Origin of the sequence: Streptomyces sp. NPDC059832 (assembly GCF_042731715.1) — a bacterium.
Lineage (GTDB): Bacteria > Actinomycetota > Actinomycetes > Streptomycetales > Streptomycetaceae > Streptomyces.
In genome coordinates, this window is record NZ_JBHWIY010000011.1 from 228,354 (window position 1) to 314,455 (window position 86,102).

The following is an 86,102-nucleotide window of genomic DNA, read 5'->3' on the forward strand; positions in this document are numbered from 1 at the left end:
GCGAGCACCTGCGGGGTGCGGTCGGCGGGGGCCGCCCACAGGCCGCCGATCCCCCGCGCGGGATAGATCACCGCGGGCAGCCAGGGCGGTTCGTACCCGCTGACCACATCCGGCCAGGCGAACACGCTCGGCATCAGGACGAGGCCCTGCCCGCCGAGCACCCGGGAGTGCCGGCCCTTCATCCCGACCAGCGTGAGGGTTGAGTCCGTCCACCTGAGCTGGTGACTCAGCTCGCCGAGCAGCCGCGCGAAGCCGACTTCGGCGAGCCGGCGCGAGTGGTACGCGATGTCCGCCTCCAGCAACGCGCGCAGCCTCGGCCAGTCCGGCTCCACCAGGGTCCGCCAGGCCTGTTCCAGCAGTGCGGCCAACTCGTGCAGCGCCCGCGCGGGATCGGCGAGCAGCGCCTGCCCGGCAGGGGAGTCCAGCGCACCCGGCTGGTCGGCGAGCGTCAGGGCCAGGTCCTCGCGGATGAGCTCGGGGTCGATGGCGCGTACGCCGGCGATCTCCTCCTCGAACGAGGCGTAGGGCCCCAGCGGCGGCGGGCAGAGGAAGTCCGGGTTGTGTCCGCCCTCCTGCATCAACGACCACAGCGGCCCCAGATCGAGACCCGCGGCGGCGTCCCGGATGCGCCGCAGCCACGGCTGGTGGTAGCTGTGCCGCCCCGGGTGCAGAAGCGTGCGCACCGCGGCCTGGGTCTCCCAGAGCGGGGAGAGCGCGAACCGGCAGCGAAGCAGATCGCTCTCGTCGAAATGCAGATGGAACGTCATGGGCGGCCTCGCGAAGATTCGGCGTCAGCCGAAAGTCTACGGAGCGGGGCCCCCGCTCCATCAAGCTGCGGCCATGCCGAGCAACAGCCCCACCCCGGCGGGCGGCCACCGCGACGCGGCGGACACCCCGCACGGTCCGACGGGCCCCTCACCCCGCGACCCGTCAGCCGCGCCCCGCGCCGCGACCGCCCACCCCGCCGGACCGGTGCCCCACTCGGCCCCTACCCCGGAGCGCGCCGACCCCATTGACCCGAAGCCGTCGCCCGCGCTCCGGGACCGGGCTCCCGCCGCGTCCGCGGAGCCCACCCCGCGCGGTTACCGTGCCGTCTTCGCCGTGCGGGAGTTCCGTGCCGTCTTCGCCGCCCACCTGCTCTCCCTCCTCGGCGTCGTGGTCAGCGAGCTCGCGCTCACCGTCCTCGTCTACGACCTCACCGGCTCGCCCCTGCTCAGCGCCCTCACGTTCGCGCTCGGCTGCCTGCCGTACCTCGTCGGCGGCACGCTCTTCGCCGGGGTCGCCGACCGCTACCCGGCCCGCCGGGTTCTCGTCACCTGCGATCTGATCTGCGCGGGCTGCGTCGCCGTCATGGTGCTGCCGGGTACCCCGGTCGGCGGGCTCCTCGCGCTGCGCTGTCTCGTCGCCTCCGTGTCGCCCGTCTTCACCGGGACGCGGATGGCCGCCCTCACCGACATCCTCGGTGAGGGCGACCTCTATGTACTGGGCCGCTCGCTGCTGCGGATCGTCTCGCAGAGCGCGCTGCTGATCGGCTTCGGCGTGGGCGGTGTGCTGCTTGCCGCACTGTCCGCGCGCGGGGCGATCACGATCACTGTCGGGACGTTCCTCTGCTCGGCGGCCCTGCTCCGCTTCGGCACCCGTAACCGGCCGGCCAGGACCGGCGGTGATGGCGGTGGCGCGCTGCTCAAGGAATCGCTGGCCGGGGCCCGCATCGTCCTCGCCGACCGCAGAATCCGCGCGCTGATGCTGCTCTTCTGGGTACCCGCGCTGTTCGTCGTCGCGCCGGAGGCGCTCGCTGCCCCCTACGCGGACGAGATCGGCCTCGGCCCGGCCGCCCTGGGGCTGCTGATGTGCGCGATGCCGGTCGGGCACATCGCCGCCGAGCTGTACGCGGGCGCCGTGCTGGCCCCGCGCGTCCGCTCCCGGATCGTGCTGCCGGTCGCCGCCGCGGGGCTGCTGCCGCTCCTGCTGTACGGGCTCCGCCCCGGCATGGTCCTGACCGTGGTGGCGCTTGCGCTGGCAGGGGCGGGGGCGGCGTACATCATCGGCCTCGACCAGTGGTTCGTCGACGCCGTCCCGGAGGAGCTGCGGGGCCGGGCCATGACCCTGCTCACCGCGGGACTGATGACGGTCCAGGGCATCGGCATGGCCCTCGCCGGCCTCGCCGCCGAGTTCCTCCCCGTCCATCAGGTGGTGGCCGGCGCCGGCGCGGTCGGGACCCTCTGCGTGCTCCCACTCGTCCTGGAGGTCAGGAGGGCCGCCCCCGCCCACCGTATTCGGACCGAAGTTCGAGACGGGGCTGACCAGCATATGACCAGTGGGTAAGGTCGGTGCCGTGCCGAAGCCGCTCAGTCTCCCCTTCGATCCCATCGCCCGCGCCGACGAACTCTGGCAGCAGCGCTGGGGCCCCGTGCCCTCGATGGGGGCGATCACCTCGATCATGCGCGCCCAGCAGATCCTGCTCGCCGAGGTCGACGCGGTCGTCAAGCCGTACGGACTGACCTTCGCGCGCTACGAGGCGCTGGTGCTGCTCACCTTCTCCAAGGCCGGTGAGCTGCCGATGTCCAAGATCGGCGAGCGGCTCATGGTCCACCCGACCTCCGTCACCAACACCGTGGACCGGCTGGTGCGCTCCGGCCTGGTCGCCAAGCGCCCCAACCCCAACGACGGCCGCGGCACCCTCGCCTCCATCACGGAGAAGGGCCGCGAGGTCGTCGAGGCGGCGACCAAGGACCTGGTCGGCATGGAGTTCGGGCTCGGCGTGTACGACGCCGAGGAGTGCGCGGAGATCTTCGCCATGCTGCGCCCGCTGCGGATCTCCGCCCAGGACTTCGAAGAGACGTAGAGAAGAGGCGCGGGGAAGGGGCGCGGGGAAGCTGCGTGGGCGGAGGCGTAGAACGGCGTTTCGAGAGCCCGGCCCGCTGCAAGATCGCCCCGGTCGTCCGGTTACGCTCGATGCCATGAAACGCAGTGTGCTGACCCGGTACCGGGTGATGGCCTACGTCACCGCCGTCATGTTGCTGGTGCTCTGCACCTGCATGGTCTTCAAGTACGGCTTCGAGAAGGGCGAGGGGCTGACGCTCGTCGTCTCGCAGATCCACGGTGTCCTCTACATCATCTACCTGATCTTCGCCTTCGACCTCGGCTCCAAGGCGAAGTGGCCGATGGGCAAGCTGCTCTGGGTACTGATCTCCGGCACCATCCCGACGGCCGCGTTCTTCGTCGAGCGCAAGGTCGTCCGCGAGGTCGAGCCGCTGATCGTCGACGGTTCCCCCGCGACCGCCAAGGCCTGAACCGGCCGGACCCCGGTCCGCGCCGCCCGAACCGCCCCGTGCGAAGCACCGGGCGGTTTGCCATCGACATTTACTAGGACGTCCTAGTAAATTCGATAGTATGGACGCTGACGCGATCGAGGAAGGCCGCCTCCGCTGGCAGGCCCGTTACGACAAGGCCCGCAAGCGTGATGCGGACTTCACCACACTCTCCGGGGATCCGGTGGAGCCCGCGTACGGCCCCCGTCCCGGGGACACGTACGAGGGGTTCGAGCGGATCGGCTGGCCCGGCGAGTACCCCTTCACCCGGGGGCTCTACCCCACCGGCTACCGCGGCCGGACCTGGACCATCCGCCAGTTCGCCGGCTTCGGCAACGCCGAGCAGACCAACGAGCGCTACAAGATGATCCTCGCCGCGGGCGGCGGCGGGCTCAGCGTCGCCTTCGACATGCCGACGCTGATGGGCCGCGACTCCGACGACCCCCGCTCGCTCGGCGAGGTCGGGCACTGCGGTGTGGCGATCGACTCCGCCGCCGACATGGAGGTCCTCTTCAAGGACATCCCGCTCGGCGACGTCACGACGTCCATGACGATCAGCGGACCCGCCGTCCCGGTCTTCTGCATGTACCTGGTCGCGGCCGAGCGCCAGGGCGTCGACCCGGGCGTGCTCAACGGCACGCTCCAGACCGACATCTTCAAGGAGTACATCGCGCAGAAGGAGTGGCTCTTCCAGCCCGAGCCCCATCTGCGCCTCATCGGCGACCTGATGGAGCACTGCGCCCGCGACATCCCCGCCTACAAGCCGCTCTCCGTCTCCGGTTACCACATCCGCGAAGCCGGGGCGACGGCCGCGCAGGAGCTCGCGTACACCCTCGCCGACGGCTTCGGTTACGTGGAGCTCGGCCTCTCCCGCGGCCTCGACGTCGACACCTTCGCGCCCGGCCTCTCCTTCTTCTTCGACGCGCACCTCGACTTCTTCGAGGAGATCGCCAAGTTCCGCGCGGCCCGCCGGATCTGGGCCCGCTGGATGAAGGAGACCTACGGCGCGAAGACCGACAAGGCGCAGTGGCTCCGCTTCCACACCCAGACCGCCGGTGTCTCGCTCACCGCCCAGCAGCCGTACAACAACGTCGTGCGGACGGCCGTCGAGGCGCTCTCCGCGGTCCTCGGCGGCACCAACTCGCTGCACACCAACGCCCTCGACGAGACCCTCGCGCTCCCCTCCGAGCAGGCCGCCGAGATCGCCCTGCGCACCCAGCAGGTGCTGATGGAGGAGACCGGCGTCGCCAACGTGGCCGACCCGCTGGGCGGTTCCTGGTACGTCGAGCAGCTCACCGACCGGATCGAGGCCGACGCCGAGAAGATCTTCGACCAGATCAAGGAGCGCGGCACCCGGGCCCACCCGGACGGGCAGCACCCCATCGGGCCCATCACCTCCGGCATCCTGCGGGGCATCGAGGACGGCTGGTTCACCGGCGAGATCGCCGAGTCTGCCTTCCGCTACCAGCAGTCGCTGGAGAAGGGCGACAAGCGGGTCGTCGGCGTCAACGTCCACCACGGCTCGGTCACCGGCGACCTGGAGATCCTGCGGGTCAGCCACGAGGTCGAGCGCGAGCAGGTACGGGCGCTCGGCGGCCGCAAGGACGCCCGCGACGACGCCCGGGTGAAGTCGGCGCTGGGCGCGATGCTGGCCGCCGCCCGCGACGGCTCCAACATGATCGCGCCGATGCTCGACGCGGTGCGGGCCGAGGCGACGCTCGGTGAGATCTGCGGGGTCCTGCGCGACGAGTGGGGCACCTACACGGAGCCGCCCGGCTTCTGACGGCCGGCCGGCGGGCTCTTCGGGGGCGGGCGGCAGGACCGCACCGCCCCTTTGGGGACCCGTCGGCGGTCCTACGCGGAGGCCGCCGCCCCCAGGCCCGTGAGCAGCAGCGCGGTGAAGCGCCGGGCCCAGTCCGCGTCGACGGGCTCGGCGCTCACCAGGGCCCGGTGCACGACTGCGCCGGCGATCACGTCGAAGATCAGATCGGCGGTCGTCGACGCCGCGTCCTCGTCCTGCTCCACCGGCAACTCCCCGCGTTCCTGGGCCCGTTGGCGGCCCTGGAGCACCAGTCGCTTCTGCCGGTCCACGATCGAGTCGCGAATACGGGTCCGCAGCGCCTCGTCGCGCGTCGACTCCGCGACCACCGCCATCAGCGCCGTCTGGGTCTCCGGCCGTTCCAGCAGCGCGGCGAACTGCAGCACCACCGCCTGCACATCGGCCGACAGGCTGCCCAGATCCGGCAGTTCCAGCTCGTCGAAGAGAACCGCGACGGCGTCCACGACCAGCTCGTTCTTGCCCGCCCACCGCCGGTACAGAGTCGTCTTGGCGACCCCGGCCCGCGTCGCCACATCGCCCATCGTCAGCTTCGACCAGCCGAGGTCGACCAGGGAGGCCCTGGTCGCCTCCAGGATCGCTTCATCGGCCGCGGCGCTGCGCGGGCGTCCCGTTCGAGGGGGTTTGGGGTGGCTGCGGCTCAGCATGCCGTGACCATACCGGTCAGTAAGTAGAACAGACCGGTCCCGATCGCCGTGAGAGAGATCACCGGTCGCACCTGTGCGCGAAGGGTGCCTGGCAGTTACGCTACGGGTCGTAGCGTAAGGGCGACGGTCATACCGTCGTGACGCCGCAACCGATTGACAGCCACAGGCGCCGGGTGGGGACCCGGGGCCGAACCGGGTCTTTCAGGGGCCCTCGGGCCGTGTCTGTCCGTGCACCCCGCACGCCGGCGGGGGCAGCGGACGGGCGCGGTTCCCGTATCGCTTTCCGGATCGGCGCACCAAGGGGGGAGGATGTACGTATGCAGCCTAGGAACATGTCCATGAGCGGCGTCGTCGACCTCGCCGCGGTGAAGGCGGCCGGCGAGGCCAAGGTGAAGGCGGAGCAGGCCCGTGCCGAGGCCTCCCGGCAGGGTGGCGGCGGTGCCGTGCCGCCCTCCGCCCTGGTGATCGATGTCGATGAGGCGGGCTTCGAGAGCGATGTCCTCCAGCGTTCCGCCGAGGTCCCGGTCGTCATCGACTTCTGGGCCGAGTGGTGCGAGCCGTGCAAGCAGTTGGGCCCGCTCCTGGAGCGCCTGGCCCTTGAGTACAACGGCCGCTTCGTGCTGGCCAAGGTCGATGTCGACGCCAACCAGATGCTGATGCAGCAGTTCGGCATCCAGGGCATTCCGGCGGTCTTCGCCGTCGTCGCCGGACAGGCCCTCCCGCTCTTCCAGGGCGCGGCCCCCGAGGCCCAGATCCGCCAGACGCTTGACCAGTTGATCCAGGTCGGCGAGGAGCGGTTCGGGCTCACCGGGATCGCGGTCGACCAGGACGCCGCCGCCGGAGAGGGTGACGCGGCTCCGGCCGAGGCGCCCGCGGGGCCGTACGACGCCCTGCTCGAATCGGCCGTACGGGCCCTGGACGCCGACGACTTCGCCGGTGCCGTCCAGGCGTACAAGAACGTCCTGTCCGACGACCCGGCCAACACGGAGGCCAAGCTCGGTCTCGCCCAGGCCGAACTCCTTTCCCGGGTCAAGGACATGGACGCGCAGCGGGTCCGCGAGAACGCCGCCGCGAACCCGGCCGACGTCACCGCGCAGCTCGCCGCCGCCGATCTGGATCTGGTCGGCGGTCATGTCGAGGACGCCTTCGGCCGGCTCGTCGAGACGGTGCGGCGCACCTTCGGTGACGACCGGGACGCCGCGCGGGTGCGGCTGCTGGAGCTGTTCGAGGTGATCGGCCCCGACGACCCGCGGGTCGGTGCCGCGCGTACGGCGCTGGCGCGGGTCTTGTTCTGATGTGACAAGTGGCCGCGGTGCCCTCCCGGCGACCGCGGCCGTTTTCGCGATCCGGCGATAAGAGACGCCCCTGCTTTACCAAATCTTGATAAAGCAGGGGCCTGTTACTCGCAGTAAATCGCGCACCGGGATCTGTCCGCATTGGTGACCTGATCCTCCCTTTCATCCTTCGACTCGGCGCCACCGTGTGTGGCCGGGCGGTACCAGCCGGTCGCGCATCGGTTATCGGGCCGTTACTAGCGAGTAACGAACCCCCTTGTGTCACGGGCGGGAATGCACCACGATCGGCCACGCTCGGTCCAATAACGCCAGCCCGGCTGCCAGTCGGTGCGGCGGCCCTGTTGGGTCCCCACCGAGTGGGCCGGCGGCAGTGGCGCCGGCTCCGGGCAGGGGGGTTCCTGTCGTCCGGCAGGGCCTGTCCGAACAGGTTGCGCGAATGCGTGGCCAGTGGTTGTCGCTCGGGGGTGATCGCCGGTGATTCGGACGCGGTTCATGCCTCCGTCCGCAGGCGCTCTCCTTGCCGAGGACGTAGCACTTCTCCCATCCCAGGACGGGCCCAGCCCGGACCGGAGATGTACGTCCGAGAAGGAGGAAAATTATGAGTTCCCAGGTTCGTGGCGGCACCAGATGGAAGCGTTTCGCTCTGGTCATGGTGCCGAGCGTCGTCGCGACCGCGGCGGTGGGTGTCGGTCTCGCGCAGGGCGCCCTCGCGGCGTCGTTCAGCGTGTCCGGCCAGAGCTTCAAGGTGCGTGCGGACAAGCTCGTCGGCCATGACTTCGTCCAGTACGGCAGCGTTGCTACCGGCAAGGACCTCAAGGGCGACGACGCGGCGCACGCCGTGGCCGTGTCCGGCTTCAGCGATGCCACGATCACCAACATGTGCCAGTCGGTGGTCACTCCGAACCTTCCGTTCGGCCTCGGCAACGTCACGCTGCAGCTGAACGCGGGTACGGACCCGAAGAAGCCGGTCGAGGCGACCAACCTGTACCTCGACATCGCCGAGCTCGACGCCGACGCGTACTTCGAGCACATCGACATCGGTGTTGCCGCGGGAGACGTCGGCAAGCCCGGCATCCAGTCCGGTACCGAGAAGAAGGTCAACCCGAACGGCTTCGCGCAGCGCGCCGAGACGGCGACGCTGACCAACGTGAAGCAGACGGCATGGGCGACCACCGCCGGCACCTTCAAGCTCAGCAACCTGAGCCTGCGGCTGCACAGTGGCGTCAAGGAGTGCTACTAAGCACCCGCCGGGTGGCCGGAGCGCCCCTGCGGGGACTCCGGCCGCCCACCTTTTCTCTTCTCACAGCAGTACCGGTTCCAGGGAGCTGTTTTCCATGAGCCCCGAGTCCACAGGGCAGAACGAGCACTACCTCCGCGTCTTCTGGCGGAGATTCCGCACCTGGCGGGGTAACCGGCCGTTCTGGGCGGGCCTGTTCACCATGGTGGGTGGTCTACCCATCGCGTACTTCCCGTACGCCAACATGCACCTCGGCAACGTCACACTGGCGATGTCCACCACCGCCGGTGCCGGATCCCTGATCATCGGGATCCTGCTCGTCACGCTGGGCCTCACCATGTGGTTCCACCACATCGTGAGAGTGTTCGCCGGAGTCGCCGCGATCCTGCTTGCGCTGATCTCCCTACCGGTCGCCAACATCGGCGGATTCCTGATCGGTTTCCTGTTCGCCCTGCTGGGTGGAGCGCTCTCCGTCTCCTGGGCCCCGGGCGAAGCGAAGCCCGACCTCGGGGAGAAGTCCGAGGGGAACGGCCCCGGGACGCAGGAGTCCGGACCCGAGTTCCACAGCACGGCAGCGGTGCCCCAGCAGCGGCCGGAGCAGTACGACACGACAGTTGAGGTCGACGGCGGGAGGCATCGTGCGGGGTGACGAGACGCAGCTGAACTCGACCGGGGAGGGCCTCGGGACGAGAAGCGGACCGCGCCACGCGGCCCCCAGGAAGTCGTTGCTGACGAAGCTGCACATTCCCGCGGGCAAGGCGTTCGCGCTCGCCGCGATGCCGACGGCCGTCTTCGTGGGAATGGGGCTCACCCCCAAGCTCGCGCTGGCCGACGACAATTCGGACATCCCCTTCGCGCCCGGCCCCTGTGTGACCCGCTCCGACGAGCCGAGCGAGGAGCCCTCGCCGTCCGCGTCGACGTCGCCGTCCCCGTCGCCGTCCGCCACCGACTCCGGTGACAAGGGCGACACGGCGACCCCGAAGTCCTCGACGACCCCGAACCCTTCGACGACCCCGTCCGCGAGCGACACGGCGAAGGCGAGGACGAAGGCCGCCGCGGCCGACGCCCCCGCCGCCACGCCGAGTGCCTCGCCCACACCCACGAAGTCGAGGAACCCGCTCGACCCGCTGGGCGTCGGCGACGCGCTCAAGGACCTCTTCGACGGACCGGACAAGGAGACGGCGAGCCCGTCCCCGAGCGCGAGCACCGCGTCCCCGAAGCCGTCGCGGACCGACACCGCCGAGAAGCCGTCCGAGAAGCCCGCGGAGAAGGCCGTCGAGAAGGCCACGGACGCCGCGAAGGAGACGGCCGACAAGACCGCCGCCGCCATCCGCGAAGCCGCGGGCAGGGCCGGCAAGTCGGTCAAGGAGCTCGACGAGAGCGCCAAGGGGCTGGACGCCAAGAAGGACGAGGACATCCCGGACGGCGCCAAGGAGCGCTTCCCGTGTCCGACCGCCGACCCCGAGGCGCTGGCTGCGGCCGATCTGGACACGGGCATCCCGCTCCTCCCGACCGACCCGTGGATCCTGGAGAGCTCGAAGCTCACCCTCAAAGGGCTCGACTACAAGGGCATCGTCGAGGTGAAGACGTACGACGGCACCGTCAAGAAGGTGCTGAAGTTCACCGCGAGCTCCATCGACATCGACAACCTCCACCAGACGACGGTCGGTCCGGCCGGTACCACGGCCCATGTCGAGGCGCGGAAGGGCTCCGAGTCCACCATCCGCAACGGCACGGTGACCATGTACACGGAGGAGCTGAAGGGCAACCTCTTCGGCCTCATCCCGGTCACGTTCAGCCCGGAGACACCGCCGCCGCTGAACGTACCCTTCGCCATCTTCACCAAGGTCAAGGTGACCCAGGCCGGCCAGTTCGGCGGCTCGCTCAAGGTCCCCGGGCTGCACAACTACTTCACCGGCGGCAACGACTAGGGCCTGTCCGGGAGCCGCACAGGACTGTGGGCCGCACTCCTCGGGGAGTGCGGCCCACAGTCGTGCTCACGGGTGGACGCGTCAGTCGCGCGCGCCGCCGCCGACGTGGTGCACCCGCACCATGTTGGTCGTGCCCGGGATGCCGGGGGGCGAGCCGGCCGTGATGACCATGGTGTCGCCCTCGTTGTAGCGGCCCAGCTTCAGCAGCTCGCCGTCGACCAGGTCGACCATCGCGTCCGTGTTGTCCACGTGCGGCACGACGTGGGCCTCGACGCCCCAGCTCAGCGCGAGCTGGTTGCGGGTCGACTCGTCCGTGGTGAAGGCCAGGATGGGCTGCGCCGCGCGGTAGCGGGAGAGCCGGCGGGCCGTGTCACCGGACTTGGTGAAGGCGACCAGCGCCCTGCCGTTCAGGAAGTCCGCGATCTCGCAGGCCGCACGGGCCACCGAACCGCCCTGGGTACGGGGCTTCTTGCCCGGCACCAGCGGCTGGAGTCCCTTGGAGAGCAGCTCCTCCTCGGCGGCGACGACGATCTTCGACATCGTCTTGACCGTCTCGATCGGGTACGCGCCCACGCTGGACTCGGCCGAGAGCATGACCGCGTCCGCGCCGTCCAGGATCGCGTTGGCGACATCGGACGCCTCGGCGCGCGTCGGCCGCGAGTTGGTGATCATCGACTCCATCATCTGGGTCGCGACGATCACCGGCTTGGCGTTCCGCCGGCAGAGCTCCACCAGGCGCTTCTGCACCATCGGGACCTTCTCCAGGGGATACTCGACGGCCAGGTCGCCACGGGCGACCATCACACCGTCGAACGCCATGACGACGCCCTCCATGTGCTCGACGGCCTGCGGCTTCTCGACCTTGGCGATGACGGGGACCCGGCGGCCCTCCTCGTCCATCACCTTGTGGACGTCCTTGACGTCATCGGCGTCCCGCACGAAGGAGAGCGCCACCAGGTCGCAGCCCATCCGCAGGGCGAACCGCAGGTCGTCGACATCCTTCTCGGACAGGGCCGGGACGTTGACCGCCGCGCCGGGGAGGTTGATGCCCTTGTGGTCGGAGATGACACCGCCCTCGATGACGATGGTCTTCACCCGGGGGCCCTCGACCGCGACGACCTTCAGCTCGACGTTGCCGTCGTTGATCAGGATCGGGTCGCCCTTGGCGACGTCGCCGGGCAGACCCTTGTAGGTCGTGCCGCAGATCGACTTGTCGCCCGGGACGTCCTCCGCGGTGATGGTGAACTCGTCCCCGCGGACCAGTTCGACGGGGCCCTCGGCGAACTTCGCCAGGCGGATCTTCGGGCCCTGGAGGTCGGCGAGCACGCCGATCGCACGGCCGGTCTCGGCGGCGGCCTTGCGGACCCGGTCGTAACGACCCTGGTGCTCCTCGTGGCTGCCGTGACTGAAGTTGAACCGGGCCACGCTCATGCCGGCCTCGATCAGAGCGACGAGCTGCTCATGGGAGTCGACGGCGGGACCGAGTGTGCAGACGATTTTGGAACGGCGCATGAGGCGGATCCTATCGGTTTGTTTCGCTACGGAATATTCCGTCTGGTGGAAGGTACAAAGGGGCGCGGGGGCGCTCAGTTGTGGGCTTGTCCGACGAGTCCGCGGGCCTGTCCGACGAGCGCGAAGGTCTGGACGGCGATCTCCAGTTCCTCGTCCGTCGGCACCACGGCGACCGCGACCCGCGCGTAGTCCGGCGAGATCAGCCGGGGCTCGTCGGACCGCACGCCGTTCAGGTCCGCGTCCACCGCCAGGCCGAGCTCTTCGAGACCGGCGACGGCAGCCTCCCGCACCGGTGCCGAGTTCTCCCCGACCCCCGCCGTGAACACCACGGCATCCACCCGGCCGAGGACCGCCGAATAGGCGCCGATGTACTTCTTCAGCCGGTGCACATAGATGTCGAACGCCAGCGCCGCGCGTTCGTCGCCCTCGTCGATCCGGCGCCGGATCTCCCGCATGTCGTTGTCGCCGCAGAGGCCGACCAGGCCGCTCTTCTTGTTGAGCAGCGCGTCGACCTCGTCCGCCGACATCCCCGCGACGCGCATGAGGTGGAAGGTGACGGCCGGATCGATGTCCCCGGAGCGGGTGCCCATCACCAGCCCCTCCAAGGGGGTCAGCCCCATCGAGGTCTCCACGCACCGGCCACCGGCCACCGCCGAGGCCGAGGCGCCGTTGCCCAGGTGCAGCACGATGACGTTGACCTCCTCGGGGGTGCGTCCCAGCAGCTCGGCGGCCTTGCGGGAGACGTACGCGTGCGAGGTGCCGTGGAATCCGTAGCGCCGGATGCGGTGCGCGTCGGCGGTCTCCGTGTCGATCGCGTACCGCGCCGCGTACTCCGGCATCGTCGTGTGGAAGGCCGTGTCGAAGACCGCCACCTGCGGGAGGTCCGGTCGCAGGGACCGAGCGGTACGGATGCCCGTGATGTTCGCCGGATTGTGCAGCGGGGCCACCGGGACCAGGCGCTCGATCTCCTTCAGCACCTCGTCGTCGATCACCACGGGCTGGGTGAACCGCAGCCCGCCGTGCACCACCCGGTGGCCGATCGCCGCGAGCTGCGGGGAGTCCAGTCCGAGCCCGTCGGCCGCCAGCTCCTGTGCCGCCGCCTTCAGCGCCGCCTCGTGGTCCGCGATCGGGCCGGTGCGCTCGCGCCGCTCGGCGCCTTTGCCGACCAGCGGGGTGTGCACCAGACGGGAGGTCTCCTCCCCGATCCGCTCGACCAGCCCCACCGCGAGCCGGGTGCGGTCGCTCATGTCCAGCAGCTGGTACTTCACCGACGAGGAGCCGGAGTTGAGGACCAGCACGCGATACGCGCCCGTCGCGGCGGAGCCCTCGGTGGTCGGGACGGTCATCCGTTCACTCCTTGCCCTGCGCCTGGATCGCCGTGATGGCCACGGTATTGACGATGTCCTGGACGAGCGCGCCGCGGGACAGGTCGTTGACGGGCTTCCGCAGCCCCTGGAGCACCGGTCCGACGGCGACCGCGCCCGCCGAGCGCTGCACGGCCTTGTAGGTGTTGTTGCCGGTGTTCAGGTCCGGGAAGATCAGCACCGTCGCCTGGCCCGCCACCTCGGAGCCCGGCAGCTTCGTCGCGGCGACGCTCGGCTCCACCGCGGCGTCGTACTGGATGGGACCCTCGATCCTGAGGTCCGGCCTGCTCGCGCGGACCCGGTCCGTCGCCTCGCGCACCTTGTCCACATCGGCGCCCGAGCCGGAGGTGCCCGTCGAGTACGACAGCATCGCGATCCGCGGCTCCACACCGAAGCGGGCGGCGGTGGCGGCCGACTGCACCGCGATGTCGGCGAGCTGCTCCGTGTCCGGGTCCGGATTGACCGCGCAGTCGCCGTACACCAGCACCTTGTCGGCGAGGCACATGAAGAAGACGGAGGAGACGATCGAGGCGTCCGGTTTGGTTTTGATGATCTCGAACGCCGGGCGGATCGTCGCCGCGGTGGAGTGCACGGCCCCGGAGACCATGCCGTCCGCGAGCCCCTCCTGGACCATCAGGGTGCCGAAGTAGTTGACGTCCGCGACGACGTCGTACGCCAGCTCCACCGTGACCCCGCGGTGGGCCCGCAGCTGCGCGTACCGCTCGGCGAAGGTCTGGCGCAGCTCGGAGGTCTGCGGGTCGATGAGCTGGGTGCCGACGAGATCGATGCCGAGGTCGGCGGCCTTCTTGCGGATGACGTCGGGGTCGCCGAGCAGGGTGAGGTCGCAGACGTCGCGGCGCAGCAGTACGTCCGCGGCGCGCAGCACCCGCTCCTCGGTGCCCTCGGGCAGGACGACCCGGCGCCGGTCGGCGCGGGCCTGCTCCAGCAGCTCGTGCTCGAACATCATCGGGGTGACGCGGCCGCTGCGGGCGACCGAGATCCGCTCCAGCAGGGCGCCGGTGTCCACGTGGCGCTCGAAGAGGCCCAGCGCGGTCTCCGCCTTGCGGGGCGTCGCGGCGTTCAACTTGCCTTCGAGGGCGAAAAGCCGGGCCGCGGTGGGGAAGGATCCGCCGGCCACCGACACGACCGGGGTGCCCGGTGCGAGTCGCGCGGCCAGCCTGAGTATCTCCTCGCCGGGGCGCTCGTCCAGGGTCAGCAGCACCCCCGCGATGGGCGGGGTCCCGGCGCTGTGCGCGGCCAGCGAGCCGACCACCAGGTCAGCCCGGTCCCCGGGCGTGACCACCAGGCAGCCCGGCGTCAGCGCGTTCAGCATGTTCGGCAGCATCGCGCCGCCGAAGACGAAGTCCAGGGCGTCCCTCGCCAGCCCGGAGTCGTCGCCGAGCAGCACCGTGCCGCCGAGCGCCGCGGTGATCTGGGCGACGGTCGGCGCGGAGAGCGCCGCGTCGTCGGGCAGGACGGAACAGGGAACGGGCAGCGTGGCCGCCAGCCGCTCCGCGATGACATCGCGGTCCTCGGCCGCCACCCGGTTCACGATCACCGCGACGACGTCGCAGCCCAGTCCGGCGTACGCGCGGTAGGCATTGCGGGTCTCGGCCCGTACCGACTCCGCGGTCTGGCCCTTCCCGCCGACCACCGTGATCACCGAGGCGCCGAACTCATTGGCCAGGCGTGCGTTGAGCGCCAGCTCGTCGGGCAGCTGGGTGGCGGCGAAGTCGGTGCCGAGCACCAGCACCACCTCGTACTTCTGGGCCACCTGGTGGAACCGGTCGACGAGCAGGGAGACCAGCTCGTCCGTGCCCCGCTCCGCCTGGAGCGCGGACGCCTCGTGGTAGTCCAGCCCGTAGGCCGAATCGGGGTCCTGGGGGAGCCGGTAGCGGGACCGCAGCAGTTCGAACAGGCGATCGGGCCCGTCATGGACGAGCGGGCGGAACACCCCGACCCGGTCCACCTGACGCGTCAGGAGTTCCATGACTCCCAGATCGACGACCTGCCGGCCGTCTCCCCGGTCGATCCCGGTCACGTACACGCTGCGCGTCACGCGTGTTCTCCCGTCCAATCTCGGTTTGGGATGGTATCGCCATGTCGACGATACCTGTGGGGGCCGAGACGTCGCCCGCCGGGCGAAGCCCCCGCACCGGGGCGGCCGGCAGCGCGAGGTCCAGACCTGACGTGGGACAATCGACGTGGCTCACGGTACGGGGGATTTTGTGGACGTCCCCCGCAATGCACGGCACTAGCGAGCAGGAGACACAGCACGATGCGCATCGGAATTCTCACCGCAGGCGGCGACTGCCCAGGCCTGAACGCAGTGATCCGGTCGGTCGTGCACCGCGCCGTGGTGGGGCACGGAGACGAAGTCATCGGCTTCGAGGACGGGTTCAAGGGGCTCCTCGACGGCCACTTCCGCCCCCTCGACCTCAACGCGGTCAGCGGCATCCTCGCCCGCGGCGGCACCGTCCTCGGATCGGCCCGGCTGGAGCGCGACCGGCTGCGCGAGGCCGCGGAGAACTGCGCCGAGCTGAGCCGTCGTTACGGCATGGACGCCCTCATCCCGATCGGCGGCGAGGGCACCCTCACCGCCGCCCGGATGCTGTCGGACGCCGGAATGCCCGTCGTCGGCGTCCCCAAGACCATCGACAACGACATCTCCGCCACCGACCGGACCTTCGGCTTCGACACCGCGGTGGGTGTCGCCACCGATGCCATAGACCGCCTCAAGACCACCGCCGAATCGCACCAGCGGGTCATGGTCGTCGAGGTGATGGGCCGGCACGCGGGCTGGATCGCGCTGGAGTCCGGGATGGCGGGCGGCGCGCACGGCATCTGCCTCCCCGAGCGCCGCTTCCAGGTCAAGGACCTGGTGAAGATGGTCGAGGAACGCTTCGCGCGCGGCAAGAAGTTCGCGGTCATCTGCGTGGCCGAGGGCGCGCACCCGGCCGAGGGCTCCATGCCGTACGCCAAGGGCGAGATCGACCAGTTCGGCCACGAGCGCTTCCAGGGCATCGGCAACCGGCTGGCCATCGAGCTGGAGACCCGGCTCGGCAAGGAGGCCCGGCCGGTCATTCTCGGCCATGTGCAGCGGGGCGGCACGCCGACCGCGTACGACCGGGTGCTCGCCACCCGCTTCGGCTGGCACGCGGTCGAGGCGGCGCACCGCGGCGACTTCGGCCGGATGACGGCGCTGCGCGGCACGGACATCGAGATGGTTCCGCTCGCCGACGCGATCACACAGCTCAAGACGGTGCCCAAGGACCGGATGGACGAGGCCGAGTCGGTCTTCTGACCCCGGCCGCGCGGCAGCGCACAGCGGAAACGGCCCGGCGGCCCTGACTGTCCCCCCGTGGACGGTCAGGGCCGCTTGCCGTTCCCCCGGCGCCCGGGGCCGTTCCGGACGGTCGGATCCGGGCGGCCGCGGTGCCGGAAACCACTCTTGAGCCGGCGGACCGGATCAACAAGGCTTGTCCCTTGTCCCGGACATGTCCCAACCCTGTCCGGGAGTGGAATCCAGGGGAGAGGCACAGCGCATGGTGGTCGAGGGCGGGGCTCCGGATCCTCGTGAGGCGCGCAGCGCGCCCGAGTTCACAGCCCTGTTACGGGTGCTCAAGGACGCCTCGGGGCTGACGTTGCGGGAACTGGCCCGGCGGGCCGAAACGGTCGGGGACGTACTGCCGCGCTCCACGATCGCCAACATGCTGGGGCGTACGTCGGTCCCGCGCGAGGAACTCCTCGCCGCCTTCGTACGGGCCTGCGGCTGCGGGCCCGCGGAGGCGGCGAACTGGCTCGCCGTACGCAAGGAACTCACCGCACGCGGGCAGCGGGCCGGGGGAGGGGGCGCGGGAGAGGGCGAGGCCGGAGCCCAGGATTCCGGGACGGCACGGGACGCACCGGCCGGGCGCTCCCCGGAGCAGCCGCCCGAGCGGTCGGCCGAGCCGACCCCGGAGCAGCCGCCCGAGCAGCCGGCCGGGCCGCCCACCGTTCCGGTTCCCGCGCCGTCCCCCGCCCGTCGTCACCGGTCCAGGACCGTCCTGGCGGCTGTCGTCTCGCTGGTCGTGCTCGCCGCCGCAGCGGTGGCCGTCGTCCTTCTCGTACAGGACGACGACCGGCCGGGAACCGCGCCCGTGACCGGTCCGGTGGCGGGGCGGACGGTGCAGATCCGGTCCGTCCACTCCGGCTTCTGCCTCTCCGAGCACCGGAGCACCGACAGCGGACGGCTGTACCAGCTGCCGTGCGACGGGCATACGATCCCGAGCTTCTCGCTCAGACCGCTGGGCGACGGCGTCTGGCGGCTCGTGACCGACCACCCGGACTACGGCAAGGGCTGCACGGGCGTCTGGAACGGGACACGGGAGGCCGGCGCCTCGATGCAGGACCAGACGTGCGGCAGCCGCGGCGCCGCGGAGGCCTTCTGGATCGAGCCCGTGGGCCGTCCCGTCGAGGGCTACCGGATCCGCCCCGCCCACACCCACCTGTGCGTCGGTGCCGAGGCGGGCAGCAGCAGGCGCGATGCCGAACTGGTGCAGATGGGCTGCGACGGGGTGGACCGGGGGAGTCTGTTCTCCTTCGACCCGGTGGCCGCGGACGCTTCCGACGGCTGAGAGCCTGTCGACGTCGGCGCCGACCGGGCCGGGCGGCTCACCCGTCCGGCCCCGGCACCCCCGCCGCCCGCCAGAACCGTTCCAGGATCTCCGCCAGGAACACCCGTCCCGCGTCGCCCGTCGCCCCGGCCCGCTCCGTACCCGTGCTGCTCCAGCTCAGCGTCGACACCATCAGCGACTGGTAGTCGGCGTGCAGCTGTTCCAGTACGTCCTGGAGGAAGCCGCGCTCCAGCGGCACCAGCTTCGCCACCGCCCGCAGCTGGGCCTGCCAGCGCGTCGTCACCGCGCCGCGCAGCAGCTCCGCCAGCTCCTCGTCCCGGCCGGACACCGTCACGAACCCGGCGGGCGTCAGCCCCAGCACCTCGGCGAGCGCCGCGGACTGGCGTTCGTTGCCGCGCCAGCGCCCCGAGTCCTCCATCCGCAGATACGCGGAGGCGGTCAGCCCCAGCAGCCGCGCCAGCTCCTCCACGGCCAGCTCCCTGGCCACCCGGTGCTCCCGCAGGGTGCGCGCGGCGGTGAGCAGTTCGCCCGGCGAGCACCACAACACCCCGGCCAGCGCCGTGAGTTCGTACTCGCCCGGGACGGCGAGCCCGCGCTCCCAGGCGACCACCGTCTCGGTGCTGATCCGGAGCCCGTACTGGGCCCCGAGACCGTACGCGACGTGGCCGGGAAGCATCCCCAGGGCCTCGCGCAGTCGGCGCGCGGCGGGGGCGTTGAACGGCGGGGAGGGGTGCACGGCCCCACCGTAGGAGTCAAGGCATGGAATGACTACGGTGTGTTCCACCGATATCCACGGCTCGTAGGAACGTCCGAGGGCCCGTCCGGCGGACCATGGCCGGGCACGGCTCAGAGGTTCTGGCTCACCCACCGGTAGTGCAGCTCCGGGCGCCCGATCTGACCGTACTGCGGACTGCGCACCGCACGTCCCACCGTCACCAGATGCTCCAGATAGCGGCGTGCGGTGATCCGCGAGATGCCCAGCTCCTCCCCGGCCGCCGCCGCCGTCACCCCGTCCGGGGCGGCCCGCAGGGCGCGGGTCACGGCCTCCAGTGTCGGGCCGCTCAGCCCCTTCGGCAGCCGGGCCGGCTGCGGCGCGCGCAGGGCTCCGAGCGCCCGGTCCACCTCGTCCTGGCCGCTCGCCTCGCCGGCCGCCGCGCGGAACTCCGCGTAGCGCACGAGCCGGTCGCGCAGGGTGGCGAAGGTGAACGGCTTCAGCACGTACTGGACGACACCGAGCGACACCCCCTCCCGGACCACCGCCAGATCGCGCGCCGACGTCACCGCGATGACATCCGCCGAGTGCCCGGCCGCGCGCAGCGAGCGCAGCAGTTGCAGTCCGTGCCCGTCGGGCAGATACAGATCGAGGAGCAGCAGATCGACCGGGGTACGGTCCAGCGCCCGCACCGCCTCCGCACGCGAATGCGCGACGGCCGCCACCGTGAATCCGGGGACGCGGCCCACGTAGAGCCGATGGGCGTCCGCGGCTACGGGATCGTCCTCGACGACCAGCACCTGGATCATGCCGTGGCCTCCTTCGTGGTGTGCGCCGGACGGCCGGCGACGGCCAGCGGCAGCCGTACCGTGAATCGCGCCCCGCCGTCCGGGCCGCCGTCCAGCGCGACCGTCCCGCCGTTGCGGTGCACCGCCTGCTGGACGAGCGCCAGCCCGATCCCGCGGCCGGCGCCGTGCGTCGACCAGCCGCGCTCGAAGACCTCGGCGGCGTCCCGGGGATCGATCCCGGCCCCCGTGTCGGCGACCCGCAGCAGCAGTTCGCCCTCCCCGGCCAGCGCGGTGACGGTGACCCGGGCACGGGCGGCCCGGCCGCTCCCCGTGCCCCGCTGGGCGGGCACGGACCCGGGACCCGGCACGCCGGTCACCGCCTCCGACGCCGCGTCCACCGCGTTGTCGATCAGATTGCCGAGGATCGTCACCAGATCCCGCTGCGGCAGCGTCGCCGACAGGGCGCCGTCGTCGATCAGGCTGTCGTCCGCGAGCACCAGCTCCACCCCCCGTTCGTTCGCCTGTGCCGCCTTGCCGAGCAGCAGTGCGGCCAGCACCGGTTCGGCGACCGCGCCCACCACCCGGTCGGTGAGCGCCTGGGCCAGCTCCAGCTCGGCGGTGGCGAAGCCCACCGCCTCCTCGGCCCGGCCCAGTTCGATCAGCGAGACGACGGTGTGCAGCCGGTTCGCCGCCTCGTGCGCCTGCGAGCGCAGGGCCTGGGTGAACCCCCGCTCCGAGTCCAACTCGCCGGACAGCGCCTGGAGTTCCGTGTGATCGCGCAGTGTCACGACCGTGCCGCGCTGCTCCCCGCCCACCACCGGACGGGTGTTGACCACGATCACCCGGTCCGCCGTCAGATGCAGTTCGTCGACCCGCTCCTCGGAGGCGAGCAGCGCACCGGTCAGCGGCGCCGGCAGATCCAGCTCGACGACCCGGCGCCCGACCGCACCCGGCTCCAGACCGAGCAGCTCCCGGCCCGCGTCGTTGATCAGCGCGATCCGTCGCCGCCCGTCGAGCATCAGCAGCCCCTCGCGCACCGCGTGCAGGGTGGCCTGGTGGTAGTCGTGCATCCGGCTCAGCTCGGCGGCGTTCATGCCGTGCGTGTGCCGCCGCAGCCGGGCGTTGATCACATACGTGCCGATGCCGCCGAGCGCGAGCGCCCCGCCCGCCGCCAGCCCCAGCGCCCCGAGCTGCGCCCGCACCTGCGAGGAGACCCGTTCGACCGTGATGCCCGCGCTGACCAGACCGGTGATCCTGCCGCCGTCCCGGATCGGGGTGACGACCCGGATCGAGGGGCCGAGCGTGCCGGTGTACGTCTCCGTGAACGTCTCGCCGCGCAGCGCCCGCGCGGTGTGCCCGAGGAACTCCTCGCCGATCCGGTGGGAGTCCGGGTGCGTCCAGCGGACCCGGTCCGGGGACATGATCGTGACGAAGGCGATCCCGGTGTCCCTGCGGACCTTCTCGGCGTACGGCTGCAGCGCGGCGGACGGGTCCGGGGTACGGATCGCCTCCCGTACCGACGGCGACTCGGCGATTGCCAGCGCGGCCGATCTGACCTGCTTGGCCGCGGTCTCCTTCGCCTGCTCGCTGCCGGAGGCGTAGGCGAAGAACGCGCACCCCGCCACCACCGCCGCCACCAGCACCACCTGCATGGCGAAGAGCTGACCGGCCAGGCTGCGCGGGCGGGTACGGGGGCGGGGGAGACGCATGGCCACAGTCTGCCTGGCCGAAAACCAATGAACGAAATGCACGCAACGGTGACCGGCGTCACAGGGAGCGAGATATTCGCCAAGGGTTTTCCCGGCTCCCAACCGCCGGACAGCCCTTGCGCCCCCAGGGACGGGGGAGTGACCCGGACGAACCGAGGAGAACCCCCGTGGGAGTGGCAGCCGCCAAGCGGGACCGCACGCACTATCTGTATCTCGCCGTGATCGCGGCGGTGGGGCTCGGCATCCTCGTGGGCTTCGCGGCCCCGGGCGTCGCCGTGGAGCTCAAGCCGATCGGCACCGGCTTCGTGAACCTGATCAAGATGATGATCTCGCCCATCATCTTCTGCACGATCGTGCTGGGCGTCGGCTCGGTGCGCAAGGCCGCCAAGGTCGGCGCGGTCGGCGGCCTCGCCCTCGGCTACTTCCTGGTCATGTCGACCGTCGCGCTGGCCATCGGTCTGCTCGTCGGCAACCTCCTGGAGCCCGGCCAGGGCCTCCACCTCACCGAGGCCGTACGCGCCGCGGGCGAGAAGCAGGCGGCCGGCGCGAGCGAGTCCACCGCCGACTTCCTGCTCGGCATCATCCCGACCACGATCGTCTCCGCCTTCACCGAGGGTCAGGTGCTGCAGACCCTGCTCATCGCCCTGCTCGCGGGCTTCGCGCTCCAGGCCATGGGCTCGGCGGGCGAGCCGGTGCTGCGTGGCATCGGCCACATCCAGCGCCTCGTCTTCCGGATCCTCGCCATGATCATGTGGGCGGCCCCGGTCGGCGCGTTCGGCGCGATGGCCGCGGTGGTCGGCGAAACCGGCGTCGACGCGCTGAAATCCCTCGCGATCATCATGATCGGCTTCTATCTCACCTGCGCGATCTTCGTCTTCGTGGTGCTCGGCACGATCCTGCGGCTGGTCGCCGGGGTCAATCTGATCGCGCTGCTGAAGTACCTGGGCCGAGAGTTCCTGCTGATCCTCTCCACCTCCTCCTCCGAGTCCGCCCTGCCGCGGCTCATCGCGAAGATGGAGCACCTCGGGGTCAGCCGGCCGGTCGTCGGCATCACGGTGCCCACTGGCTACTCCTTCAACCTCGACGGCACCGCGATCTACCTCACGATGTCCTCGCTCTTCATCGCCAACGCGATGGGCGACCCGCTGAGCGCCGGTGAGCAGGTCTCGCTGCTGCTCTTCATGATCGTCGCCTCGAAGGGCGCCGCCGGAGTCACCGGCGCGGGCCTGGCCACCCTCGCGGGCGGCCTCCAGTCGCACCGCCCGGGACTGGTCGACGGCGTCGGTCTGATCGTCGGCATCGACCGCTTCATGAGCGAGGCCCGCGCCATGACGAACTTCGCGGGCAACGCGGTGGCCACCGTCCTGGTCGGCACCTGGACCAAGGAGATCGACAAGGAGCGCGTGGACCAGGTCCTCTCCGGTGCGCTCCCGTGGACCGAGCAGATGCTCAACCAGGACGCCGACACGGGCACCGTCCCGGAGCCCCGGGGCGGCGAGGAGCAGCCCGCCGTGGCGAAGGCATAGCCACCCGGAACACGTACAGGGCCGCCGCGGGACTCCCGCGGCGGCCCTTCGCGTTTGCCTTGACGTCGGCGTCAAGGTCTACCGTCGAGGACATGCGAATCGGGGAGCTGGCCGAACGGGCCGGGACGACCACGCGGACTCTGCGCTACTACGAGTCACGCGGACTGCTGTCCGCGCGGCGGGCCGACAACGGCTACCGCGCGTACGACGAGGACGATCTGCGGCTGGTCCAGCAGATCCGGACCCTGCAGGACTTCGGGTTCGAGCTGGAGGAGACCCGGCCGTTCGTCGACTGCCTGCGCGCCGGCCACCCGGCCGGTGACGCCTGCCCCGCCTCGCTCGCCGTCTACCGGCGCAAACTCGGCGAGCTCGACTCGCTCATCGAGCAGCTCCAAGCGGTCCGCGCCCAGGTGGGCGCAGAGCTCACCAGGGCCGAGCTGGAGGCCGGGGCAGCGCTCCCCGGCGGTCCGGAACCACGTTGTGAACTGGGAGGATGACAGATGATTCATGCAGAGGGCGTGGCCGAGGTCACCGACACCACCTTCGATACGGAGGTGCTCGCGGCGGACCTGCCCGTGCTGGTCGAGTTCACCGCCGACTGGTGCGGCCCGTGCCGCCAGATCGCCCCCGTGCTCAGCGCCGTCGCCACCGAGCTGGCCGGGCGCATGGAGGTCGTCCAGCTGGACATCGACACCAATCCGGGCATCGCGAGCCGGTACGCGGTGCTGTCGGCACCGACCCTGATGGTCTTCCGCTCCGGCGAACCCGTGAAGTCGATGGTGGGCGCCCGCCCCAAGCGCCGGCTGCTCCAGGAACTGGAGGACGTCTTCGAGACGGTGTGAGGCGGGGACGGGGCGTACGTCCGTCCGAACCGGGACAAGCAGCGCACAACCGTAGAGGCCGCCTTCGGGGGCCGCTACGGTCCGCGGAGCCCGATCGCGGCGTCACGTCACGGCCGGGCAGTGCCCGTGCACATGCTTCCGGGCCGTAGGGGGCACGCCCTCTCGGTTCATGCTGACGACGGTGGAGAAACGGCCGAGTTCGCAACCCGGTCGAAGAATTCCACGGCCATGTCCTGGCGTTCGGAGCAGTCGTCCAAGCCCAGCCCTTAGGCCCTGTCGTCGAGCGGTCGCAGGAAGCGGCGCTCGTACCGCTTGATGCAGCGGGTGGTACGAGCCAGTTCGAAGGCGTCCTGGCACTCCGGGTCGGACATGCTGTCCGTGCGGTACTGCTCGTACGCGGCGAGACTGGGAAAGGAGAAGAGGGCATAGGCGATGTCGCTGTCGCCCTCACTCGGCAGGAAGTAGCCGTGGTGCGTCCCGCCGAAACGGTTGACGAGCCCGACCCATCGGCGGCCGTATTCCTCGAAGTCCTCAAGCTTGTCGGCGTCGATCTCGTATTTCAGATGAATGGTGATCACGCCCACATGATGCTGCATGCCGGTGCGGGCTCGAAGGCGGCCCATGTGCCCCGAGTCCCGAGCCTCGCTCGGCCTGGCCCGGATACTTTCCTTTTGGTGGGTATCCGAGAAATAAGTGGGTTCATGGCGGTGCATCCGCCGCGATGACCACGGCGCGCACGGCGCCGATTCATGGGCGAGCACGGTCGAGGCGCTCGGCCGCTGAGCTGGGCATGGCGCGGGCCCGCGGCCAGGAGGTGGTCGCGGGCCCGCGGGCGGGATCAGACCGGCTTCAGCCAGACCGTCGCCAGCGGCGGCAGCGTCAGCAGCAGGCTGCCGGGCCTGCCGTGCGCGGCCACCGGCTGCGGCTTCAGAGGACCGGGATGGCCCACGTCGCTGCCGCCGTACCGGGCGGCGTCGGTGTTGAGGACCTCCGCCCACGCCACCCGGGCCCCGAGCACGTCCGGGACCCCCACCCGGTAGTCGTGCCGCACCACCGGGGAGAAGTTGCTGACGGCCAGGAGCGGTGAGCCGTGCGCGTCGTAGCGCAGGAAGGCGAACACATTGTCCTCGGCCGCGCCGCCGTCCACCCAGTCGAAGCCCTCCGGAACGGTGTCGCGCTGCCAGAGCGCGGGGGTCGCGCCGTACACCGCGTTCAGGTCGCTCACCAGGGTGCGTACGCCCCGGTGGTCGCTCTCCGCCGCGTACGAGGGGTCGAGCAGCCACCAGTCCGGGCCGTGCCCCTCCGACCACTCCGCCCCCTGGGCGAACTCCTGGCCCATGAAAAGGAGTTGCTTGCCCGGGTGGGCCCACATGAAGCCGAGGTAGGCCCGGTGGTTGGCGCGCTGCTGCCACCAGTCGCCGGGCATCTTGGAGACCAGCGACCGCTTGCCGTGCACCACCTCGTCGTGCGAGATCGGCAGCACGTAGTTCTCGCTGTACGCGTACACCATCGAGAAGGTCATCTCGTTGTGGTGGTACTTGCGGTGCACCGGCTCCTTCGACACGTACTCCAGGGAGTCGTGCATCCAGCCCATGTTCCACTTCAGCCCGAAGCCGAGGCCCCCGAAGCCGCCGGGGCCGACATGGTGGGTGGCGCGGGTGACACCGTCCCAGGCGGTGGACTCCTCCGCGATGGTCACCACACCCGGATTGCGGCGGTAGACGGTGGCGTTCATCTCCTGGAGGAAGGCGACGGCGTCCAGATTCTCCCGCCCGCCGTGCTCGTTCGGGGACCACTCGCCCTCCTCGCGCGAGTAGTCGAGATAGAGCATCGAGGCGACGGCGTCGACCCGCAGCCCGTCGATGTGGAACTCCTCGCACCAGTAAGTGGCGTTGGACACCAGGAAGTTGCGCACCTCGGTGCGTCCGAAGTCGAACTCCAGCGTGCCCCAGTCGGGGTGCGCCGCCCGCGACGGATCGGAGTGCTCGTACAGCGGCCGGCCGTCGAACTCGGCCAGTGCCCAGTCGTCGCGCGGGAAGTGCGCGGGCACCCAGTCGACGATCACGCCGATCCCGGCCCGGTGCAGGGAATCGATGAGGAATCGGAAGTCGTCGGGGGTGCCCATGCGCGACGTCGGGGCGTAGAAACCGGTGACCTGATAGCCCCAGGAGCCGCCGAAGGGGTGCTCGGAGACCGGCATCAGTTCCACATGCGTGAACCCCAGATCCCTTACGTACGCCGGGAGTTGGGAGGCCAGCTGGCGATAGGTGAGCCCCGGGCGCCAGGACGGAAGATGCACCTCGTACACGGACATCGGCGCCTCGTGCACCGGGACGTCCCCGCGGTGCGCCATCCACTCCTGGTCCCGCCATTCGTGGTGCGAGGCCGTCACGATCGAGGCGTTGGCGGGCGGCACCTCGGCGTACCGGGCCATCGGGTCGGCGCGCAGCGTGTGCGAACCGTCCGGGCGGCAGACGTCGAACTTGTAGAGCGCGCCCTCCCCGATCGCGGGCAGGAACAGCTCCCACACCCCGGTGGAGCCGAGCGAACGCATCGGGAAGCCGGTGCCGTCCCAGTAGTTGAAGTCCCCGGTGACCCGCACACCGCGGGCGTCGGGCGCCCAGACGGTGAACCGGGTGCCCGCCACCCCCTGGTGCTCCATGGGCTGCGCGCCGAGGGCGGTCCACAGCTCCTCGTGCCGCCCCTCGCCGATCAGATGCAGATCGAGATCGCCGAGCGCGGGCAGGAAGCGGTACGGATCCTCCACCTCGATCTCGTTGTCGTCGTAGGCGACCAGCAGCCGGTACTCGGGCAGTGCGGGCATCGGCAGCAGCCCGGAGAAGAAGCCGTCGCCGTCGTCGTGCAGCCGCGCCCGCAGCCCCTTGGCGAGCACGGTCACCGATCGGGCGTACGGGCGCAGCACCCGGAAGGTCACGCCACCGCGGACCGGGTGGGCGCCGAGCAGGTCGTGCGGGGCGTGGTGCTCACCGGCGAGCAGCCGTCCCCGGTCGCCGTCGTCGAGGGGGCGCGCCTGTCGTACGCCCTGGCTGCCGGCGCCCCGGCGGGGGCGCGGCGTCGCCTCGGCCGGGCCCGCGGGGGCCGGTGCCCCGTCGGGGGCCGGTGGCTGGACTCGGGGGACCTCGGTGGGGGCGGGTGTTTTGGCGGACGGCTTTCGGGACGGCTTGCGGGCGGTCACAGGGACAGCCTCCTCGGAGGGTGTTGAGGGGGGAGATGAAGGGGACGGGAGAGCGACGAGGGGTACGCGCGCCGGGCCGTCAGTCGTCGGCGGCGGCCAGACGGTGGATCGCGGCCATCGGGACCGGAAGCCAGTCGGGCCGGTGCCGTGCCTCGTACAGCACCTCGTACACCGCCTTGTCGGTCTCATGGGCGCGCAGCAACTCCGGTTCGCTGCGCGGGTCGACGCCCGCCGCGTCGGCGTACCCCTCGCAGTAGGCGGTCCGGCAGCGGGCCGCCCAGTCGGCGTTCCACGGGCGGTGCGAGCGGGCCGCGTAGTCGAAGGAGCGGAGCATCCCGGCGATGTCGCGCACCGGGAGCTGCGGCCGGCGGCGCTCGGGCAGCGGTCTGGCCGGTTCGCCCTCGAAGTCGATCAGTGACCAGAAACCGTCGGCCGCGCGCAGGGTCTGGCCGAGATGGAGATCGCCGTGCACCCGCTGGGCCGCCCAGTCGCGTCCCCGGTGCCCCAGCGCGGCCACCGCGTCGAAGGCGGCACGCAGCCCGGGGACGTACGGCACGAGCTCCGGTACCGCCTGGGCGGCGGCCTCCAGCCGGCGCACCATCGAGGCGGCGAGGCGCTCGGTCTGGGCGCGGTGCAGGGCGGGCGTCGGCAGGGCGGCGGCGAGGGCGGTGTGCACCTCGGCGGTGGCCCGGCCCAGCGCGTGCGCCTCGTCGGTGAAGTCCAGGCCCGCGGCCAGGGCGCGCAGGGCGAGCCGCCAGCCGTCCTCGGCGCCGCTCAGGAACGGCTGGAGCACACCGAGGGTGAGCGGCCGGGGGGTGATGGACTCGAACCAGGCGACGGGGGCGGGCACCCGCCCGCAGCCCTCCTGCGCGAGCGCCAGCGGAAGCTCCAGGTCGGGGTTGGTGCCCGGGAAGATCCGGCGGAAGATCTTGAGGATGTAGGCGTCGCCGTAGACGAGGGAGGTGTTGGACTGGTCGGTTTCGAGCAGCCGCGGTGCGAGCCCCGCGGCGATGGCCGGACCGCTCCGGTCGAAGCGCAGGGCGCCGAGCGTGCCGGGGGTACGGAACCGTTCCAGCAGGAGTCCGGCCAGGCGCGGGTCGTGCAGCCCCTCGTAGACGGTGCGGCCGGCCAGCGGCCCCTCGGTCACCTGGCCGATGAGCGCGGGCGCGAGCCGGGGCGGCAGCACGGCCCGTACGCCGAGCAGCAGTTGGTAGCAGTCGTCCGGCGACTGCGCGGGCGTGGCCGGCTGATGGGCCCGGACCAGCAGATGGAGCAGCCCGGTTCCGGTTCCGGCGGCGACGGAACCGGTGCCCACCGGCAGTATTTCGGTCGCCGACACCAGCGAGAACGCGGTGACCGGCCGCCCCTTGCCCGCGAACCAACGCTGCCGGGGCAGCCATTCGTGCAGCAGGGGGGCGAGAGACGGGAGCAGGGCTGTGCTGTCAGCCAGGGCGACCCGAGTGGATGCAGCCTCCGACATGGCATCGCGTCCTTTCCCCGGGCACACCACAGGATGCGAAGAGTGTCCCGGATTGCGGCAATAGCTGTCCGGCTGTGCGGGACGTGTCGGGTCAGGATGGTCCGTACGGACTCGACTCGATGGGATCGAAACGCCAGATGGGACCCGGAAGGGCCGTACGTGCGTGCGATGTGGGGGAGGGTGCCCCGTGCGGGGCGGCGGAAACCGCCCCGCGGTCGGTGTGGGAGTGGGTGTCCGGTCAGCTCGGCGGCGTGTCCTTGCGCAGCCGGAACCAGTAGAAGCCGTGCCCCGCGAGAGTCAGCAGGTAGGGCCATTGGCCGACGGCGGGGAAGCGCACCCCGCCGATCAGCTCCACCGGATGACGCCCGGTGAACGACCGCAGATCGAGCTCCGTCGGCTGCGCGAACCGCGAGAAGTTGTGCACGCACAGCACGAGATCGTCCCCGTGCTCACGGGTGAAGGCGAGCACGGCCGGGTTCGACGACGGCAGTTCGTTGTACGAGCCGAGACCGAAGGCGGGGTTCTGCTTACGGATCTCGATCATCCGCCGCGTCCAGTGCAGCAGCGACGACGGCGACGCCATCGACGCCTCGACATTGGTGACTTGGTAGCCGTAGACCGGATCCATGATCGTGGGGAGGTAGAGCCGTCCCGGGTCGCTGGAGGAGAACCCGGCGTTCCGGTCGGGCGTCCACTGCATAGGGGTGCGTACGGCGTCCCGGTCGCCGAGCCAGATGTTGTCGCCCATCCCGATCTCGTCCCCGTAGTAGAGGATCGGGGAGCCGGGCAGGGACAGCAGCAGCGCGGTGAACAGCTCGATCTGGTTGCGGTCGTTGTCCAGCAGGGGCGCGAGCCGCCGCCGGATGCCGATGTTGGCCCGCATGCGCGGATCCTTGGCGTACTCCGCGTACATGTAGTCGCGTTCTTCGTCCGTGACCATTTCGAGGGTGAGTTCGTCGTGGTTGCGCAGGAAGATGCCCCACTGGCAGTTCTTCGGGATCGCCGGTGTCTTCGCCAGGATCTCCGAGACCGGGTAGCGGCTCTCGCGCCGGACGGCCATGAAGATCCGCGGCATCACGGGGAAGTGGAACGCCATGTGGCACTCGTCGCCGCCGGCCCGGTACTCGCCGAAGTAGTCGACGACGTCCTCCGGCCACTGGTTGGCCTCGGCGAGCAGCACGGTGTCCGGGTAGTGCGCGTCGATCTCCTTGCGGACCCGCTTGAGGAAGTCGTGCGTCTCCGGGAGGTTCTCGCAGTTGGTGCCCTCCCGCTGGTAGAGATACGGCACGGCGTCCACCCGGAAGCCGTCGATGCCGAGGTCCAGCCAGAAGCGGAGCGCGGAGATGATCTCCTCCTGCACCGCCGGGTTCTCGTAGTTGAGATCGGGCTGGTGGGAGAAGAACCGGTGCCAGTAGTACTGCTTGCGCACCGGGTCGAAGGTCCAGTTGGACGTCTCCGTGTCCACGAAGATGATCCGGGCGTCCGGGAACTGCTTGTCGTCGTCGGCCCAGACGTAGTAGTCGCCGTACGGCCCCTCCGGGTCGGTGCGGGACTGCTGGAACCAGTCGTGCTGATCGCTCGTGTGGTTCATGACGAAGTCGATGATCACGCGCATCCCGCGCTGGTGCGCGGCGTCGACGAACTCCACGAAGTCGGCCAGGTCACCGAACTCCGGCAGCACGGCGGTGTAGTCGGAGACGTCGTAACCGCCGTCGCGCAGCGGCGACTTGAAGAACGGCGGCAGCCAGAGGCAGTCGACGCCCAGCCACTGCAGATAGTCCAGTTTGGCGGTGATGCCCTTGAGGTCGCCGATGCCGTCGCCGTTGGAGTCCTGGAAGGACCTGACGAGGACCTCGTAGAAGACGGCGCGCTTGAACCAGTCGGGATCGCGGTCCTTGGCCGGGGTGTCCTCGAACGTGTCGTGGACAGGCTCATTGACGATCATGGTGTGGGTGACCCTCCGGTCGGCGGGGACGGTCGCAGGACGACGATGTGCGCGGGCGTGACACCCGGCTCCAGACGCACATAGAAGGTCCTGCCCCAGTGATAGGTATCGCCGGTGAGCTCGTCGCGCACCGGCACGCGCTCGTGCCGGTCGAGGCCGAGTCGCGGCATGTCCAACGAGACCGTGGCCTCGTGGGTGTGGTGCGGGTCGAGGTTGACGACCACCAGAACGATGTTCGAACCCGAACGTTTGCTGTACGCGATCAGCGCGTCGTTGTCGGTGGAGTGGAAGTGCACGTCGCGCAGCTGCTGCAGAGCCGGGTTGCGGCGCCTGACGCGGTTGAGCGTGGTGATGAGCGGGGCCAGCGAACGGCCCTCGCGCTCCGCCGACTCCCAGTCCCTGGGCCGGATCTGGTACTTCTCCGAGTCGAGGTACTCCTCACTGCCGGGCCGGACCGGGGTGTTCTCGCACAGCTCGTAGCCCGCGTACACACCCCAGGAGGGGGAGAGCGTCGCGGCGAGGACGGCCCGCGTCTCGAAGGCCGGGCGGCCTCCGTCCTGGAGATAGCCGGACAGGATGTCCGGCGTGTTCACGAAGAAGTTGGGCCGCATGTAGGAGGCGGTCTCGCCGGACAACTCCGTGACGTATTCGGTGATTTCCTGCCGGGTGTTGCGCCAGGTGAAATATGTGTAGGACTGCTGGAAGCCGATGGTCGCGAGCGTCTTCATCATCGCGGGCCGGGTGAATGCCTCGGCCAGAAAGATCACATCGGGGTCGGTCCGGTTGATGTCCGCGATCACCTTCTCCCAGAAGATCACCGGCTTGGTGTGCGGATTGTCTACGCGGAAGATCCGCACCCCGTGATCCATCCAGAACCGCAGAATGCGCACGGTCTCGGCGACCAGTCCGCGCAGATCCTTGTCGAAGGCGATCGGATAGATGTCCTGGTATTTCTTCGGCGGATTCTCGGCATAGGCGATCGTGCCGTCCGCGCGATGGTGGAACCACTCCGGGTGTTTCTCCACCCAGGGGTGGTCGGGAGAACACTGGAGCGCGAAATCGAGTGCGATCTCCATGCGCAGATCGCGGGCTGTCCCGACGAAATGATCGAAGTCGTCGAGGGTGCCGAGCCCGGGATGGACGGCGTCGTGACCGCCCTCCGCGGAGCCGATCGCCCACGGCACCCCCATGTCGTGCGGGGCCGGGGAGAGCGAGTTGTTGGGGCCCTTGCGGTGGGTGGTTCCGATCGGGTGGATCGGCGGGAGATAGACCACGTCGAAGCCCATCGCGGCGACCGCGGGAAGCCGCTCGGCGGCCGTGCGGAAGGTGCCGCTGACGATCCTCGCCGGCTTCCCGGCCCGACCCGCCCCGCCCTTCCGCTTCGTGGGCGCGGCCGGTTCGACCCTGGCCCCCTCCGAGCGCGGGAACAGCTCGTACCAGGAACCGAACAGGGCCCGTCGGCGCTCGACCACCAGGGGCAGCGGCCGGGACGCGCTGACCAGTTCGCGCAGCGGATGGCGGGCGAGCGCGGCCTGCGCCTCGGGGGCGAGCGCCGCGGCCAGCCGGGCGGCGGCCGGGCGGGACGTGTCGCGCAGCGCGTCGACGGCGGCCAGCACCGCCTCGCGGCCGTCCCGCTTGGGCACGCCCCCGGCGGCCCGCTCGTACAGCTCGGCACCCTCCGCCAGGACGAGCGCGGTGTCGATCCCCGCCGGAATCTTGATCCGGGCGTGCTGCCGCCAGGTGGTGACCGGGTCGCTCCAGGCCTCGACCGTATACGTCCAGCGGCCCTCGGAGACCGGGGTGACATCGGCACCCCAGCGGTCGGTGCCGGGAGCGAGCTCGCGCATCGGCGTCCACGGACCGGGGCGCCCGCCCGGGTCCATCAGGACCACATTGGCGGCGACGGCGTCGTGGCCCTCGCGGAAGACGGTCGCGGTGACCTGGAAGGTCTCCTCGGCGACGGCCTTGGCGGGCCTTCTGCCGCAGTCGACGAGGGGACGGACGTCGAGGACGGGAATGCGACCGATCATGGAATCACCTGGGGACTGGGGTTCGGGCTGAACGGGGCGCGGCACAGTGGCGGAGGGCGAAATGCGCGCACCGCGACCGATGGGGTCCGTCCTTTCTAGCTGCTCCGTCGACGGCTGGTGGGGTGTGGGCATGGCCGCTCCTGTCCGCATTCACTCGAATGGCAGTCGAATGACCTGGGCGCGGGTATGTTTCGAGTATGTGAACCGGATGAACTCCAGACCCGCGGATGCCTCGCATTCTTGCTGCATTCGGGCGATATTCATCTGGCACCCGGGCCCCACCCGGGCTGTGTACCGGAGAAGCCTTCCCACGATTCCCGGTGGGCCAATCCAGTGATTCTGTCAACTACTCGGGCGTATTCATGACGACCTGTTCGCACCGGGCGTCGCCCCGTGTGCGCGGGCTCGCCGGTGACCCTCCGGACGCCACTGGGCAGCTTTCTCCTTGGGGTGGAGTGCCACAAGACCGGACGGGGGAATGGAATCGGCCATTACCTGTGTGGTCGATGTGCCTGGAGGGGCCGTGCGGGATTCCGGTTACGGATGGGGCGGGGCCCGCCGCTGCCGTCGAGGGTGACGGAGCGCCGCACACCGTGGTGCGTCCCCTCGGATCAGTACGTCCCCTGTAAAGGTGGAATACGTGAAGGCCATTCGTCGATTCACCGTGCGTCCCGTCCTCCCCGAACCCCTTCGACCGCTCAGCGACCTCGCCCACAATCTGCGCTGGTCCTGGCACACCGAGACCCGTGAGCTGTTCCAGGCCGTCGACCCGGAGGTCCGGCGGACGGCGGAATGCGATCCGGTGCGGCTGCTCGGTGCCGTGTCCGCCGGACGACTCGCCGAGCTGGCCCGGGACCAGCAGTTCCTGCACCGGCTGACCGAGGCGTCCCAGGACCTCCGGGACTACCTGGACGGACCCAGGTGGTACCAGGAACAGCAGGAGCAGGGAGCACAACTCCCGGCCGCCGTCGCCTACTTCTCGCCCGAGTTCGGAGTGACCGCGGCCCTGCCCCAGTACTCCGGCGGGCTCGGCATCCTCGCCGGCGACCATCTCAAGGCCGCCAGCGATCTGGGCGTCCCCCTCGTCGGGGTCGGCCTGCTCTATCGGCATGGTTATTTCCGCCAGAGCCTGTCGCGCGACGGCTGGCAGCAGGAGCACTATCCGGTACTCGATCCGAACGAGCTCCCGGTCGCCCTGCTGCGCGAGGCCGACGGAACCCCGAGCCGGGTGGTGCTGTCCCTGCCCGGCGGCCGTTCGCTGCACGCCCACATCTGGCAGGCCCGGGTCGGACGCGTACCGCTGCTGATGCTCGACTCCGACGTGGAGGAGAACGCGCCGGGCGAGCGCGAGGTGACCGACCGGCTGTACGGCGGCGGCAGCGAGCACCGGCTCCTCCAGGAGATGCTCCTGGGCATCGGCGGCGTACGGGCCGTGCGGACGTACTGCCGGCTCACGGGGCACCCGGAACCCGAGGTGTTCCACACCAACGAGGGGCACGCCGGCTTCCTCGGACTCGAACGCATCCGTGAACTCTCCGTCACCGGGCTGGACTTCGACTCCGCGGTGGAGTCCGTACGGGCCGGCACGGTCTTCACCACCCACACGCCCGTGCCCGCCGGGATCGACCGCTTCGACCGCGAAATCGTCGCCCGGCACTTCGGCGACGACGGCGAACTCCCGGGCGTGGCCGCCGAACGCATCCTGCAACTGGGCATGGAGACCCACCCCGACGGTGAGACCGGTCTCTTCAACATGGCGGTGATGGGACTGCGGCTCGCCCAGCGGGCCAACGGGGTCTCCACCCTCCACGGCTCGGTCAGCCGGGAGATGTTCGCCGGGCTGTGGCCGGGCTTCGACGCGGCCGAGGTGCCGATCACCTCGGTGACCAACGGGGTCCACGCACCCACCTGGGTGGCGCCCGAGGTCTTCCGGATGCGCAGCCGCTACGGCGGCACACCCGGACGCTGGGACTCCGCCGCCGAGGTCCCGGACCGGGAACTGTGGGACCTGCGGCGTTCCCTGCGCGGACAGCTGGTCACCGAGGTGCGCGAGCGGCTGCACGCCTCATGGCGCGCCCGGGGCGCCGAGCCGGCCGAACTCGGCTGGATCGACGGCGTGCTGGACCCGGACGTGCTGACGGTCGGCTTCGCCCGGCGCGTTCCCTCGTACAAGCGGCTCACGCTGATGCTGCGCGACCGCGACCGGCTGACGGAGCTGCTGCTCCACCCGACCCGCCCGATCCAGATCGTCGTCGCCGGCAAGGCCCATCCCGCCGACGACGGCGGAAAGCGGCTGGTGCAGGAGCTGGTGCGGTTCTCCGACGATCCCCGGGTGCGCCACCGCATCGTCTTCCTGCCGGACTACGGGATGGCCATGGCGCAGAAGCTCTACCCGGGCTGCGACGTATGGCTGAACAATCCGCTGCGCCCGCTGGAGGCCTGCGGTACGAGCGGGATGAAGGCCGCGCTCAACGGCTGCCTCAACCTGTCGGTGCTCGACGGCTGGTGGGACGAGTGGTTCGAGCCGGACTTCGGCTGGGCGATCCCGACCGCCGACGGTCTGGCCCTGGACGAGGACCGCCGGGACGATCTGGAGGCCGCCGCCCTCTACGAGCTGATCGAGGACCGGGTCGCGCCCCGCTTCTACGACCGCGGCGACGAGGGGCTTCCCGAGCGCTGGATCGAGATGGTCCGCCGCACGCTGGGCACGCTCGGTCCCAAGGTGCTGGCCGGGCGGATGGTGTGCGAGTACGTGGAGCGGCTGTACGCGCCCGCCGCGCGCGCCCGGCGCGCGCTGGACCCCGGGACGGCGCGCCGCCTCGCCGACTGGAAGGCCAGGGTCCGTGCCGCCTGGCCGCGCGTGGCCGTCGACCATGTGGAGGCCGTGGCGCCCACCGCGGCGGACGGTTCGGCCGAGCTGGGGGCGACGCTGACGCTCCGGTCCAGGGTCGCCCTCGGGGTGCTGGAGCCGGCCGACGTGGAGGTGCAGGCGGTGGCCGGCCGGGTGGACGCCGCCGACGGGATCTCGGACGCCCAGGTCTTCCCGCTGAAACCGGCCGGGGGCCAGGACCTGGAGGGCCGCTGGCTCTACGAGGGGCCGCTCGCCCTCGACCGTACGGGGCCGTACGGCTACACGGTGCGGGTGCTTCCGGCCCATCCGCTGCTGGTGACCGGAGCGGAACTCGGCCTGGTGGCGCTGCCCACGGAGGCGGCCGGGGACGGTGCGGGCGTGCTGCTGCGCTGAGAGCCGGCCGGCGGTCACCCGACAGGTTCCGACACGGAACCGCCCGGCAGGGGCGCGAGCTCCTGCCGGGCGGTGGTCACCGGGTCATGACCGGTGTGGGGTTCAGAAGGTGAGCTTGAAGCTGTTGATCTTGCCCGTGTCACCCGAGTAGACGTCCTGGACCTTGAGCTTCCAGGTGCCGTTGGCCACCTCGGACGACGCGTCGACCGTGTAGGTGCCGCGGACGTCGTCCGCCGGGTCGCCGGCCGAGGAGTTCTTCAGCCGGTAGGCCGTGCCGTCCGGGGCGACGAGGTCGACGACCAGGTCACCGCGGTAGGTGTGGGTGATGTCCACGTCGACCTTGAGGGCGCTGGGCGCGTTGCCGGTGACACCGGTGACGTTGACCGAGCTGGTGACGGCCGCACCGCGGTCCGGGATGGCCACCGAGGTCTTGCTTTCGAAGACCTTGCCGCCCGGGTCCGGGTTGCCGCCGTCACGGGTGCCGACGTTGATGGCGGCCCAGGCGTCTCCGACGGCCTTGTACTCGGCGCTGGTCGTGCCGTACAGCTCACCGGCCGCAGCGAGGGTGCCGGTGCGGGCCGCCGCGTAGTTGGTGGTGGAGGTGAACTTGGTGGAGAGCGCCTTGAACCAGATCTGCGCGGCCTTGTCGCGGCCGATGCCGGTCACCGGCAGGCCGTCGGAGGTCGGGGAGTCGTAGGAGACGCCGTTGATGACCTTGGCGCCGCTGCCCTCGGAGAGCAGGTAGAAGAAGTGGTTCGCCGGGCCCGAGGAGTAGTGGACGTCGATGTTGCCGATGCCGGAGTACCACGCGTCCTTGGACGCGCCGTCCTTGCTCGGCTTGTCCTGGTAGCGCAGCGGGGTGCCGTCACCGTTGATGTCGATCTTCTCGCCGATGAGGTAGTCGCCCTTGTCGCTGGCGTTGTTGGCGTAGAACTCGACCGCGGTGGCGAAGATGTCACTGGTCGCCTCGTTGAGGCCACCGGACTCGCCGCTGTAGACCAGGTTGGCGGTGGCGGCGGTGACACCGTGCGACATCTCGTGCGCGGCCACGTCGAGCGCGGTCAGCGGGGCGTTGTTGCCCGCGCCGTCGCCGTACGTCATGCAGAAGCAGCTGTCCTGCCAGAAGGCGTTGACGTAGTTGTTGCCGTAGTGGACGCGGGAGTACGCGCCGACACCGTCACCGCGGATACCGGTGCGGCCGTGCACGTTCTTGTAGTAGTCCCAGGTCTCGGCCGCGCCGTAGTGGGCGTCCGCGGCCGCGGTCTCGGCGTTCGACGGGTTGCCGTTGCCCCACACGTCCGTGGAGTTGGTGAACAGCGTCCCGGTGCCGGACGTGCCGTGGTTCAGGTTGTACGTCTTGTGGTTGCCGCGGCCCGTGTCCGTCAGCGTGTACGACGGTGCGGTGCCGAGGGTGACCTGGCCGCTGAACTGGGTGTTGCCGGTGCCGTTCTCGACCCCCTGCCACTCGTACAGCTTTGCCCCGGTGGCCGCGTCCGTGATGACGTGCAGCTCGTTGGGGGTGCCGTCCTCCTGGAGTCCGCCGACGACGGTCTCGTAGGCGAGCTGCGGCTTGCCCTGCGCCATCCAGACCACCTTGCGCGGTGCCCGGTCGGCCTCGGTCTTCTTGGATCCGTCGGCCTTGGCGAGGCCGAGTGCCTGCTTCTCGGCCACCGCGGGCGCGACGTCGGCCGCCGTGTCCACGGTCTTCAGCTGCGCGCTGGAGACCTTGGAGGCCTTGGTGACGCTCTGCGTGGTTCCGGCCTTGTTCTCCTGGACGACCAGGTCGCCACCGAGCACCGGGAGTCCGGCGAAGGTGCGCTCGTAACGCGTGTGCGTGGTGCCGTTGTTGTCCTGGACGACGTCCTTGACGACGAGCTTCTCCTGCGAGCCGAGACCGAGGTCCTTGGCCGTGTCCGCCTTGCTCGCGTTGGCCTCGCGGATCAGCTCGGCGCGCTGGGACGGGGAGAGCTGCTTGGCCAGGGCACCGTGGTCGGCGCCGGCCGCCGCCGAGGTCGCCGCTGTGGCGCTGCTGGGAGTGGCAGTGGCCGTTCCGGTCTGGACGCCGACGGCGAGGAGGGCTGCTGCGGCTATCAGAGCGCCGGTCGCGGTGGCACGACGGCTGGGCGTGGATCTCACGCGGACTCCTTCTGCGAGGGGGGTACCGGCGGCTCGGTGAGCCGTCCGGGGTGAGCGAGAAGTGCGCAGAACGGGGTGAAGAGTGTCAGCAGGAAGCCGTCTCTGTCAGGACCGCGTCAACAACTTGGCCGGAACTCGTCCGTTGCCGGAAACGTCGTGTTCGTTAAGCGGACGTTTCGCCGATCATCACCGCGATGCCGTCCAATGTCCCCCGGAGCCCGAATTCGAAGAGAGTGTCGAGGTCGAGCTCGAACTCCTCGTGTTCGAAAAGCGAGTTGAGGAAGGGGTAGTCACCACTGGCCGAGATGGCGTCGAAGTGTGGCTCGTTTCTTTCCATCCACTGCTCCGCGGAGAGCCCGGTGTCCTGCCGCGCCTGCGATTCCAGCTCGCCGGCCATGGCCAGCCCCTGGACATGGGCGAAGAGCGTGAGGTGGATGTGGAGCTTCGTCCGCGCGGGCAGCCCGGTGCCGGCGAGGACGCGCAGCACCCACTCCGTGTACCGCATCGCGTGCGGGGACGCCGTCGGCCGGGTGAAGGAGGCCACGGCCTGGGCCAGCCAGGGGTGGCGCCCGTACACCGACCGGAGCCACCGGGCGGCGAGTTCCAGCCCCGGCCGCCAGCCGTGCGGCACGGCGCCCAGCGGGCGTTCCGCGAACGCCTCGTCCGACATCAGCCGGACCAGCTCCGCCTTGCCCGGCACATGGCGGTACAGCGCCATGGTGGAGGTGGTCAGGATGGTCGCGACCCGGCGCATCGACACTGCGGGCAGCCCCTCGGCGTCGGCCAGTTCGATCGCGGTACGCACGATGCGCCCACGGTTCAGGGCGGGCCCGCCGCCCGCGTCGCCGGGGCCCGGCGCGGCCCGCTCGGCGACGACCGTGCCGATGCCCGGCACCGCCCGCACCAGGCCCTCGCCGCGCAGCACCGACAGCGCCTTGGTGGCGGTCGCCATCGCGACCCCGTACTCCCGGACGATCGTGCGCGTGGAGGGCAGCCGGTCGCCCGGGGCGAGCTCACCGGAGGCGATCCGGCGACGCAGTCCACCGGCGATCCTGAGGTAGGGCGGTTCGGTCGTCACGGGTGCACTGTACTAGTGCACCCGTGACGGCGTACGCCCCGTCAACCCGGGTAATTCCGAGGGGCCATCGGGGCCGTTCGCCAGGTGCACTACGGCGGTGTTTGCGGTGTACGTGGAGCAACTGCTGTGCTCCCGCCATGACTTCGCAACCGCACACCCCGGCCCCGCCCGCCCCCGCCCCGCCGGAGCCCGCCGCCCCGCGTGCCGGGCGCCGTGAATGGACCGCGCTGGGCGTGCTGATGCTGCCGCTGCTCTTCGTCTCGATGGATGTCTCCATCCTCTTCTACGCCCTGCCGGCCATCGGCGCGGATCTCGAACCCGGCTCCACCCAGCAGTTGTGGATCCTGGACATGTACGGCTTCGTCCTCGCCGGACTCCTCATCACGATGGGCGCGCTCGGTGACCGCGTCGGACGCCGGAAGGTGCTGATCGCCGGCACGGTCCTGTTCGCCGCCGCCTCGGTCGCCGCCGCCTACGCGCAGTCCCCCGGGGCACTGATCGCCGCCCGCGCACTCCTCGGGGTGGGCGGCGCCTGCCTGATGCCGTCCACCCTCGCCCTCGTGCGCAACCTCTTCCACGACCCCGGGCAGCGCTCCCGGGCGGTCGCCGTCTGGACGACCGTGCTGGCCACCGGCATCTCCGTCGGCCCGGTCCTCAGCGGGGCGCTCCTCGAACACTTCTGGTGGGGCTCCGTGTTCCTCGTCAACCTGCCCGCGATGGCGCTGCTGCTCGTCCTCGCACCGCTGCTGCTGCCTGAGTCCAAGGCGCCCGCCCGGGGCAGGTTCGACACCCTGAGCGCGGTGCTCTCGCTCGCCGCGCTGCTGCCGCTGATCCACGGCATCAAGGAACTGGCCAAGCACGGTTACCAGCCGCTGCCGGCCCTCGGCATCACCGTCGGACTCTGCCTGGGCTTCGTCTTCCTCCGCCGGCAGGCCCGGCTCGCCCACCCGATGGTCGACCTCGCACTCCTGCGCCGCCGCGCCTTCGGCGGATCGGTCGTCGTCAATCTGCTGGCCATGGCGGCCACGGTCGGATTCGCCCCGTTCTTCTCCCAGTACATGCAGTCCGTCCTGGGCAAGAGCCCGTTCGAGGCGGCGATGTGGAGCCTGGTGCCGTCCCTCGGCGTCATGGTCGCCGCCCCGGTGGGCGGTGCGCTCGCCCGGCGGTTCGACCGCGGTCACGTGATGGCCGGCGGGTTCCTCGTCTCCGCCGCGGGCTTCCTCTGGCTCACCCGGACCGGGGTGGACTCGCCGCTGTGGACGACGCTCGCCGGGTCCGCCGTCTACGCGGGCGGGCTGGTCTCCGCGATGACCCTCGCCAATGAACTCGCGCTCGGCGCCGCACCGCCCGAGCGCGCGGGCTCCGCCGCCGCCGTCCTCGAATCGGGGCAGGAGCTCGGCGGCGCCCTGGGAATGGCGCTGCTCGGCTCGGTCGGTGCCGCCGTCTACGGCCGGGACATGAGCGGTAGGGTGCCGGCCGCCGTACCCGACGCGGCACGGGAGACCCTGGGCGGCGCGGTCGCGGTGGTCCGGCAGCTGCCGGACCGGCTGGGGGAGACGGTGCTCGCCTCGGCGACCAGGGCCTTCACCCACAGCCTGGACATGGCCGCGGCCGGTGCCGCCATCGTGATGCTCGGCGCCGCCGTACTCTCCGTCCTCCTGCTCCGGGGCGTCCGTACGCCGAGGTGACGCCCGCTGCCACCGGGCCTTCAGGCGGTGGTGAGCACCATCCGGAAGCGGGCGGCGCCGGACAGCATCTTCCGGTACGCCTCCTCCACCCCGTCCAGCGGCACCGTCTCGGTCATCGGGCGGATCCCGTGCAGGGCGCTGAACGCCAGGGTGTCCTGCACGTCCTGCGCGGTGCCGGCCGGATGGCCCCGGACGACCTTGCCGGTCATGAGCAACTGGTTCGGGCTGATCCCCAGCGGCTCCGGGTCCGCGCCGATGACCACCAGCTCGCCGCGGGGCGCGAGCCCCTCCACGGTGGCCGTGATGGCCGCGGAGTTGGCGGCGGTGGCCAGGACGACCTGGGCACCGCCCAGGGACTGCAGCGCGTCCGCGACGGTGGTGCCCGCGGTGCTGTCGATGTAGTGGTGCGCGCCGAGCTCCTTCGCGAAGTCGGCCTTGGCGGCTCCGCGGGCGATAGCCACCGTCTCGAAGCCCATCGCGGCCGCGTACTGCACGCCCAGGTGTCCGAGCCCGCCGATACCGAGCACGGCGACCAGGTCTCCCGGCCGGGCGGCGCTGCGCCGCAGTCCGTTGTACGTGGTCACTCCCGCACAGCCCATGGGCGCCGCGTCGGTCGCCGACAGCGCGTCGGGGATCCGGGCCAGGGCGTCCGCCGGGACGGTGACGCTCTCGGCATAGCCCCCGTCGTACGCCCACCCGGGCACCTTCAGGTTCACGCAGACCATGAAGTCGCCCTGCCTGCACGGTGTGCAGTGGTGGCAGCTGCCGCCGAACCAGCCCACCGCCACCCGGTCACCCACCTGCCAGGCGCTGTGCGTGCCGTCGCCGAGTTCCTCGATCCGGCCGGCGATCTCGTGCCCGGGGACCACCGGGAACCGTACGCCCGGGAGCACGCCGTCCACGAAGACGGCGTCGCTGTGGCAGACGCCGCAGGCGTCCACGGCCACCCGGACATGACCCGGACCCGGCTGCGGCACCGCGCGCTCGACGATCTCGAAAGGACCGCCGGCGGCGGTGGCCTGCGCGGCTCGGTAGACGCTGGGGACGCTCATCTGGATCTCTCCGGGACATGGGAGTGGACGGCCCCCTGGAAACAGCAGACCAGCTCCGGTCCGGTCGCGCGCGCCGGGCGGCGCGGACGGGGGCGGGCCCCGCCGCGTCCGGGCGTCACCGGCTCAGGAGGAGGGCGGGCCTTCGCCGTGCCAGGAGCGCCAGAGCGCGGCGTAGGCGCCGTCGGCCGCCACGAGATCGTCGTGGGTGCCGAGTTCGGTGATCCGGCCGTCCTCCATCACCGCCACCCGGTCGGCGTCGTGAGCCGTCTGCAGGCGGTGCGCGACGGCGACGACGGTCCGGCCTTCGAGGACGGCGGCCAGTGCCCGCTCCGTGTGCCGGGCCGTCCTCGGGTCCAGGAGCGCGGTGGCCTCGTCGAGTATCAGCGTGTGCGGGTCGGCCAGCACCACGCGCGCCAGGGCGAGCTGCTGCGACCGGGCGCCGTCCGGCCGATGGCCGCCGTGGCCCAGATCGGTGTCCAGGCCGTCCGGCAGCTCGTCGGCCCAGTCGGCGCCGACGGCGGCGAGTGCCGCGCGCATTTCGGCATCGGTGGCGCCGGCCGAGGCGATCTTCAGGTTGTCCCGGACCGTGCCGAGGAAGACGTGGTGCTCCTGGGTGACCAGGACGACGTGCCGGCGCAGCCGCTCGGGGTCCAGCCCGGCGACCGGGACCCGCCCGACCGTCACCGAACCGGTGCGCGGTGCGTCCATGCCCGCCAGCAGTCTGCCCAGGGTGGTCTTGCCCGCGCCGGAGGGGCCGACGACCGCGAGCCGCTCGCCGGGACGGACCGTGAGGCCGACACCGTGCAGCACGTCGCCCCCGCCGTCGTAGGCGTAGCGCACATCCGTCACCTCGATCCGCTCGTCGGCCGGTGCGGGGGAGACGGCCGGTGGGGTGTGCGCCGCCAGGCCGAGGCCCTCGACCCTGGCGAAGGAGGCGCTGCTGCTCTGCAACTGTTCGAGCCGCTGGAGGATGGTGTCCAGGGGCTGGGAGAGCTGCCGCAGATACAGGGCCGAGGCGGCCACCGCGCCGAGGCTCATCGTGCCGTGGTCGTGCAGTACGCCGCCGACGAGCAGGACACCGGCCACCGGAATGACGTACGAGATGTCCACGGCCGGGAAGAGCACACTGCGCAGGAACAGCGTCCGGGTCCGGGTGCTCCAGCACTTCTCGATGGCTTCGCGGCACGCCGTGACACGGCGCTGCTGAAGCCCGAGGGCCTCCACGGTGCGGGCCCCGGCGGCGGTGGCCGCCAGCTGCTCCGCGAGAGCCGAGTTGGCGGCTCCCTCGGCCAGGTACGCGGTGAGCGCCCGGCGCAGATACCAGCGGGCCGCGAACCAGATGCCGAGCAGGCCCAGCACCCCGCACGCACCGAGCAGCGGGTCGAGCGCGAAGACCGCACCGAGGATGAACAGCGCCTGGACCCCGGCGATGAGGACCTCGGGCCCGGTGTCCCGGAGGGCGGCGCCGACCATCGCGACATCGGTGGTGCCGCGGGTCATCAGGTCGCCCGTGCCGGCCCGCTCGACCACCGGGGCGGGCAGCGCGAGCACCCGGTCGGCGAACTGCTCGCGGATGCGTGCCAGGGTCCGCTCGCCGAAGCGGTGTCCGGCGTAGCCGGCGCAACGGACCAGGAGGAGCTGCGCCAGGGCGAAGACGAGGATGGTGAGCGCCAGGCGGTCCACCGCGGCCACCCCGCCGCCGGCCCTGACCTCGTCGATGATGCGGCCGAGCAGCCACGGGCCGACGAGCCCGGCACCGGCGGCCAGCGCGTTGAGGCCGATCACGGCGGCGAAGACGCGAGCGTCCAGCCGGATAAGCCGGAGCGCCGCCCGGCGTATCCGGGACGGTTCGGCGATGGGCAGGGCCTGGGGCGTCGGCTCGGATCCGGTGGTCATCGCACGGCCTCCCGGGACGGCGGGACGTTTGCCTCGTCGGCGGGGTCGTCGTCCGTACCGCGGGACACCAGGAGGCGGTAGCCGGGCTCCCGGTCCAGGAGTTCACGGTGGCTGCCGACGGCCGCGACGCGACCGTCGACCAGGTAGTACACGGTGTCCGCCCGGTCCAGCAGGAGCGGTGAGGTGCTGGTGACGACCGTGGTGCGGCCGGAGCGCGCGGCGCGCAGCCGGGTCGCCATGGCCGCCTCGGTGTGGGCGTCGACCGCCGAGGTGGGCTCGACCGCCAGGAGCACCTCGGGATCGGCCAGCAGGGCCCGGACCAGCCGGACGCGCTGGCGCTGGCCTCCGGAGAGATTGCGGCCCTGCGCGTCGACGGGAGAGTCGAGTCCGTCCGGCAGACCGCGGACGATGTCCTGCGCCACGGCCGTGTACAGGCAGCGGTCGATGGATTCCTCGTCCCGGTCCCGGGCGCCGCTGATCACCTCGCGCAGCGGACCGGCGAACAGGTCGGCCTCGTTGTCCGCGACCAGGATCCGCCGCCGCACCTGCGTCAGGTCGATCTCGTCCAGGCGTATCTCGCCCCAGGTCGCGGCCGACCCGGTGAACCGGCCGAGCCGCTCGACCACCGCCGCGGACTCCGACGGCCGGGCGCCGGCCAGCACGGTCAGCCTCCCGGGCACCACCTCCACGCCGGAGTCCGGATCACGGAGCGCGGACGGCGGACCGGGCCCGTCCACGGCCGCCTCACCGCCCGCGGAATCGGGCTCCAGGTCCAGGAAACGTATGACCCGGCGGGCGGCGACCAGCCCGCGGCTGAGGTCGTAGCCGCCCTCGATGAAGAACGAGACCGGCACCACGAGCACCGCGGCGTAGCCGTAGACCGCGACCAACTCACCTACGCTGATGGTTCCCTGAGCGGCCATCCGGGCCGCCAGCCAGGTCACGGCCCCGAGGAACAGGGTGGGCAGGCCGACACCGAGGGCCTGGATCCAGCTGGTCACCGCGCCGACGCGGTACCCCTCCGCCTGCAACTCCTGCGAGCCGCGCCGGTAGCGCTCGGCGTACACCTCCTTGCCGCCGATGCCGTTGAGGACGCGCAGGCCCCCGACCATGTCCTCGAACCGGTCGGCGAGTCGGCCCTGCCGCTCCCGGTACGCCGCCTCGGCGCCCTGCAGCCGCCCCAGCAGTGGTCCGACCAGCACCGCGAGCAGCGGCACCCCGAGCAGCACCACCGCGGCGAGCAGCGGTTCCACGGCCAGCAGCAGCGCGGCCACGACGACGAAGGCGAGGACCGCGCCGACGCCGGGGCCGGTGATGGTCAGCGTGCCGGCGATCACGGCGACGTCACCGAAGCCGATCGTGACGACCTCCCCGGCCGTGACCCGGCGCGGCAGCGCCCCGCCCAGCCGGGTCGCCTGCGCGACCACGGCCCGCACGGAACGGAAGGCGGCGTCCAGTCGCACCCTGGTCATCGTGCGGTGCCGCATGATGGCCAGCCACGCGTTCAGCACACCCACACCCAGCAATGCCGCGACCCAGCCGACCAGAGCGGGCCACCGCCCCGGTTGCAGCCCGTCGTCGATGGCGCGGGACAGCAGGTACGGCGGCAGCGTCAGGCACACCATCCAGGCGCTGCCGAGCAGCGCCCCGGCGGAGACCCGGCGGTGCTGGCAGACGATCAGCCACCACAGGTACCGCAGGGCGCTGCGGCGGTCCGGGGGTCGTATCGGGTGCAGTGAGCGATTCTTGATGTGGATCCCTCCCCGGGGTGGCAGTGGAACGCGGTCGCGGACGCCTGCTCCCTGGATCGTACGGACAGCGTGTACGTGCGGCCCGCGTCCGGGACGACGACGAGCAGCGTGGTGCCGCGCTTGAGGTGCGCGTGGGCGGCGCGTTGGCTTTCGCGGTCCTCGTACCAGGCGCGGAGCTCCGCGAGGTGGTCGAGGCGGGCGTCGAGGCCGAGCCGGTCCGCGATCCACAGCGCCTGTCCGCCGAGCCATCGCAGCGCGAGGACGGGGGAGACGGTCCGGAAGGTGCCCAGGACGTACCGCGCCGTCTCGTCGGTGCCGCACACGAGCCCTTCGGCGAGCGCTTCGCACCGGTAACTCGTCGGCTCGGGCCGCCCGTTCATGCCGGACCGGCCATCCGTACCACCGGTCACAGGATCCGCCCCTCGCTCCGGGCGTTGCACCGCGAGATCTCGGCCCGCAGCCGCTCCATGGGACTCGGCGGCCGAACGTCTACGGGCTCCGCCTCCCATTCCGTTCCGCCGCAGACCGGTCGCAACGACCAGTACGGGCCGGCCGTCCCCCGGAACTCCCCGACCTGGTCACGACGTTTGGTATCGACCAACAGCGTCCCGGGGGCGGGTACTTGTGGGGGCTTCTGCTCGTTCGGGGGGCCGTCTTTCGCAGACACGGGCCACTCCTCTCCGTAACGGTTCCGCTACCAAGGGGGATCAGCGTGGCTTAGAGTCGGAGGGTCTTCAACTTGCACAAATTGTTTGGGGAATCGGGCGGTGGCCGTTTGAATCGGAAAGAGTTGGACCCTGAGGAATCACCGAGTGCGCAGTTCGGGCAGCGTCTACGCGCGCTGAGAGATGAACGAGGCTGGACACAGGACGAACTGGCCGCGCGCATCGGATGCTCGGGAACGCATATTTCCGCCGTAGAAACTGGTCGCCGCCCTCCAACTCGCCGCTTTGCTGCAAGCGTTGACAGAGTGTTCGGCACTGGAGACAGGTTCGAACGCCAGAGCCTGGCCGTGCGTCACACGGCGCTCATCGAAGGGTTCCCGGAGTACGTTGCGCATGAAGCGCGAGCCTCGGAGATCAGGCTGTACGAGGTGGGCGTCATCCCTGGCCTGCTTCAGACGCTGGAGTATGCAGCGGCGCTCGAAGCCGACGCAGTACGGCGGGAAGCAATCACCCCCGAGCAAGCCGACGAACGCGTCGGGCTGGTGGCGAAACGCCAAGCCTCTCTCGTTCGGTCGCCATCGCCCTTGATCCTCGCGGTACTTGACGAAGGATGTATCCGACGGCCAATGGGTTCTCCCGCTGTCACGGACGCCCAGTTCACGCGCTTGCTCAAGTTCGCCGAGCTGCCGAACACCGTGTTGCAGATCGCACCGTTCTCCATGGGAGAACGTAGGCCGTTCAGCCTGCCCATCACCGTGCTCACAATGCCGGACCGCTCGCTGATGTCCTACGCCGAGTCCACTCACCGGGGCCATCTCGAACGGGAAAGTACGTTCGTGCTGCCGATACTGACGGCCTACCATCAGCTACAGGCCGAGGCGCTCTCCCAGGCGGCATCCGTGGCCATGATCGAACAGGTACGAAAGGGCACCCCGTGACTACCGAATCCCCCCGTTGGTTCACGTCCTCCTACAGCGGTAACGGCGGCCAGTGCATCGAGGTCGCCGCCAACCTCGTCGCCCCACTCGGCGTGGTCCCCGTCCGCGACTCGAAGAACCCGAGCGGCCCGGTGCTGAACGCTTCCATCGCCTCGTTCGCCTCCTTCGTGGCGGGCGTCAAGGCTGGGGAGTTCGGTGCCGTCTGACCACAAGGTCCAGCGCATGTGATCCGAGACCGCCCCGCCGCGCGACGCATGGCGGGGCGGTCTCGCTGTCCGCGGCGGCCAAGGAAGACCCCGCGACGACCACGGCTGAATCCCCGCGCTGGTCCACGTCCTCATTCAGCGGCAACGGCGGCCGGTGCATCGCGGTCGCCGCCAACCTCGTCGGCCCGCTCGCCCCGGGTGATCCCCGGCGCCGAAGACGGTCATTTGCCGAATCGCCGTTCACGATTCGCGTACGAGCGAAGTGCGCGCAGGAAGTCGACGTGACGGAACGCCGGCCAGTAGCAGTCCACCCAGTGCATCTCGGCGTACGCGGACTGCCAGAGAAGGAAGCCGGACAGCCGCTGTTCTCCGGAGGTCCGGATGATGAAGTCGGTGTGGTCGGCTGTCGGCGAGTACAGATGCCGGGAGATGTCCTCGATATCGAACCGCTCGGCCAGCTCGGCAGGGTCACCACCGGCGGCGATGTGTTCCTCGAAGGCGCTCTTCACCGCATCGACGATCTCCCGTCGGCCGCCGTAGCCGACCGCGACGTCCACCTTGAGCCCGCCGCGTCCCGCGGTCGAGGCGGCGGCCTCCTTGAGTACCCGGGCACTGGCGCCAGGCAGCATGTCGAGCGAGCCGATCACCTGGACCTCCCATGAACGGCCTGCGGCCGTGATGTCCCGGACGGTCTCTTCGATGATCTCGATCAGCGGGCCGAGCTGCTCGGCGGGGCGCCCGAGGTTGTCGTCGGAGAGCATGAAGAGGGTCACGCGCTCGATGCCGTCGGCACTGCACCAGCCCAGGAACTCGGTGGTCTTGGCGCCGCCCGCCCGATACCCCTCCCGGACGTCCACGTGACCCGCCTGCCGAGCCCAGCGCCGATTGCCGTCGAGCATGATCCCGACGTGCTGTGGGCGTGGCAGCCCCGCCAGGGTGGCGGCCAGTCGGCGTTCGTACACCGCTTCGATCGGCCGTCGGAGGAACAGCGGGAGCAGCCTCATGAACCATCTCCATCGCGTTGTGGATGCTCTCCGCGGACCCTACCAGGGGTTCCTCGGCGAGCTTGGTGCGTACCTGAATGGCCCTGCTGTACCCGCTACTTGGCCAGGAGCGCGCGCTACGGTGGGTCTGTCCGGCGAGGGTATGCACCGGCGGACGTCGACGCCCGCTCCGGGGCCCCTCACTCCAGGAGAGGGCGCCAGCGGTCGGCCGACTCCATGATGTCCAGGCTGACCCGCTCCAGGAATGCCCCTGCCCTGGCCATCCGCTGACCCACGGGGCTGTCGGGTCCGGTCGCCTCCACCGTGGTCATCGCGGAATGTGCCGCATCGAGCGTCTGTTGCGCGCTGAGAACGACGGAGTGGTACCAGGCCTGGTCGTCGATCACGTAGACGTCGCGACGCCGCTGCGGATCGCGCTCGCGCCGGACATAGCCGTGCTGGACGAGGTAGTTCACGGACACGGAGACGGAGGCGGGGCTGACCTTCAGCCTGCGGGTCAGCTCGGCCGCGGTGCGCCTGCCGTCCTCGGACAGCAGCAGGTCGACGTGTACGCGTGCTGTCATCCTCGGCAGCCCCGCCCGGACCGCCATCTCGACGATCTCCTCTCCCGTTGCGCCGCCCGGTGGTCCGGCCGCGCGCGGGGGTGCCGGTGTGCCACGCCGCGCGCGCTGGGTCGTCGCCCGGTGCGCCCGCTGGGGCTGGTAGCCGCTGGGGCCACCGTTGCGTCCGATCTCCCGGCTGATCGTCGAGGTCGGCCGGTCGATCCGCCTCGCGATCTCGGCGTAGGACAGCCCGTCGGCGATTCCGGCCGCGATGCGCTGGCGGTCCTGCTGGGTCAACCGTTCTCCTGGCATGCCGCCAGTATTGCTTTCGCCGTCATTCATTGCAACGCGATATTGCATTAGAGCCCAGTGTCATTGCATCAATTTCCTGCAACTCACCTGCGGAAATGCGTTTCTGTCGATTGACACTCCTTCTGAATGCAACGTAGCTTTCGAGCATCGTCAAACGCGTACTATCGCGAGATGAGGAATGGTCATGGGTGAATTCCCGCACACCGTCACGACGATGCCGACGGCGCGTCAGTCCGGCTGCCCCTTCGACCCGCCGGCAGAGCTGGTCGACGCCCGCCGGCACGGCCCCATCAGCCCCTACACCTTCCCCGGCGGAAAACCCGGCTGGCTGATCACCGGATACGACCTGGTCAGGTCGGTCCTGGCCGATTCGCGGTTCAGCTCACGCAAGGAGCTCATGCTCCACCCGACCATCGACTACGGAGACATGCAGGCACCCCCGGCGCCGCCCGGCGAGTTCCTGCTCATGGACGAGCCCCAGCACAGCCGCTACCGAAAGCCGCTGATGGGCAAGTTCACCGTACGGCGGATGCGACTGCTCACCGAGCGCGTCGAGCAGATCACCGCCGACCACCTGGACGCCATGGAGGAGGCCGGGCCGTCGGCGGACCTGGTGACCGCGTTCGCCAAGCCCATCCCCGCCATCATGATCTGTGAACTGCTGGGGGTGCCGTACCAGGACCGGGGGTCCTTCCAGGAGCAGGTCGACTCGTTCATGAACGGGGAGACGAGCGACGAGGACCTGCTGGCGGCCTACACCGCGACCCAGGACTACCTCGCGGAGCTGGTGGCCGCCAAACGCGCGAACCCCACCGACGACGTGCTCAGCGACCTCACCGACAGCGATCTGACCGACGAGGAGCTGAGGGGGATCGCGCTGATCCTGCTGGCGGCCGGGCTCGACACCACCACGAACATGCTGGCCCTCGGCGCCTTCGCACTGCTGCGCAACCCGGAGCAGCTGGCCGCGCTGCGCGCCGATCCCGCGCTCGCCGACCGGGCCGTGGAGGAGCTGCTGCGGTACCTCAGTGTCGCCAAGACGTTCATGAGGACGGCGCTGGAGGATGTCGAGGTGGGCGGCCGGACCATCAAGGCCGGCTCGCGGGTGATCCTGTCGTACAACACCGCCAACCGCGACCCCGAGCGCTTCGCCGACCCCCACGTGCTCGACCTCCGCAGGCAGGACGGCGGGCACCTGGCCTTCGGCCACGGCATCCACCAGTGCCTGGGGCAGCAACTGGCCCGCGTCGAGATGAAGGTCGCGTTCCCCGCGCTGCTCGACCGCTTCCCCACGCTGCGCCTGGCCGTACCGCCCGAAGAGGTTGCCCTGCGTCCGGAGACCGCGGACGTCTACGGGGTGAAGAGCCTCCCGGTCACCTGGGACGCGTGACCCATGAGGATCACTGTGGACACCGAGCGCTGCGTCGGCTCCGGCATGTGCGTGCTGACGGTCGGCGAGGTCTTCGACCAGCGTGAGGACGACGGCAAGGCGATCGTGCTGCGGCCCGAGCCGCCCGCCGACACGCGGGACTCGGTTCGCGAGGCGGTCGACCTGTGCCCCGCCTCAGCGATCGTCCTGTCGGCCCCGGGCACCCCTGTTCCGTAGGTGGGCGCCCATGGACGGCCACCACCCGCCCCACCGGGCGCCCCGGGCCGGAGGCCGCTCAGGTCAGGCTCTCCCGCCACGCCTGGTGCAGCCCCGCGAAGCGGCCGGTGCCGGCGATGAGTTCGGCGGGGGTGCCGTCCTCCACGATGCGGCCGTGCTCCATCACCAGGACCCGGTCCGCGATCTCCACCGTGGAGAGGCGGTGGGCGATCACCACCGCGGTGCGGCCGTGCAGCACCGTGTCCATGGCCCGTTGCACCGCCCGTTCGCCGGGGACGTCCAGCGAGCTCGTCGCCTCGTCGAGGATCAGCACCGCCGGGTTCGCGAGCAGGGCGCGGGCGAATCCGACCAACTGGCGCTGACCGGCCGAGATCCGGCCGCCCCGCTTGCGTACGTCCGTGTCGTACCCGTCGGGCAGTCCGCTGATGAAATCGTGCGCGCCGATCGCCTTGGCGGCCTGCTCGATCTCCGCACGGGTCGCGTCCGGGCTGCCGATCGCGATGTTCTCGGCGACCGTCCCGGAGAACAGGAACGCCTCCTGGGTCACCATCACCACACCCCGCCGCAGCTCCGGCACGGCCAGGTCGCGCAGATCCGTACCGTCGAGCAGCACCCGGCCCTCCGACGGGTCGTAGAACCGGGCCAGCAGCTTGGCCAGCGTCGACTTGCCCGCACCCGTCGATCCGACCACGGCGACGGTCTGCCCGGCCGGGACCGTCAGATCGAAGCGGGGCAGCACCTCGCCGCCCGTGCGGTAGGCGAAGCGCACCTGGTCGAAGACGACCTCGCGGCCCGGGTGTTCGCCCGTGAGGGCCGGCAGCTCCCGCGGGTCCGACGCCTCCGGGACGGACGGGGTCTGGGCCAGCAGACCCGCGATCTTCTCCAGCGAGGCCGCGGCCGACTGGTAGGAGTTGAGGAACATGCCGAGCCGGTCGATCGGGTCGTACAGCCGGCGCAGATAGAGCACGGCCGCGGCCAGCACCCCGAGCGCCAGGGTGCCCGAGGCCACCCGGTACGCACCCCACAGCACGATTCCGGCGACCGCCGTGTTGGCGACCAGCCGGGAGCCGACGACGTAGCGCGCCATCTCCAGCATCGCGCCGCCGTTGGCCCACCGGTGCGTGTTGTTGAGCTCCTCGAAGTGCGCGTCGTTGACGGGCTCGCGACGGAAGGCCCGGACGGGGCGGATGCCGTTCATCGTCTCCGCGAACTTGACGATGACCGCGGCGATGGCCGAGGACCGCTCGGCGTACAGCACTCCGGCCCGCCGCTGGAAGAGCCGCACCAGCAGATACAGCGGAATGAAGGAGAGCACGGCCAGCGCGCCCATGTCGAAGTCCAGCCAGAGCAGCATCAGCGAGATGGAGACGAAGGACAGGCCGACGCCGATCAGCTCCTGCAGTCCCTCGCTGAGCAGCTCCCGCAGCGACTCCACGTCCGTGGTGGAACGGGAGATCAGCCGGCCCGAGGTGTAGCGCTCGTGGAAGTCCACGCTCAGTGCCTGCGCATGACGGAAGATCCGCCCGCGCAGATCGAGCAGCGCGTCCTGGTTGAGCCGGGCGGAGACCCGGATGAACGCGTACTGCATGGCGCCGCCCGTCGCCGAGCACAGCGCGTACCCGACCGCCACCGCGATCAGCGGCCCGTAGTCCGCGTCCCGGAACGCGGGCACGCCGCTGTCGATGGCGTACGCGACGAGCAGCGGGCCGGCCTGGACCGCGGCCTGCTGGACCAGCAGCAGCAGCGCGGACAGCACCACCCGGGCCTTCAGGGGCCGCAGCAGCGACCGCAGCAGAGCCCCGGTCGCGCCGGGCGGGGTGGGCAGATCGTCCCGGTCGAAGCGGTCCCCGGTGGTCCCGGAGCCCGCGGCTTCCGGCGCGTCCTCGGCGGGGGCTGTGTCCGTCGTCGTACTGGTCATCGGGTGCCCTTCTCGGCGAGGAGGTCCTCGGCGGACAGGCCGGGGCAGGCGTCCCCGGCGGGCGCGTCCGGCGCGCCTTCGGCGCCCGACATCAGCCAGGCGTATTCGGCGCTGCTGCGCAGCAGTTCCTGATGGGTGCCGACGGCGGTGATCCGGCCCTGCGAAAGCAGTGCCACCCGGTCCGCGAGCATCACGGTGGACGGCCGGTGCGCGACCACGATCGCCGTGGTCTCCGCCAGGACCTGCCGCAGTGCGGCCTCCACCAGCGCCTCCGTGTGCACGTCCAGCGCGGAGAGCGGATCGTCGAGGACCAGGAAGCGCGGCCGGCCGACCACGGCGCGGGCCAGCGCGAGCCGTTGCCGCTGCCCGCCGGAGAGGCTGAGCCCCTGCTCGCCGACCTGGGTGCCGACGCCCTCGGGCAGATCGTGCGCGAAGTCGGCCTGGGCGATGGCGAGCGCCCTGCGCAACTCGTCGTCCCCGGCGCCCTCGGCGCCCATCAGCACGTTCTCCCCGACGCTCGCCGAGAAGAGCGTCGGCTCCTCGAAGGCCACGGACACCAGCTCGCGCAGCTGCTCCCGGGGCATGGCGGTGATGTCCGTACCGTCCAGGGTGATCCGCCCCGCGGTGGCCTCGTGCAGTCGTGGCACGAGGGCGGTGAGCGTCGTCTTCCCGGAGCCCGTGGCCCCGACCAGGGCCATCGTCTCGCCGGGCCGGATGCGCAGATCGATCCGGGACAGCACGGGCACGGAGCCGGGCTCCGCGTCGGGATAGCGGAACTCCACGCCCTCGAAGACCATTTCACCGCGAGTGGACGCGCTGGCCGGGGCGTGCTCGCCGGCGGTGGACGCGTCGTCCTCCTCGGCCACGTCCATCACCTCGAAGAACCGCTCGGTCGCCGTCGCCGACTCCTGGCTCATCGCCAGCAGGAAGCCGATCGACTCGACCGGCCAGCGCAGGGCGAGCGCGGTGGAGAGAAACGCGACCAGGGTGCCCGCGGAGAGGTCGCCGTCCGCGACCTGGACCGTGCCGAGCACCAGCGCCGCACCGATGGCCAGCTCCGGGATCACGGTGATGGCGGCCCAGATGCCCGCGAGGAGACGGGCCTTGCCCAGCTCCGTGACGCGCAGCTGCCGGGAGAGGGCACGGAAGGCGTCGGCCTGGCTGCGGTGCCGGCCGAAGCCCTTGATGATGCGGATGCCGAGCACGCTCTCCTCGACGACCGTCGTCAGATCGCCGGCCTGGTCCTGGGCCCGGCGCGCCACGGTCGAGTACTTCGTCTCGAAGGCCGAGCAGATGATCATCAGCGGCACGACCGGGACGAGCAGCACCAGCCCCAGCGTCCACTGCTGCATCAGCAAAATGACGAAGCCGATCAGGACCGTCGCCCCGTTGACCAGCAGGAAGGTCAGCGGGAAGGCCAGGAACTGACGCAGCAGCATCAGGTCCGTGGTCGCGCGCGAGAGCAACTGCCCCGATGCCCAGCGGTCGTGGAACGCCACCGGCAGCCGCTGGAGATGCCGGTACAGATCGGCCCGCATCGACGCCTCGACCCCGGCCAGCGGACGGGCCACCATCCACCGCCGCACCCCGAACAGCGCCGCCTCGCCGATGCCCAGCAACAGCAGATACAGCGCGCCGAGCCAGACCCCGCCGGGGTCGCGGTCCGCCACCGGGCCGTCGACGAGCCACTTCAGGACGAGGGGGATCACCAGGCCGATGCAGGACGAGACGATCGCGACCAGAGCGGCGCCGAACAGCCGCTTCCGTACCGGCTTCACATAAGGCCACAACCGCATCAGCGACTGAGCGGTGGACCGGTCCTTGGGCTCTGCATGTTCTTCGGGCATCACAGGCGAGCCTACGGTTCACCCCTGACATCGCTCATGTGGTTTTTCGGCCGACAGACGGTGACCGGGTGCGACGGGGCCCGGCGCACGCCGGTCGTAGTCCGTATCAACCGATCGGCTGATGCCCTTTCGAGCGCGATGGACGATGGTGCGTCGGCCCCCGCGGCACGATGCTCGTGGTCATGGCAATCATCGAAGTGAACGGGGTGCGGAAGGCGTACGCCGGGCGCACCGTGGTCGACGGAGTGAGCTTCACCGTCGACGAGGGGGAGATCTTCGGGATCCTCGGCCCCAACGGCGCGGGCAAGACCACCACCGTCGAGTGCGTCGGGGGGCTGCGGGCCCCCGACGCCGGTACGGTCCGCGTCGCCGGTCTCGACCCCGTCGCCGACCACGACCGGGTCACCCGGCTGCTGGGCGCCCAGCTCCAGGAGAGCGAGCTCCAGCCCAAAATCACCGTGGCCGAGGCGCTGGAGCTGTACAGCGCCTTCTACCCGGACCCCGCCGACTGGCGGGAGCTCGCCGAACGGCTCGGTCTGCACACCAAGTTCGACACCCGCTTCGCCAAACTGTCCGGCGGTCAGAAGCAGCGGCTGTCCATCGCGCTCGCCCTGGTCGGCAACCCGCGGGTGGTGGTGCTCGACGAGCTGACCACCGGCCTGGACCCACGGGCCCGCCGGGACACCTGGAAGCTGATCGAGGACGTACGCGACAGCGGCGTCACCGTCCTGCTGGTCACCCACTTCATGGAGGAGGCCAGCCAGCTCTGCGACCGGATCGCCGTCATCGACAAGGGGAAGGTCATCGCCCTCGACACCCCCTCCGGCCTGATCGGCAGCGCGGACAGCTCCACGGTCATCTCCTTCACACCGTCGCAGCCGCTCACCGACGCCGAGTTGGAGCAGCTGCCCGGCGCGGTGTCCGTGGAGCGGAAGGACGACCGGATCGTCATCAGCGGCACCGACGAGACGGTCAACGCGGTGATCTCACTGCTGGCCCGCCACCACATCACCGCACACCGGCTCCGCGTCTCGGAGGCGACGCTCGACGACGCCTTCCTCGACCTCACAGAACAGGCGGCCTGAGATGACCACGGCGAACCCGGCCACGGCCACCGCGACACCCGCACCGGCATCCGCGCGCAAGGCGGTGCTCAGGTCCGAGACCCGGCTCTTCCTGCGCGAACCCGGCGCCCTGTTCTGGATCGTCGTCTTCCCGACCGCGCTCCTGACGATCCTCGGCCTCATCCCCTCCTTCCGGGAGCACACCGACGACCTCGGGGGCCGGCGCGTCATCGACCTGTACGTACCGGTGTCGGTCCTGCTCGCCATGATCATGTCCGGGCTGCAGGCCATGCCGCCCGTCCTCACCGGCTACCGCGAACGCGGCATCCTGCGCCGGATGTCCACCACTCCGGTACGCCCCTCCGCGCTGCTCACCGCGCAGATCGCCCTGCACGGCGCCGCCGCCCTCGGCTCCGCCGTACTGGCGATGGCCGTCGGCCGGATCGCCTTCGGCGTCGGACTGCCCGGACAGCCCGTCGCCTACGTCCTGGCGCTGCTCCTGTCGACGGCGAGCGTGCTGACCCTCGGCGCACTGCTCTGTGCCCTCTCCCGTACGACCAAGGCGGCCGCCGCCATCAGTTCGGTCGTGAACCTCCTGATGATGTTCACCGCCGGCGTCTGGATCCCGGTGCAGAGCATGCCCGACACCCTCCGGAACATCGTCCGGTTCACCCCGTTCGGAGCGGCGTCCGAGGCGCTGGACCGGGCGGCGTCCGGCAGCTGGCCCGGCTTCGCGCAGCTCGGTGTGATGGTGCTGTGGACGGCGCTGGTGACGCTGCTCGCGACCCGTCTGTTCCGCTGGGAGTGACCGGCGCGCCGGAGACGGGGAGACTGCACCCATGAAGGCGTGGGACACGGCGACGGCGCACCGGAACGACGCGATGAGCGCCGAGCTCGGGTGGGAACGGTTCTTCAGGTACGGGCCCTACGGGTTCCTCGGTGTGAGCACCGCCGTATCTGCCGTGAGCGCCCCGCTCATCATGGATCGCGCCGACGTGTACACCACCGCGGTGCTGGTGCCCGTCGCTCTCTCCCTCCAGCTCTGGTGGGGGCGGGTCAGGCCGATCGTTGTCCCCAAGTCGTGGGCGTCGCAGTTCTACTACGTCGCCCGCACCCTGATCGCCTTCGCGCTGACCTGGTGCAACTCGTTCTTCTCGGTGTTCGCGATCCTCGGATACTTCGACACCGGCCGGCTGCTGCCGCGACGGGCCGTGCGCCCCGGGCTGCTGGCCACCGCCGTCATCATGGCGGGCGCTCAGTGCGGCAGCGGCCTGCCGCCGGCCTCCCTGATGAACTGGGCAGCCTTCGTCGCCCTGCTCGGTCTGCACGGAACCCTCACCATGGTCTTCGCCAAGATCGGCGACCGCGAGGCCGACCACGCCCGCACCCAGGTCGACACCATCACCGAGCTGGAGTCGGCCAACGCCCGCCTCGAACAGGCCCTGGCGGAGAACGCCGGGCTGCACGCCCAGCTCCTGGTGCAGGCCCGCGAGGCGGGCGTCGCAGACGAGCGCCGACGGCTGGCCGCCGAGATCCACGACACCCTGGCCCAGGGCCTGACCGGCATCATCGCCCAGCTCCAGGTGGTGACCTCGATCGGCGACACCGACCCGGCGCTGGCCCGGGTGCACCTGGACCGCGCCGCCGCCCTCGCCCGGCACAGCCTCGGCGAGGCGCGGCGCTCGGTCCATGACCTGGTCCCCGCCGCACTGGAACACGACGACCTGCCGGGCGCGCTGAAGCGTACGGTCACCGACTGGGGGGAACGCCACGGAGTCCGGGCCGAGTTCACCGTCACCGGTACCGTCGAGCCGCTCCACGACGAGATAGCCGCGACCCTGCTCCGGATCGCCGAGGAGGCCCTCGCCAACGTCGGCCGCCACGCCGGGGCCTCCCGGGTCGGTGTCACGCTGTCGTTCATGGGGGACGAACTCACCCTGGACGTACGGGACGACGGCTGCGGCTTCGACCCGGTCGCCCTGCCGCCGTACAGCGGCGCGGGCGGTTTCGGGCTCGGCGGCATGCGGGCCCGCGCCGAGCGCATCGCGGGCGCCGTCGAGGTGGAGACGGAGCCGGGCCGCGGCACGGCGGTCAGTGCCCGGGTGCCCCTGGTCCGGCACAGCCGATGACCAGTACGGTTGGTCTGCCATGGCTCAGGAATCCGCACGCGTCATCACACTCGTCGTCGTCGACGACCACCCCGTCGTACGGGACGGTCTGCGCGGCATGTTCGACTCGGCCCCGGACTTCGAGGTCCTCGGTGAGGCGTCGAACGGGGTGGAGGGGGTCGACCTGGTGGTCCGGCTGGACCCCGACGTCGTCCTGATGGACCTGCGGATGCCGGGCGGCGGCGGAGTCGCCGCCATCGCCGAACTGGCCGGGCGCGGCGCCCGGTCCAAGGTGCTGGTCCTCACCACGTACGACACCGACTCCGACACCCTGCCCGCGATCGAGGCCGGGGCGACCGGCTATCTGCTCAAGGACGCGCCCCGCGACGAGCTGTTCACCGCCGTCCGTGCCGCCGCCGACGGCCGCACCGTGCTCTCGCCCGCCGTCGCCTCCCGGCTCATCTCACGGGTGCGCACCCCGGCGGCGGGCAGCGAATCGCTGTCGGGCCGCGAGCGAGAGGTGCTCGAACTCGTCGCGAAGGGCACGTCGAACCGGGAGATCGCCGCCGAGCTGTTCATCAGCGAGGCCACCGTGAAGACCCATCTCACCCATGTCTTCGCCAAGCTGGGCGCCAAGGACCGGGCCGCCGCCGTCGCGATCGGCTACGACCGGGGCATCCTCGGCTGACCCGGTCCGCACCCCCGCACCCCCGCTCACCCCGTGACGCGCAGCAGGAGCACCGACCTGGCCGGCACGGTCAGCGTCCCGTCGCCCGGGTGGACGGTGCCGGGGGCCGCGGACTGGTCCTCCCGCGAGGTGTCCAGGACCAGCTCGTAGCCCTGCGCCCACGGCGGACCCGGGAGCCGGAAGGCGGACGGCCGGTGATCGGCGTGCAGGATCGCCAGGAAGCTGTCGTCCGTGATCTGTTCGCCGCGCACGTCCCGGCCGGGGATGTCGCGCCCGGAGAGGTACAGCCCGACCGTGGCGGCCGGTGCGTACCAGTCGCCCTCCGTCATCTCCGTACCCCGCGGGGTGAACCAGGCCAGGTCCCGCAGCCCGTCCGCCGCCTGCGGCAGCCCGGAGAAGAAGGCCCGGCGGCGCAGCACCGGATGGGCGTGGCGCAGCCGCAGCACCCGCGCCGTCAGCTCGGTCAGCTCCCGCCACCCGGGCTGTTCGAGCAGTGACCAGTCCAGCCAGCCGATCTCGTTGTCCTGGCAGTACGCGTTGTTGTTGCCGCCCTGCGTACGGCCCATCTCGTCGCCCGCGACCAGCATCGGCACGCCCGTCGACAGCAGCAGCGTGGTCAGCAGATTGCGCAGCTGGCGGCGGCGCAGGGCGTTGATCCCGGGGTCCTCGCTCTCGCCCTCGGCGCCGCAGTTCCAGGCCCGGTTGTCCGAGGTGCCGTCCCGGTTGTCCTCGCCGTTGGCCTCGTTGTGCTTCTGTTCGTAGCTGACGAGGTCGCGCAGGGTGAAGCCGTCGTGCGCGGTGACGAAGTTGACCGAGGCGTACGGGCGCCGGCCGCCCCACGCGTAGAGGTCGCTGGAGCCGGTGAGCCGGTAGCCGAGATCCCGTACGTCGGGCAGGGCGCCGCGCCAGAAGTCCCGTACGGCGTCCCGGTAGCGGTCGTTCCACTCGGTCCACAGCGGCGGGAAGGCGCCCACCTGGTAGCCGCCGTCGCCGACGTCCCACGGCTCGGCGATCAGCTTCACCCGGCGCAGCACCGGGTCCTGGGCGATCACCGCGAGGAACGGCGAGAGCATGTCGACGTCGTGCATGGAGCGGGCCAGCGCCGCCGCCAGGTCGAAGCGGAAGCCGTCGACGCCCATCTCCGTCACCCAGTAGCGCAGCGAGTCCGTGATCAGCCGCAGCACCTGCGGCTGGACCACGTGCAGGGTGTTGCCGCAGCCGGTGTAGTCCGCGTATCTGCGGGCGTCGGACTGGAGGCGGTAGTAGCCGCGGTTGTCGATGCCGCGCAGCGAGAGCATCGGACCGAGCTCGCCCGCCTCCGCCGTGTGGTTGTAGACCACGTCGAGGATCACCTCGATCCCGGCGTCGTGCAGGGCCCGCACCATCCGCTTGAACTCGCCGACCTGCCGGCCCGCGCTGCCGCTCGCCGAGTAGCCGGCGTGCGGGGCGAAGTAGCCGATGGAGTTGTAGCCCCAGTAGTTGTGCAGCCCGCGACGGAGCAGATGGTCCTCGTGGGCGAACTGATGCACCGGCAGCAGCTCCACCGCCGTCACCCCGAGCCGCAGCAGATGCCCGATGGCCGCCGGATGGGCGAGACCCGCGTACGTGCCCCGCAGCTCCTCGGGGATCCCGGGGTGCAGCTTGGTGAAGCCGCGCACATGCAGTTCGTAGATGACGGAGTCCGCCCACGGGGTCTTGGGCCGGCGGTCCTCGGCCCAGTCGTCCTCGTCCTGGACCACGACACCCTTGGGGACGTACGGAGCGGAGTCCCGTTCGTCGCGGACGGTGTCGGCGACCTGCTGCTGCGGCCAGTCCCTCACATGGCCGTACACCTCGGCCGGAAGCGTGAACGAGCCGTCCACCGCCCGTGCGTACGGATCGAGGAGCAGTTTCGACGGGTTCCAGCGGGCCCCCGTCCAGGGGTCCCAGCGACCGTGCACCCGGTAGCCGTAGCGCTGCCCCGGCCGCACGCCGGGCACGAAGCCGTGCCGGATCTCATGGGTCAGCTCGGTCAGCACGAGGCGCCGCTCGGTGCCGTCCTCGTCGAAGAGGCAGAGCTCCACGGCCTCCGAACCGCCCGCCCAGAGCGCGAAATTGGTGCCGGCGACCCCGTCGGGCCCCACCCGGAAACGGGCCCCGAGCGGCGTCGGGGCGCCGGGCCACACGGCCGGTGGCGGCCCCGGCACTCCCGCCTCCTGAACTGCCTGCTGCACTGCTTCCTGCTCGGCTGCGCTCGACACCTGCTCGCCTCCCGCGGCTCGTGGGGACCGGCACGAAAAGGAGCGCACGGCGTCCCGGCCGCGGCTCCCCGAGTGTGGTCCTCCCCCTGTTTCTGCCCACCCGGGCGCCCGCACTCACGTTTCCCCCGACCGGCCCCCGTCGTTGGGGGGACGTGAACCACGTAGCGAAGAGAGCGGTGGCGAACCCGGCCGCCGTGCTGACATGGGCAGGACTGTTCGTCGTGCTGGCCGTACTGACCGGCTGCACCGGCGCCGGATCGATCTTCAGCGGGAAGGCGGGCCCGCCGCAGGACGGGATCCAGGTCACCCCGCGGAACGGGGCGAAGAACATCGGTCCGGACGACCGGATCGGGGTGAAGGTCCCCGACGGCCGGCTGGAGAGCGTCGAGGTGACGCGGATCAAGGACGCGCAGAGCCAGAAGGTGCCGGGCCGGATCGCGGACGACGGCCTGTCCTGGGCGCCCCGGGCGGGCGCGGGCCGGCTCAGGCTCGCCGCCAAGTACAGCGTGGACGCGGTGGCCGTGGACGGCTCGGGGAAGCGATCGGCCCGCCACACCACCTTCACCACGGCCGTGCCCGAACACCGCTTCATCGGCTACTTCAGACCGGAGAACCGGTCCACGGTCGGCACCGGGATGATCGTCTCCTTCGACTTCAACCGGCCGGTCAGCAACCGCGCGGTGGTGCAGAAGGCCATCCGGGTGACGGCCGTTCCGCCGGTCGAGGTGGTGGGGCACTGGTTCGGCGGGAAGCGCCTCGACTTCCGCCCCGCCGCCTACTGGAAGCCGGGCACCGAGGTGACCGTCGAGATGGCGCTGCGCGACGTGGAGGGTGCGCCGCGCGTCTACGGCACCCAGGACAAGAAGGTCTCCTTCGAGGTGGGCCGCTCCCAGACGTCCCTGGTCGACGCGGCCGAGCACACCATGGAGGTGCGCCGCGACGGCAAGCTGGTCTCGACCTTCCCGATCACGGCGGGCTCCGCGGGGACGGCCACGTACAACGGGAAGATGGTGGTCAGCGAGATGTACGAAGAGACCCGGATGGACGGCCGCACGGTCGGCTTCGGCGGCGAGTACGACATCAAGGACGTCCCGCACGCCCTCCGGCTCACCGATTCCGGCACCTTCCTGCACGGCAACTACTGGTCGGACGAGGACGTCTTCGGCTCGGACAACGTCAGCCACGGCTGTGTCGGACTGGAGGACGTACAGGGCGGCAGCAGCGACACCCCGGCCGGCCGGTTCTTCGACCGGACGCTCATCGGCGATGTGGTCGAGGTCGTCAACTCCGCGGACAAAAAGGTCGCACCGGACAACGGGTTCGGCGGCTGGAACCTGGACTGGACCCGGTGGAAGGCCGGCTCCGCCCTCCGCTGAGGCCCCGTCGGACCGCCCCGGCCCGGCACGTCCCGCGCCACTCCGTGAAGTGCCGGGACAACTTGGGACTGAACGGTGACATCCGGGGGGTCATTTCCCGATGGCCGGTGTGATTATCTTTCGCTGAGCGTGCATGTGCAGCGCGCGGGGGAGGGAGCCTTCGGGCTCCCGGGGGCCTTGGCGGGGCCAGGCCGTGTGAGGGGAGACGACCACATTGAACGGGCAGCCGATATCGGGGACATCGGCCGGGGCGAACGGCGTACGGGGCGGGCGAGGGTCCACCGGACTGCTGGCTCTGGTACTGGGTGCGCTGCTGTTGCTGGTGACGGCGTGCGGCGGGGGAGACGACGCCGGTAACGGCAAGGGCGGGGGGAAGGCCGACGACAACTCCGCCTCGCAGGCCGTGGTGACCGTCGCGCCCAAGGACGGCGCGGACTCCGTCGCGACCAGCGGGGCGCTGAAGGTCTCGGCCGACCAGGGGAAGCTGACCACGGTCAAGGTCTCCGACCCCAAGGGCACCGAGGTCGAGGGGAAGATCGCGGCGGACGGCGCGAGCTGGGCGCCGGACCAGCATCTGGCCGCGGCGACCAAGTACAAGGTCCACGCCATCGCCAAGGACTCGAAGGGCCGTGAGTCGGCGAAGGACACCAGCTTCACCACGCTGGTCCCGCAGAACACCTTCATCGGGCAGTACACCCCGGAGGACGGTTCCACGGTCGGCGTCGGGATGCCCGTCTCGATCCACTTCACCCGCGGCATCACCGACCCGGGCGCGGTCGAGAACGCGATCAAGGTGACGGCCGAGCCGTCCGTACCGGTCGAGGGCCACTGGTTCGGCAACGACCGCCTGGACTTCCGCCCCGAGGAGTACTGGGCCGCGGGCACCAAGGTGACCGTGAAGCTCAACCTCGACGGCGTCGAGGGACGCCCCGGTGTCTACGGCAAGCAGGCCAAGACGATCTCCTTCACCATCGGCCGCAAGCAGGTCAGCACGGTCGACGCGAGCACGCACCGGATGAAGGTCGTCCGCGACGGTCAGCAGATCAAGGACATCCCGATCTCGGCGGGCGCCCCGGCGACCACCACGTACAACGGCCAGATGGTCATCAGCGAGAAGCTCAAGGTGACCCGGATGAACGGTGACACCGTCGGCTTCGGCGGCGAGTACGACATCAAGGACGTGCCGCACGCGATGCGTCTGTCCACCTCGGGCACCTTCATCCACGGCAACTACTGGGGCGCCTCCGGCATCTTCGGTTCGACCAACACCAGCCACGGCTGCGTCGGTCTGCAGGACGTGCGCGGCGCCTGGAGCAAGAAGACCCCGGCGGCCTGGCTCTTCGACAACTCGCTCATCGGCGACGTCGTGGTCGTGAAGAACTCGCACGACAGCACGATCCAGCCGGACAACGGCCTCAACGGCTGGAACATGGCCTGGTCGGAGTGGACCAAGTAGTTCCTCGCGCAAGGAACACGGAGCGGGCCCGGTGCTGTGACCAACAGCACCGGGCCCGCCGTCGTTAGCGGCGGTTAACCTGCCTCCCATGACCGCAAATCTCGAAGTACGCGACGGCGTCGGCACGATCCTGCTGGACCGTCCGCCCATGAACGCCCTGGACGTCGCCACCCAGGACCGGCTGCGTGAACTCGCCGAGGAGGCGACCCGGCGCGACGACGTGCGGGCCGTGGTCCTCTACGGCGGCGAGAAGGTGTTCGCGGCGGGCGCGGACATCAAGGAGATGCAGGCGATGGACCATACGGCGATGGTCGTACGGTCCAAGGCGCTGCAGGACTCGTTCACCGCGGTGGCCCGGATCCCCAAGCCCGTCGTCGCCGCCGTCACCGGCTACGCGCTGGGCGGCGGCTGCGAGCTGGCGCTCTGCGCCGACTTCCGCATCGCCGCCGACAACGCCAAGCTGGGCCAGCCCGAGATCCTGCTCGGGCTGATCCCGGGTGCGGGCGGCACCCAGCGCCTGGCCCGGCTGATCGGCCCCTCCAAGGCCAAGGACCTGATCTTCACCGGTCGCCACGTCAGGGCCGAAGAGGCCCTGACGATCGGCCTGGTGGACCGTGTGGTGCCCGCCGCCGAGGTGTACGAGCAGGCGCACGCCTGGGCCGCCGCGCTGGCGAAGGGGCCGGCTCTCGCGCTGCGCGCCGCCAAGGAATCCATCGATGCCGGCCTGGAGACGGACATCGACACCGGGCTCACGATCGAGCGGAACTGGTTCGCCGGACTGTTCGCCACCGAGGACCGGGAGCGCGGAATGCGCAGCTTTGTGGAAGAGGGTCCGGGCAAGGCCAAATTCCTCTGACCGAAAGCCAGTTGGGCACAGACTGACGCGGGTTCATCCGTGCGGGCGGATTAGCTGGGCCTCAAGAGAACCTTGAGGCCCAGCTCGCCGAGAGGCCCGCAGGTCTTGCTCGGGCGGGGTATCCGTGCAGGTCAGAGGGGTTGCGGTGGGCCGCATTCTGCCAGTGGCATATGCCTACCGACCTCGTCGGAGCACCGTATTCCGGGGTGCGGATTCCGTCGGAACGGCCCCGGCGCACCCGTCTTGCGGCCATGATGGTGTCCATGTCGGGCCTGGAGGGTGTGGAACAGTCGCGACCGCGCAGCGGTGCGACGGCGGCGCGCTGGATGTCGGCGGTCGAGGACGAACAGGCGTTCAAGGCGCTGGAGTTGTTCGGAAATCCGACGGAGGGCGAAGTCCGGCTGCCCTCCCGTCCGGAGTCGGCGGCCACCGCCCGGCGGCTCACCTCGTGCGTGGTGCTCCGTCAGTGGGCGCTCTCCCCGCAGACCGCCGAGTACGCCGTGCTGCTCGTCTCGGAGCTCGTCGGCAATGCGGTGCGGCACACCGGTGCCCGGGTCTTCGGGCTGCGGATGCTGCGCCGCCGGGGCTGGATCAGGATCGAGGTGCGCGACCCCTCGCGCGGGCTGCCCTGCCTGATGCCCGTTCAGGAGATGGACATCAGCGGACGGGGCCTCTTCCTCGTCGACAAGCTCTCCGACCGCTGGGGTGTGGATCTGCTGCCGCGCGGCAAGACCACCTGGTTCGAGATGCGGATCTCCGACCGCTGACCCGGCGGGCCGCGCCCGGAACCACAGCAGCCCCCGGTCCGCCGTGATGCGGCGCTTCGGGGGCTGCTGTGTGGGGGCCGTGAAATGGGGGGTGTGTTCACGGCCGCTTGTGACGACCGGGCTCGGGTCATGCGGTCGTGTCACCGACTATGGCAGACGGGCGACCTCTCCGCCAAAGGTGCAATCGGTGCATCCACCCCATAGCGGGGCATTTCTTGGGTGAATCGCAGGTGTGATGGGTCACTTGCCTGCAAAAGTGTGAATATTTATGGGATTCAGCGAGTGATTCATTCGCTTCGCCCATATGTCTAAATTGTTATTTTCTTCTCATTTCACCCCTACTGTGTCTGTACATGAACGCCTCCGACACTCCGGTGCACCGCCGCAGCGCCCTGCGCGCGGGAGCAGGGGCCGCCCTCGCCGGTGTCCTCGCCACCGGATGCGCGGACCGCGACGCCGCCGGCACACCGGCCGGGACCGTCACGGACGCGGTGAGCCCGAAGAACCCCGTCGGCGCGACCACCCGGCCCCCGTCCCCGCAGCCCGCGCCCGGACCGCGCCGCTTCCCCGGACAGCCGGTCCAGATCGACCACGGCCCCCGTGACCGCGCCCGCGTCGCCCTCACCTTCCACGGCCAGGGCGACCCCGCCATCGCCCGCACCGTGCTCGCCGAGGCCGAACGGGCCCACGTCCGGGTCACCGTCCTCGCCGTCGGCAGCTGGCTCGACGAACACCCCGGGATGGCCCGGCGCATCCTCGACGGCGGCCACGAACTCGGCAACCACACCCAGCACCACGTCGACATCTCCTCGATGGGCGAGGCCGAGGCGTACGCGGAGATCGACGGCTGCGCCCAGCGGCTGCGCAGGCTCACCGGCTCCATCGGCACCTGGTTCCGGCCCTCGCGCACCCGGTACGCCACCCCGCTCGTCCAGCGGCTGGCCGCCAGGGCGGGCTACCCGAACGTTCTCTCGTACGACGTGGACTCCCTCGACTTCACCTCTCCCGGCGCCGCGGCCGTGACCCGCAAGGTGGCCGGGGAGATCCGCAACGGATCGGTGGTGAGCCTGCACTTCGGCTACGCGGACACGGTCGCCGCGCTGCCCCTCCTCCTCACCGAAATCGACCGCCGCCAACTGCGCGCGGTGACGACCACGGAGCTGCTGACCTGATGTCTCCCTCCACCAAACACACCGCGGCCCTGCTCGGGGGTGTCCTGCTGGCCGTACTCACCGGCTGCGGCACCCCCGCCGAGAAGACGAACGTCCAGGCCGTCGGCAGCGAGGCCGCCCGGCCCGCCGAGCCCGACGGCGTCGCACCGCCGGGGCTCCCCGGGATGCCTCCGGTGCTCGACACCAAGGACGTCTACTCGGCCGACCGGGGAAAGCTCTCACCGGTCGTCAAGGACTTCCCGTCCCGGGTGTACGTCCCCAACACCAACTCCGACACCGTGTCCGTGATCGACCCCGCGACGTACAAGGTCATCAAGACCATCAAGGTCGGCCGCCAGCCGCAGCACGTCGTCCCGTCCTGGGACCTGAAGACCCTCTGGGTCAACAACGACATCGGCGACAGCCTCACGGCCATCGACCCGGCCACCGGGAAGACCGGCCCCACGGTGCCGGTCTCCGACCCGTACAACCTCTACTTCACCCCGGACGGCAAATACGCCGTGGTGATGGCCTCGATGGACCGTCAGCTGGTCTTCCGCGACGCCCACACCATGAAGACGGCCAAGACCCTCCCGGTCGACTGCGCGGGCGTCAATCACGCCGACTTCTCCACCGACGGCCGGTACTTCATCGTCTCCTGCGAGTTCTCCGGCGAGCTCCTCAAGGTCGACACGGCCGGGATGAAGGTCGTCGGCCAGCAGAAGCTGCCGCTCAAGGGCGCGATGCCGCAGGACGTGAAGCTGTCGCCCGACGGCGGGACGTTCTACATCGCGGACATGATCGCCGACGGGATCTGGGTGCTGGACGGGAAGAAGTTCACCACCCCGAAGCTGCTGCGCACCGGCAAGGGCGCCCACGGCCTCTACGTCAGCCGCGACTCCAAGGAGATGTACATCTCCAACCGCGGCGAGGGCTCCATCTCCGTCTTCGACTTCGCGCGGCGCGAGCTGGTGAAGAAATGGCGTCTGCCCGGCGGCGGCAGCCCCGACATGGGCGGGGTCTCGGCGGACGGCAAGGTCCTCTGGCTGAGCGGACGTTACAACGCCGAGGTCTACGCGATCGACACCGCCACCGGCAAACAGCTCGCCCGTATCCCGGTGGGCAGCGGCCCGCACGGACTCGCCGTCTACCCGCAGCCGGGCCGCTACTCGCTCGGCCACACCGGCGTCTTCCGCTGACCGCCCGGCCCGCCCCACCACGGCCCTGTCGACCGCTCACCCCGCGGTCAGCAGGGCCTCCGAGCCCACCGGCCGGTAGCCCGCCGCCTGGAACGTCCGCACACTGCGGGCGTTCCCCGGCGACTGCTGGGCCCACACGACCGCGTCCGGCACCAGATGCCGGGCCGCCCGCGCCAGCCGTTCGCCGAGCCGCCGGCCGCGCGCCTCCTCGGCCACCTCGATCGCGGTCTCCCAGCGCCCCGCGACGCCCCGGCCGAGGATCACCACCCCGCCGTCGGCGGACCAGACCCGCACCTCGTCGCGGTACTTCATCGCCCGTGCCACCCGCGGATGCTCCGGGTCCTCGATCTCCCGCAGCGCGATCTCCGGTTCGCCGGGCAGCGCGTCCGCGGCCGTCAGCAGATCGATGGTGTTCATGTGCCGGCCGGTCCGGGCCAGCAGCGCGCCCAGGAAGTGCGGATGCATCGTCGCGGCGAGCGCGTCGCCGGGGGTGCCGGCCAGCACGGACCGCACCCAGTCGGGGTCCTCGGCGGTGAAGACCACCGAGTGCGCGGTGAACGCCAGCACTCCCGCGTCCCGGGCATCGGGCTGCCCCACCACGGTCGTCGCACCGTCCGGCGGAGGGAACCGCCCCTGCGCCGCGGCTGCCAGAATTCGTGCCAGTGCGTCATCCATGGGTGTTCCGCTCCCCGGTCCGGGCCGTGGTCCGCCGGGCGGCGGACCACCCACCCATGATCGACGACCGGCCGCCGCGAACGCCATCGGTCGCGACCGTTAATCTGACCCCCGTCAGTCAGGCATTGGCCAGGCATCGGTCAGGCACTGATCAGTCATTGATCAGGTATTACGAAGGGGCGGAACTGTGGCGGACATAGAGTCGGCGCGCAAGGCATTCGAGCGGTTCGATCTGAACGGCGACGGGCTGATCTCGGCCGCCGAGTACAAGAGCGTGATGGCTCAGCTCGGCGACCCCCACGTCACCGAGACGGTGGCCCAGGCCGTCATCAACGCGCACGACGCCAACGGCGACGGGCTGCTCACGTTCGACGAGTTCTGGGCGGCGCAGAACAAGGGCTGACCCCCCGGAGGACCCCCGGCCCGCGGGCCGGGGGCCGCCGTCGGCGGTGCCGTCAGGACTTCTTCCGGTACGGCGCCCAGCCGCGCAGCTCCTCGTCGCGCGGGGCCCGCAGCACGGCGGGCTTCCCGGGGCCGAAGCCCATCACCGGGCGCGAGGCGTCCCAGGCCGGCCAGCCGGGGTCGCCGGACACCGCGAACGCCACCCACGCCGCGTGCATCGCGTCGGCCAGCTCCTGCGGGGCGTCCTCACCGGTCAGCGCCACCGCGTCGGGCCGGTCCAGCGTGTCGAAGACGAAACCGATCTCCAGCGCGTGACAGGCACCCAGCCGCAGCACCGGGGACGGCCAGCCGAACTCGTAGAGATGCGTGCTTCCCGGGGCACCGGCGTGGGCGTCGGCGACCCGGTTCAGCGGGACACGCAGCAGCAGATCGGTGGCGAGCGCCCCGAGCAGCTCGCCCGGCGTGGCGTCCGGCCGGTTCGCGCGGTACGTACGCGCCGTGGCGCCGGGCACCTTGAACTTCAGCAGGGCCAGCCTGAGCTTGAACGCGGACAGCCGCTCCGTCAGACCGCTGGGTACGAACCAGAGCCGGTACTCCTCGCTGGTCGAGCCCATCAGCAGATCGATGTCGGACGCGGCACCGTCCAGCAGCGCTTCGAGCGGGTCGCGGGGCAGCAGATCGCCGTCCACCACGATCTGGAAGGAGTTCCCGCCGGTCAGCGGGGAGCCGCCGGACGTCACCTCGGTCTGCGCGGCCAGCAGCGCGGCCGGATCCACCGCGGCCAGCGCCTCGGCCGTCGCCGCGACCCCGAGCCGCTTGGCGATCAGCTCCGTGGTGCGGCGGGCGGCCGCGCCCGGCGGCAGCGCGGTCGGCGCACCGCTCTGCAGCACCGCCCGACGGAACAGGCCCCTCGCCCGCGGCGCGGCCAGCAGGGCACCGATGCTGATCGCCCCCGCCGACTCGCCGCACACCGTGACCAGGTCCGGATCGCCGCCGAACTCCGCGATGTTGTCCCGCACCCAGGTCAGCGCCGCGATCTGGTCGAGCAGCCCCAGATTGGCGGGCGCGTCCGGGAGCACCCCGAACCCCTCGATGCCGAGCCGGTAGTTGACCGACACCAGGACCACACCGTCACGGGCGAACGCGGTCCCGTCGTACAGCGGAACGGATGACGAACCGTGCAGCAGCGAGCCGCCGTGGATCCAGACGAGCACCGGCAGCCCGGTGCGGGCCGGGGACGGTGTCCACACATTGAGGTTGAGGCAGCCCTCGCCCGCCACGTCGGGGTCGGGCAGCAGCCGGTCCAGCGGCGGGGAGTACGGCCGTTTGGGTGCGGTCGGCCCGAACGCCACCGCGTCACGCACCCCCTCCCACGGCTCGGGCGGCTCGGGAGCCCGGAAGCGCCGGGGGCCGACCGGCGCGGCGGCGTACGGGATGCCCCGGAAGACGGCGACACCCTGCTCCAGCGTGCCGCGCACCGCCCCGTGGGCCGTGCTGACCCGAGGCGACGTCCCGGGTATCGGAAGGGGTACGGCAGTCATGAGGTTCAGCCCTTCTGCGGCGCGGTTCGCGGACGGTGACCCGATATGTACCCGGTCCGGGGCCGCGTCGACCCGGACCGGCCCGGCGGGACGATCGGGCGGGATCAGGAGGCCGCCGTCAGGGCGCGTTTGAGGACCTTGCCGGTCGGTCCCAGCGGCAGTGCCTCGGTGAACCGCACGATCCGCGGGTACTTGTGCCGCCCGAGCCGCTCCCTGGACCAGTCGATCAGCTCCTTCTCCGTCACCGCCTCCGCTCCGGAACGCAGGACGACGACCGCGCAGATCTCCTCGCCGCGCGCCTCGTCGGGCACGCCGATCACCGCGACCTCGGAGACCGCCGGGTGGCGCACCAGCACCTCCTCGACCTCACGCGGGTAGATGTTGAAACCGCCCCGGATGACCAGGTCCTTCTTCCGGTCGACGATGCTCAGGAAGCCGTCCTCGTCCCGGACCCCGAGATCCCCGGTGCGGAACCAGCCGTCGACCACGGCCGCGGCCGTCGCCGCCGGATCGTCGAGATACCCGGCGAACACGTTGTGGCCACGCACCACGACCTCGCCGACCTCGCCGTCCGGGAGCAGCGCCACGGCGTCCTCCACCGCCGCGTCCGCCACACCGACCTCCACGCCCCACACCGGGTGGCCGACCGTGCCGGGGCGCCGGCCGAACTCCGGCTGGTTGAAGGTGGCGACCGGGGAGGTCTCGGTCAGCCCGTAGCCCTCCAGGACCTGCGTCGCGAAGGTGGCCTCGAAGCGTTCGAGCACGGCGACGGGGAGGGCCGCGCCGCCCGAGACGGCGGCGCGCAGGGTGAGACGGCGCGCCGTGTCGTCCCGCGTCGCGGCGTCCTGCGCCGCCGCCTCGACGAGGGCGTGGTACATCGTCGGTACGCCCATGAAGACGCTCACCCCCTCGCCGGCCAGCAGCTCCAGCGCGCCCGCGCCGCTGAAGCGCGGCATGAGGACGAGCGTCGCGCCGGACCGGAGCGTCGCGTTCATCGCGCAGGTCTGCCCGTAGGTGTGGAACAACGGCAGACAGCCGAGGACCACGTCGTCGACGCCAAGACCCAGCAGGTCGTGGGCGATCACGGAGGCGTTCATCACGATGTTGAGGTGGGTGAGCAGCGCGCCCTTGGGCCGCCCGGTCGTGCCGCTGGTGTACAGGATCACCGCGATGTCCTCCGGGGCCGCCGGCTCCGGTGCGGTCAGCGGCTCGCCGCCCGTCGGTACGCCGTGCACGGCCCGGACACCCGCGGCGCGCGCCGCCTCCTCGGCGACCGGCCACATCGGACCGCCGCCGATCAGCGCGACGGAACCGCTGTGCCGCAGCACGTACGCCACCTCTTCGGCCACCAGCAGCCCGTGCACCGGCACCACCGTCGCCCCGGCGGCGAGCGCGCCGTAGTACGCGTACAGGAAGTCCGCCGAATTGGGCAGCAGCACCGCGACCCGGTCGCCCGGCCGGACCCCGGAGGCCCGCAGCGCGCCCGCACAGCGCAGGGCACCCGCCCACAGCTCGCGGTAGTCGATCCGGGTGCCCGAATCGACCACGGCGACGCGGCCGGGATGTCTGCGGGCCGACTCGCCCAGGACGGTTGCGACGCTGAGAAACATGACACGCTCCAGGGAAACATGGCGTTCACACGGCTGCTCCTGCTCAGAATCGGCCGTGCCCCCGTCTCCGCACAATGTGCGGTTGCCCACCATGAGCGCCGCCCACCTGGGCAGCAGCCACTCGCAGCGGTACGCGACAAGGCATCCGCCTAACACGCGAGCACAACGGGACAGCCCTTAGCCTTCGGTCATGGCGCAGAATCCGGGTGCCCGAGCCCCTCGAACCGACGGCCCCCGCAACGACGGGCCCCGCGCGGGCCGCTCCCGTACCGGCAGCGGCGACGACGGGGAGCTGCGCCGTGCCCTGGCTGCCGCGCTCCTGCCGGGGATCGACGAACTGACCCGCCGGGTCGTCGACGACATCCACGCGCACAGCGGTACGTACGCCTCCGGCTCGCCCGTCAGCCGGGACGATCTGTGGGAGATCTGCCGCGACAACCTGCTGCGCGCGCTGGAGGACTTCGGCGGGCTCCCGTCCAGCGGGGGCGGCTTCGAGCACGCGGCGCGCGAGACGGGGCGGCGGCGCGCGGAGCAGGACGTACCGCTGGACACCGTGCTCCAGGCCTACCGGCGCGGTGGCCGGGTGATGTGGCAGATGATGGCCGAGCATCTGCGGGCGACGCGCGGGACACCGGAGGCCGTGGGACCGGCCGCGGGCGACCCGGACACCGAGCTCGACATGGCGGGCGCCGTGTGGGAGACCATCGACCGCTACTCGCTGGTGATGGCGGAGTCGTACCGGCTGACCCAGCTGGAGATGCAGGGCCGGCAGGACACCCGCCGCGTCGCCCTCTTCGAGGCCCTGCTCGACGGGCGCGGCGACGATCCGGCGGTCGCGGCGGCGGCCTCCGCGGCGCTGGGTGTCCCGGTCCACGACCGGTACGTCATCGTCGTCGCCGCCCAGGACCCGGCCGCACCGCCCAACCCGGCACCCGTCCTCGACGACCACGGCATCTGGTCCTTCTGGCGGCCCCGGTCGGGCCGGTACGCGGGCATCGTGCGGCTGGCCGCGGGGGAGTCCGCCGTCCTGCTCGACCTGCTGCGGCACCGCACCGGCGCCACCGCGGGCGTGTCACCGGAGTTCGACCGGCTCGCCCAGGCGGGCAGGGCCCTGCGGCTGGCCGAGCAGGCGCTGCGCACGCTGCCCGCCGGGAGCGGTGAGGCGGCGGCCTTCGACGACCGGCTCGCGGAGGTGCTCCTCGTCGGCCGGCCGGAGATCGCCGAGCGCATCGTCACCACGCGGCTGGGCGGTGTCCTGGAAGCGGCGGCCGAACGGGAGGTGCTGCTCGGCACCCTCCGGATCTGGCTCGACCAGGGCTGCTCGGCGGCGCGGGCGGCCGAGCTGCTCTACTGCCACCGCAACACCGTCCTCAACCGGATCGGCCGGATCGCCGAACTCACCGGCCGTTCCGCCGAGTCGGGCGAGGTCCGGCTGGGGTGGGCGCTGGCCCTGAGGGCGCTGCCGCTGATGGGTGCCGACGACGAACGGGCCGCGGTGGGCGGCGGCTTGGGGCGGGCCTGACCGTGCGGGCCGCCGCGCGGGACCGGAGGCCGTTCGCCGGGCCTCCGGTCGTCGGCTCCCGCGCCGTACCGATGGTGGGTCAGGCCGCGAAGTGGTCCGACAGGGACTCCCGTTCGTCGACCTCGACGAGATCGGGACGGGTGTAGCGCTCCGCGCGGGCGTGGTAGTCGAAGTCGCCCCGGACCAGACCGCGGTAGTCCTGCACGCACCGCTCCAGCGCGGCCCGGGTGGGGCCCTGGATGCCGGCCGCGTCGATTTCCTCGATCAGTTCCTTCTCGGCGCGCTGCACCCGCTCCGCGATCTCCCCGAGCTGCGCCCCGGCCTCGTCCACGGCCTCCTGGAGCGTGCATCCGCGTTCACGCTGGATGAGGCGCACCGCATTGTGCTCGTATCCGAGCAGGGCCTCCTTCTCGAAGGAGCAGATGTCGTTGCAGAGACCCGAATGATCGGTCACGGCATTGCGCAGCGCGATGTACGCGGGAAGGCTCCTGGCCGATTCCGGGAGGTCGATCCCGGCGGTGATCTCGTGCAGATCCAGGAAGGGCTGCATGGCCACCGAATCCCGGCGGTGCTTCACGAATTCGGTGCGGCTCGGCGCCTGCCCGGCGGCCCGCTCCACGGCCTCGGCGTAGTAGGTCCACAGCCAGGCGACCGTGTCCCGCCGGAACTGCCGGATCCAGCGCGCCGACCGGTCCCGGTACGTCCGGGTCCGCAGCCCCACGAGCGCCCCCTCCATGGCGCCGCGCGGCGGGCCGCCGTCGAGGACGGTGACCAGCCGGTCGATCGCCGCCTCGCACATGCGCGGATCACGTCCGGCGGGGCCGTCGTCGAACTCGTCGTCGACGAGAAAGGCCCAGAAGAGCCACTGGCAGAAGAGATCGAGATGCTGCTGCGAGGCAGTGGGGAATATGAGGGAGATCCAGAGTTCGGGTCTGGTCCGGATCATCTTCTTGCGGGCCACCGGAGAGAGCACGAGACCGTTGGATCCGGCCCATTCCCACGCGGCCTCCCGGGTCTCCTCGATGCCGGGATTGCATCCGGTGCTCTGGAACGGCATATGAAACGCTGGCAGCGCGATGTGGCTCATTGGTGCCCCTCGTCGAAACGATTCGGATGAACGATACGAACGGGTATCCGGTCGGACTCATATGTCGGCGCCGGGTGCGCATCGGGGGGCGGGCCGCCCGCACCCACCGACCCTGGCCAGAGGCTCACCGTGCGAGACGAGGCAGTCATTCCTGCTCACTCTCCTCCGCCGGGGGTCCGGGGCATCGGGCGCGGGCCCACGGGCCCGCGATGGCAATCGCCCTTGGTGGAGGACGGCGGCATCACCATGCGTGACCCCCAGTCAACCCCCTGTGGGGGTGCGAGGGAAGCTGTTTGTGACCGAAAGTGCTTGATCGTCAGGAACGAGTGAGCGTCTCTGAGCAGTTAATGACCTCTTGTGGTGATCGTCTGTCGGCGGCACGGGCGTCCGCTCGGACGTCCCCCCAGGCGCCCACGCCGTCGATTTCACGCCGCCTTCACGCCGTCCCGGGCATGCCGACGGCCCCGGCCCGGTTTCCCGGGACGGGGCCGCCGGCATGCCGTTCCGCTCAGGCGCCCTTCAGATGCCGCATCAGCCGCTCGAAGTCCTGCCAGCCCGACAGGTCCGAAGGGTCACCCGGCAGCGGGTAGTACAGCGCCGGACGGGACCTCGGGCCGAGCTGGACCGGCGGCTCGGAGAGCGGGGTGCGCCGGGCGCGGTCGCCGGGCATCTCGCGCACCTCCTCCGCGCCGAGCACGAAGGCCAGCGGGACCCCCGGCCCCTCGAAGCGCGGCGGTACGGCCAAGTCCCGGCGGGCCTTGCGGAGTTGGACCAGCATCGACTGGAGGTGATGACGGGTGGCGAGCACCTCCGCCACCCGGGGCAGGGCGTCCAGCGGAAGTTCCTCGCCGGGACCGTAGCCGAACGCCAGCGTGACGTCCTCCTCCACACCCGCCTTCGTACGGCTGATGCGGACCGTGGCCAGGCCCGGCCGGTCCGGGCCGCCGACCACCACGAGCCAGGTCGGCGCGGGCGCCCGGTCGAAGGCGACATCGGTCAGCCGGCGCAGCGACCACGGCAGGTTTGCGGGCTCGGCGGTGCCCCACCCCGCCGGAGCCTGCCCCGTCAACTCCTGCCACACCGACTCCAGGGACCCGCCCAGCACCAGCCGGTCGTCCGCCGGGTGGACCGTGCGGAACGAGATGGCCAGCTGACGCTCACCGGTGTTCGCGACCTCCTGGTACGAGGCGGCCACCGGCGTGCGCGGGTCCTCGGGGGTGGCGTCGGCCGACTCGACCGTCGCGAACATGCCGTTCTGCCAGCGCAGTACGGCACCGGACAGGCCGTCGTAGTAGCCGTCCTTCTCGTCCTGCACCACCCAGCGCGACGGCCAGCCGCTCAGGCTGTTGCGTACGGCGGGGGAGAGCACGGCACCCGGCGAGGTGACGATCTGGAGCCCCAGCTCGGCATTGGCCGCGGCCCGGAACGCGTCCGAGAGCCAGGCCGTCATGGCGATCACCGGACGGTCCTGGATGATGACGGCCACCTTGTCGGTGAGCGCGTCGACGGCGGGCTGCGCGGCGGCGGGCGTGGGCGCGACGCTCACCCCCTCGGTCTTCACCACCGCCAGCGAACGCGCGGCCTCCGGCGGCCAGGCGGAGCCCCCGGCCAGCGTCGCGATCCGCGCCGCGAAGGTGCCCGCGAGCAGCTCGGCCTCCTCGACACCGGTGGTGGCGCGCGCCTCCGTCCACCAGAACGGGACCGGGGGCGCGGTGGCCCCGAGCAGCCGCTCGGCCTCGCCCGCGACCTGCACCAGCACCGGCGCCTCGATGGAGACGAGCGGTCGGCCCTGATCGTCGCAGAGCTGCACGACGGCATCCTCGCCCGTCGTCCCCACCAGCTTGTCCGGGCCGCCCGCGAGCAGACCCGCGAGCACGGTCAGCGGGTCGGGCATGCGCGTGGTGAGGGCGATGACGTCCTTGGTCATGTGGTCGGCCGTTCCTTCTTCGTCCGGGGTGCGGATGTGCGGTGGGCAGCGGCCCGCGGACGCGGGACCGCTCCCGGGCGCGTCACTCCGCGGTGTACACGGTCTGGATCAGACGGTTGGGCTGGCCCCTGCGGATGAACACACCGCGCCCCGGCGGCTGCTGGGCCGCGTACACACCGGGGAACAGCTGGCCCTCGCTGCGGTCGCCCGACATCAGGAGCGCCGAGGCCCCCGACTCGCGCAGGCCCAGCACCAGCGGGTCGTACATGCCGCGGGAGGCGCCGGCGACCCGGCGCGTCAGCACGAAGTGGAGCCCGATGTCGACGGCGGACGGGATGTACGGCAGGAACGGGTCGAGCGGCGACTGGCCGGCCGTGGTCAGCACGTCGTAGTCGTCGACCAGGATCACGATTCGAGGACCGCTGCCCCAGCTGCCGGGCTCCAGGTCCTCGGTGTCCGCCCGGTCGTCGGGCAGCCGCTTCTCCAGCTCGCCGGCGATACCGGCGGCCAGGCCCGCGCACATCTTGGGGTTGTACGCGTAGCCGCCGCGGAACTCCTCCGGGATCGCGCCGCGCAGACCGCGCCGCGGGTCCATGACGGCGAAGACCAGCTCCTCCTCGCCGTAGCGCTCGATCAGCCCGCCGGCGACGGTCTTCAGCAGGTTCGTCTTGCCGCACTCGCTGTCGCCCATGATCAGCAGATGCTGGTCGTGGTGGAACAGGTCCAGCACGGCGGGCGCGAGCGCCGTCTGGTCCAGGCCGATCGGCACCCGCTTGGGCTCGGCGACCGGGCCCGGCAGCAGGTGCGGCTCCAGGATGTGCGGCAGGATCCGCACCGGCTGGGCGACCTCGCCGCTCCAGGTGGCGCGGATCGTGCGGGCGGTGTGCTCCAGGACGGCGCCCAGGTCGGAGACGTCCGCGAGACCGTCCGTGCGCGGCAGCGCGACCTGCGCGAAGAGCTTGCCGTCGGTGAGGATGCGGCCCGGCTCGTCGGGCGACAGGGTCTGCGCGAGCTTGCGGTCGATGCTGGACTCGCTGGGGTCGTTCAGCCGCAGCTCGATCCGGGTGCCGAAGTTCGACTGGGTGGCGATGCGTACGTCGTTCCAGCGGAGCATGCCCGCGACGACATGGATGCCGTAGCCGCCACCGCGCTTGAGAATGTCGACGACGGCATCGTCCAGCTCGTCGAAGTCGTCGCGCAGCGCACCGAAACCGTCGATGATCAGCACGATCTCGGCCGAGGCCAGCTGGGGCAGCCGGCCCGCCGCGTGCAGCGAACGCAGCTGCTCCACGGAGTCGATGTTGTGCTCGCGGAAGAGCTCCTCGCGGACCGCGAGCATCCCCCGCACCTCCTCGACGGTGCGCCCCGCGCGCTCCCGGTCCGCACGGCCGGCGACGCCGCCGACGTGCGGCAGCCCCGACACGGCCTGGAGACCGCCACCGACCAGGTCGAGGCCGTAGACGCCGACCTCCTGTGGAGTGTGGGTCAGCGCGATGGCGAGCGCGAGCGTGCGCAGCATCGTCGTCTTGCCCGCCTGCGGACCGCCGATGATCGCGGCGTGACCGCCCGCCACCGTGAGGTCCAGGTACCACTGGCCCTGCCACTGCTTGGTCGGGTCGTCGAGCAGGCCGAGCGGCACCTGGAGCGGACCGCGCCGCTTGGCCAGCTGCATCCCGCGCGGGCCCACGTCCAGCGGCCCCGCGACCTTGTCCAGGGCGACGGCGTCGGGCAGCGGCGGCAGCCAGATGCGGCGCACCGGACCGGCGGCCTCCCGCAGCTGGTCGACGATGACGCCCATCTCGGTCGGCCCGGTCTCCCGGCGCCGCACCTTCGGCTCCTCGCCCGAACTCACGGGCTCGGCCAGGGTGTTGAAGGCCTCGTACTCCAGGGCGAGCGGACCGGCGTCCTCCTCCTGCGTACGCTGCACCGGGCCCCGGTACGCGCCCGAGACGTAGCTCGCCTTGAAGCGCTCGTAGTGGCTGGTGTCGACCTTGAGGTAGCCGAACCCGGGCAGCGGCGGCAGATGGAAGGCGTCCGTGGTGTCCAGGACCGTGCGCGACTCGTCGGCGGAGAAGGTACGCAGACCGAGCCGGTAGGAGAGATAGGTGTCCAGGCCCTTGAGCTTGCCGCCCTCGATGCGCTGGCTGGACAGCAGCAGGTGCACACCGATGGAGCGGCCGATACGGCCGATGGACAGGAACAGGTCGATGAAGTCAGGCTTCGCGGTGAGGAGTTCACCGAACTCGTCGATCACGACGAACAGATGCGGCAGCGGATCCAGATCGGGCCGCCGGTCCGCGCGCAGCGCCGCGTAGTCACCGATGTCCGCGACATTGCCCGCGTCCTTGAGCACCTGCTGGCGCCGCTTGACCTCACCGGCGAGCGAGGCGTGCACCCGCTCGACGAGGCCCGCCTGGTTCTCCAGGTTGGTGATGACACCGGCCACGTGCGGCAGATCCGCGAACGGGGCGAAGGTCGCACCGCCCTTGTAGTCGACGAGGACCAGGGCGAGGTCCTCCGGCGGGTGCGTGGCCACCAGGGCGAGGACCAGGGTCCGCAGCAGCTCCGACTTGCCGGAACCGGTGGCCCCGACACACAGCCCGTGCGGACCCATGCCCAGCTCGGAGGACTCCTTCAGGTCCAGGAGCACCGACTGGTGGGAGTCGCTGATGCCGATCGGCACGCGCAGGAAGGCACGTTCGCCGCGCGGCGCCCACAGGCGCGAGAGGTCGAGCTGCGCCACGTCGTCGATGCCGAGCAGGTCGGCGAAGTCGACGGGCCCGGACAGCGGGGCGTCCACCAGCGATTCGGCGGACAGCCGCATCGGCGCCAGCATCCGGGCCAGGCCTTCGGCGAACGGGATACCGACCTCGTCCACGGTGCCGTGGGCGCTGATCGGCTCCTGCTCGCGCAGGTCCTCGATGACCACCCCGTCGCCGTCGACGGTGATCCGGACACTGACGTGGCCCGGCTCCTGGACCCGGTGTTCGAGCAGGTGCAGGACGCTGACGCCCATCTCGCGCAGCCCGACCGCGTCGTCCGGGCGCGGCAGGTCGACGGCGTCCTCGCCGTGCCCGTCGGTGACGACGAGCAGCCGGGACGTCATGGACAGCGCGTCCTTGCCGGACAGACCGCGCCGCACCTCGGCCGCGTACGAGGCACGACGGCGCAGCTCCGGACCGATCTGGCGGGCGAGCTGGGGCGCGGACGGGGCGATCCGGCGCGCGGCGACCGGACCGTCGAACTGCTCGCTGTCGAGCAGGTGCGGCATCCACTTGGCCCACTCCCAGTCGGCCAGCCGGTCACCGGGCACGGCGAGCGCCATCGCGACGTCGTCGGGGGCGTGCGTGGCGGCGGTCTGGACGAGCAGGGCGCGCGCGACGCGCAGACAGTCCTCGCGGGGGCCGATGACACTGACGTTGCCGACCCGGTCGAGCGGGACGGTGAGCGGGAGTTCGGTACCGGTACGGAAGCGGTCCATCAGCGCGGACGCCTCGTTGAGCATGAAGGTGTCGGGCGGCGAGAGGACGGACGAGCCCTGCTGGGCGACCGTCAGATCGCGAACCGGCATCTCACCCGTGCCGACGCGTACCCGCAGGAAGTCGCCGTCGAGCCGGCGCCGCTCCCAGACCCGGGCCGGGTCGCGCACGATGTCGTACAGGGCGTGCGGCGGCGGATTGAGGACATCGGCCTGCTCGGCCCGCCGGCGCTCCTCGACGGAGAGCTCCTCGCGCAGGTCCTCCAGATAGGCGAGGTAGGCCTCGCGCTGGGTACGGCGGGTGCGCTGGGCCTTGCCGCGCTGCGAGAAGACCAGCGCCACGGAGCCGATGACGGTGACGACGAGGATGATCGCACCGAGCCCGGCGAACTGACTGTTGCGTACGACCGTCATCATCACGACGGAGGACATCACACCGGCGACGGGCAACAGCGACATCGCGATGTTGCCCGACTTGCCCTCGGGCAGGTTCGGCGGGGCCTCGATGGTGCGCGCCTCGGAGGCGGCCGGCGGCCGGGTGGTCCTGGCCGGGCGGTGGATCAGTCGGGTACTCATCGTCGTCCGTCACTCGGGGTCGGGTCAGGTCGTGTCCGCAGGGTCCCGTCCGGCCTGCGGGCGTACGACGGGGCTCTGCGGACACGACCTGGGCATCGGGATCAGTGGGTGCTGCCGATCGGTGATCAGTGGTGCTGCTGGGAGAGCCGGAACACGTCCGCGGCGAGCCGGGTGGTGGCCTCCCGGGTCGCGTGCGCCAGGAGTTCGGTACGGATCTCGCCGCCGGCCGCCAGATGCCGGTCGTACGGCAGCACCTGGACACTCGCGCCGGTGGCCTTCAGCTTCTCCGCCGCCTCGTCGAGATCGAGTCCGGGGTGCGGCACCAGTTCGCTGAGCACGACGACCGTGCCGGCGATCACCTGCCGGGGGAGCGACTGCATCCAGGTCAGGACCGCGTACGTGCTGGTGATGCCCTCCAGCGTGGCGGGCGCGGCCAGCACCCGGGCCTGGGCGGCGGACAGCGCGACCCGGGCGACCTCGGCGGGCAGCGTCTCGCAGTCGACGACGGTGACGCCGAAGTAGCGGCGCAGCGACACCATGACCCGCTCGTACGCCCTGCTGTCCAGCATCGCGCCGATCTGGCCCTGACTGCCGGGCAGCAGCCAGGCGTTGCCGGGGAGCTGGACGAGATAGCCGGTGATGTCCAGCAGCGACATCTGCGGCTCGATGATGCCCGCCAGGTCACCGGTGGTCCAGCGCAGCGACTCGGCGCCGAGCCGCAGCGGCAGCGAGCCGAGCGCCGGGTCGGCCTCGACGAAGAGGACCGGGTCCTGGCGGTAGTGCGCGTACGTGGAGCCGAGCAGCGCGGCGACGGTCGACTTGCCCGCGCCGCCCCGGATGGAGGTGACGGCGATCTGCCGGCCGGTCGTCACCGGCTGCTGGAGCATCTCGGCGGTGGCGGTGGTACGGGCGACCTCGCGGGCGGCCGAGGAGGACACGCTCACCCGCAGGGCCCGCGCGGCCCGTGCGGCGAACGGCTCGCCGCGCCGCGCCTTGCGCCCGACGGCGGCCAGCTGCCGGTCCACCACGGGCCGGGAGTCGGGGGTGTGGTGGGGCCGGGTGCCCGGGGTGTACGCGGGCTGCGCCTGTTGCGGCTGGACCTGCTGCGGCTGCGCCTGCCCGACGGGGTGGGCGGCCACGGCCTGCTGCTCCTGGTGGCCGGGGTGCTGCTGGTGCGGTTGCTGCTGTTCCTCGTATCCGGGGTACTGCTGGGGCGGTTGGTGCTGTTCCGGGTACCCGGCGTACTGCTGCTGTCCCGGGTAGCCGGGGTGCTGCTGGGCCGGCTGCTGTTCCTGATAGCCCGAGTACTGCTGAGGCTGCTGCTGTTCCTGATAGCCGAGGTGCTGCTGGGGCTGCTGGGGGTCCTGGTACCCGGCGTGCTGCTGGGGCGCCCCGTAGGCGTGGGCGTTCTGCGCGGGCAGGCCGGGACCCGGCACGGCGGCACCGTACGGCTGACCGCCCTGACCGCCCTGACCGCCCTGACCCTGCGCGGGCGCACCGTACCCCTGACCGCCGGGGCCCTGCGCGCCCTCCTGGGCGGCGCCGCCCCTCATGGCACGCAGCACATCGCCCTGCCAGTTGTCTTCGTTCGGCATGTCTGCCCTTCTTATTCGCCCTGCTGCCCCGCCCGGAGCACCTGCGCGTCGACTCAGAACTTGTTGAGCAGCTGTCCGTACACGCCGAACACACCGACGGCGAGCGGGAAGAGCCCCACCACGCCGATGGATTCGACCAGATCGGCCATGCGCCGCAGCCGGACCTGCACATGCTCGGGCGGCTGCACCGCCAGGACGAGCAGCGGCAGCACCGCGGCCACGACCAGCAGGGCGAGCGGACCGGCGCCCCCGGCGTGCTGCATCCACAGCATGACCAGACGCACGACCAGGACCGCGGCGGCGGCGAACAGCGCCACGACCTCGGCGACCAGCGGGAAGGCCCGCGCCCGGGAGAGCAGCACGAGGGCCACCAGCGAGGGGAGCGCCACGGTCCACACGGACGGCTTGTCGGCCAGCGTGAGCAGCCAGCCGCCGGCCGCCGCGGAGACCGCGGTGATCACCGTCGCCAGGGCGAGGCCGCGGTGGGTGGCCGCCAGCGCGTTGCCCACCTGGTGGCGGCTGACGGAGGCGCCGCCGGAGCGGCGGTCGTCGAGCGCGGTGAGCCCGGACGCCGCCAGGGCGAGCCGGGGGAGCAGTCCGAGCAGGACGACGGAGAAGACGGCCATCACCGCGCCGAGCCGGGCCAGATCGTCCTGGACGGCGGCGACGGCCTCCCACACCACGGTGATCGCGGTGGTGGCGACGGCGCCGATGAGCCCGCCGCGGCCGAGCGGCGAGAAGTAGCCGAGGAGCACCAGCGTCAGGACCAGCGCGGCGGCCACGGCGGCGAGCCGCGAGGTCCCCGCCCAGTCGTAGGCGTCCGCGGCGGTCCAGGCGGTGAGGATGCCGAGGCTGCCGGAGGCGAGCAGGAGCGCCGTCGCCAGGCCCCGGTTGCCCTGCCCGATCTTCGCGATGAGCGCACCGGCCGCCAGCAGGACGAGCGTGGCGGCCGTGAGGGCGCCGGTCAGCGCGTCCAGGGCGAACTCACGTCGGGCGAGCAGCGCGGCGACCACCGCGAAGGCCACCGACGCCACACCCGCACTCGTCCGGCGCGCGGCGGGACGCCAGCGCCAGGCCTGCAGATCCAGATCGTCGGCCACCAGGTCGGTGACATCGTGCACGACCGGGGCAGGGGGCGCGGAGTGGGCCCGGACGAGCCGGAGCACCGCACCGTCCGCGATCCCGGCCGAGGACAGCGTGCTGTCGTGGGGGAGCGCGGAGCCGTCCGACGTGATCAACTGCCGTGTCATCGGGCGCGCTGCCGCCCGGTCGTCCAGCAATTGCAGAATGTCCGGCAGCAGTTGCCCGATCGGGGTGTCGGACGGCAGGACGATATCGGCCCGGCGTCGCTCACCGACCAGAGTCACCCGGCTGAGCTGCGCTCGGGAAGTCGTTGCTGTGCTCACCACTTTACGGGAACCTATCATCGCGACGTTTTGAGGAGTCGGGCAGCTTGGCGTGCCCATGCTACTAGCGCCTTCTCAGTTCCCTTTGCGGGGAACTCTTTCTGAATTTGCCGGAGTTACTGACCTATTGGGGATTCTTCGTCGATTCCCCGGTTTTCTCCGGTTGCGCCGTTTTCGTCGGCTGCTGGTACTGCTGTTCCTGGCGCTGCTGCTTCTGCTGTTCGGCCTTCTGCTTCTCCAGCATGTTCTGGACGAACGACCACCCCACACATCCCGCGCACAGCACGGCGGCGATGGCGATCCCCGCGAACACCTTCCCGAGCCGCTCGTCCGCCGTACGCCGTGCCCGCTGCGCGCCGAACAGCAGTGCGTCGCGCATCCTGCGCCGCCGTACCGCCACCGACTCCAGAAGCTGGCTGTCGTAATCCCGTGCCATTCGTCTTGTCGTCCGTTGCCTCAGTCGTACGTTGCGTCGGTCATGGTCGCTGCATCATGGGCCTGCCGGCGTGCGGAACGGCGGCCGGGGCCGGGTCACTCCCGCCCACTCCGGGGGAGCGGCATATTCCGCATCAGTCGGCGGGCACCGTACGGGAATCCCCTAATTCACTCCTGCAACATAAGGCATGGGCGAGCAGGCAGTACAGCCCAGGTTGCGGCACGAGCGAGCACGGCGAACGCGCATTCCGTATTCGTCAGGGATCGTCCCGCGAGCCGTCGGCCACGGCCTCGTACCAGGCGCACAACGACTCGGCCACGGCGTCGAGAAGACCGTCCCCCGCCGCCTGCGCGATCGTCCCGTCGGAGAAGCGTTCCCCACGCACCACGGCCGTGGCCGCACGCACCGCGTCGGCCGGACTCAGCCGTCCGTCGGCGGGCACGGCCGGCGGCGGGTTGTCCCGCCACAGGTACGCGGGCGTCACCGCGCCGACGGCGGGCAGCGCGCGCACCAGGCGTTGGAGCCGCTCGCCGTGGAGCGGGTAGCTCATCCGCCAGGTGCCGTCGGGCTGCTTCCCGCCCTCGGACCACCGCACGACGCGGTCCTCGTCCGTGAGCGCGGCGAGCGCGCTCCTCAGCTCGCGCCACGCGTCGGCGTTCTCGCGGTCGAGCTGAGCCAGCAGACGCCGGTCGTCGGCCTCGGTGACGACATGGGCCAGCTCCCTGAGCGCGGCCAGGGACGGGGCCGCGGCCAGGGAGTCCGGGACGACATGGCTGACGCACCTCGGGTCCGAGCCGCGGGCCAGCTCGGCGAGCGCGGCTGTGGGTGCGAGCCCGCGCGCCTTGGCGGTGCCGAGCTTCGCGGACCATTCGAGCCCTTCGTCGAACCCGGCCCGGTCGCCGGCCGGCCGCAGGCACCAACCCGCGGCGTCATCCTCGTCGTTGGCCCACAGATAGCCCATCGCCTCGCCGCGCGCGTTGGCGACGGCGAGGTGATGGACCGGCTTGTCGGTCTCGGCGCGGTATCGCGGTGCGTCGGGTTGGTACGTCATGGTCCGCTCTTGCCGTGGGTGGGCCGGGCCTCAGCCCGCGTCGGCCAGGCTCCTGACCACCTCGACGTTCGGTGCCTCGGTCAAGGATCCGGGCACGACATAGCTGCTCTTCGTGGGGTCCGACTCCTGAATCATCTCCGCCAGAGCGGACGTCGGCACAATCCCACGGGCCTTTGCGTCGTGGAGCTTCCTGGCCCACCTGGCGCCCTTGTTGAATGCCTCGTCACCGCCTGCCTTGCGCACCAACCACCCGGCGGCGTCGTCTTCGTCGTTCGCCCACACGTAGCCGATCACCTCGCCGTCCTTACCCGCCACTGTCAGGTATTGGACGGGCTTGTGGGACAGACGGCTGTAGCGCGGTGGCCCTCCGGGCGCCTCGTTGAACAACAGATCCTCGTTCAACCGCGGATTGGGCCGCTGTTCGTTGCTCATCCGTGCACCGCTCCCTTATTCGAAGGCAGGACTTCCCCATAGACCTGGACCTGACCATTGTCCATAAAGACACGGGTCACCTTGAATTCGGAACCGCGGGCCAGGAGCAGTTCCCGCTCCTCCACATCGAACTTCGAGACCTTCTCCAGCCACAGGGCGGGCGTCCCCTTCGGTACGCGGAGGTGCAGGATCGCCTCCTTGCCGGCGAAGCCGGACACCGGGTGGTTACCGAGGGAGGTCGAGGTGTACCCCTTGTCCGGGTACGTCTGGCCCAGCATGTCGAATGGGGAGTCCAGCTTGAGGTGACCCAGACCAGTACCCCGGACGACCATGATGTCGTCGGGCACGGCACGGGTGGACAGAACTCGGTCCATCTCGGCGATGTCGTGCGTCACCGCGGCGCTGGGACCGTAGCCCTCGGTACCCCTCAGGTAGCCGTTCATGTCGTGGTAGGAGGGGAACGTCTCACCCGTGTAGTCCCGAAGGGCTTGCTTCGCGGACGGGTCCAAGTTGTCCACATAGTCGTTCCAGTGGTTCCGACCGTATGCGATCGCGGCCTTGTTGTCGGCGAACGGAACGGTACCGTCCGTCAGTTCGGCTGCCGCGACCGCGTGCTTCTCGGCAGTCGGGAGATCATCGAAGTCGTCCGCGGAAACGTGCGGGGTGTACTTGAAGCCATCACCCGCACCCCCGCCACCCGGCCCGTCCGCACCGTGATGCCCGGCCGTCGTCGCGTCGTCGGCGCCGTGCAGCGCGTCACCGGCGGCGCCGTGCGGGTCGACATTCCCGCCGTGGTCACCGACGTGCGCCGCGTCGTCGCCGTGCGCGGCCACGTCGTCCGCGTGCCCGCCGCTGTGCGACCCGTCGTGCCCGCCGCCGTGTGAACCGTCGTGCCCGTGCGCGCCCGGTCCGTCGTGGCCCGGGGTGTGCGGGGCGTCCGTCGTGTGCGGGTTGCTGCCGGGTACGTCGTGGCCCGGTCCGTGCGCGCCCGTGGGCAGGTCGTGCCCCGGAGCCGTGTGGCCAGGAATGTCGTGCCCCGCGCCCGTCGGGAAGTGGTCGGTGGGGACGTGACCGCCGACGCCGCCCGGGACATGGCCGGGTACGTGGCTTGCCGGGTCGAAGTGTGCTGGGGCGGGGCCGAAGGATCCGTTCGGTACGTGGTTGGGTGTTCCGCCGGGTACGTGGCTCGCCGGGTCGAAGTGTGCTGGGGCGGGGCCGAAGGATCCGTTCGGTACGTGGCCGGGTGCTCCGCCCGGTACGTGGTCGAAGCCGCCTCCCGCGTGAACTCCCGACGGCACCGGCTGCTGAATCTGCCAGGACGACGGCAGGCCCGAGGTGTGGGGGACCGTGTCGTGCGGGATCGGAGTCGTTTCGACCACGCCGTTCGGGGCGACCAGATTCCCGTTGGGCTCCAGGAGGCGACCGTCGGGCAACTGCACCGAACCGTCGGGGAGTTTGGGGATCTCGATGGTGCTGATGCCCTTGAGGCCCTTGGTGATGTCGCCGATCTTGGAGAGGCCCGCGCCGGCGCTTTTGGCGATGTAGGTCATGGGGTCGATGACCTTGCCGGCCTTGCCCGCGACGGACAGCACCTTCGC

Annotated in this window: 68 protein-coding genes (1 of these 68 only partly in view); 31 read left to right on the plus strand and 37 right to left on the minus strand. The window is 71.1% G+C overall.

All coding sequences use genetic code 11. From position 1 onward, the window contains the following. Window positions 1–767, minus strand: the 5' portion of a protein-coding gene (locus tag ACFV8T_RS21625) for a DUF5937 family protein (protein WP_385329692.1). 232 nt of this gene lie to the left of the window's left edge; the window shows 767 of its 999 coding nt (coding positions 1–767); the start codon lies at window positions 765–767; its stop codon lies beyond the left edge, outside the window. A 73-nt stretch (window positions 768–840) separates the two neighbouring features. Here ACFV8T_RS21625 and ACFV8T_RS21630 point away from each other — a divergent pair, with 73 nt between their 5' ends. From ACFV8T_RS21630 to ACFV8T_RS21645, 4 genes are all read left to right on the plus strand, one after another. Beyond that, on the plus strand, window positions 841–2,325 hold the full coding sequence (locus ACFV8T_RS21630) for an MFS transporter (RefSeq protein ID WP_385329695.1): 1,485 nt from the start codon (window positions 841–843) through the stop codon (window positions 2,323–2,325). 10 nt (window positions 2,326–2,335) lie between these two features. Continuing rightward, entirely contained in the window at window positions 2,336–2,845 is a 510-nt protein-coding gene (locus ACFV8T_RS21635; RefSeq protein ID WP_385329698.1) for a MarR family winged helix-turn-helix transcriptional regulator, read from the plus strand. A 115-nt stretch (window positions 2,846–2,960) separates the two neighbouring features. Continuing rightward, a complete protein-coding gene (locus ACFV8T_RS21640) occupies window positions 2,961–3,293 on the plus strand; it encodes a DUF3817 domain-containing protein (protein ID WP_266426627.1) in 333 nt (110 codons plus the stop codon). Window positions 3,294–3,393: 100 nt separating this feature from the next. Next, window positions 3,394–5,094 carry a methylmalonyl-CoA mutase gene (locus ACFV8T_RS21645; protein WP_385329701.1) on the plus strand — a complete coding sequence of 567 codons (1,701 nt, stop codon included), beginning with the start codon at window positions 3,394–3,396 and terminating at the stop codon, window positions 5,092–5,094. A gap of 71 nt (window positions 5,095–5,165) precedes the next feature. Here the strand turns inward: ACFV8T_RS21645 and ACFV8T_RS21650 are convergent, their stop codons facing one another. Next, window positions 5,166–5,795: a TetR/AcrR family transcriptional regulator gene (locus tag ACFV8T_RS21650; protein WP_385329703.1), complete on the minus strand. Its 630-nt coding sequence runs from the start codon at window positions 5,793–5,795 to the stop codon at window positions 5,166–5,168. Between the two features lie 317 nt (window positions 5,796–6,112). Here ACFV8T_RS21650 and ACFV8T_RS21655 point away from each other — a divergent pair, with 317 nt between their 5' ends. The 4 genes from ACFV8T_RS21655 to ACFV8T_RS21670 all read left to right on the plus strand — a co-directional run bounded on the left by ACFV8T_RS21655 (window position 6,113) and on the right by ACFV8T_RS21670 (window position 10,258). Then, window positions 6,113–7,090 carry a tetratricopeptide repeat protein gene (locus ACFV8T_RS21655; protein ID WP_385329705.1) on the plus strand — a complete coding sequence of 326 codons (978 nt, stop codon included), beginning with the start codon at window positions 6,113–6,115 and terminating at the stop codon, window positions 7,088–7,090. Between the two features lie 598 nt (window positions 7,091–7,688). Beyond that, on the plus strand, window positions 7,689–8,330 hold the full coding sequence (locus tag ACFV8T_RS21660; RefSeq protein ID WP_385329708.1) for a DUF6230 family protein: 642 nt from the start codon (window positions 7,689–7,691) through the stop codon (window positions 8,328–8,330). A gap of 94 nt (window positions 8,331–8,424) precedes the next feature. Next, complete coding sequence (locus ACFV8T_RS21665; protein ID WP_385329711.1) at window positions 8,425–8,976, plus strand: DUF6114 domain-containing protein; 552 nt, start codon at window positions 8,425–8,427, stop codon at window positions 8,974–8,976. Then, window positions 8,966–10,258 carry a hypothetical protein gene (locus ACFV8T_RS21670; RefSeq protein ID WP_385329714.1) on the plus strand — a complete coding sequence of 431 codons (1,293 nt, stop codon included), beginning with the start codon at window positions 8,966–8,968 and terminating at the stop codon, window positions 10,256–10,258. The genes ACFV8T_RS21665 and ACFV8T_RS21670 overlap by 11 nt, the downstream gene beginning before the upstream one ends. 81 nt (window positions 10,259–10,339) lie before the next feature. On the opposite strand, the gene pyk is transcribed toward ACFV8T_RS21670, so the two are convergent. The 3 genes from pyk to pta form a co-directional block, all read right to left on the minus strand. Then, complete coding sequence (gene pyk / locus ACFV8T_RS21675; RefSeq protein ID WP_385329717.1) at window positions 10,340–11,770, minus strand: pyruvate kinase; 1,431 nt, start codon at window positions 11,768–11,770, stop codon at window positions 10,340–10,342. 74 nt (window positions 11,771–11,844) lie between these two features. After that, complete coding sequence (locus ACFV8T_RS21680; protein ID WP_385329720.1) at window positions 11,845–13,116, minus strand: acetate kinase; 1,272 nt, start codon at window positions 13,114–13,116, stop codon at window positions 11,845–11,847. A 4-nt stretch (window positions 13,117–13,120) separates the two neighbouring features. Continuing rightward, window positions 13,121–15,193, minus strand: a complete 2,073-nt coding sequence (gene pta, locus ACFV8T_RS21685) for a phosphate acetyltransferase (protein ID WP_385329723.1) — start codon at window positions 15,191–15,193, stop codon at window positions 13,121–13,123. A gap of 219 nt (window positions 15,194–15,412) precedes the next feature. Between pta and ACFV8T_RS21690 the strand changes: the two genes are divergently transcribed. After that, window positions 15,413–16,438, plus strand: coding sequence for an ATP-dependent 6-phosphofructokinase (locus tag ACFV8T_RS21690; protein ID WP_385329725.1), 1,026 nt, complete (start codon window positions 15,413–15,415; stop codon window positions 16,436–16,438). A gap of 214 nt (window positions 16,439–16,652) precedes the next feature. Continuing rightward, the gene (locus ACFV8T_RS21695) at window positions 16,653–17,750 is read left to right on the plus strand and encodes a helix-turn-helix domain-containing protein (RefSeq protein ID WP_385329728.1); all 1,098 of its coding nucleotides are present in this window, start codon (window positions 16,653–16,655) and stop codon (window positions 17,748–17,750) included. A gap of 37 nt (window positions 17,751–17,787) precedes the next feature. Here the strand turns inward: ACFV8T_RS21695 and ACFV8T_RS21700 are convergent, their stop codons facing one another. From ACFV8T_RS21700 to ACFV8T_RS21710, 3 genes are all read right to left on the minus strand, one after another. Beyond that, window positions 17,788–18,426, minus strand: coding sequence for a helix-turn-helix domain-containing protein (locus tag ACFV8T_RS21700; RefSeq protein WP_385329884.1), 639 nt, complete (start codon window positions 18,424–18,426; stop codon window positions 17,788–17,790). 170 nt (window positions 18,427–18,596) lie between these two features. Next, a complete protein-coding gene (locus ACFV8T_RS21705) occupies window positions 18,597–19,271 on the minus strand; it encodes a response regulator (RefSeq protein ID WP_385329731.1) in 675 nt (224 codons plus the stop codon). Then, entirely contained in the window at window positions 19,268–20,959 is a 1,692-nt protein-coding gene (locus tag ACFV8T_RS21710) for an ATP-binding protein (protein WP_385329734.1), read from the minus strand. Before ACFV8T_RS21710 ends, ACFV8T_RS21705 begins: the two co-directional genes overlap by 4 nt. A 167-nt stretch (window positions 20,960–21,126) precedes the next feature. Between ACFV8T_RS21710 and ACFV8T_RS21715 the strand changes: the two genes are divergently transcribed. The 3 genes from ACFV8T_RS21715 to trxA all read left to right on the plus strand — a co-directional run bounded on the left by ACFV8T_RS21715 (window position 21,127) and on the right by trxA (window position 23,327). Further along, entirely contained in the window at window positions 21,127–22,485 is a 1,359-nt protein-coding gene (locus ACFV8T_RS21715; RefSeq protein WP_385329737.1) for a cation:dicarboxylate symporter family transporter, read from the plus strand. A 92-nt stretch (window positions 22,486–22,577) separates the two neighbouring features. Next, on the plus strand, window positions 22,578–22,982 hold the full coding sequence (locus ACFV8T_RS21720; RefSeq protein ID WP_385329739.1) for a MerR family transcriptional regulator: 405 nt from the start codon (window positions 22,578–22,580) through the stop codon (window positions 22,980–22,982). Window positions 22,983–22,985: 3 nt separating this feature from the next. Continuing rightward, window positions 22,986–23,327 carry a thioredoxin gene (trxA, locus tag ACFV8T_RS21725; protein WP_323180280.1) on the plus strand — a complete coding sequence of 114 codons (342 nt, stop codon included), beginning with the start codon at window positions 22,986–22,988 and terminating at the stop codon, window positions 23,325–23,327. A 266-nt stretch (window positions 23,328–23,593) separates the two neighbouring features. Here trxA and ACFV8T_RS21730 read toward each other — a convergent pair whose 3' ends face one another. The 5 genes from ACFV8T_RS21730 to ACFV8T_RS21750 all read right to left on the minus strand — a co-directional run bounded on the left by ACFV8T_RS21730 (window position 23,594) and on the right by ACFV8T_RS21750 (window position 31,978). Continuing rightward, window positions 23,594–23,905: an NIPSNAP family protein gene (locus ACFV8T_RS21730; RefSeq protein ID WP_385329741.1), complete on the minus strand. Its 312-nt coding sequence runs from the start codon at window positions 23,903–23,905 to the stop codon at window positions 23,594–23,596. 260 nt (window positions 23,906–24,165) lie between these two features. Beyond that, the gene (gene glgB / locus ACFV8T_RS21735; protein ID WP_385329743.1) at window positions 24,166–26,523 is read right to left on the minus strand and encodes a 1,4-alpha-glucan branching enzyme; all 2,358 of its coding nucleotides are present in this window, start codon (window positions 26,521–26,523) and stop codon (window positions 24,166–24,168) included. Between the two features lie 79 nt (window positions 26,524–26,602). Further along, window positions 26,603–28,003 carry a maltokinase gene (locus tag ACFV8T_RS21740; RefSeq protein ID WP_385329747.1) on the minus strand — a complete coding sequence of 467 codons (1,401 nt, stop codon included), beginning with the start codon at window positions 28,001–28,003 and terminating at the stop codon, window positions 26,603–26,605. A gap of 238 nt (window positions 28,004–28,241) precedes the next feature. Beyond that, window positions 28,242–29,948 carry a maltose alpha-D-glucosyltransferase gene (gene treS / locus ACFV8T_RS21745; protein ID WP_385329750.1) on the minus strand — a complete coding sequence of 569 codons (1,707 nt, stop codon included), beginning with the start codon at window positions 29,946–29,948 and terminating at the stop codon, window positions 28,242–28,244. Next, window positions 29,945–31,978, minus strand: coding sequence for an alpha-1,4-glucan--maltose-1-phosphate maltosyltransferase (locus ACFV8T_RS21750; RefSeq protein WP_385329752.1), 2,034 nt, complete (start codon window positions 31,976–31,978; stop codon window positions 29,945–29,947). Before ACFV8T_RS21750 ends, treS begins: the two co-directional genes overlap by 4 nt. 640 nt (window positions 31,979–32,618) lie before the next feature. Between ACFV8T_RS21750 and glgP the strand changes: the two genes are divergently transcribed. Next, complete coding sequence (glgP, locus tag ACFV8T_RS21755) at window positions 32,619–35,222, plus strand: alpha-glucan family phosphorylase (RefSeq protein WP_385329755.1); 2,604 nt, start codon at window positions 32,619–32,621, stop codon at window positions 35,220–35,222. A 102-nt stretch (window positions 35,223–35,324) separates the two neighbouring features. Here glgP and ACFV8T_RS21760 read toward each other — a convergent pair whose 3' ends face one another. Together ACFV8T_RS21760 and ACFV8T_RS21765 are read right to left on the minus strand one after the other, a co-directional pair. Next, entirely contained in the window at window positions 35,325–37,358 is a 2,034-nt protein-coding gene (locus ACFV8T_RS21760) for a M4 family metallopeptidase (protein ID WP_385329757.1), read from the minus strand. A 163-nt stretch (window positions 37,359–37,521) separates the two neighbouring features. After that, window positions 37,522–38,436: a TetR/AcrR family transcriptional regulator C-terminal domain-containing protein gene (locus tag ACFV8T_RS21765; RefSeq protein WP_385329760.1), complete on the minus strand. Its 915-nt coding sequence runs from the start codon at window positions 38,434–38,436 to the stop codon at window positions 37,522–37,524. Between the two features lie 137 nt (window positions 38,437–38,573). Between ACFV8T_RS21765 and ACFV8T_RS21770 the strand changes: the two genes are divergently transcribed. Then, window positions 38,574–40,124, plus strand: a complete 1,551-nt coding sequence (locus ACFV8T_RS21770; RefSeq protein ID WP_385329763.1) for an MFS transporter — start codon at window positions 38,574–38,576, stop codon at window positions 40,122–40,124. A 20-nt stretch (window positions 40,125–40,144) separates the two neighbouring features. Here the strand turns inward: ACFV8T_RS21770 and ACFV8T_RS21775 are convergent, their stop codons facing one another. The 5 genes from ACFV8T_RS21775 to ACFV8T_RS21795 form a co-directional block, all read right to left on the minus strand. After that, window positions 40,145–41,176, minus strand: coding sequence for an alcohol dehydrogenase (locus ACFV8T_RS21775; protein ID WP_385329766.1), 1,032 nt, complete (start codon window positions 41,174–41,176; stop codon window positions 40,145–40,147). A 123-nt stretch (window positions 41,177–41,299) separates the two neighbouring features. Then, a complete protein-coding gene (locus ACFV8T_RS21780) occupies window positions 41,300–43,072 on the minus strand; it encodes an ABC transporter ATP-binding protein (RefSeq protein WP_385329769.1) in 1,773 nt (590 codons plus the stop codon). Then, the gene (locus ACFV8T_RS21785; protein WP_385329771.1) at window positions 43,069–44,697 is read right to left on the minus strand and encodes an ABC transporter transmembrane domain-containing protein; all 1,629 of its coding nucleotides are present in this window, start codon (window positions 44,695–44,697) and stop codon (window positions 43,069–43,071) included. Before ACFV8T_RS21785 ends, ACFV8T_RS21780 begins: the two co-directional genes overlap by 4 nt. A 53-nt stretch (window positions 44,698–44,750) precedes the next feature. Beyond that, entirely contained in the window at window positions 44,751–45,203 is a 453-nt protein-coding gene (locus ACFV8T_RS21790) for a hypothetical protein (RefSeq protein WP_385329774.1), read from the minus strand. Between the two features lie 26 nt (window positions 45,204–45,229). Further along, window positions 45,230–45,490 (minus strand): hypothetical protein, encoded by a 261-nt coding sequence (locus ACFV8T_RS21795; protein WP_385329777.1) that lies wholly within the window; start codon window positions 45,488–45,490, stop codon window positions 45,230–45,232. A 108-nt stretch (window positions 45,491–45,598) separates the two neighbouring features. Here ACFV8T_RS21795 and ACFV8T_RS21800 point away from each other — a divergent pair, with 108 nt between their 5' ends. Both ACFV8T_RS21800 and ACFV8T_RS21805 read left to right on the plus strand, forming a co-directional pair. Then, window positions 45,599–46,426, plus strand: a complete 828-nt coding sequence (locus tag ACFV8T_RS21800) for a helix-turn-helix domain-containing protein (RefSeq protein WP_385329887.1) — start codon at window positions 45,599–45,601, stop codon at window positions 46,424–46,426. Beyond that, entirely contained in the window at window positions 46,423–46,632 is a 210-nt protein-coding gene (locus ACFV8T_RS21805) for a DUF397 domain-containing protein (RefSeq protein WP_385329779.1), read from the plus strand. The genes ACFV8T_RS21800 and ACFV8T_RS21805 overlap by 4 nt, the downstream gene beginning before the upstream one ends. Window positions 46,633–46,853: 221 nt before the next feature. Here the strand turns inward: ACFV8T_RS21805 and ACFV8T_RS21810 are convergent, their stop codons facing one another. Then, entirely contained in the window at window positions 46,854–47,636 is a 783-nt protein-coding gene (locus tag ACFV8T_RS21810) for an isoprenyl transferase (RefSeq protein WP_385329782.1), read from the minus strand. A 179-nt stretch (window positions 47,637–47,815) separates the two neighbouring features. Beyond that, window positions 47,816–48,475, minus strand: a complete 660-nt coding sequence (locus ACFV8T_RS21815; protein WP_385329785.1) for a helix-turn-helix domain-containing protein — start codon at window positions 48,473–48,475, stop codon at window positions 47,816–47,818. A 199-nt stretch (window positions 48,476–48,674) separates the two neighbouring features. On the opposite strand from ACFV8T_RS21815, the gene ACFV8T_RS21820 reads away from it, so the two are divergent. Further along, complete coding sequence (locus tag ACFV8T_RS21820) at window positions 48,675–49,880, plus strand: cytochrome P450 (protein WP_385329787.1); 1,206 nt, start codon at window positions 48,675–48,677, stop codon at window positions 49,878–49,880. 3 nt (window positions 49,881–49,883) lie between these two features. After that, window positions 49,884–50,096 (plus strand): ferredoxin, encoded by a 213-nt coding sequence (locus tag ACFV8T_RS21825; RefSeq protein WP_385329791.1) that lies wholly within the window; start codon window positions 49,884–49,886, stop codon window positions 50,094–50,096. 58 nt (window positions 50,097–50,154) lie between these two features. On the opposite strand, the gene ACFV8T_RS21830 is transcribed toward ACFV8T_RS21825, so the two are convergent. Together ACFV8T_RS21830 and ACFV8T_RS21835 are read right to left on the minus strand one after the other, a co-directional pair. Further along, window positions 50,155–52,014 carry an ABC transporter ATP-binding protein gene (locus tag ACFV8T_RS21830; protein WP_385329794.1) on the minus strand — a complete coding sequence of 620 codons (1,860 nt, stop codon included), beginning with the start codon at window positions 52,012–52,014 and terminating at the stop codon, window positions 50,155–50,157. Then, window positions 52,011–53,861: an ABC transporter ATP-binding protein gene (locus ACFV8T_RS21835; protein ID WP_385329797.1), complete on the minus strand. Its 1,851-nt coding sequence runs from the start codon at window positions 53,859–53,861 to the stop codon at window positions 52,011–52,013. Before ACFV8T_RS21835 ends, ACFV8T_RS21830 begins: the two co-directional genes overlap by 4 nt. 182 nt (window positions 53,862–54,043) lie before the next feature. On the opposite strand from ACFV8T_RS21835, the gene ACFV8T_RS21840 reads away from it, so the two are divergent. Genes ACFV8T_RS21840 through ACFV8T_RS21855 form a run of 4 tightly spaced genes read left to right on the plus strand, consistent with a single transcriptional unit; the run spans window position 54,044 to window position 57,721 of the window. Beyond that, complete coding sequence (locus ACFV8T_RS21840) at window positions 54,044–54,946, plus strand: ATP-binding cassette domain-containing protein (RefSeq protein WP_385329800.1); 903 nt, start codon at window positions 54,044–54,046, stop codon at window positions 54,944–54,946. A gap of 1 nt (window position 54,947) precedes the next feature. After that, complete coding sequence (locus tag ACFV8T_RS21845; protein ID WP_385329804.1) at window positions 54,948–55,733, plus strand: ABC transporter permease; 786 nt, start codon at window positions 54,948–54,950, stop codon at window positions 55,731–55,733. A 31-nt stretch (window positions 55,734–55,764) separates the two neighbouring features. Beyond that, entirely contained in the window at window positions 55,765–57,054 is a 1,290-nt protein-coding gene (locus tag ACFV8T_RS21850) for a sensor histidine kinase (protein WP_385329807.1), read from the plus strand. A 19-nt stretch (window positions 57,055–57,073) separates the two neighbouring features. After that, window positions 57,074–57,721 carry a response regulator transcription factor gene (locus ACFV8T_RS21855; RefSeq protein ID WP_266426725.1) on the plus strand — a complete coding sequence of 216 codons (648 nt, stop codon included), beginning with the start codon at window positions 57,074–57,076 and terminating at the stop codon, window positions 57,719–57,721. Between the two features lie 26 nt (window positions 57,722–57,747). Here the strand turns inward: ACFV8T_RS21855 and glgX are convergent, their stop codons facing one another. Continuing rightward, window positions 57,748–59,961, minus strand: a complete 2,214-nt coding sequence (gene glgX / locus ACFV8T_RS21860) for a glycogen debranching protein GlgX (protein ID WP_385329810.1) — start codon at window positions 59,959–59,961, stop codon at window positions 57,748–57,750. Between the two features lie 152 nt (window positions 59,962–60,113). Between glgX and ACFV8T_RS21865 the strand changes: the two genes are divergently transcribed. From ACFV8T_RS21865 to ACFV8T_RS21890, 6 genes are all read left to right on the plus strand, one after another. Next, window positions 60,114–61,337, plus strand: coding sequence for an Ig-like domain-containing protein (locus ACFV8T_RS21865; RefSeq protein ID WP_385329813.1), 1,224 nt, complete (start codon window positions 60,114–60,116; stop codon window positions 61,335–61,337). 214 nt (window positions 61,338–61,551) lie between these two features. Then, window positions 61,552–62,793, plus strand: a complete 1,242-nt coding sequence (locus ACFV8T_RS21870) for an Ig-like domain-containing protein (RefSeq protein ID WP_385329816.1) — start codon at window positions 61,552–61,554, stop codon at window positions 62,791–62,793. An 88-nt stretch (window positions 62,794–62,881) separates the two neighbouring features. Further along, window positions 62,882–63,649, plus strand: coding sequence for an enoyl-CoA hydratase/isomerase family protein (locus ACFV8T_RS21875; protein ID WP_266426736.1), 768 nt, complete (start codon window positions 62,882–62,884; stop codon window positions 63,647–63,649). 251 nt (window positions 63,650–63,900) lie between these two features. Beyond that, window positions 63,901–64,416 (plus strand): ATP-binding protein, encoded by a 516-nt coding sequence (locus ACFV8T_RS21880; protein ID WP_385329819.1) that lies wholly within the window; start codon window positions 63,901–63,903, stop codon window positions 64,414–64,416. A gap of 353 nt (window positions 64,417–64,769) precedes the next feature. Next, on the plus strand, window positions 64,770–65,588 hold the full coding sequence (locus ACFV8T_RS21885) for a polysaccharide deacetylase family protein (RefSeq protein WP_385329821.1): 819 nt from the start codon (window positions 64,770–64,772) through the stop codon (window positions 65,586–65,588). Beyond that, window positions 65,588–66,766 carry a hypothetical protein gene (locus ACFV8T_RS21890; RefSeq protein ID WP_385329824.1) on the plus strand — a complete coding sequence of 393 codons (1,179 nt, stop codon included), beginning with the start codon at window positions 65,588–65,590 and terminating at the stop codon, window positions 66,764–66,766. Before ACFV8T_RS21885 ends, ACFV8T_RS21890 begins: the two co-directional genes overlap by 1 nt. A gap of 36 nt (window positions 66,767–66,802) precedes the next feature. Here ACFV8T_RS21890 and ACFV8T_RS21895 read toward each other — a convergent pair whose 3' ends face one another. Beyond that, window positions 66,803–67,441 carry a GNAT family N-acetyltransferase gene (locus tag ACFV8T_RS21895; RefSeq protein WP_385329826.1) on the minus strand — a complete coding sequence of 213 codons (639 nt, stop codon included), beginning with the start codon at window positions 67,439–67,441 and terminating at the stop codon, window positions 66,803–66,805. Window positions 67,442–67,628: 187 nt separating this feature from the next. Between ACFV8T_RS21895 and ACFV8T_RS21900 the strand changes: the two genes are divergently transcribed. Further along, window positions 67,629–67,844: an EF-hand domain-containing protein gene (locus tag ACFV8T_RS21900; protein ID WP_385329829.1), complete on the plus strand. Its 216-nt coding sequence runs from the start codon at window positions 67,629–67,631 to the stop codon at window positions 67,842–67,844. Between the two features lie 52 nt (window positions 67,845–67,896). Here the strand turns inward: ACFV8T_RS21900 and ACFV8T_RS21905 are convergent, their stop codons facing one another. Further along, window positions 67,897–69,384 (minus strand): carboxylesterase/lipase family protein, encoded by a 1,488-nt coding sequence (locus ACFV8T_RS21905; protein WP_385329832.1) that lies wholly within the window; start codon window positions 69,382–69,384, stop codon window positions 67,897–67,899. Window positions 69,385–69,488: 104 nt separating this feature from the next. After that, window positions 69,489–70,994 carry a long-chain fatty acid--CoA ligase gene (locus ACFV8T_RS21910; RefSeq protein ID WP_385329835.1) on the minus strand — a complete coding sequence of 502 codons (1,506 nt, stop codon included), beginning with the start codon at window positions 70,992–70,994 and terminating at the stop codon, window positions 69,489–69,491. 190 nt (window positions 70,995–71,184) lie between these two features. On the opposite strand from ACFV8T_RS21910, the gene ACFV8T_RS21915 reads away from it, so the two are divergent. Further along, a complete protein-coding gene (locus tag ACFV8T_RS21915) occupies window positions 71,185–72,516 on the plus strand; it encodes a PucR family transcriptional regulator (RefSeq protein ID WP_385329838.1) in 1,332 nt (443 codons plus the stop codon). Between the two features lie 79 nt (window positions 72,517–72,595). Here ACFV8T_RS21915 and ACFV8T_RS21920 read toward each other — a convergent pair whose 3' ends face one another. The 9 genes from ACFV8T_RS21920 to ACFV8T_RS21960 form a co-directional block, all read right to left on the minus strand. Further along, window positions 72,596–73,573 (minus strand): terpene synthase family protein, encoded by a 978-nt coding sequence (locus ACFV8T_RS21920; protein ID WP_385329841.1) that lies wholly within the window; start codon window positions 73,571–73,573, stop codon window positions 72,596–72,598. A 538-nt stretch (window positions 73,574–74,111) separates the two neighbouring features. Then, complete coding sequence (locus tag ACFV8T_RS21925) at window positions 74,112–75,530, minus strand: DUF6177 family protein (RefSeq protein ID WP_266426761.1); 1,419 nt, start codon at window positions 75,528–75,530, stop codon at window positions 74,112–74,114. Between the two features lie 82 nt (window positions 75,531–75,612). Next, the gene (gene eccCa / locus ACFV8T_RS21930; protein ID WP_385329844.1) at window positions 75,613–79,584 is read right to left on the minus strand and encodes a type VII secretion protein EccCa; all 3,972 of its coding nucleotides are present in this window, start codon (window positions 79,582–79,584) and stop codon (window positions 75,613–75,615) included. A gap of 125 nt (window positions 79,585–79,709) precedes the next feature. Then, window positions 79,710–81,179 carry a hypothetical protein gene (locus tag ACFV8T_RS21935; protein WP_385329846.1) on the minus strand — a complete coding sequence of 490 codons (1,470 nt, stop codon included), beginning with the start codon at window positions 81,177–81,179 and terminating at the stop codon, window positions 79,710–79,712. A gap of 53 nt (window positions 81,180–81,232) precedes the next feature. Continuing rightward, window positions 81,233–82,606 (minus strand): type VII secretion integral membrane protein EccD, encoded by a 1,374-nt coding sequence (eccD, locus tag ACFV8T_RS21940; protein WP_385329849.1) that lies wholly within the window; start codon window positions 82,604–82,606, stop codon window positions 81,233–81,235. A 103-nt stretch (window positions 82,607–82,709) separates the two neighbouring features. After that, complete coding sequence (locus ACFV8T_RS21945; RefSeq protein WP_385329852.1) at window positions 82,710–83,021, minus strand: hypothetical protein; 312 nt, start codon at window positions 83,019–83,021, stop codon at window positions 82,710–82,712. Window positions 83,022–83,277: 256 nt separating this feature from the next. After that, entirely contained in the window at window positions 83,278–84,072 is a 795-nt protein-coding gene (locus tag ACFV8T_RS21950; protein WP_385329854.1) for a DUF6508 domain-containing protein, read from the minus strand. A 30-nt stretch (window positions 84,073–84,102) separates the two neighbouring features. Then, window positions 84,103–84,504, minus strand: coding sequence for a hypothetical protein (locus tag ACFV8T_RS21955; RefSeq protein ID WP_385329857.1), 402 nt, complete (start codon window positions 84,502–84,504; stop codon window positions 84,103–84,105). Beyond that, on the minus strand, window positions 84,501–86,102 hold a 1,602-nt coding region (locus ACFV8T_RS21960), incomplete at its 5' end, for an ADP-ribosyltransferase (RefSeq protein ID WP_385329860.1). The genes ACFV8T_RS21955 and ACFV8T_RS21960, both read right to left, overlap by 4 nt.

Excerpts from the sequence above, each read along its gene's own strand:
- ACFV8T_RS21630 (WP_385329695.1), top strand. The coding sequence starts at position 841 with ATGCCGAGCAACAGCCCCACCCCGGCGGGCGGCCACCGCGACGCGGCG.
- ACFV8T_RS21640 (WP_266426627.1), top strand. The coding sequence starts at position 2,961 with ATGAAACGCAGTGTGCTGACCCGGTACCGGGTGATGGCCTACGTCACC.
- ACFV8T_RS21645 (WP_385329701.1), top strand. The coding sequence starts at position 3,394 with ATGGACGCTGACGCGATCGAGGAAGGCCGCCTCCGCTGGCAGGCCCGT.
- ACFV8T_RS21650 (WP_385329703.1), bottom strand. The coding sequence starts at position 5,795 with ATGCTGAGCCGCAGCCACCCCAAACCCCCTCGAACGGGACGCCCGCGC.
- ACFV8T_RS21655 (WP_385329705.1), top strand. The coding sequence starts at position 6,113 with ATGCAGCCTAGGAACATGTCCATGAGCGGCGTCGTCGACCTCGCCGCG.
- ACFV8T_RS21660 (WP_385329708.1), top strand. The coding sequence starts at position 7,689 with ATGAGTTCCCAGGTTCGTGGCGGCACCAGATGGAAGCGTTTCGCTCTG.
- ACFV8T_RS21665 (WP_385329711.1), top strand. The coding sequence starts at position 8,425 with ATGAGCCCCGAGTCCACAGGGCAGAACGAGCACTACCTCCGCGTCTTC.
- pyk (WP_385329717.1), bottom strand. The coding sequence starts at position 11,770 with ATGCGCCGTTCCAAAATCGTCTGCACACTCGGTCCCGCCGTCGACTCC.
- ACFV8T_RS21680 (WP_385329720.1), bottom strand. The coding sequence starts at position 13,116 with ATGACCGTCCCGACCACCGAGGGCTCCGCCGCGACGGGCGCGTATCGC.
- ACFV8T_RS21690 (WP_385329725.1), top strand. The coding sequence starts at position 15,413 with ATGCGCATCGGAATTCTCACCGCAGGCGGCGACTGCCCAGGCCTGAAC.
- ACFV8T_RS21700 (WP_385329884.1), bottom strand. The coding sequence starts at position 18,426 with ATGCTTCCCGGCCACGTCGCGTACGGTCTCGGGGCCCAGTACGGGCTC.
- ACFV8T_RS21705 (WP_385329731.1), bottom strand. The coding sequence starts at position 19,271 with ATGATCCAGGTGCTGGTCGTCGAGGACGATCCCGTAGCCGCGGACGCC.
- ACFV8T_RS21710 (WP_385329734.1), bottom strand. The coding sequence starts at position 20,959 with ATGCGTCTCCCCCGCCCCCGTACCCGCCCGCGCAGCCTGGCCGGTCAG.
- ACFV8T_RS21720 (WP_385329739.1), top strand. The coding sequence starts at position 22,578 with ATGCGAATCGGGGAGCTGGCCGAACGGGCCGGGACGACCACGCGGACT.
- trxA (WP_323180280.1), top strand. The coding sequence starts at position 22,986 with ATGATTCATGCAGAGGGCGTGGCCGAGGTCACCGACACCACCTTCGAT.
- ACFV8T_RS21740 (WP_385329747.1), bottom strand. The coding sequence starts at position 28,003 with ATGTCGGAGGCTGCATCCACTCGGGTCGCCCTGGCTGACAGCACAGCC.
- treS (WP_385329750.1), bottom strand. The coding sequence starts at position 29,948 with ATGATCGTCAATGAGCCTGTCCACGACACGTTCGAGGACACCCCGGCC.
- ACFV8T_RS21750 (WP_385329752.1), bottom strand. The coding sequence starts at position 31,978 with ATGATCGGTCGCATTCCCGTCCTCGACGTCCGTCCCCTCGTCGACTGC.
- ACFV8T_RS21770 (WP_385329763.1), top strand. The coding sequence starts at position 38,574 with ATGACTTCGCAACCGCACACCCCGGCCCCGCCCGCCCCCGCCCCGCCG.
- ACFV8T_RS21775 (WP_385329766.1), bottom strand. The coding sequence starts at position 41,176 with ATGAGCGTCCCCAGCGTCTACCGAGCCGCGCAGGCCACCGCCGCCGGC.
- ACFV8T_RS21780 (WP_385329769.1), bottom strand. The coding sequence starts at position 43,072 with ATGACCACCGGATCCGAGCCGACGCCCCAGGCCCTGCCCATCGCCGAA.
- ACFV8T_RS21785 (WP_385329771.1), bottom strand. The coding sequence starts at position 44,697 with ATGGTGTGCCTGACGCTGCCGCCGTACCTGCTGTCCCGCGCCATCGAC.
- ACFV8T_RS21790 (WP_385329774.1), bottom strand. The coding sequence starts at position 45,203 with ATGAACGGGCGGCCCGAGCCGACGAGTTACCGGTGCGAAGCGCTCGCC.
- ACFV8T_RS21810 (WP_385329782.1), bottom strand. The coding sequence starts at position 47,636 with ATGAGGCTGCTCCCGCTGTTCCTCCGACGGCCGATCGAAGCGGTGTAC.
- ACFV8T_RS21820 (WP_385329787.1), top strand. The coding sequence starts at position 48,675 with ATGGGTGAATTCCCGCACACCGTCACGACGATGCCGACGGCGCGTCAG.
- ACFV8T_RS21825 (WP_385329791.1), top strand. The coding sequence starts at position 49,884 with ATGAGGATCACTGTGGACACCGAGCGCTGCGTCGGCTCCGGCATGTGC.
- ACFV8T_RS21830 (WP_385329794.1), bottom strand. The coding sequence starts at position 52,014 with ATGACCAGTACGACGACGGACACAGCCCCCGCCGAGGACGCGCCGGAA.
- ACFV8T_RS21835 (WP_385329797.1), bottom strand. The coding sequence starts at position 53,861 with ATGCCCGAAGAACATGCAGAGCCCAAGGACCGGTCCACCGCTCAGTCG.
- ACFV8T_RS21840 (WP_385329800.1), top strand. The coding sequence starts at position 54,044 with ATGGCAATCATCGAAGTGAACGGGGTGCGGAAGGCGTACGCCGGGCGC.
- ACFV8T_RS21845 (WP_385329804.1), top strand. The coding sequence starts at position 54,948 with ATGACCACGGCGAACCCGGCCACGGCCACCGCGACACCCGCACCGGCA.
- ACFV8T_RS21850 (WP_385329807.1), top strand. The coding sequence starts at position 55,765 with ATGAAGGCGTGGGACACGGCGACGGCGCACCGGAACGACGCGATGAGC.
- ACFV8T_RS21855 (WP_266426725.1), top strand. The coding sequence starts at position 57,074 with ATGGCTCAGGAATCCGCACGCGTCATCACACTCGTCGTCGTCGACGAC.
- ACFV8T_RS21875 (WP_266426736.1), top strand. The coding sequence starts at position 62,882 with ATGACCGCAAATCTCGAAGTACGCGACGGCGTCGGCACGATCCTGCTG.
- ACFV8T_RS21880 (WP_385329819.1), top strand. The coding sequence starts at position 63,901 with ATGATGGTGTCCATGTCGGGCCTGGAGGGTGTGGAACAGTCGCGACCG.
- ACFV8T_RS21885 (WP_385329821.1), top strand. The coding sequence starts at position 64,770 with ATGAACGCCTCCGACACTCCGGTGCACCGCCGCAGCGCCCTGCGCGCG.
- ACFV8T_RS21890 (WP_385329824.1), top strand. The coding sequence starts at position 65,588 with ATGTCTCCCTCCACCAAACACACCGCGGCCCTGCTCGGGGGTGTCCTG.
- ACFV8T_RS21895 (WP_385329826.1), bottom strand. The coding sequence starts at position 67,441 with ATGGATGACGCACTGGCACGAATTCTGGCAGCCGCGGCGCAGGGGCGG.
- ACFV8T_RS21905 (WP_385329832.1), bottom strand. The coding sequence starts at position 69,384 with ATGACTGCCGTACCCCTTCCGATACCCGGGACGTCGCCTCGGGTCAGC.
- ACFV8T_RS21910 (WP_385329835.1), bottom strand. The coding sequence starts at position 70,994 with ATGTTTCTCAGCGTCGCAACCGTCCTGGGCGAGTCGGCCCGCAGACAT.
- ACFV8T_RS21915 (WP_385329838.1), top strand. The coding sequence starts at position 71,185 with ATGGCGCAGAATCCGGGTGCCCGAGCCCCTCGAACCGACGGCCCCCGC.
- ACFV8T_RS21920 (WP_385329841.1), bottom strand. The coding sequence starts at position 73,573 with ATGCCGTTCCAGAGCACCGGATGCAATCCCGGCATCGAGGAGACCCGG.
- ACFV8T_RS21925 (WP_266426761.1), bottom strand. The coding sequence starts at position 75,530 with ATGACCAAGGACGTCATCGCCCTCACCACGCGCATGCCCGACCCGCTG.
- eccCa (WP_385329844.1), bottom strand. The coding sequence starts at position 79,584 with ATGAGTACCCGACTGATCCACCGCCCGGCCAGGACCACCCGGCCGCCG.
- ACFV8T_RS21935 (WP_385329846.1), bottom strand. The coding sequence starts at position 81,179 with ATGCCGAACGAAGACAACTGGCAGGGCGATGTGCTGCGTGCCATGAGG.
- eccD (WP_385329849.1), bottom strand. The coding sequence starts at position 82,606 with ATGATAGGTTCCCGTAAAGTGGTGAGCACAGCAACGACTTCCCGAGCG.
- ACFV8T_RS21945 (WP_385329852.1), bottom strand. The coding sequence starts at position 83,021 with ATGGCACGGGATTACGACAGCCAGCTTCTGGAGTCGGTGGCGGTACGG.
- ACFV8T_RS21950 (WP_385329854.1), bottom strand. The coding sequence starts at position 84,072 with ATGACGTACCAACCCGACGCACCGCGATACCGCGCCGAGACCGACAAG.
- ACFV8T_RS21955 (WP_385329857.1), bottom strand. The coding sequence starts at position 84,504 with ATGAGCAACGAACAGCGGCCCAATCCGCGGTTGAACGAGGATCTGTTG.